The sequence below is a fragment of the Neorhizobium descurainiae genome (assembly GCF_051400715.1).
Taxonomy (GTDB): domain Bacteria; phylum Pseudomonadota; class Alphaproteobacteria; order Rhizobiales; family Rhizobiaceae; genus Neorhizobium.
The window spans coordinates 164,703-264,337 of the sequence record NZ_JBLFFK010000008.1; the positions used below are offsets into that span (position 1 = coordinate 164,703).

Genomic DNA, 99,635 nt, shown 5'->3' on the forward strand with positions numbered 1-99,635 from the left:
CGCCGACGAGTATGCCCGATCCCCAGCCGAGCTTCGCGGTGTCACGGGAGAACCGTTCCAGAAGCGCGATCATTTCCGGGTTGCCCCAGCGGCGGTTTCGCGAAAGCCGCATCGCCTGCCAGGTGGGCCCGTCGGTGGGTAGCGCCATGGCGCCCGACATGCAGCCCTTGGCGTAGAAGCCGAGCGGCTCCGCCTCGGTCCTGCTTGGCAGCTTCACGGCGCCGAAGATCTGTTTTGCCGGCGTGCCTTCCTGCGCCCCGGAGGTCCCGGCGAAAGCGCCGCAGAGAAAAACGGCTGCAACAAGCCGTAGAATTTTACCAGAAATCGATGCCATGCCGTCCACCGCAAATCACGTGATCACCCCGAATCTACCGTGAAACGGAATTTTGGTGAAATGGAGATGCGGGAGGATCTTCGTTTTTGCGGAGATAAACGCCGGATAAAACGGATGTGAGCGGGGAACTCCTGTTTTTTGCCTGCTTTTGCCTTATGCTTCGCCGCAACAAAGAACTCGAAAAGGGGTAGCGAATGGTCTTGGCTCGGCTGAAGATAGGCTTCGCAATCGTTCTGGCGGCGGTCGTCGCAGTATCGTCCGCTTCGGCTCAGGAGCCGAAATGGCGCCATGGCATGGCCATCGTCGGCGACCTGAAGCTGCCGGAGGACTTCAAGCAGCTCCCCTACGTCGATGCGGACGCGCCGAAGGCCGGCGAGCTTCGTCTGGCTGAGGAAGGCACGTTCGACAACCTCAACCCCGTCATCGACCGGGGTGCCCCGGCGGCGGGTCTCGGGGTGATCTTCGATACCCTCATGAAGCGGTCCGAAGACGAGGTCTTCGGCACCTATGGCCTTCTGGCGGAGGCAGTGTCCTATCCGGACGACATGTCGTCGGTGACGTTCCGTTTGCGGCAGGAGGCGAAATGGCCCGACGGCCAGCCGGTCACCCCGGAGGACGTGATTTTCAGCATGGAGAGGCTGAAGGAACACAGTGCCTTCTATTCCGGCTATTACCGCCACGTCACCGGCGTGGAGAAGACCGGCGATCGCGAAGTGACGTTCCGCTTCGATGAAAAGAACAACCGCGAGCTGCCCTCCATCGTGGGTGACTTCCCCGTTCTGCCGAAACATTGGTGGGAAGGTCAGGATGCGCAGGGCAAGCAGCGCGACATTTCCCGCACGACGCTTGAGCCGCCGATGGGGTCCGGCCCTTACAGGATCGCATCCGTGCAGCCCGGTTCCGGCATACGCTATCAACTGCGGGACGACTATTGGGGCAAGGACCTGCCGATCAATATCGGACAGAACAATTTCCGGACGATAAGCTACACCTATTTTTCCGATTTCGAGGTCGAGTTCGAAGCCTTCCGCGCCGGCACCATCGATTATCGCCAGGAAAACAGCTCGAGCCGCTGGGCGACGCGCTACGATTTCGATGCGGTCAAGAACGGCCGCGTCACGAAGGAAGCGCTGACGAACCCCTTCAAGGCCACTGGCATCATGCAGGCCATGGTGCCGAACATGCGCCGGGATATGTTCAAGGATGCCCGCGTTCGCCAGGCGCTGAACTATGCCTTCGACTTCGAGGACATGAACAAGAATCTCGCCTATGGCGGCCTGAAGCGCGTCGACAGTTTCTTCTGGGGGACGGAGCTCGCATCCTCGGGCCTGCCGCAGGGCCGCGAATTGGAGTTCTTGCAGGAACTGAAGGACAAGGTGCCGCCGGAGGTCTTCACCACGCCCTATGCAAATCCGGTCGGCGGCGATCCGCAGAAGGTGCGCGACAATCTGCGCAAGGCGGTGGGCCTGTTCAAGGAAGCCGGTTGGGAACTGAAGGGCAACCGGATGGTCAATACCAAGACCGGCCAGCCGATGAGCTTCGAGATCCTGCTCAACAGTCCCTCGCTGGAGCGCTCCGTCAACCCGTTCGTCGCCAGCCTGAAGAAGATCGGCGTCGATGCGCGCATCCGGACGGTCGATGCCTCGCAATACATTAACCGGACCAGAAGCTTCGACTACGACGTGATCTGGGCGGTGTGGGGGCAGACCATGAATCCCGGCAACGAACAGGCGGAATATTGGGGTTCAGAATCCGTGAACCGGCAGGGATCGCGCAATTATGCAGGGATTGCCGATCCGGCGGTTGACGCCCTGATCCGCAAGATCGTCTTCGCGCCCAGCCGGGAGGATCAGATCGCCGCGATCAAGGCCATGGATCGCGTGCTCCTGGCCAACCACTACGTCGTCCCGCTCTTCTATTCCGGCGAGGCGAAGGTCGCCTACTGGAATACGATCAGGCATCCCGACAAATTGCCGGAATATGGGATAGGGTTCCCCGACATATGGTCGGCAAGGCAGGCCTCCAACTGAGGAGGCTTGCGCCACGCACCCCCAACTGGTCCAAATGACCGGATTGATTCGCACAAAAAATAAGGAACGCCGATTGATCCTCGCGCAGACACGCGGTGAAACACAGCCAGCGACGACAGGCAGGAAATTCTGATGGGCGCCTATATCATCCGCCGTCTCCTGCTGATGATACCGACCATCGTCGGCATCATGGCGATCTCCTTCCTCGTCGTGCAGTTCGCGCCGGGCGGCCCGGTAGAGCAGGTGATCGCCCAAATCCAGGGGCAGAATGCCGGCGACCGGCTTTCCGGCGCCGGCAATGATCTTGCGATGCAGGGCGGGGGAGAGGAGTCCCGATACCGCGGCGCCCAGGGTCTCGATCCCGAGTTCATCAAGAAGCTCGAACAGCAGTTCGGCTTCGACAAGCCGCCGCTGACCCGGTTTCTCGAGATGATGTGGAATTACATCCGCTTCGATTTCGGCGAGAGCTTCTTCCGCAACACGTCCGTCCTGGATCTGATCATCGACAAGTTGCCGGTTTCGATCTCGCTCGGCTTCTGGATCCTGATCGTATCCTACCTGATCTCTATCCCTCTCGGCATTCGCAAGGCGGTGAAGGACGGATCGACCTTCGACGTCTGGACCTCCGGCGTCATCATCATCGGCTATGCCGTTCCGAGCTTCCTTTTCGGCATCCTGCTGATCGTGCTCTTCGCCGGCGGCTCCTTCCTCGACTGGTTCCCGCTGCGCGGCCTCGTCTCGGACAATTTCTCCGAACTCTCCTGGTGGGAGAAGATCGTCGACTACTTCTGGCACCTGACGCTGCCGCTGATCGCGCTGTCGCTTTCCGCCTTCGCGACCACGACCTTGCTGACCAAGAATTCCTTCATCGACGAGATCAAGAAGCAGTATGTGACGACCGCCCGCGCCAAGGGCCTCAACGAGCGGCAGGTGCTTTACGGTCATGTCTTCCGCAATGCCATGCTGATCGTCATCGCCGGTTTTCCGGGCGCCTTCATCTCCGCCTTCTTCACGGGCTCGCTCCTGATCGAGAACATCTTCTCGCTGGATGGGCTGGGAAGGCTCGGCTACCTCGCGGTCATCAACCGCGACTACCCGATCGTCTTCGGCACGCTTTACATTTTCTCGCTGATGGGCCTCGTCGTCAGCCTCATCTCGGACCTGATCTACACCTGGATCGACCCGCGCATCGATTTCGAGCGGAGGGATGTCTGATGGAGGCTCCCGTCGCAAAGACTGCCGCCGATGTCGCCCCGCCGCAGAAGCGTCCCTGGATTTCGCCCACCAATCGCCGGCGGCTCGCCAATTTCCGGGCCAACAAGCGCGGTTACTGGTCCTTCTGGATCTTCATGGTCCTCTTCGTGCTCAGCCTGCTCGCGGAATTCATCGCCAACGACCGGCCGATCGTCGCCTCCTATAAGGGCGAGATCCTCTATCCGGTCTTCGTCGATTATCCGGAGGAGAAATTCGGCGGCTTCCTGGCGACCACCGACTACCGCTCGGACTTCATCCAGCAGGAGATCGAGGCGAACGGCTGGATGATCTGGCCGCCGATCCGCTATTCCTACCAGACGGTCAATTCCAACATCCCCCATTCGGCACCCACCGAGCCGTTCTGGCTGATGGAGAAGGAGGACCGCTGCAAGGCCTATCCCCAGGGCGACCAGGACCCGAACTGCATCCTCGGCAACTTGAACTGGCTCGGCACCGACGACCAGGCGCGCGACGTGACCGCCCGGATGATCTACGGCTTCCGCATCTCGGTCCTGTTCGGCCTCGCGCTGACCATCTGCTCGGCGCTGATCGGCGTCACCGCCGGTGCGATCCAGGGCTATTTCGGGGGGTGGACGGACCTGCTGTTCCAGCGCTTCATCGAGATCTGGTCGTCCATGCCGGTGCTCTACATCCTGCTGATCATCGCATCGATCCTGCCGCCCGGCTTCTTCATCCTGCTCGGCATCTTGCTCTTGTTCTCCTGGGTCGGTTTCGTCGGCGTCGTGCGCGCGGAATTCCTGCGGGCGCGCAATTTCGAATATGTCCGGGCGGCCCGGGCGCTCGGCGTCGGCAACTGGACGATCATGTTCCGCCACCTTCTGCCGAACGCCATGGTCGCGACACTGACCTTCCTGCCGTTCATCCTGTCGGGTTCGATCGCGACGCTGACGTCGCTCGATTTCCTTGGGTTCGGCCTGCCCCCGGGCTCGCCGTCGCTGGGGGAAATGATTTCGCAGGGCAAGAACAACCTTCAGGCGCCATGGCTCGGCTTCACCGCCTTCTTCACCATGTCGATCATGCTGTCGCTGCTGATCTTCATCGGCGAGGCCGTGCGCGACGCCTTCGACCCCAGAAAGACGTTCGGGTGAGCCGATGACAGACCCCCTGCTTTCCATCCGTGATCTGTCGGTCGCCTTTCACCAGGGCGGGGACATGTCGCTCGCGGTCGACAAGGTCTCTTTCGACATCTTTCCGGGCGAGGTGATGGCGCTGGTCGGCGAATCCGGCTCGGGCAAGTCGGTGACGGCCAACTCCATCCTGAAGCTGCTGCCCTATCCCTCCGCCAGCCATCCCTCGGGCGAAATCGTCTTCGACGGCAGGGACCTCTTGAAGGCCTCGGAACCCGAGCTGCGCCGGGTGCGCGGCGACGACATCACCATGATCTTCCAGGAGCCGATGACCTCGCTCAATCCGCTCCACACGATCGAAAAGCAGGTCGGCGAGATCCTTGAGTTGCATCACGGCATCACCGGCCAGACGGCGCGCACGCGTACGCTGGAACTCTTGAACCAGGTAGGCATCCGCGAGCCGGAAAAACGGCTGAAAGCCTATCCGCACGAGCTTTCCGGCGGCCAGCGCCAGCGCGTCATGATCGCCATGGCGCTTGCCAACCGCCCGAAGCTCCTGATCGCGGACGAGCCGACGACGGCGCTCGACGTCACGGTCCAGGCGCAGATCCTCGATCTCCTGCGCGGTCTCAAAGGCGAGCACGGCATGTCCATGCTGTTCATCACCCATGACCTCGGCATCGTCCGCAAATTCGCCGATCGGGTCTGCGTCATGACCAAGGGCAAGATCGTCGAGACGGGCACGGTCGAGGACGTTTTCACCAATCCGAAGCATGCCTACACCAGGCATCTGCTCTCGTCCGAACCACGCGGTGAGCCGCCGCCGCTCGATCCCTCCAAGCCGGTGGTGATGGAAGGTAAGGACATCCGCGTCTGGTTCCCGATAAAGAGCGGTCTGCTTCGCAAGGTCGTCGATCACGTGAAGGCGGTGGACGGCGTCGATCTGACGCTGCGTGCCGGGGAGACGCTCGGCGTCGTCGGCGAATCCGGCTCCGGCAAGACGACGCTCGGGCTGGCGCTCGCCCGCCTCATCTCGTCGGAAGGCCGCATCGCCTTCATCGGCAACGAGATCGACAAGTTCTCCTTCAAGGAGATGCGGCCGTTCCGCGACCGGCTGCAGGTCGTCTTTCAGGATCCCTACGGGTCGCTCAGCCCCCGCATGTCGGTCGGCGAGATCGTCGCGGAAGGACTGAAGGTCCATGAAAGTGCGCTTTCGGCCGATCAACGGGATGAGCGCGTCGCCTGGGCGCTGACGGAGGTCGGCCTCGATCCGGCGACCCGCTGGCGTTATCCGCACGAATTTTCCGGCGGCCAGCGGCAGCGCATCGCGATCGCCCGCGCCATGGTGCTGAAACCGCGCTTCGTCATGCTCGACGAACCGACCTCGGCGCTCGACATGACCGTGCAGGCACAGGTGGTCGATCTATTGCGCGACCTGCAGAAGAAGCACGATCTCGCCTATCTTTTCATCAGCCACGACCTCAAGGTGGTGAAGGCGCTTGCCAACCATGTCATCGTCATGCGGCTTGGCAAGGTGGTGGAGGAGGGGCCGGCGGAGCAGATCTTCCAGGCGCCGAAGGAAGACTATACCCGCGCACTGATGGTCGCCGCCTTCGATCTCGAAGCCGTCGAAACCGCGGCCATCAGCCAGTAATCGTCAAAGGCCAGTCACTAAAGGCCAGTCACTAAAGGTAAGTTCATGTCTGCGAAGAAGCCGGTGGTCGTCGACCTCAAGTTCGAACGCCGCGAGGTGGATGCCGCGCTCGCCAATGCTTTTGCCGGCCGGCCGGTGCTGCATGCCTCCGATTCCGGTCGCGACCTTTCGGAAGCGCGTTACGCCGTCATCTGGAAGCCGGAGCCGAACCTCTTTCAGCGGGCGCCGAAGCTGGAAGTTCTGTTTTCGGGTGGCGCGGGCGTCGATCATATCCTCGCCATGCCCGGCTTGCCGGATATCCCGATCGTCCGTTTCGTGGATGAGAGCCTGACGACCCGCATGAGCGAATGGGTGGTGCTGCAGGCCCTCAGCCATCTGCGGCAGGTGCCGGCCTATCTGAAGCAGCAGCGGGAGCGTCGATGGCGGGAGCTTTCGCAGCCGGAGGCCAAGGACCTCACCGTCGGCGTCATGGGCCTCGGCGTGCTCGGCCTGGATTCGGTGAGAAAGCTCAAGATCATGGGCTTCGACGTCGTCGGCTGGTCGCGCAGCAGGAAGACGATCGAGGGTATCGAGACTTTCGATTCCGACGGGTTGAGCGCCTTCCTGGGCAAGGCCGATATCCTGGTCGGCCTCCTGCCCCTGACGCCGGATACGCGCGGCATCTTCAATGCATCGCTGTTTTCCCGGCTTCGGCAAGGCGGTGCGCTCGGCAAACCGGTCTTCATCAATGCCGGCCGCGGCGGCAGCCAGGTGGAGGCCGATCTCATCGCGGCGCTTGAAACGGGCGTTCTCGGAGGTGCGTCGCTCGATGTCTTCGAGAAGGAACCGCTGCCGGCGGACAGCCCGCTCTGGGCGATGGAGAACGTCATCGTCACGCCGCATGCCGCTTCGGCTTCCGACGTGCGGGCATTGTTCCGCAATGCCGAGGCGCAGATCGATCGTTATGAGGCGGGTGAGCCGCTCCAGCACGTGGTGGACCGCAAGACCGGTTACTGAGACGGCGCGGAACATTCATTTCCTTGAGATCGTTCCTTGTGCATGAGCCGGCGTAATCCGGCCCTCACAAGGAGCGAAATCATGAATACCCGTTTCGATCCCAAGGACGCCGAAAACCGTGATCCGAACCGGATAGGCTCGCCGGCCGAGGAGCCGATGAGCGCCACGGAGGCACGTCAGGGGCGCTGGGGCGCGCCGGTGCTGATGGTGCTGGTTGCCGGCCTCATCCTCGCCATGCTCGCCTGGGGCGGCGCCGAATGGTGGGGCGAGGCCACCGCGCCGCCGGCCGAACAGACCGCGACGCCGCCGGCGGGCAGCACGACGCCGGAAAATCCCAACGCAGCGCCGGGTGCCGATCCTGCAACGCCTCCGGCTCCCACGCCGCCCGCACCGGGCGCGCCGGCCAACAACAACCCGTGAGCCCCCGTGAACCGGGTATCCCTTCGGCCGCGATACGCCGCGGCCGAATTGCGGCTGGACTTCATCTGGTTTTTTTTCGATAAAACTGCCCGGAGGTTGAGCAGCCGTTGCCTCCAGCGCATCGCAGTCGGCGGAGCCGGTCCTTGAGGGATCGGGGCAGGGGCAGGCATGACCAAGACCGATATCGCAACCAGGGTTTACAACCACACCTGGAAGCTTGACCCGATCATCCGCAGCCTGATCGATACGGACTTCTACAAGCTCCTGATGCTGCAGATGATCTGGAAGCTCTATCCGGAGGTCGACGCGACCTTTTCGCTGATCAACCGGACGACCAGCGTCAAGCTTGCGGAGGAGATCGACGAAGGCGCACTTCGCGAGCAGCTCGACCATGCACGAACGGTCGGCCTTTCCAAGAAGGAGATGATCTGGCTCGCGGGTAACACCTTCTACGGCCGCAAGCAGATCTTCGAGCCGGAATTCCTGAACTGGCTCTCCACCTACAAGCTGCCGGAATACGAGCTCTCCAAGCGGGATGGCCAGTACGAGCTTACCTTCCACGGTAAGTGGACTGACACGACCATGTGGGAAATCCCGGCACTCGCCATCATCAACGAACTGCGCTCGCGGTCCGCCATGCGTTCGCTCGGCTATTTCACGCTCGACGTCCTTTACGCCCGTGCCAAGGCGAAGATGTGGGAAAAGGTCGAGCGGCTGCGCATGCTGCCGGGCCTGCGGATATCCGACTTCGGCACCCGCCGCCGCCACAGCTTCCTCTGGCAGCGCTGGTGCGTCGAGGCGCTGAAGGAAGGCATCGGCCCGGCCTTCACGGGCACCAGCAATGTGCTGCTCGCCATGGATTCCGATCTCGAAGCGGTCGGGACCAACGCGCATGAACTGCCGATGGTCGCCGCGGCCCTTGCCCAGACGGACGAGGAGTTGCGCAATGCGCCCTACCAGGTTCTGAAGGACTGGAACCGTCTCTATCACGGCAACCTGCTGATCGTTCTGCCGGATGCCTTCGGCACGGCTGCCTTCCTGCGTGACGCGCCGGATTGGGTGGCCGACTGGACCGGTTTCCGTCCGGACAGCGCGCCGCCCATCGAAGGCGGCGAGAAGATCATCGCCTGGTGGAAGAAGATGGGCCGCGATCCGAAAAGCAAGCTCCTGATCTTCTCCGACGGGCTCGATGTCGATGCGATCATCGACACCTACAAGCATTTCGAGGGGCGGGTGCGCATGAGCTTCGGCTGGGGCACCAACCTCACCAACGATTTCGCCGGCTGCGCCCCGCGCGAGATCGCAGGCCTCATGCCGATCTCGATCGTCTGCAAGGTGAGCGAGGCGAACGGCCGCCCGGCCGTGAAGCTCTCGGACAATCCGCGCAAGGCGACCGGCGATCCCGCCGAGGTGGAGCGCTACCTGAAATTCTTCGGCCAGGAGGACCGGGTCGATCAGGCGGTGTTCGTTTGATCCCGCGGTCACTCGCCGCCGATGCGGGGAGTGAAGAAGCCAGTCTTGCGTTTGTATTGCCGGTATTCGTCGGCCAGTTGCGAGGCCTCGAAATTGCGCTCCTCCATTCTCGCCGCGGTCACGTAGAGGATCGCGAAGAAGATCACCGGAAATGGGGACCAGATCGACCAGCAGGCGACCGCCCATCCGGTCCAGAACATCAGATAGGAACTGTAGAAGGGATGGCGGAGATAGCGGTAAGGGCCTTCCGAGACGATGCCGTGCGGCAGGGTGGGATCGAAGGCGAAGCGCAGGCTCGCCCGGCGTGAAGCCCAGATCGCCCACCAGAAGAGCGCGGCGGCGGCGATCTCCAGGATCAGGCCGACGACCTGTGCCCAGAGCACCTGCGGTCCCGTCCAGGTCAGATAGAGGAAAAGCACTGCGGTCAGGATCACGCCGGCGGATACGAGCCGGGCTTTCCAGGTCATGCCGGCGGATGTGAAGTGGTTCTTGAGCGACCAGGTATAGAAGCCGATGATCGTGAGACTGGTAATCGTGATGACGACATCGAATATGGTTTGCATATAGCTCTTATCCCCGCAGCCGCCGAAAGCTAACGGTCCATTCATGCTGTTGCAAGACGGATCGATGCTTCTTTCCGGCGTTTAAGGGTTTCTTTGCGAAAGAGGTACAGGCTTCCCGCGAACCTGGCCGATGGCGGCGGGCGGCAGCGTGAAAACGATGGAACATAGACTAGATACCCGGCATGGGCGCATCCATGTGAGCGATACGGAAGGCACGGGCCTGCCGTTGCTGTTCCTGCATGGATCCTCCACCTCCCGCCATGTTTTCGAGCGGCAATACCATCCGAGGCTTCTGGAGAAGGCGCGCATCCTGGCGCTCGACCTGCCGGGACATGGCGCATCCGACGATGCGCGGGATCCCGAGCGCGCCTACATGCTGACCGGTCTTGTCGACACCGTCGAGGACGTCCTCGCCAATCTCGGCGTCCGCCGTCTTGTCGTATTCGGCTGGTCGCTCGGCGGTCATCTTGCGATCGAGATGATGGCCCGCAGCCATTCGGTAGAGGGGGTTCTGATCGCCGGAACGCCGCCGGTCGCTCCCGGCTTGATCGGCATGCTGCGGGGTTTTCATCCCTCTTTCGACCTCATGCTCGCCTCGAAGCCCAACTGGTCGGAACGGGACATCGACCGCTTCGAAGATAGCTGCTTCGGCCATGCCGCGACGCCGGATATCCACGCGGGGCTCCTCCGTGCGGACGGCCGGCTGCGGGCGGTGGTGTCCCGAAGCCTGCTGCACGGCGACGGTCACAACCAGCGCCGGGCGGTGCTGGAAGCCGGCGTGCCGGTGTTCCTGGTCAACGGCGCGGACGATCCGTTCATCCGCCAGAGCTACATGGCCGGCTTCGAGGATCGCACCCGCGACCATTGCGTCGAACTGATCGAAGGCGCCGGACACGCATCGTTTCTCGAGAAGCCGGAGGCATTCAACGCGATTCTGGAGCGCTTTATCGATACGGTCGTCGCAAGACGCGCCATGCGCGCCCCGCGGGTGGCATCGTCTTCCTGAGACGTTGCGATCAAAAAAGCGGCATCGGATCCGCGGTTGCCATTGCCAAGAGGCGGGGGGAATCTATTTGCCTCCTTAGACTCGGGAGGATTTTGGCCGTGGAATACCGTTTCCTGATCGTCGAAGACAGCTTGCTGGTGGCGATGGATATCGAAGATGCGATCCACCGCAGCGGCCATGACGTGGTCGGCATTGCGCCTGACATGGCGATGGCGCTGAACTACACCCGTGATACGGATATAGCCTTCGTCGACGTCCGCCTTGCCGATGGCGAAACCGGTCCCGAGATCGCGCGCGCACTGGCCGAATACGGTATCGTGGTGATCATGATCACCGGCAATCCCAGCCTGGTGGCGTCCGATTCCTCCGGTATCTTGGGCGTCATGCCGAAGCCGCTCACCGACGAGGCTTCGATGGACCTGATCCAGTTCGCCGTCGACCGCAAGAACGGCCGCCCGGGAACGCCGCCCGCAAGATTGCGGCTTTTCCATTGAAATCTTACCTCTTCCGCCGTCGAAATAGCTGTCCAATCCCAGGATGACAGTTTATGGGATCGATTACAGATCGCAGCGGGCTCATAGATGCGTTACTTCATTACCGGAACGGCAGGCTTTATCGGTTTCCACGTGGCGCGGCGCCTGTTGGAGGAAGGCCACGAGGTTCTGGGCTTCGACGGCATGACGCCCTATTACAGCCTGCGCCTCAAGGAGGCCCGCAACGCAGCGCTGGTGCAGTTTCCGGCATTCCGTCCGGTTGTCGGCATGCTGGAGGACAAGCCGCTCCTCGAAAACGCCGTCGCCGGTTTCAAGCCGGATGTCCTGATCCACCTCGCTGCCCAGGCCGGCGTGCGCTACAGCCTCGAGAACCCCAAGGCCTATCTGGATTCCAATCTGGTCGGCTCGTGGAACATTCTCGAAATCGCGCGAAACCATGGGATCGGCCATCTCATGCTGGCCTCGACCTCCTCGGTCTACGGCGCCAATCCGGAGGTCCCCTTCCGCGAAACCGACAAGGCCGACGAGCCTTTGACCTTCTATGCGGCGAGCAAGAAGGCGATGGAACTGATGGCCCACAGCTACGCGCATCTCTACAAGGTCCCGACCACCGCATTCCGCTTCTTCACCGTCTACGGCCCCTGGGGCCGGCCGGACATGGCGCTCTTCAAGTTCGTCAAGGCGATGATCGAGGATCGCGAGATCGAGATCTACGGCGAAGGCAGGATGAGCCGGGACTTCACCTATATCGACGATCTGGTGGATTCGATCGTCGACCTGTCGCGGATCCGGCCGGGCGAAGACAATCGCGTCGCCGGGATCGACACGCTGTCCCATCAGGCGCCGTTCCGGGTGGTCAATATCGGCGGCGGCCAGCCCGCCGGTCTTCTGGATTTCGTCGAGACCATCGAGCGGATCATGGGAAAGCCCGCCAAGCGCAAGATGCTGCCGATGCAGAAGGGAGACGTGCCGAGGACCTTTGCGAGCCCCGACCTTCTCGTCGCGCTCACCGGCAGGAAGCCCGAGACGGGCCTGGAAGAGGGCGTGAAGGCCTTCGTCCGGTGGTACCTGGACCATCGGGACGAGATCGGCTGATCCAACGCGAAGCTCTGAGACGGCCGCGAGCGCGACGGTCGGCTCAGCCTCTCCCGAATTCGTCGACGATGCGGATGATGTCGTCCTCGCCGAGATAGGAACCGGTCTGGACCTCGATCATTTCGAGCATGATCTTGCCGGGGTTCGCCAGCCGATGCACCTCGCCCTGCGGAATGTAGGCGGATTCGTTCTCGCGGACGATCTTCGTTTCCTCGCCGATCGTCACCTCCGCTGTGCCCTTGACGCAGATCCAGTGTTCCGAGCGGTGATGATGCTTCTGCAGCGACAGCTTCTTGCCGGGGGTGACGAAGAGCCGCTTGACCTGGAAACGGTCGCCGTTGAGCACCGAGGTATAACCGCCCCAGGGACGGTATGAGGTCGGGTGGGTTTCGGTGAGCGCGGCGGTCGCTCGTGTCGCGGCGAGCTGCTTGACCAGCCTGCCGACATCCTGGCTGTCTTCCAGGCGCCCGACATAGACGGCGTCCTCGCTGGCGATGACGGCCACCCCGTCCAGCCCCTGTACGGCCAGGTGGCTGGTGCGCGACATCACGAGCGAATTCCTCGTATTGACCAGCGTCGCCTTGCCGGACGCGACATTGCCCGCCTCGTCGCGGGTGCCGAGCTTCCAGACCGCATCCCAACTGCCGAGATCCGACCAAGTGAAGGAGGCGGGCACGACCGCCGCATTGGAGGTCTTCTCCATGATCGCATAGTCGACGGAGATATCCGGGCTTGCTGAAAAGGCGTCCTGATCGAGGCGGGTGAAGTCGAGGTCGCCGGCGGCCTTGGCGACGGCGGCGCGCGCGGCCTTCTCGACTTCGGGTGCGTAGACGGTCATTTCCTTCAGCACCTGGCCGGCCTTGAACATGAAGATGCCGGAGTTCCAGGCAAATCCGCCGGCTTCGAGCATGCGCTCCGCCTCCGGCAGCGCCGGCTTCTCGACGAAGCGCCTGACCGCATGAGCGCCTTCGGGGAGCCTTTCGCCGATCTCGATATAGCCGTAACCGGTGGCCGGCTCGGTCGGGGTGATGCCGAAGGTGACGAGCCTGCCGGAAAGGGCGGTTTCCTGTGCGGTGCGGATCGCGTCGAAATAGCCCTGGTCGGCGACGATCTCGTGATCGGAGGCGAGTACTTGCAGGATCGCCTCTTCGCCGAAGCGGCCGGCGGCGAAAGCGGCCGCGGCGGCTACGGCCGGTGCCGTGTTGCGGGCGACGGGTTCGAGCAGGATGCCGGAAAGCTTGACGCCGAGTTCGCGGGCCTGTTCGGCGACCAGGAAGCGGAAATCCTCGTTGGTGATGACCACCGGCGCCTCATAGAGCGCCTGATCCGAAACGCGCGACAGCGTCGCCTGGAACAGCGTCCGGTCGCCGACGAACTGGATGAACTGTTTTGGTGCGCCGGACCGCGACAGTGGCCATAGCCGCGTCCCCTTGCCGCCGGCCATGATGACGGGGATGATCTTGGCGTTCATCTTCTAAGCTCCAGCTCGTTCGGCGGGCGGCGTCCTGTCCGCCAGCCAGGCTTTGATCAATTCCAGCCCCAGGCTCAACAGGTCCCTGGCAGCCGCTTCCGTTTCGGCCTCTACATAACAGCGCATCTCCGGGGCATTGCCGGAGGGCCGCAAATGTACGATCCGCCCATCCGTAAGTGTTACCCTGAGCCCGTCGATATCGCTTTTGGAGGAGACGGGGGCAATCGGCGCCAGGAAGGCGGCGAGATTGTCGTCCGATTGGCGTAAGTGCGCCATCAGCGCGGCGCTCGCTTCGGTCGGAACATTCTCCAGCCGGTCGGCGGCGGCAAAGGGCAGACGGAATCCGCCGACGATCTGCGACAGCGGCGCCTTCTCCCGCGCGGCAAGCGAAAGTGCGGCAAGCACCGGCAGAAAGCTGTCGCGGGTCGGCAGCGGCTCGAGCACCTTGCCGTTCACCCCAAACGGCGAGGCGGTCAAAAGCCCGCCATTCGCCTCGAAGCCCATGATGCCCGTCTCGCCCGCCTTCAAGGCGTCGAGCATGCCGGCGATCACGTAAGGCGAGCCCACCTTGGTGCGCAGGACGGAAAAATTGCCGGCCTTTTCGAGGCCCGAATTGGAGGTGACCGGCGTCACCACGACCTTCGCCTGCAGAAGCTGTGCGGCAATCAGACCGAGCAAATCGCCGCGCAGCGGCTCCCCCGTCTCGTCGGACACCAGCGGCCGGTCGCCGTCCCCGTCCGCTGAGACGATCGCGTCAAGCCCGTGTTCCCTTGCCCAGCCCTTGAGGAGATAGATCGTCTCAACGGAGACGGCCTCCGTATCGACGGGGATGAACCGTTCGGAGCGGCCGAGCGGCACGACGCTTGCGCCGTAACCTTCAAGGACCTGGACCAGAAGATCGCGGGCGACGGTCGAATGCTGATAGATGCCGACCTTCAGGCCGGCAAGCGCGCCTTTTGGCAGCAGTCCGGCATAGCGGGCGGCAAACAGCGCCTCGGCTTCCGCCGACCGGTCCGGCGCCTCGCCGGGTGTGACGTCTATCTCGCCTTTGTCCAGCTCCGCGGCAATTGCGGTGATCCGCGCCTCGTCCTGCTTGTCTATCTCGCCGTCGGGCCGGTAGAACTTGATGCCGTTGCGGTCGGCGGGGATATGCGAGCCGGTGACCATCAGCGATGCGGCTTGAAGCTTCAGCCCGTAAAGCGCCAGCGCCGGCGTGGGCACCGCGCCGCAATCGACCGGCGACAGCCCGGCCCGCTTCAGCGCTCCGATGCAGGTCGCCGCAATTCCCGGGCTCGAGGCACGGAAGTCGCGCCCCACAAGCACAACATCGCCTGCTCGCGCCGCACCCGTCTCCAGAAGATGCTGAGCAAACGCCGCCGTATAAAGCGAACTCGCACGACCTTCGAGCTCGCTCACAAGTCCTCGAACCCCGCTTGTCCCGAATTTCATGAAATACCCATAAAGAAATATCAGCCCTGATCGTCCTAGTTTATTTTATGTAAAAATAAAGCCGAAGCTAGAGATACCGTTAATCGGCGGCCGTTTGTACAAGCGGTGCTTGAACGGCCATCGAACTCGCCGCATCGTCCAAGGCGCGCGAACGGAGCTTCATCTCGCTCGCGTCGATTGGCCGCCCGTCCGCAATGGTGCTATTCTCTTCGCGCGATCAGGCCCTATCTGACTTGCCTGACGTTTTGATGTCGGCCGGACACGGCTGCCCGGCTCTGCAGGGATGGAGGCCGTTTTGGGAAAGAATTGGGGAGCGAAGATCGCAAAAACAGCCGTTTTTGTCACTCCGCTTGCCGGCCTGATGCTTGTCATGGGCTTCGGTGAGCAGGTCGATGATGATTCGTGTCCGGGAAGCCTTGCCTTCGAGAAGTCCCAGCAGATCGTGGAGCAGCGTCCGGGCGTCGTCGACATGGCCTGGCGAGATTTCCGTTGGGTCGATGACTGCCGCTTCGCCCTGGGCGGCTATGCGGACGTCGCAACCGATCGGGGCGTGAACCGCACGGATTTCGAACTCGTCGTGGCGTTCGATCCGCAGACTCACCGATGGCAGCAGATCAGCCTCTCAATGACGCAATAGGGCCGCCATATCGATGCTCGGATTGCGATCGCCGCAGCGACGTATGCACTTCTCGAATGCGCTCCACAAAACCAACATCATTTCCGGCCAAGGAGTGATCGGGGTCCTCTAGCCTTGGCTTATGGCGCCCCTATATCACCCGCTCGGAGGGGGCGATCATCGTTCGGCACTGAAGTTATCCATCAGGGAGGAGAATATAGATAGGGGGCTCAATGACCGTAGTGCCCAACAGGCAACCCGTGTCTTTCGGATGCGGTTCACAAGCAAGAGCTTGCACATCGTACAAGCGAAATCGGCTGCTTGCGGCAATCTCGCCTGGTCGTATCGGACTGCGGCTCGAAAGGGAGCCGAGAACTTGCGCGAAAGAAGGTAGCTACGGAACGACGCTGCCCACATATGCCCGCTATTGCATCGACGAGGCCAGCCATGAGCATTGCTGACCGGCTGGTGACGGGAAGTCTCTGGGTCACCTTCTCCAGGGTCATTGTCAACGGATTGTCGACGCTCAGTACCATTGTTCTGGCGTGGTATCTCCTGCCCTCGGATTTCGGCTTGGTGGCACTCGCGACAACGATGCTCGCCATCGTCACGACAATTACCGAGCTTTCCCTCAACGAAGCGCTCATTCGTCATGAGGATCCAGGGGAATCCCATTTCAGCGCGGCTTGGACACTGGCGGCGACGCGCGGCCTGATATTGTGCCTCTTGTTCGCCGCATTCGCCTATCCGGCGTCTCTCATCTATGACGAGCCGCGCCTGTTCGACGTTATCCTCGCCTTGAGCCTCAGCCTCTTTATAAACGGCCTTGCGAATCCGCGAAGGGTCATGCTCCAGCGGGAGCTGATTTTCTGGCAGGAGTTCGTATTGAACGTTGCCCAGAAAGTTGCCGGGTTCGTGGCTACCGTCGGCATAGCAGTCGTTTATCACAGCTACTGGGCGCTCGTGATCGGCACTTTGGTCATGCAGGCGACGAATGTTTTGACCTCCTACCTGGTCTTGCCGTTCCGTCCCCGTGTCACCTTCTCCCATATGCGGGAGTTCTTTTCGTTTTCGATCTGGATTACCGCCGGCCAGATCGTCAACACACTCAATTGGCGGTTCGATTACCTGCTCATAGGCAAGCTGCTGAATGGCTCCGCCCTCGGCTATTATTCGCTCGGCGGGCAGCTCGCGATGACGCCCACGCGTGAAGCAACGGCGCCGCTGACCGCCACCATCTATCCCGCGTTCGCCAATGTCCGCCATGATCCGCAGCGTCTGGCGGCCGCCTATCAGCGTACGCAGGCGCTCCTGACGGCCGTCGCATTGCCTGCCGGCATAGGGATGGCAGTCATCGCAGATCCCCTCGTCAGGCTGGTGCTCGGCGACAAATGGCTTCCCGTGATCTTCATCATCCAGGCGCTCGCCTCGGTTTACGCGCTGCAGACGTTGGGCTCTCTCAATCAGCCTCTTGGCATGGCGCTGGGGCATACCCGGACCCTCTTCATCCGTGACACGCAGATGCTTCTCGTGCGGATTCCGGTGATTACGATCGGCCTGGTGTTCTGGGGCCTGCCGGGGCTGATATTCGGCCGGGTGCTCACCGGCCTCTTCAGCGCTTTCGTCAACATGATCATCGTCAAGCGGTTCATCAATGTTTCGGTCGCGGCACAGTTATGGGCAAATTTCAGGGCGCTTGCCAGCTCGGCCATCATGGCCGCGGGCGTCTCGCTTGCTGATCGCTACATGGGAGTTGAGACAACGCAAATGGCGCTGGTTCTGCAGCTCGCAGTCCTCGTTTGCCTTGGAGGCGTTCTCTATTGCGGCTCCAGCATCTTTCTCTGGATGGTCATGGACCGTCCGAATGGTCCGGAGACCGAAGTGAGGAATATCGCCTCCAAGGTGCTCTCCAAAGTCAGTCACGCCTGATCGCAGGCTTGTTTCTTAAAGTGTCGAAAGAGAGGTACGATGTCAGGAGTTCAGCAATCCGAACTTATCACCAGGCTGCAGGACAGAACTCACGATTGCTTGAAGAAGTTCGTCAAGCCTGAGGAGCCGATAGCGATACTGGACTTTCCCGATATCAGGAATTGCGGGGATTCTGCGATCTGGCTGGGGGAAATGGCTTATCTGCAGCATCGGTACGCAAAGCGGCCCGCCTATGTGTGCACGACCGACGATTTTTCGCCCGATGAACTCAAGAGCGCGGCCCCAAATGGTCCCATCTTCATTCATGGGGGCGGCAATTTCGGAGATGTATGGGTGTTCCACCAGGATTTCCGGGAGCGGGTGATGGAGCTGTTTCCCGACCGCCAGATCGTCCAGTTTCCGCAATCGATCCACTACAAGTCCCCCGAACGGCTCGAGCAAAGCAGGCGCGCCATCGCCAGACATAAAAATTTCGTGCTCCTGGTGCGCGATGAGGAATCGTTTCAGTTCGCCCAGGAAAACTTCGATTGCCAGGTGTATCTGTGCCCGGACATGGCCTTCTGCATCGGCAGCATAGAGCCCGATGCGCCGCAATTTCCCGTCCTGGCGATGCTCCGTCAGGACAAGGAGCAGGTCGGCGCGGTCGATTTCTCCGCCTATCCCGACATTCCCAAGGAGGACTGGATCACCGAGAACCGTTCAAGGGTGCGTGTTGCAAAGGCGCTCGGCGCGGCATCTGCACTGCTGCATCTCAGCCCCTCCGAAATGCGGCTGCGCAAACTGGATGCCGCGGCCAACAACCGCTTCCAGCGCGGCATCCGGCAGATTTCCCGCGGCAAGGCCATCGTCACGGATCGCCTGCATGTGCATATCTGCTCGCTTCTCATCGGGCGACGCCACGCGGTGCTCGACAACAATTACGGAAAAATTCGCCGGTTCATGAATGCCTTCTCAGGGGGGACGGATCTATCCTACAAGGCAACTTCGCTCGATGACGGCATCAGATGGGCAAGGGAACAGGCGAGTGTCGCGGCTTGACCGAGCCTGAAGATCGAAACCGGAGGCTGTCATGAGTGTTGTAACCTTCATCATTCCCGTGAGGCACCAGGATAACGCGCGCGACTGGAGCCTTCTGAAGAAAAATCTCACGCAGACCGTCGCGTCCATCGCCAATCAAACCAGTCCCGACTGGCGAGGAATAATCGTTGCCAATAGAGGCGCCGATCTTCCCGCGTTGCCGGATAAGTTTTCCGTGACGTGGGTGGACTTTCCCCCGAACGACATCCATGAGCGAGGCAATGCGACCGAGGCGGATTTTCTCGACTCGTTCCGCGCCGACAAGGGCCGCCGTGTCCTTGCCGGCATGCTCGATGCCCGTGACGGCCGCTTCTTCATGATCGTCGACGACGACGATTTTGTGAGCGCCCGCATCGTCCAATACGTTTCCCAGCACCGGGACGAGAACGGCTGGATCATTGACAAGGGCTACATCTGGGACGACGGCGGCACGCTTCTTCTCTGCCGCGACCAGTTCAGCCACTATTGCGGGACTTCGCTGATTATTCGCTCGGATTTGTACGGACTGCCGTCAAAGGCGGAGGATGCTTCGATTGAATGGATCAAGGATATGCTCGGCAGCCACGTCCGCATCACACCGGCTTTGGCCGCGCGCGGAACGCCATTGAGTTCCCTGCCTTTCCGGGGTGCCGTATATCGTGTCGCCCACAAGGGATCGCACAGCAAGGCTCCGAGCCTCATCGACATGTATTTCCTGAACAGGAACGTTCTCAAGCGGCCTGTTAACGCCATAAGGAATCTGGCGAGGTTGCGGCTGCTGTCGGCGGAACACAAGAGAGAGTTTTTCGGAGTTTCGGAATAGGTTGTGCAGCTGGCCAACTTCGCTTTCTGCGTCACGCTGCCCATGCTATGGTGAAGACCTTGGGGTGGAGATTGAGCAGCATGGCAAAGCTTGTCTTCGGAATGAACCAGTCCCTGGACGGTTACGTCGATCACCTGGAGATGCGGACGGGTCCCGCGCTCTTTCGTCACTGGATTGAGCACGTGCGCGGCCTGACCGGCAGCGTATACGGTCGCCGCATGTACGAGACCATGCGTTACTGGGATGAAGACCGTCCTGAATGGAGTGACGAGCAGCACGAATTCGCGGCGGCGTGGCGGCGCCAACCGAAGTGGGTCGTGTCGCGCTCGTTGAAGTCAGTCGGCCCCAACGCCACACTTGTCGAGGATGATGTCGAGGCGGTGATACGTGGCCTGAAGGCTCGGCTCGCGGGCGAGATTGCAGTTTCCGGACCAGACCTCGCACGAAGCCTGACCGACCTTGGTCTTATCGATGAGTATCGGCTCTACTTCCATCCCGTCGTGCTTGGTCGCGGCAAGCCGTTCTTTGCCGGCCCGCGACCGCCGCTCCGCCTTGTTTCCACCGATCATGTTGGCGAGGACACGGTCAGGCTGACATACGTTCCCGCGTGATCGCGCGGCTCGCCCGGCGGACGGCGGGTCTTGTGGATTGCAGTCGTTGGCTGATCAAACCTGAGCCAGCAATATCTCGGTCAGAGCCTCTGGCTTCAGCCGTGCTACATTGTGCCCGCAATTCAAGGCAAAGGCTGACCATTCCAGCTCGTCGCTTAAGCGTCGATAAAGGTCAAGGAACGGACTTCCTTCCCATCCGTGTGCGCCGACGAAGGTCTTGCGCGGCACCTCACGCCAACGTCCGCTGAGGTTGATTGATTGGAGAAAGGCCCCGATCGGATGCGGCCGGCATCGCGGGTCAAGATTGGGAGGCGGCGCGCAGTTCAGTCCGTCAGCCTTTGCGCCCGCGACGAACATATCTCGGAAACGGGGCGTCGTCAGCGACCAGACGGAGTCGCCGGAATCAGGCACATAGGCGTCTACATAGACCAATGCGCGGATCCGCGATGGCTCGGCATCAGCTGCGCCGCTCACGATCATCCCGCCGTAGGATTGTCCAACAAGGACCAGGTCGTCGCGATGCGACTTCACAACATCAACGACCTCACCTATGTGAGCTTCAAGATTGGCCGTTGGGGCGGGAGCGTCGCCGAGTCCCGAGAGAGTGATCGGCAAGGCTTTGTGCCCGTGCGCGGTAAGCATATCTGCTACCTTTTGGTAGACCCAGCCGCCCTGCCAGCCTCCGGGGATCAGGACAAAAGTGGCCATCTTATCCACTCCTGGCTTCGAGACTTCTTCGGCCGAAATCAAGACCATTGTGCCGGCTGATTATGCTGGTTGAAGTCATATGACCGTGCTGAGTGCCTGTAAAGGGCCGAATACTTGTGGTTAAGGGGCGTCCGGCCCCGGTTTCGAAATCCGCGTTGAATGGCCTGGGCGGATAAGCGACGGTCTGCTTTGAGGGAACAATGACGGGAAACTGCCGTTAGGCAAAAGGTCAGAAACGGGAGGTAGTTTTGATCCACCATGTCTCGGTTGGGACCAATGATGTCGAACGCTCAAAGCGCTTCTACGACGCCGTTTTGCCCATTCTCGGCATTGTTCCGATGGCCGAGGACGAGGGTGGACTGGGCTACGGAAGCGGCACCTTTCACTTCAGCGTTCAGGTTCCGATTGACGGAAAACCTGCGACCGTGGGCAACGGCACTCATATCGCCTTTGCCGTCGAGGACCGTTCGATGGTCGATCGATTTTACGCGGCAGCATTGAAACATGGTGGCAGGGACGATGGCGCTCCGGGGCTGCGGCCGGATTACGATGCCAATTATTATGGGGCTTTCGTCCGCGATCCGGACGGCCACAAAATCGAGGCAGTAACCTACTCCGCAAAATAGTCGCCAACGGAGGCGCACATGCCGACCCTTCCATATGCAATTGTCGAAGCCCCTTCCACGCTGGGTTTGGCGACCGGCGGTGTGGAGCACTTAGCCGACCAGCTCTTGGGCCTTGGTCTTGCGGAGCGCATTCATGCGCGCCGCGCCGCGCGGCTGAGGGTGCCTTCGAAAGACCCGGCGACCGACCCCGAAACCGGCACCCTGAACGCTAAGGCAATTGCGGCGTGGTCGCCCAAACTCGCCGACGCCGTGGAAGCGGTGCTTGATGCCGGCGAGTTTCTGGTGGTGCTGGGCGGCGATTGCACGATCTTGCTCGGCTCGATGCTCGCGCTTCGACGGCGCGGCCGCTACGGCCTGTTCTTTATCGACGGCAACGCCGATTTCTTCCAGCCCGAGGCGGAACCCAATGGCGAGGGCGCTTCGATGGACCTCGCCTTCGTCACCGGTTACGGTCCGTCGCTCCTGACCGACATCGAAGGTCGCGGCCCTTTGGTCCGCCCTGAAGACGCTGTCGCGTTCGCATATCGCGATCACGAGGATCAGGAGGAATACGGAAGCCAGCCGCTCCCAGAGGAGCTCAAAGCGCTTGACCTTCCCGCCGTGCGCGCGATGGGCATCGAGGCTGCCGCGCGCGAAGCGATCGCCCACCTGACGCGTCCGGAGCTGGACGGCTTCTTCATCCATCTTGACGCCGACTGCCTCGACGACGCCATCATGCCGGCTGTCGATTTCCGTATACCGGGCGGGTTGTCGTGGGACGAGCTAGGGGCCGCGCTTCGGGTTGCCTTGGCGAGCGGCAAGGCAATCGGCCTCGAGGTCACCATCTATAACCCGCGCCTTGATAAGGATGGCAGCGCCGGGCGCGGCCTGGCCGACGTACTAGCTGCGGCGCTTGGAACGACAGCGCCATGAACACGGCGAGCAACGTCTACTTTCGGGCTCGGGCTGCGGCGGCTTTCGGGGAGAGGCATGCAGAAGTGGACCTCAGACTGATCGGTTGTCTAACGTTCATTCCATTTCGATGCTCTCAGCCGAAAAAACTTACGCCCGTATGGCACGGCACATACTGCCGATGCCTTCCTATTGACTCCTTATATATCCCTAAATTATAGATACTGGGAGCAATAGGGAATATTAGTGATGTCTGGTGACTTTCTGACAGTGGATGCGGCTGCGGACATGCTCCACCTGCATCCTAAAACCGTCTTGCGTTTCATTCGTGAAGAGCGCTTGCGGGCCACCAAAGTCGGAAAGCAGTACCGGATCCTGCGGTCCGACCTGAACGCGTTTGCTGGCCCGAACCCGACACGGACTACTTGTGAGGCTAGAGCAACCAGCATCGTTGATATCGAAGAAGTCGATGCCGCTCTGCTGCAGCGCCTATCTGCTGTTCTGCTGGGGGCATCAAATGGAAAGGAGCCGCCGGACACCCCCATCTCGCTCAATATTGCGCACGACCCCACTCGCCGCAGCGCAAAGGTGATCATCATCGCTTCGACGGCCGATGCCGCGATGTTGCTCAAGCTCGTCGCCGTATGTTTGGAGGGCTGACCATGATCTACGAGACGGAGGGCGGCGATTGGTAATGAACCAGTAGGGCAGCCTTCGGCGTGATCGACCGCATCCGGCTCCAAACGCGGGCTAGATCACCGGCGGCAATGACAATCACTCAACGGTGGCAGCGGGGTTTCTCGCCGAGTCACGACGGACAACGGTGCGCACATGAGCACTCTCGACATAGATTTTGCCAACACGAACCCCTCGGTGCGACTGAAGGCGGCCTTGTCGGCTGGGCTAAATCCCTCGCTTCGTGATCTGGACGCATTGATAGACCGGTGCACAGTGGAGCCTGACTTTCAGGTACGCGAGATGCTGACCTGGGCGTTGATCCGGCTGCCGGCCGAGATTGTCGTGCCTCGTCTTGTGGCAGAACTTGCGAGCCATGAGGCACAGGCCAGAAGCCAGGCCTTGCACACACTCTCCAAGATACGGGATATTTCGACCTGGCCAGCCGTTTCTGCCCGTCTCGATGACGAGGATCAGGACGTCGTACGTACGGCTTGGTATGCTGCTGTGGCGCTCGTGCCGGAAAGCGAGCGCGGCTGGCTTGCCAGAAAGTTCGCCGAGCACCTTGGGCGGGGCGAAAGGGAAATTCAGCTTAGCTTGAGCCGAGCCCTCGTTGCGCTGGGGGAGGATACGATCACACCTGTCATCGCTGCCGCTGCCGAACACAGCGACGAAGCGGTTCGACAGCACGCAGCGGCAACGAAGCGGCTAATCCACGATCCCAATTCTGGGTTTACCCATTCGCTTAACCAGGCGCGCCGCGAGGTCGCCATGGGCCGTACTAAGTCGACAAAGGGCTAGGATCGGACAGGCTTTGGTTAACGTGTAGTTCTCCAAGTAGCAGAGGTATACTGTTCAAAGCGGCCATGCCTACGGCAGCACTTGGGACTTCGCATCGACACTAGGAATGGCCGCAATGGGTCGCTTGCCGCCGTGGCCGATGTTCAAGATAAATTGGGTTATTGCGTATAGTCAGCGACTCTCAGTGCCGCTTGATGCGAGTGCGGTGATCGGCAGCAATAGCGAGCTATTGAGGGCTATCGGCGGTGAATGGCGGACAGAGAGGGATTCGAACCCTCGATACGCTTTCACGTATACACGCGTTCCAGGCGTGCGCCTTCAACCACTCGGCCACCTGTCCTTGAAAAGGGCTGCACGCGGATCAAGGCAATGCAGCGGTCGGGCGCGATATATACCGATGAATTCCGAAGGATCAACCGGAATCTGAACGATTTTTGACAATGGTTTTGGATGAGGGCCGCGAAACCCCGACCGTCTCGTTGTCAAGCTCGAGCGCTAGGACTATCTCTTCCGTGGCGAGCGGCCGCTGCCGGATGCACGCGGAGCCGAACAACGAACGGGCATGTTCAGGATGAGAATAGTCGAGGGGGTCTTCCGGTTGTTGAGCGCGCTTGCGCTGCTTGCGGCGATCGTCGCCGGCACGCTCGATTCCATTCAGTCCGTCTCCGCCTCCTCCGTGCGGCTCACGAGCCTCGGCAACGCCTGGCTCAATCTCGCTCCCGAAAGCCTGACATTCGCCGAGATCTCCGCCGGGACCTATATCAGTCCGGACATCTGGCGGCCGTTCGTCGCGCCGGTGCTGGCGCAGCCGGCTTTCGCCGTGTTCCTGGTCATCGCGCTGATCTTCTGGATGGCGGGATACCGCAGGCCCCGTTTCGCCGGGCGGTTCTCCGCCTGAAGGCACGTCGGGAGGAACGATGTCTCCGATCGTCCGCCCAGGCGATAGCCGTCTCCATACCTCCTCAAGCTGTCGTTTTGTGCAGGTTTTCACCGGCTTTGTCGAAGTTTTCGGCAGGTTGTGCGTTTTTTACCAGTTGAAAAAAATCTCGTGAATTTTTCCGAAACCCGTGCAAGAGTGCCCGAAGCCAGACCCTCGGGAAAAGAGGGCGGGTGGCCGCAGACATGCCCGGGGAACGGGCTTGCGGGAGGATCTAACAACTAAAAAACAGGGCGCACGATGAAGAAAACCCTTTTGAGCCTTTTTGCCATGGCGGCCATGTCGGCGACCGCGCTTGCCGCGGACGTCAAGCCGGCGCTGGTCTACGGCACGGGCGGCAAGTTCGACAAATCCTTCAACGAGGCGGCCGCAGCCGGCGCCGAACAGTTCAAGAAGGAAACGGGGATCGAATACCGGGATTTCGAGCCGACCAACGACACCCAGGGCGAGCAGGCCATCCGCAACTTCGCAAGCCGCGGATACAACCCGGTCGTCGCCGTCTCCTTCGCCTGGACCTCGGCCATGGAAAAGGTCGCGGCCGAATATCCGGACACCAAATTCGCAATCGTCGATTCCGTCGTCGATCTGCCGAACGTCCGCTCCATCCTCTATAAGGAAGAGGAAGGTTCCTATCTCGTCGGCCTTCTCGCCGGCATGGCCTCCAAGACCGGCAAGGTCGGCTTCGTCGGCGGCATGGATATTCCGCTGATCCGCAAGTTCGGCTGCGGTTATGTCCAGGGCGTCAAGGCAGCCAAGCCCGACGCGCAGGTCTTCCAGAACATGACGGGCACCACCGGCGCGGCCTGGAACGATCCGGTCCGCGGCGGCGAACTCACCAAGAATCAGATCGATCAGGGCGCCGACGTGGTCTATGCGGCGGCCGGCGCGACCGGTCTCGGCGTGCTGCAGACGGCTGCCGACAACAAGAAGCTGTCGATCGGCGTCGATTCGAACCAGAACCACCTGCATCCGGGCTCCGTCCTGACGTCGATGGTCAAGCGCGTCGATCTTGCCGTCTACAATGCCTTCAAGGATACCAAGGACGACAAGTTCACGGCGGGCATTCTGGCGCTCGGCGTCAAGGAGGACGGCGTTGCCGCCGTGATCGACGACAACAACAAGTCGCTGATCACGCCGGAGATGCAGGCAGCCGTCGATAAGGCCAAGGCCGACATCATCGCCGGCACCGTCAAGGTACACGACTACATGTCGGACAATTCCTGCCCGAACTGAGTCGACGATCGGAAGGGCGCATGGCGGTGGCAATCGCCATGCGCCCTTTTGCATATAGGCGGAAAGGCGGACAATTGAGCCTAGATTCTCCGAAAGAGCCAGCGATCGAGCTTGTCGGCATCGACAAGAGGTTCGGCACGGTGCATGCGAACAGGAACATCAATCTGACGGTCGCCAAGGGGTCGATCCACGGCATCATCGGCGAGAACGGCGCCGGCAAGTCCACCCTGATGTCGATCCTCTACGGCTTCTATCAGGCCGACCAGGGCGAGATCCGCATCTTCGGAAAGCCTGTCGCGATCCGCGACAGCCAGGCGGCGATCGCATCGGGCATCGGCATGGTGCATCAGCATTTCATGCTGGTCGAGAACTTCACCGTGCTCGAAAACGTCATGCTCGGCGCCGAAGGCGGCCAGTTGCTGCGCAAGGGCGTTGCTAGCGCCCGCAAGGAATTGAAGCGGCTTGAGGACGATTACGGCCTGGAAGTCGATCCGGATGCGGTGATCGAGGAACTGCCGGTCGGCAGTCAGCAGCGCGTCGAGATCCTGAAAGCGCTCTACCGCGGCGCGGAGATCCTGATCCTCGACGAGCCGACCGGCGTGCTGACGCCGCCGGAGGCCGACCACCTCTTCAAGGTCCTCCGCGTGCTGCGCGATCAGGGCAAGACGATCATTCTCATCACCCACAAGCTGCGCGAGATCATGGCGATCACCGATACGGTCTCCGTCATGCGCCGGGGCGAGATGGTCGCGACCCGCAAAACGGCCGAAACGACGGTGGAGGAACTCGCCGAACTGATGGTCGGCCGCCGCGTGCTGCTGCGCGTCGAGAAGGGCGAGGCCAATCCTGGCAAGGTGCTCTTGTCGGTCCGCAACCTGACGGTGAAGGACGGCCGCGGCGTCACCATGGTCGACGACGTTTCCTTCGATGTCCGCGCCGGCGAGATCGTCGGCATTGCCGGTGTCGCCGGCAACGGCCAGTCGGAGCTTCTGGAAGCCATCGCCGGCATCCGCAAGCCCGCGTCCGGCGAGATTTTCATCGACGGCAAGCCGGCTGCCGGCATCGATCCGGCGGGCTTGAGGGATCTTGGCCTCGCACATATCCCGGAAGACCGGCACCACATGGGCCTGGTCCTGAAATTCGAGGAATACGAGAACTCGATCCTCGGCTATCACCGCGACGACCGTTATGGCCGCGGTGCGATGCTCGACCTCGACGCCATCCGCAGGGATGCGGAGGAGAAGATCGCCAAATACGATATCCGCCCGCCCAATCCGCGGCTGAGGACGGCCAATTTTTCCGGCGGCAATCAGCAGAAGATCGTCGTGGCGCGCGAGATCGAGCGCGACCCGAAGATGCTGATCATCGGCCAGCCGACCCGCGGCGTCGATATCGGCGCGATCGAATTCATCCACAAGCGCATCATCGAGATGCGCGATGCGGGCAAGGCGGTGTTGCTGGTTTCGGTCGAGCTCGATGAGATAAGGTCGCTTTCCGACCGCATCCTGGTGATGTTCGCGGGCAGGATCGTCGGAGAGAAATCGGGCGAGGCGGGCGAGCAGACGCTGGGCCTGATGATGGCCGGAATTGCGGCATGACCTGCAGGGGACCGATCTGTTTGAACGACGAAATGACTGAAGCCGTGACGGCGGCCGGGCGGACGAGGCAAGAAGCATGACCACCGCATCCGTGCCCCTACCCGCCTGGATCAATTACGGCGTCATCCCGCTGCTCAACCTCGTCCTCGCCTTCTTCTTTTCTGGACTGGTCGTCTGGGCGATCGGCGAGAACCCGTTCGAGGCGCTGCAACTGCTGTTGATCGGCGCGCTCGGCCGCGGCGAGGGCATCGGCTTCACGCTGTTCTATACGACGAGCTTCATCTTCACCGGCCTTTCGGTCGCGGTCGCCATTCATGCCGGCCTGTTCAACATCGGTTCGGAAGGCCAGGCCTATCTCGGCGGCCTCGGTGCCGCGCTCGTCGCGCTGTCGCTCGATCGCTACGTGCCCTGGTACGTCACCATGCCGTTCGCGGTGATCGGCGCGGCGCTGTTCGGCGCGGCCTGTGCGGCCATCCCCGCCTGGCTGCAGGCCAAGCGCGGCAGCCATATCGTCATCACCACCATCATGTTCAACTTCATCGTCTCGTCGCTGATGAACTACGTGCTGGTGCGGCTGTTGATCGTGCCCGGCAAGATGGCCCCGGAAACCCGCACCTTTCTCGAAGGCGGGCAGTTGCCGAAGCTCGACTGGCTGATCGCCGTTTTCGGCGGCAGGCTGGGGGCTGCACCCCTCAACTTCTCCTTTTTGATCGCGCTCGTCATGTGCTTCCTGGTCTGGGTGCTGATCTGGCGCACCAAGCTGGGCTACGAGATGCGCACGCTCGGCATCAGCCCGAGTGCCGCGAGCTATGCGGGCATCCGCTATTCGAAGATCGTCATGATCACCATGCTGATCTCCGGCGGCCTTGCCGGCATGATGGCGCTGAATCCGGTCATGGGAGCGTCTGCCCGCCTGCAGATCGAGTTCGTCGGCGGCGCCGGCTTCGTCGGCATCGCCGTGTCGCTGATGGGCCGCAACCATCCGGCCGGCATCATCCTCGCGGCGCTGCTCTTCGGCATCCTCTACCAGGGCGGCGCGGAACTCTCCTTCGACATGCCGCGCATCACGCGCGACATGATCGTCGTCATCCAGGGCATGGTCATCCTTTTCGCAGGCGCGCTGGAATACATGCTCCGCCCGGCCATCGTCCGGCTCTACCAGCAGGTCACCGGGAAATAGGCTCATGGACTATTTCGATATTTTCATCAGCATTCTCGGTTCGGCGATCCGCCTGTCGATCCCGCTGCTGTTCACGGCGCTGGCCGGCCTCTTCTCGGAACGCGCCGGCATTTTCGATATCGGGCTGGAAGGCAAGATGCTCGCCTCCGCCTTCGCGTCCGCCTGTGTGGCCTATTACACCGGCAATGCCTGGGCGGGCCTCGGCGCCGGCATCCTGACGGCAATCGTCTTTTCGATGGTGCACGGCTTTGCCTCGATCACCAACCGCGGCAACCAGATCGTCTCCGGCGTGGCATTGAATTTCGTGGCGGCCGGCCTGACGATCGTACTCGGCCAGGCCTGGTTCAACCAGGGCGGACGAACGGGGCAGGTGCCGCCCGAGGGCCGTTTCTCGGGGATCGTCCTGCCGGGCGCGGATATGATGCGAGACGTGCCGATCATCGGCCCGCTCTATGCCAATGTCATCTCCGGCAACAATATCCTCACCTATATCGCCTTTCTGATGGTGCCGGTCTCCTGGTGGGTGCTCTACCGCACGCGCTTCGGCCTGCGCCTGCGCGCCGTCGGCGAAAATCCGGGTGCAGTGGATACGGCCGGCGTTTCCGTGAGCTGGCTCAGATACCGCGCCCTCATCGTGACGGGCTTTCTCGCGGGTTTCGCGGGCACCTATCTGGCGATCGCGCAATCGGCCGCCTTCATCAACAACATGTCGGCCGGCAAGGGATATATCGCGCTCGCGGCGCTGATCTTCGCCAAGTGGAAGCCGGTGCCGGTCATGTTCGCCTGCCTGCTCTTCGGCTTCCTCGACGCCTTCGCGAACTTCATGCAGGGCAAGTCCCTGCCGCTGATCGGCGAGGTGCCGGTACAGATTTTCCAGGCGCTGCCCTATATCCTCACCTGCGTGCTGCTCGCCGGCTTTATCGGCATCGCCCGTCCGCCCAAGGCCGGCGGCGTGCCCTATGCGAAGGAGCGCTGACAAATGTCTCACGACCTGTTCGAAGCGGCCCGGGAGGCCATGGGAAAGGCCTACGCGCCCTATTCGAAATTCCCGGTGGGAGCCGCGATCCGCGCCGACGACGGCAAGGTCTATTCCGGCGCCAATATCGAGAACCTCTCCTTCCCTCAAGGCTGGTGCGCCGAGCCGACGGCGATCGGCGCGATGATCATGGGCGGCGGCAGGAAGATCGTCGAACTGGCCGTCATCGCCGAAAAGCTGCCGCTTTGCACGCCCTGCGGCGGCTGCCGGCAGAAGATCTCGGAATTCGCCTCTGCGGATACGCGCATCTACCTCTGCGACGATGCGGGCGTGCAGAAGACGGTCACCATGGCGGAGCTGCTTCCCTACGCTTTCGAGACGGATGTGATCCGATGAAGAAAGTCGTCGATCTGCTCGTCGATCGCCTTGCCGGCCTCGTGCCGCGCCATGCGATCGTGCTTGGCTCCGGCCTCGGTTCGCTGGTCGACGAGGTGACGGATCAGGTCCGCGTGCCCTATGGCGCGCTGCAAGCTTTTCCGGCAAGCGGCGTCACCGGCCATGCGGGCGAACTGGTCGCCGGCTATCTTGGGTCGGAGCCCGTGATCATGCTTTCCGGCCGCGCCCATTATTACGAGCATGGCGATGCCAAGGCCATGCGCTTCCCGATCGAGGTCATGAAAGGCCTCGGCGTCCAGTCGCTGATCCTGACGAACTCGGCGGGCTCGCTTCGGGAAGACATGCCGCCCGGTTCGGTGATGCAGATCGCCGACCACATCAACTATTCCGGCATGAACCCGCTGATCGGCGAAAGCGGCGACGGCCGCTTCGTCGGCATGACCAGTGCCTATGACGCGGATCTGGCGCTTGGCATGCGCGATGCCGCGATCCGCTGCGGCATCCCGCTGTTTTCCGGCGTCTATATGTGGTTCTCCGGCCCGAGCTTCGAAACACCGGCCGAGATCCGCATGGCGCGCATTCTGGGCGCCGATGCGGTCGGCATGTCGACGGTACCGGAAGTGATCCTCGCGCGCTATTTCGGGCTGAAGGTCGCGGCCGCCTCCGTCATCACCAATTTCGGCGCGGGCATGACCGGCGCCGAATTGAGTCACGAGGAGACCAAGGACATGGCGCCGGTCGGCGGGCAGCGCCTGGCGGCCGTTCTGAAAGAAATGTTCGCGTGATTACACGATAGATTTCAAACGGATACGTTCCGTGTGGCGGTCTGCCCGCCCGCCGCGGGTTGCATCTAATCGTTTGAACGATAAATATACCGGCTCGATTAAGCCGGGGAGGCACACAGAATGGAACTCCTGAGCCCACGCGAGGCTGCAGCCTTCGCGCTATCGCTTCTCGACCTGACGAACCTGCGCGACGATTGCGACAATGCCGCGATCGAGAAACTGTGCCTGCGCGCCCAGACGCCATACGGCCAGACAGCGGCGATCTGCATCTGGCCGCGTTTTGTCGCCCATGCGCGTGCGATTCTGGGTCCCGACCACGCGGTCCATATCGCCACCGTCGTGAACTTCCCGTCGGGCGACCTGCCGGTGGCAACCGTCGTCGGGGAGACGAAGAAGGCGATCGAGGATGGTGCCGACGAGATCGACATGGTCATTCCCTATCGAAAGCTCATGGCGGGCGACGAGGCTGCCGTGACCGAGATGGTCGAGGCCGTGCGCGCCGCCTGCCCGAACGCCTGCCTGAAGGTGATCCTCGAGACCGGTGAGTTGAAGGACAGCGCGCTTGTCCGCCGCGCTTCGGAACTGGCGATCGCCGCCGGCGCCGATTTCATCAAGACCTCGACCGGCAAGGTCGCGGTCAACGCCACGCTGGAAGCCGCGGACATCATGCTGCAGGCGATCCGCGACTCCAGGAAGCGGGTCGGCTTCAAGCCGGCGGGTGGCATCGGCACTGTGGCGGATGCGGATCTCTATCTGCGGCTTGCGGAAACGATCATGGGGCCGAACTGGATCATGCCGTCCACCTTCCGCTTCGGCGCCTCTGGACTGCTGGACGATATCCTGGCGCTCCTGAGCGGCAGCACCGCGGCCCGCGCCTCCAGCGGCTACTGAGACGATGATCCCGCAGGAGATCATCCGCCGCAAACGTGACGGAAAGGCGCTTGCCGCCGAGGACATCGCCGCTTTCATCGGCGCTCTCACGAGAGAGGAGATCACCGAAGGGCAGGCGGCCGCCTTCGCCATGGCTGTTTTCTTTCGGGGCATGTCCCGCGATGAGACCGTGGCGCTGACGCTGGCGATGCGTGATTCCGGCACCGTCCTGAATTGGGACGGTCTCGGCCGGCCGGTGGCGGACAAGCATTCGACCGGCGGCGTCGGCGACAACGTTTCCCTGATGCTGGCGCCCATCGTTGCGGTCTGCGGCCTTGCGGTTCCAATGATTTCCGGCCGTGGGCTGGGGCATACGGGCGGCACGCTCGACAAGCTGCAGTCCATTCCGGGCTATAACGTCATGCCCGACGAGGCCCTGTTCCGGAAAGTGGTGGATGAGGTCGGCTGTGCCATTATCGGGCAGACGGCCGATCTCGCGCCCGCCGACCGGCGGCTTTATGCGATCCGCGACGTGACGGCGACGGTGGAATCCGTGCCGCTGATCACCGCCTCCATCCTGTCGAAGAAGCTCGCGGCCGGTCTCGGCAGCCTGGTGCTGGACGTGAAGGTCGGCAACGGCGCCTTCATGGAAAGTCTGGAAGAGGCCGAGGCGCTTGCCCGCTCGCTGGTCGAGGTGGCGAACGGCGCCGGTGTGAAGACGGCGGCCTTGCTGACCGACATGAACCAGCCGCTCGCCGATGCCGCCGGCAATGCGCTGGAAGTCGTCAACTGCCTTGATTTCCTGGCGGGGCTCAAGGCCGGTACGCGGCTCGAAGCGGTTGTCCTGGCCGAGGCAGCGGAAATGCTGATGCAGGCGGGCATCGCCGGCAGCCTTGCCGAGGCGGAGGAAAACGCCCGCCTGGCGCTGGAATCCGGCGAGGCGATGGAGCATTTCGCCCGCATGGTGCATGCGCTCGGCGGGCCGGCGGATTTCTGCGAGCGGCCGAACGCCTATTTGGAGCGCGCTCCCGTGCGGTTGCGGGTGCCGGCGCCGCGCGGCGGTTATCTCGCCGCCTGCGATACCCGCGCTCTCGGCCTTGCCGTCGTCGAGCTCGGCGGCGGCCGCAAACGCGCAGCCGATCCGATCGACCATCGTGTCGGCATTAACGAGCTTCTGCCCTTGGGCACGCAGGTTTCGCAAGGCGAGCCGATCGCCGTCGTACATGCGAAAACCCAGGAGGATGCGGAGCGGATCGCCGGGGACCTGGCGCGCGTCTATGCGATCGCCGACATGGCCCCCGCTGCCCCGCCGGTCGTCATCAAGCGTATCGGCTGACGTAGATCAGCGTCGGTTTCGTCCCTCGCGGACGCAAGCTTGTTACTTCGTCCCGTACATGCGGTCGCCCGCGTCGCCGAGCCCGGGCACGATATAGCCCTTCTCGTTGAGGTGGCTGTCGATCGCGGCGGTATAGATCTTCACGTCCGGATGCGCGCCCTGGAAATTCTTGATGCCTTCCGGCGCGGCGAGCAGGCAGAGGAAGCGGATGTTGTGGGCGCCGCGCTCCTTCAGCTTGTCCACCGCCGCGATCGAGGAATTGCCGGTCGCAAGCATGGGATCGACCACGATGATGAGGCGTTCGGCAATGTCTTCCGGTGCCTTGAAGTAATATTCGACGGGCTGCAGCGTCTCGTGGTCGCGATAGACGCCGATATGCGAGACGCGTGCCGAAGGCACCAGTTCGAGCATGCCTTCCAGAAGCCCGTTGCCGGCGCGCAGGATCGAGGCGAAGACGAGCTTCTTGCCTTCGACGACCGGCGCCTGCATTTCGGTGAGCGGCGTCTCGATCGTCTCCATGGTGAGTTCGAGATCGCGGGTCACCTCGTAGCAGAGCAGCATGGAGATCTCGCGCAGCAGACGCCGGAAACCGGCGGTCGAGGTTTCCTTCTTGCGCATGATCGTCAGCTTGTGCTGCACCAGCGGGTGATCGATGACAGTGACGCCGTCCATGAGCTTCCCCTCGTTCTTGCCTGTGTCTCTTCTCTTTTGAGGAAAAAGGCAGGTTTCGCAAGCCGCCTGAAGCGTTTCAGCCCCTCATCCCCAATCTCGGCAGTTCAAGCCTGCGCGTCGAACCGGGCCAGCAGCTTCGTCCGCGTCTTTTCGTCCACGAAGGCCGCCTCGATCGCCGTGCGCGTCATGGCGTCGATCTCGGCATCGGAGAGACCCATGTCCCTCGCGGCGATCTCGTATTCGCGTTCGAGCGACGTATGGAAGAACGGCGGATCGTCGGAATTGAGGCAGACGCGCACGCCGGCAGCTTTGAGCCGTTTCAGCGGATGGCTGCCGAAATCCGGAAACACCTTCAAGGCGATGTTCGAGCCCGGGCAGACCTCCAGCACGGTGCCGATCTCGGCGAGCCGTTCCACGAGCGCCGGATCCTCGATCGCCCGCACCCCGTGGCCGATCCGCGACGGCTTCACGAGATCGAGCGCGTCGGAAACGCTGAAGGCGCCGCAGACCTCGCCCGCATGGACGGTGAGGCCGAGCCCCGCATCGCGGGCGATGTCGAAGGCGCGGGCATAGTCGGCGACGCGGCCCATCCGCTCTTCGCCGGCCATGTTGAAGCCGGTCACCAGCGGGTTCTTCGCTCTTGCGGCATATTCGGCGGCGGAAATCACGCGGTCCGGCCCGAAATGCCGTTCGCCGGTGACGATGATGCGCGCCTCGATGCCCGTCTTCTCGCGTGCCGCGTGGATGCCGTCCGCGACGCCGGCGAGATAGGCGTCGGCGCCGAGGCCGATCCGGTCGCCATGGTCCGGCGAAACGATGATCTCGCTGTAGATCGTGTTGGCTGCGGCAAGTTCCAGAAGATAGGTCTCGGTGAGCAGCGCGTAATCGTCGGCCGTCCTGAAAAGCGCTGCGACGGCGTCGTAGCAGACGAGGAACTCGGAAAAATCCGACCAGATATAGGCGCCGTCGCGCAGGATATGGCTCGTGTCGACGCCGTATTTGCGTGCCTGGGCCTTGGCGAGCGCCGGCGGCGCGGCCCCCTCCAGATGGCAGTGGATTTCGGCCTTCAGGAGCTGCGCGGTCCTGGAGTGCCCGCTCGAAGCAAACTCTGTCAAAGGAAACTCCGTCCGTGCGGGCCTGCCGGGATCGACAGATGGGCGGCGATGGTCTCGGCGATATCCGCATAGGTGGGCCTGATGCCGATCGAGCGGGAGCGGATGCCCGGGCCGAAGGCCATGATCGGCACGCGTTCGCGGGTATGGTCCGTGCCGCGCCAGGTCGGATCGCAGCCGTGGTCGGCGGTGAGGATGACGAGATCGCCGGATTTCAGCCTGCGGTGGATGTCCGGCAGCGCGAGGTCGAAGGCTTCGAGCGCCGCCGCATAGCCCGGCACGTCGCGGCGGTGGCCGTAGAGCATGTCGAAATCGACGAAATTGGTGAAGACGAGATCGCCGTCCGCCGCTTCGTCCATGGCGGCGAGCGTCGCTTCCATCAGGGCCGCGTTGCCGTTCGCCTTGATGACGCGGGAAACGCCCTGATGGGCGAAGATGTCGCCGATCTTGCCGACCGCATGCACCGAACGGCCCTCCTCGACGAGCCGGTCGAGAAGCGTCGGTTCCGGCGGGGGGACGGAGAAGTCGCGCCGGTTGCCGGTGCGCTCGAACGTTTCGGACGTCTCGCCGGTGAAGGGTCGCGCGATCACCCGTCCGATGTTCAGCGGGTCGAGCAGGCCGCGCACCACCTGGCAGAGCTCGATCAGCCGCTCCAGGCCGAAATGCTTCTCATGCGCGGCGATCTGGAAGACGGAGTCGCTCGACGTGTAGCAGATCGGTTTTTTGGTGCGGATATGCTCTTCGCCGAGCCTGGCGATGATCTCGGTGCCGGAAGCGTGGCAGTTGCCGAGAATGCCCGGAATGTCGCCCTCCCGGCAGATTGCCTCGACGAGCTCGGGGGCAAACGCATCGCCCTCGCTCGGGAAATAGCCCCAGTCGAACATGACGGGCGTGCCGGCGATCTCCCAATGGCCGGAAGGCGTGTCCTTGCCGCGGGAGATCTCGTCTGCCGCGCCGTGCAGGCCGAAGACCCGCTCGGGCATCGGCATGCCGATCGGATAGTCGCCGGTGGCGAGCTTGGCGATTTCCAGAAGACCGAGGGAGGACATGTTCGGCAGGTGCAGAGGGCCTTCCCTCAAGCCCGCCCGGTCGCCGATCCCCGCGGCGCAGAATTCCGCGATATGGCCGAGCGTGTTGGAGCCCAGATCGCCGTACTCTTCCCCGTCGCGGGCGCCGCCCACGCCGAAGGAGTCGAGAACGAATAGGAATGCGCTTGCCATGGTCACCCGAAGTGTAGATATCGTCCGCCGCCGTCTTCCGACCGGCGTGAATCGAGACTCATATAACCGCAGGCTTAAATTGGCAAAGGGGCGGCGTGTCGGCGGCGTTCAGCAATTGGTGCAGGCAATGCTGCTTCCGAGGCGCTGGCGGTAGAAATATTCCCGCGCAATGGTGATGTTCTGCAGGCTTGTCGGCATCGCGCCCGACATGAACATCAGCAATTCGTGGGAGACCGAGACCTCCGAACGGATGAGGAAGGAATTGGCCGCGCGCATTTCCGTCGGGACGTTGACGGGCGAGCCGACCGCATAGGGAGGCGTATTGGAGCCGTTCCACGACCAGGCGACGGTGGGATTGCCGCTGGCGTCGAGTGTCACGCCGGTGATCTTGATGCTCAGGTCGTCCGCCGCATAGGGGAAGAAAAGGCTGTTGGTCACATCCTGTGTCGTCGCCAGGAATGCTTTGTCCACGCTCGTCTGCTGGGTCACGAGGTCGGCGATCGCGCTGGCGCTGCGGGTGACCCGCTTGGAAACGCTGAGGCCGATCGTGATCTCGAAGGAGGTGATGTAGAGGCTGAGGAGCAGCGGCGCGATCAGCGCGAACTCGACGGCGCCGACGCCGCGCCGGTCGGAGGCGAGCCTTCTGAGCCGCGCCAGGAAGCCCTCGGATGACGCCCGCAACTGGAAGTCCTGCTTTTCCATCACGGATAATCCTCGTTCCGGAAGGCGGATGTCTCCACGATCAGAAAGTAGCTCGGGTGGCTGCCGCCGGGCCGCACGTTGCCGACAAAGGGCCTGATGAGATCGGTGATGACGTCCCAGTGATAATAGGCGCGCACCATGTTGACGCTCTTGGCAGGTCCCGGCGCATAGCCAAAGGAGGAGGGGTCCACGTCGCCGGTCGCGTCGAAGGGAATGCTGCGCGGTATGTCGGCAAAGTTCGGGAAGCTGCGGACGTCGAGTTGAAGCTTGTCCGGAGTGGCGATTTCCTGCTCGCTGCATCTGATCATGATCGAAATTTCGTCGCAGAAGGCGCGCCGGAATTGGGTCGCGTTCGTGTTGGCGGCGGTGATGCTGCCGGTCCTGACCTTGCGTGCCATCGTATCGACGGCGTTTGCCACCACCTGTTCGCCCGTATAGGCGATGAAGGTCTCGACGGTCGCGAAGATGATCATGAAATAGGGAATGGCGAGCAGCGCGAATTCTATCGCCGCGGCGCCGTCGCGCGAGCGGAAGATCCGCCGCCACGCCGCCTTGCCCTTAGCAGGCACGGCGGCTCCGCTTCTGGTATCGTCATGATCCTGGCACATGGTTTCCGTCCGGCAGCCCTTTGAGTGCCGCGGATCGTACGGGCGGATTGTTGAGATTCCGTTGCTCGGATCGTCGGGAATTTAGCGGTCTGTCCCCGATCAGGGCGAAGCGTTGTTCTGGAACTCCGCGTGCTGCTCGCAATTGGGCGTGCAGGAGAGGATGGAGCGGTCCGTCTGCCGGAAGACGCGGACGGTATTGCCCTCGTCGATGGAGACGAGGATGCGTTCGTCGGCGATCGCGTTGCCCTCCGCGTCGAGCAGGACGAGATTGGTCGTGCCGAAGCTGCGGCCCGTCAGAACGATCGTGGTGGAATCCGCAACGGTGGCGTCGGCGACGTTCGAATTGCCGACGATGACCTTGCTGACCGGCCTGTCGAGCTTCAGCACGCGCGCGTGATTCATAAAGACGCGCAGGAGATCGGTCTCCTGCTCCTGCGCCGCAGCCTGCCCGGTACCGGCAAGGACGAGGCCGCAAAGGGCGACAAGTCGGACCATGACGGTACGGAACGGCATTGGGGCGGCCTTGGGTGCGGTTGTTGTGCGCCAAGAATGGATGCGATTGGTGAATGAACGGTTAAGTGGCACATTCGCGTGCTCTTGATCTCTTCTTAACCTTTTCCGATTGCCCGGAACCCCGATGGAAAAGTCCGGCGTTTTTTGGCGTCCAAATGCCGGTTAAGGTGCTACGGAAAAAGTTATATTAGCGAATTGAGAATGGCCGGGCGCCGCATGAAAATGCCGGCATTTTTCTTTGCGTTTCATTTACTACGCAACCGGGCAATCGCTCATTAACCGGTTGTTAACAGCATTCCTTAAGCCGATGGCAATCGTCCGTCGGTAGGTTGTCCCCATCCGAACAGCGGAAACAGTTGTCGGGAAGTGCTGAACAACAAATGTCGAACTAGGAGAGTTCCATGTCCAAGATTTTCGCCCGTTTCCTGAAAGATGAATCCGGCGCGACCGCCATCGAATACGGTCTGATCGCTGCGCTCATCTCCGTCGCCCTGATCACCGGCGCCACCACGCTCGGTACGCAGCTTGACGCTACGTTCACTGCCATCTCCGGCGAGATGACGACTGCGGCAGGCGCCGCCGGCAACGCCGGCAACTAAGCCTGTCAGTTTGACCGCAATTCGAAGCCGCCCATATCGGGCGGCTTTATGCGTTCCATGTCGGGTAGGTTCTGGCCGTCACCGACAGCCACACTCAAAGAAAAGAGGGGATGCATGGCAAACATGGTGGTTGCGGCTCTGGTTTTGAGCATTCTCCCGCTCGGGCTGGCGATCGCCGCCGTCAGCGATCTATTCACCATGACGATCCCCAATCGGGTGTCGGCCGCTCTTCTGGCGGGCTTCCTCGTCCTTGCACCGCTTGCGGGCCTGCCATGGCCGGAAATCGGCATGAGCCTCGTTGCCGGCCTTGCCGTCTTCGGCGTCTGCTTCGCGCTGTTTGCAGTCAACGTCATGGGCGGCGGCGATGCCAAGCTGCTGACTGCCGCGGCCGTCTGGTACGGCTTCAATACGTCGCTTCTCGCCTTCCTGGTCACCGTCGGTTATGTCGGCGGCGCCGTCACCCTGGTTTTCCTTCTGCTGCGCTCCCGGTCGAACTGGGTTCTGGCCATGGGAATTCCTCTGCCGGCCTCGATGGTCACGGCCAAAAAGATCCCTTACGGCATCGCGATCGCCATTGCGGGCTTCCTGACCTTCGGGCAGGCGCCGATCTATTTACTTGCCATGAATGCTTTCCGTTAAGCATCTGGCGGGCGGAAAGATTGCGTTAACCAGAATTGTAAGCTTCTCATTAACTATAATTACACCATTGAAGGCCATTCTCCGGAGGAATTAAGCCCCTCAAGGAATGGCCATGAAGCCGACCCGTATCATCATTCTCGCGGTAGCCGTGGTGGCGGCGGGCCTTGCCGGCCTGCTGGCGGTGCGCATTTCCGGCAAGAAAGCCCCGGAACTGGTGGAAACCGTCATCCAGAGGGAGCCGACGGTTAAGGTTCTCGTGTCCGCCGAAAACCTGCCCGTCGGCAGCCGCCTGAGCGACAAGGCCATGGAATGGATGTCCTGGCCGAAGAACGGCGTGGTGGAGGGCTTCATCACCGATGCGGCGCGGCCGAATGCCGTCGCCGAACTGCAGGGCGTCGTGGTGCGCATGCCGATGTTCAAGGGCGAGCCGGTCCGCGCCGAAAAAATCGCCGATTCGTCGAGCCGGGTCATGTCCTCGCTGCTGCCGTCCGGAAAACGTGCCGTCGCCACCGAGATTTCGGTTGCGACCGGCGCCGGCGGCTTCGTTCTGCCGAACGACCGCGTCGACATCATCATGGTGCGCCAGAACAAGGACGGCGGCGGCTACATCACCGAGAACATTCTGAACAACATCCGGGTGCTGGCGATCGACCAGCAGATCCAGGAGAGCGAGGACGGCAAGAAGGCGGTCGTCGGCACCACGGCGACGCTCGAACTGACGCCGGATCAGGCCAAGGTCATCGCGGTCGCCCAGCAGATGGCGGAGCGGCTGACGCTCGCGCTTCGCTCGGTGGCGGATTCGCAGGAAGCCGATACCGCGGCGGCGGATTACCTTCTGCATGGCGGCGACGGCAAGGCGGATATCCAGGTCATAAAATCGGGCGCCCTGGTCAAGGAAACGGCGGTGCAGGCGAGATGAGCGGGGGCATTCAAGTGAGCGGTCTGAAACGCAGGATTCGTAGCTCGGCGGCGGCGGGCGTGGCTTTCTGCCTCGCCTTTTCCGGTGTTCCGGTCCATGTCGCTCCGATCGATCTCGCGCCGGCGCAGGCTTTTGCCACGGATACCAGCGTCGTGCGCATCATCGACGGCGGCCCGGGCGTCCGCAAGCGGCTGCAGCTCGGCCTCAACAAGGCGCTCGTCGTCGATCTTCCGGCCGATGCCCATGACATTCTCGTCGCCGACCCCACCATGGCCGATGCCGTGACGCGTACCTCCCGGCGCATCTACCTCTTCGGCAAGACCGTCGGCCAGACGAATATCTTCGTCTTCGGATCCCACGGCGAGGAGATCGTCAGCCTGGACGTGGAGATCGAGCGGGATATCTCGGGCCTGCAGCAGAACCTGCGCCGTTTCCTGCCGGAGTCCGATATCAAGGTCGAGATCATCTCCGACAACATCGTGCTGTCCGGCACTGTCCGCACCCCGCAGGATTCGGCCCAGGCGGAAAGGCTCGCCAACGCCTTCCTGAAGGGCGGTGAAGCGACGACCCGGAACATCACCGTGCAGGGCAACAACGGCGACGGCGACATCTTCGCCGAAGACCGCCAGGTCTCCCAGATCGTCAATCTGCTGACGATCGAGGGCGAGGATCAGGTCACGCTGAAGGTGACCGTCGCGGAAGTGAGCCGCCAGGTGCTGAAGCAGCTCGGCTTCAACGGCTCCGTATCGGGATCCGACGGATCGATCGCTTTCTCCAATCCGGCCAATCTGGGCAATGCGGTCAACACTTTCGGCATGGCGAACCTGGCCGGTACGATCGGCAATATCAGCCTTGCCACCTATATGAACGCCATGGAGCAAGCGGGCGTCATGCGCACGCTCGCCGAACCCAGCCTGACGGCGATCTCCGGCCAGCAGGCGAAATTCTACGTCGGCGGCGAGTTCCGCCTGCCTGCCGAGCAGGAGGTGAGCTTCGACGAGGAAACGGGGCGCCCCGCGGTCACCCGGACGGTCAACTCGGTGGATTACGGTATCGAGCTCAACTTCAAGCCCATCGTGCTCTCTCCGGGCCGGATCAGTCTGAATATCGAGACGAACGTCTCCGAGCCGACCTACGAGGGCTCGGTCACCACCGGCAACGGAAGCTCGCTGCAGATCCAGGGCAACACCTACATGTCGATCCGCAAGCGCGAGGCCTCGACCACCGTCGAGCTGCCCTCCGGCGGCTCGATCGTCATCGCCGGTCTTGTGCAGGACAATATCCGCCAGGCCATGTCCGGCGTCCCGGGCATTTCCAAGGTTCCGGTCCTCGGCACCCTCTTCCGCAGCAAGGATTTCATGCGCAACGAGACCGAACTCGTCATCATCGCGACGCCCTACCTCGTTCGTCCCGTCGCCCGCAGCGAAATCGCGCGGCCGGATGACAACTTCAATCCGGAAAACGACGCAGCCACCTTCTTCCTGAACCGCGTGAACAAGATCTACGGCCGCAAGGAGCCCGTCGCGGCGGGCCGGTATCACGGCGCGGTCGGCTTTATCTACAAGTGAGCGGTCATTGGCCATGGAAACGCAGAAAATCTCCGCCGAAGGACAGGATGTCATGACCAGGAGCCCGACCAGGTCCCGCCGCCGCAGGATCGCCGCATTGGGCGCGCTCGCGGCATCCGCGATGCTTCTCTCGGCCTGCGGCAACGGGCAGCTCACCACCGGCTCGATCCCCGACGACTACCGCACCCGCCACCCGATCGTGCTGGCGGAGGGGGAATATACGCTCGATGTTCCGATCGCGTCGGGCGATGTCCGCCTGACCACCGGGATGAAGGACACGGTGCGCGGTTTCGCCCAGAATTTCCTGGCGTCGCCGGCCGGCGTGGTCCAGATTCAGGTGCCGCACGGTTCCTACAATGCCGGCGCGGCCCAGCGTCTGGCGGGCGACATACGCCGCACGCTTGCCGACGCGGGCGTCAAGCCGCACAAGATCCTGATGACGGGCTATGCGGCCGCTCCCACCGGCGATGCCGCCCCCATCCGCCTTGCTTTCGTGACGACCAAGGCGATGACGGGCCAGTGCGGCGAATGGCCGGCGGACCTGTCGGACAACACGTTCGGCAACAGGAACTGGTACAATTTCGGCTGCGCCAGCCAGAACAACCTCGCAGCCCAGGTCGCCAATCCTACCGATCTCATCGCACCGCGCGGCGTGACGCCGATCGACGCCACCCAGCGCGCCAAGGTCATCAGCGACTACCGCACCGGCGGCAGCAGCAGCGATCAATAGGCAGAGGAGCGGAGAAGACGATGAGCGCGATCAACTACGAAATCCGCACTCCCGGCGAGGACGAACGGTTTGCCGAGGAGGCCGACCGTCCGGGTGATTTCGACGCGCTGCGGCCGTTCCCGCGCATCTCGATCCATGCGTTTTGCGAAAGCGAACCGATGCAGCGGACGATGGACCGCATGGCGCGCGATCGCCGCATGGCCAAAGTCAATCTGCGTGTGACGGTCGGCAGCACGGCGGCCGCCGCCAACATGTTCACGTCCGCCCCGACACCCAACCTGATCATCCTGGAGACGGAGGCCGATCCCAAGAACCTCCTCGAAGAGCTGACCCCGCTCGCGGAAGTCTGCGATCCCTCGACAAGGGTCATCATCGTCGGCCGCTACAACGACATCGCGCTTTATCGCGAGCTGATCCGCAACGGCATTTCCGAATATCTCGTCGGCCCGGTGCAGATGCCGGACATGCTGGCTTCGATCGCCGCGATCTTCGTCGATCCGGAAGCCGAGCCGCTCGGCAGGTCGATCGCCTTCATCGGCGCCAAGGGCGGCGTCGGCTCGTCCACCATTGCGCACAACTGCGCCTTCGGCATTTCGAGCCTGTTCTCGACCGAAACCATTCTCGCCGATCTCGATCTTCCCTTCGGCACCGCCAATATCGATTTCGACCAGGATCCGGCACAGGGCATTGCCGAGGCGGTCTTCGCGCCCGAGCGTCTCGACGAAGTCTTCCTCGACCGCCTGCTCACCAAATGCTCCGAACATCTGTCGCTGCTCGCGGCACCCTCGCTGCTCGACCGCGCCTACGATTTCGATCGCGGCGCCTTCACGCCGATCATCGAGCTCCTGCAGCGCAGCGCGCCGGTCGCGGTGCTCGATCTCCCGCATGGCTGGACGGAATGGACCCGGGCGGTGCTTGCGGAAGTCGACGAGGTGGTGATCTCGGCCGTTCCCGATCTGGCCAACCTCCGCAACACCAAGAACATGATCGATGCGCTGAAGAAGCTCAGGCCGAACGATCGGGCGCCGCATCTCATCCTCAATCAGGTCGGAATGCCGAAGCGTCCGGAGATCGCGCCGGCGGATTTCATCGAGCCTCTGGAGATCGAGCCGATCGCCATCCTGCCCTTCGACGTGCAGCTCTTCGGCAATGCGGCCAATAGCGGCCGCATGGTTTCAGAGATCGATGCGAAGTCCCCCGCCGCCGAAACCTTCTCGCAGATCGCCCACGTCGTCACGGGCCGCGTGGCGGTGAAGAAGGCGAAGAAGGGCGGGCTCGGCAATATCTTCGGAATGCTGTCCCGCAAGAAAGCATAGCAGCAGGAAACCGGTATGTTTGGAAAACGCGGAAACGAAGGATTTGGGAAAAGCACGGCCGGCCTCGCGCCGCCGCCGGCTGCCGCACCCGTTCCGGCCGCGCCTGCCATGGCGAAGCCTGCGGCGCCGGAAATCCTCGCCGAGCCTGGGCGCGATCCGGCCGGTCCGCGCCAGACGGTTTCGCCGCCGCCGCTTGCCGCGCAGCCCGCGGCCCGCAAGCGGCCGGTGCGCACCGAGCTTTATTACGACACCAAGAGCCAGGTTTTTTCCGCGCTGATCGACACGATCGATCTTTCCCAGCTCGCCAAGCTCGATGCCGAGAGCGCGCGCGAGGAAATACGCGATATCGTCAACGACATCATCACCATCAAGAATTTCGCGATGTCGATCTCCGAGCAGGAAGAACTGCTCGAGGACATCTGCAACGACGTTCTGGGTTACGGTCCGCTGGAGCCGCTGCTCGCGCGCGACGACATCGCCGACATCATGGTCAACGGCGCCGGGCAGACCTTCATCGAAGTCGGCGGCAAGACGATCGAATCCGACATCCGCTTCCGCGACAACGCACAGCTCCTGTCGATCTGCCAGCGCATCGTCAGCCAGGTCGGCCGCCGCGTCGACGAGAGCTCGCCGATCTGCGATGCGCGCCTGCCGGACGGCTCCCGCGTCAACGTCATCGCTCCGCCGCTCGCGATCGACGGACCGGCGCTCACTATCCGCAAGTTCAAGAAGGACAAGCTGAACCTCGACCAGCTCGTGAAATTCGGGGCGATCACCCCGGAAGGCGCTGTCCTCCTGCAAATCATCGGCCGAGTCCGTTGCAATGTCGTCATCTCCGGCGGCACGGGCTCGGGCAAGACGACGCTGCTCAATTGCCTGACGCGCTATATCGATGCGGACGAACGCGTCATCACCTGCGAGGACACGGCCGAACTGCAGCTCCAGCAGCCGCATGTGGTGCGGCTCGAAACCCGTCCGCCGAACATCGAAGGCGAGGGCGAGATCACCATGCGCGATCTCGTCAAGAACTGCCTGCGCATGCGCCCGGAACGCATCATCGTCGGCGAAGTGCGCGGGTCGGAGGTCTTCGATCTGCTCCAGGCGATGAACACCGGCCACGACGGTTCGATGGGCACGATCCATGCCAACACGCCGCGCGAATGCCTGAGCCGCATGGAATCGATGATCGCCATGGGCGGCTATTCGCTGCCGGCCAAGACCGTGCGCGAGATCATCACCGGCTCGATCGACATCATCATCCAGGCCGCCCGGCTGCGCGACGGTTCGCGCCGCATCACCCAGATTACCGAGGTGATCGGGATGGAAGGCGACGTGATCGTCACCCAGGACCTGATGCGCTACGAGATCGAGGGCGAGGATGCGTCCGGCCGTCTGATCGGCCGGCATATGTCGACGGGCATCGTCAAGCCGCATTTCTGGGATCGCGCCCGTTACTACAACGAGGAACGGCGTCTCGCGGCGGCGCTCGATGCGATGGAACGGACGAAGGACTGAGGAGAACGCTCCATGTTCGGGCTGGATATCACGATCGTGGCGATTGTCGCCCTGGTGGCAATCGCCGCCGCGGCGGTCTGTTACGGCCTGCTGTTCTCCCGCATGGAAGTCGAAAAGAAGACCGGCACGCGGCTCAGCCGGGTGAAGGCCGCGGAAACCGATCTCGCCAAGGTCAAGGCTGCGCGTGACCGCGTGCAGGAACTCTCCAAGCGCCGCAAATCCGTGCAGGATTCGCTGAAGGACCTCGAGAAGAAGCAGGAAGAGAAGAACAGGAAGATGGGCGACGGCAGCTTGAAGTCCAAGCTCGCCCAGACGGGATTGTCCCTCTCGATCGGCCGCTTCTATCTGTTCAGCGCTCTTTTCGGCCTCTTCATCTTCCTCGTCGTCCTGATCGCCGGCCTGCCGCTGCTTGCCGCCGCAGGCGCTGCTTTCGTCTGCGCCCTCGGCTTGCCGCGCTGGGTGATCGGCTATCTGGTCAAGCGCCGCCAGAGGAAATTCCTTGAGGAGTTTCCGAACGCGCTCGACGTGATGGTGCGCTCGATCAAATCCGGCCTGCCGATCAACGACGCGCTCCGCCTGATCGCTTCCGACGGTCAGGAACCGGTGAAGGCGGAGTTCCGTCGCGTGGTGGAATCCCAGCAGGTGGGTTTGAGCATTCCCGAGGCCTGCACCCGCATGATGACGACCATGCCGCTGCCGGAGGTGAATTTCTTTTCCATCGTCATCACCATCCAGAGCCAGGCAGGCGGCAATCTGTCGGAAGCGATCGGCAACCTCTCCAAGGTGTTGCGCGACCGCAAGAAGATGAAGGCCAAGGTAAACGCCCTTTCCATGGAGGCGAAGGCCTCGGCCGTCATCATCGGCGCTCTGCCCTTCATCGTGTCGTTGCTCGTCTACATCACCTCGCCCGCATATATCTCGATCCTCTTCACCGATCCGCGCGGCCACCTGATCCTTTTGGCTTCCGGCGTCTGGATGTCGATCGGCATCTTCGTGATGCGCAACATGATCAATTTCGATATCTGAGGAGGGAGCCATGAAGGAACTTGCCGCAGCGCTCACCGACCCGGCCACGCTCATGGCCTTTCTTGTGGCGGTGGCGGTCTTCGCGACCCTCTACACCCTGGCGAGCCCGTTTCTCGAAAAAGGCAATCTCGACAAGCGCATGAAGGCGGTTTCGACGGAGCGCGAGCAGATCCGCGCCCGCGAGCGTGCCCGCATGAATGCCGAACAGTCGAAGACGTCGCTGCGCGCCCAGAACAACCAGTCGGTCCGGCAGATCGTCGAGCGGTTCAACCTGCGCAAGGCGCTGGTGGACGACAAGACGGTCAACAAGCTGCGTGCCGCGGGCCTCCGGTCGCAGAACGCCCTCAACATCTTCCTGCTGGCGCGCTTCCTGCTGCCCTTCGTTTTCCTGGCGGTCGCCGTCGTCTGGATCTTCGTGCTCGGCAACCTCGCGTCCCGGCCGTTCCCGGTCCGGATGCTGGCGGCGATCGTCGCCGCCTATATCGGCTTCTACGCGCCGAACATCTATGTCACGAACCTGATGAACAAGCGCCAGGCCTCCATCAAGCGTGCCTGGCCGGATGCGCTCGACCTGATGCTGATCTGCGTCGAATCGGGGATTTCGATGGAAGCGGCCATGCGCCGCGTCGCCGAGGAAATGGCGCATCAGTCGCCGCCGCTTGCCGAGGAAATGGTGCTGACGACGGCGGAGCTCTCCTTCCTGCAGGATCGCCGCACGGCGCTCGAAAACCTCGGGATTCGCACCCAGCTCGACGGGGTGAGGTCCGTCACCCAGGCGCTCATCCAGGCCGAGCGTTACGGCACGCCGATCGCCCAGGCATTGCGCGTGCTGGCCCAGGAGGGCCGCGACGAGCGGATGAACGAGGCGGAGAAGAAGGCGGCCGCGCTGCCGCCGAAGCTCACCGTTCCGATGATCCTGTTCTTCCTGCCGGTGCTGATCGCCGTCATTCTCGGCCCTGCCGGCATTCAGGTTGCCGACAAGTTCTGAAGCATGTCGCGCAGAAGTGTGCCGCGGCTTTCCGATAACGGCATGCGGAAAACAGGGAATCAGCTCGGCAGGCCGAAAACCTTCTCAAGCCCTTCCCAGGTCTCGTCCATCGCGTAGCCGCGCAGGAAGGGCAGCCCGACATGCCCGTAGATCAGCGAAAGCTGCAGTTCGGCCGTCTCCTCGCCCACATTGGCGATCTGCTGCAGGTAGATGACCGATGCAAGCCCGGTGCGGTCGGCGCCCGCCAGGCAATGGATGAGGATGGGTTTGGGAGCGTCGCGGAGGATGGCGATCAGCCGCTGGCTTTCTTCGTTGGTGAGTTCGCGCCCGGCGGACATGCGAAAATCGATATGCTCCACGGCGAGCCGCTGGGTCACCGCGACCTCGTCCTTGTACCAGGGGCGCTGGCTTTCGCCGCGCAGATTGACGACGGTCTTGATGCCGTATCGCGTCAGATAGTCCGCAAGTGCGGCCGGCGAGGGTTGCGCAGACCGGTAGAGTTGCCCCGGCAGGACTTCATGGAAATTCCCCCTGAGCTGCAGAATGCCGAGATAGGCTCCGATCGAAAGCAGGGAAGCTCCGACCAGGATTCCCGACCGCCTCAAGAATGCGCGCATGAAACCACCGTCCCGTTTGTTCCCCAAGCGGATCATACGCAATTGCGGCAATTTTAGAATGGTTCTCGATTGCCGGTTCTCTTTTTCGGCCGTGCCGCCGAAAGGCTCCGGGTGAACCCATCCTGAACTGCGATTTCAGCCCGCATTCAGGGGTGTTTCCGCATGCTCTCCGTCATGGCGCGAATCCGGCCGGCGGGCCGGGAACGCCGGATGAATTCGGAGGATATCACGATGTTGGCAAGGCTTTGCATAAACCTCATCCTGATCGGTGGCATCATCACCGTGGTCACGCGCCTGTTGTAGGTGCGCCTTTCATCCACGGGCGCCGGTCAGTTGGTGGCGGTCGGTTTTGCCTTGCCGTCCTTTTCGGCGAGCTTGGCCCAGGAATTCTGCTGCGAAAGCATCGAGCGGAGATAGGTGACGTTCGCGTCCGCCTGCTGCTGGGAAAGCTCCCGGCGGGCGATTTCTTCGGCTTCCGCGAAACGGCCCTGCAGTCCGACGACGAGCGCGAGGTTCTGGCGCACCCGGCTGTCGGCCTCCGGCTGGCCGGCGGCGTTGCGCATATAGGTTTCCGCCGTCCTGAGGTCGCCGGAGAGCACGTAGGACATGCCGAGATTGGAGATGACCGTCGGTTCGTTCGGCTGCGCGTCGAGCGCCAGCCGGTATTTCCGGCGGGCTTCTTCAGAGCGGCCGAGCTGGTCGAGCACGGCGCCTTCCGCCGAATAGAGCCGCCAGTCGGGACGGTCCGGCGTCTGCGCCCGGTTGATGGTGGCGAGCGCCTGTTCGAGCTGGCCTGCGGCGGCCTGCGCCTTGCCGTAGGCGGCGAGCACCTCCCGATCGGTCGGATGGGCGATCGCCACCTGCTGCATCACCGCAAGGGCCTGGCCGTTCTTGCCCGTCATGCCGAGCACGCTCGCGTATTGCAGGCCGATATTCCGGTCTTTCGGGTTGCGGGCATAGGCGGCGCCGATCGATCTTTCCGCGCTGGAGAGCTCGGTTGCGTTCATCGTTTCGAGCGATGCGGTGGAGACCCTCGTCGGGATCGAACCCGTCGTCTGCACGTCCCGTTTCGTGGCGCAGCCCGCCGCCGAAAGCATCAGGAGCGCGATCGCGGCGGTCCGGGCGAGGGAGGTCTTGCGGAACGTCAGGGCTGCGGAAGCGGGCATGGGGCGGTCTCGTTGGTCCGATGCCGCTGCCTCGATCGGGCGGCGGGCATATAGCGCATTTCCACTCCAGCAATAAACTGTTAACCCTAACGGACCGTTAAGACGAACGATTCCAAAAGCTTCCGAAGGCCGCTCCCCAATGACTGCGACAACCCCCTACCGATATATCGACCGCCCCTCTGCCTTCAGCGCCGAAGGGGCGGCGGCGAAACCGGTCCATGCCGTGACCCCCGCCGATCTGGAGGCGGGAAAGCTTGATGCCGCGGCACTTGCCTGGGCGAAGGCCGCGGGGTTCAAGGCGGAAGCGGGCGCATTCCTTCTCGTGCCGGATGGGAACGGTGATATCGGCTGTGCCTTCTTCGGTCTCGGCAACGATCCTTCGGAAGCGCCCTTCATCACCGGCAGGCTTTCGAAATTGCTGCCGCCCGGCGACTGGCGCGTCGAAACGCCGGCCCTTTCCCCCGAACACATCGCGCTTGGCCACGGCCTCGGCACCTACGGCTTCAACCGTTACAAGTCCGACAAGCCCAAGGACGTCCGGCTTTCGATCCCGGCTTCGGTCGATGCCGCTGATGTCGCGCGCCAGCTTGCCGGCGTCTTCCTGGCGCGTGACCTCGTCAACGTGCCCACCAACGAGATGGGGCCGGTCGAGCTGGAAGCCGCCTTCCGGGCGCTCGGCGAGCATTATGGCGCGACCGTCACCTCTGTCGTCGGCGAGGATCTGCTGGCGCAGAGTTTCCCGCTCGTCCACACGGTCGGCCGGGCGAGCGTTTCGCCGCCGCGGCTGCTCGAACTGCGCTGGGGCGAAAAGGGACATCCGCGCGTGACGCTGGTCGGCAAGGGCGTCTGCTTCGACACCGGCGGCCTCGACATCAAGGGCGCCGCCAACATGGCGCTGATGAAGAAGGACATGGGCGGCGCGGCAAACGTCATGGGCCTGGCGCTGATGATCATGGATGCCGGCCTCAAGGTCGATCTGCAGGTCCTGGTGCCGGCGGTCGAGAATTCGATCTCCGGCAATGCCTTCCGCCCCGGCGATATCTATAAAAGCCGCAAGGGCCTCACGGTGCAGATCGACAATACGGATGCGGAAGGTCGCCTCATTCTGGCCGATGCGCTCGCCTATGCGGACGAGACCCCGCCGGACCTGATGGTCGACATGTCGACGTTGACGGGCGCCGCCCGCGTGGCACTCGGCACCGAGCTCGCCCCCTATTTCACCGATGACGAGGAGCTTGCGGTAAAGCTCATGGAGGCGGCGCGTGCGGAGGCCGATCCCATGTGGCGCCTGCCCCTCTGGATGGGCTACGACAAGGATATCCGCTCCCGCGCCGCCGATATCACCAATGCGCCATCCGGCGGCATGGCCGGCGCCATCACCGCGGGGCTTTTCCTCAAGCGGTTCGTCACCGCAACGAAAAGCTGGGTGCATTTCGATATCTACGCCTGGGTGTTGACTGAGAAGCCGCACGCGCCGGTCGGCGGCGAAGCCTTCGCCATCCGTGCGCTCTACAGGGTAATCCGCGATATGGCGGCGAAATAAATCGGGTCCGAAACGAACGGGTAAGACCTTGGGTTCTAAAATTCGCGGGATTTTGAACCGAGGGGCATGATGCCGGTTGAACTGACCGCGACGGAAGCGCTGGGGCTTTGGCACAGGGTTGCGCTGGAGCAGGTGCGGCATGACGGGCGCGATCTGACATTGCGCCAGATGTCCATCCTGCTGCATATTTACCTCGTGCCGCCGCCGCATACGGTCAGGGGGCTTGCCGCCACGCTCGGCGTCACCAAGCCGGTCATCACCCGCGCGCTGGACACGATGGGCGAGATGGGCCTTGTGGAGCGTGAGCGCGACGAACGCGACCGCCGCAACGTGGTGATCAAGCGCACGGTCGCCGGTGCGCTTTTTCTCGAAAAGCTGGGCGACCTGATCATCCGCGAAGGCCGCAGGTCTGGATTTTGAAGAATGACGAAACTGCTCGACAGACGCCTGCATGCCTTCCGCCCCGATCTCGCCGACGAGACCCTGAGGGGCAGCGTCGAAGCCGAAAACTTTGTCCGCGGCGAGCCCGCCCGCATCGCCGTCCCGGTGGCGCAGCTTCGCCCGGCGCCGGACTTGTCGCGCGGCATCGATACCGAGCTGCTCCTGGGCGAGACGGTGCGTGTCTTCGACCGCGCCGACGGCTTTGCCTGGGTGCAGGCCGATCAGGACGGTTATGTCGGCTATCTGCCGGAGGCCATGCTAGGTGCGCCGGAAGAGCCGACGCACCGGATCGCTGTACCCCGCACGTTTCTTTATCCGGAAGCGGAGCTTCGCAAGCCGCCGCTCGCGGCGCTTTCGATCGGCAGCCGCATCACCGTCGCTGGCGAGGCGGAAACCCGCGGCACCCGTTATTTCGTGCTCTCGGACGGCGGCGCGGTGATTGCCGGCCATTGCCTGCCCGTCTCCGAGACCATGGGCGCGGATTACGTCGCCGTGGCGGAAAAATTCGTCGAGACGCCCTATCTCTGGGGCGGCCGCTCCGGCTTCGGGCTCGATTGCTCCGCCCTTGTCCAACTGTCCCTGATGATGGTCGGCAAGTCCGCGCCCCGCGATTCCGACATGCAGGCTTCATTCGGCTTTGCCATCGCCCGTGAGGAACTTCGTCGCGGCGACCTCGTTTTCTGGAAAGGCCATGTGGGAATCATGGAAAGCGAGGAGACGCTTCTCCATGCCAATGGCCACACGATGAGCGTCGCGCGTGAGGATTTCGAGGCGGCTGTGAAGCGCATCGGCTGGCTCTACGAACAGCCGACCGGCTATCGCCGTTTGGGATAAGTCATGATGATCACGCAAACGTGGGCTGCGGCCCATAGTATCGAACGCCCGTCGTCCATATTTTGGATTCGTCCGCTGGCTTCGCGGACGAGGAGTCGATTGATGCTCAAGGGTGCATGGATATTGCCGGCCGTGATGCTCGTGGCGTTGGTCATCGCCGCGCTTTTCCCCATGGACGTATTCGCGGCCGAGCGGGATGAGTTCCGCAGGATGCAACCCACTCATTTCAAGAATCTGCCGGGTGTCGTGCCGGAACAGGAACGGGTCCGGAAGGACGCCTATCGCTGTTCCAGCGACATCGAATATGTCTATCGTCATCGCGGCAGGTACGACATCCTTTATGGCGACAGCATGCCGACCCGCATCTACCGCTGCGAGACGGACAGCGGTGTGACCTATACCGGCACCCAGATGCCGAACACCCAATGGGTGCCGGGTCTCAATCCGCATCATCTGCCGAAGTAACGGCAATCTTTTTTCAAGGACGGCGTGGCGGAAGACCGTATCTTGCGATCTTGCAGAGGTGCGGTTGCAGCCATTGACGGCCTGCGTCTTCCGCCCCACAACTTCCTGATGGAAATCTGGTGCACCGGGAGGAGACGAGGTGTTCCACGCAAGCATGAATTTCGCGCTCGGCGAGGAGGTCGAGGCCGTGCGCGACACCGTCCACCGTTTCGCGCAGGAAAAGCTGGCTCCGCGGGCGGACGAAATCGACCGCAGCAACGAATTCGCCCGTGATCTCTGGCCGGAACTCGGCGCGCTCGGCCTGCTCGGCATGACGGCCGATCCGGATTTCGGCGGCTCGGGGCTCGGTTATCTCGCCCATGTGGTGGCGGTGGAGGAATTGGCCCGCGCTTCGGCTTCGACCTCGCTGAGCTACGGCGCCCATTCCAACCTCTGCGTCAATCAGATCAACCGTACCGGCAACGCCGAGCAGAAGGCCCGGTACCTGCCGAAGCTCTGCTCGGGAGAGCATGTCGGCGCGCTCGCCATGTCGGAACCGGGGGCGGGGTCCGACGTGGTCTCGATGAAGCTCCGCGCCGAAAAGCGCGGCGCCAGCTATGTGCTCAACGGCAGCAAGATGTGGATCACCAACGGCCCGGATGCGGACGTGCTGGTGGTCTATGCCAAGACCGATCCGGAAGCGGGGCCGAAGGGCATCACGGCCTTCCTCATCGAAAAGGGGTTCAAGGGCTTCTCGACCGCCCAGAAGCTCGACAAGCTCGGCATGCGCGGCTCCAACACCTGCGAGCTGGTCTTCCAGGATTGCGAAGTGCCGGCCGAAAACGTCATGGGCACCAAAGGCGGCGGAGTGCGCGTGCTGATGTCGGGGCTCGATTACGAACGGGTCGTTCTTGCCGGCATCGGGGTCGGCATCATGCATGCCTGCCTCGACGTGGTCATGCCTTACGTTCACGAGCGAAAGCAGTTCGGCCAGCCGATCGGCGAGTTCCAGCTCATCCAGGCGAAGGTCGCCGACATGTACACGGCGATGAATTCCGCCCGCGCCTATGTCTATGCTGTGGCTTCCGCCTGCGACCGCGGTCAGGTGACGCGGCAGGATGCCGCCGCCTGCTGCCTCTATGCCTCCGAACAGGCGACCCTGCAGGCGCTGCAGGCGATCCAGGTGCTCGGCGGCAACGGCTATATCAATGACAATTCCACCGGCCGGCTGCTGCGCGACGCCAAGCTGATGGAGATCGGCGCCGGCACGTCGGAGATCCGCCGCATGCTGATCGGCCGCGAACTCTTCCGGGAAACCGCCTGATGGCTGTGCTTCGCTCGCAGGTCAATCTGAGAAGTGAGGAGGCCGAAGCCAATCGGACGGCCATGCAGGCGAAGCTTGCCGAAGTGGAGGCCGCCGTTGCATTGGCCGAAGCCGGTGGCGGCGAGGAGGCGAGGGCGCGGCATGTGAAGCGCGGCAAGCTTCTGCCGCGCGAGCGCATCGCCCGGCTTTTGGATCACGGCTCGCCCTTCCTCGAAGTGGGAGCCACCGCCGCGCACGGGCTTTACGGCGGCGCGAGCCCGTCCGCCGGCATCGTCACCGGCATCGGCCGCATCGAGGGCCGTGAGGTGATGATCGTCGCCAACGACGCGACGGTGAAGGGCGGTACCTATTATCCGATGACGGTGAAGAAGCATCTGCGCGCCCAGGAGATCGCCGAGGAGAACCGGCTGCCCTGCGTCTACCTGGTCGATTCCGGCGGTGCCAACCTGCCGAACCAGGACGAGGTTTTTCCCGACCGCGATCACTTCGGGCGCATCTTCTACAATCAGGCCCGCATGTCCGCCAAGGGCATCGCCCAGATCGCGGCCGTCATGGGGTCCTGCACGGCGGGCGGCGCCTATGTGCCGGCCATGTCGGACGAGGCGATCATCGTCAAGGATCAAGGCACGATCTTCCTCGCCGGTCCGCCGCTCGTCAAGGCGGCGACAGGCGAGGCGGTGAGCGCCGAGGATCTGGGCGGCGGCGATGTCCACACGCGGCTTTCCGGCGTCGCCGATCATCTCGCCCGCGATGACACCCATGCGCTGGCCCTGGTCCGCCGCGCCGTCGCCGGGCTCAACACGCGCAAGCCGGAAACGGTCGTCCTCGAAAAACCGGAGGAACCGCTCCACGATCCGGAAGAGATCGCCGCGATCGTCCCGGCGTCATTATCGACGCCCTACGACATCCGCGAAGTGATCGCCCGGGTGGTGGACGGGTCCCGTTTCGACGAGTTCAAGGCGCGCTTCGGCACCACGCTCGTCTGCGGTTTCGCACATGTCTTCGGTATCCCGGTCGGTATTGTCGCCAACAACGGCGTGCTCTTCTCCGAAAGCGCGCAGAAGGGGGCGCATTTTATCGAGCTTTGCTCGCAACGAAGAATCCCGCTGGTTTTCCTGCAGAACATCACCGGCTTCATGGTCGGCCGGCGATATGAGGCCGAAGGCATTGCCAAGCACGGCGCCAAGCTGGTGACGGCGGTTGCCACCACCTCCGTGCCGAAGGTGACGATCCTCGTCGGCGGCTCCTTCGGCGCCGGCAATTACGGCATGGCGGGCCGGGCCTATTCGCCGCGCTTCCTCTGGACCTGGCCGAACAGCCGCATCTCCGTCATGGGCGGCCCCCAGGCGGCCGGCGTGCTGGCGACCGTCCGGCGCGAGGCGATCGAACGCGGCGGCAAGACTTGGAGCGCGGAAGAGGAGGCGGCCTTCAAGCAGCCGGTGCTCGACCAGTTCGAGGAACAGAGCCATCCGCTTTATGCTTCCGCACGCCTCTGGGACGACGGCATCATCCACCCGGCAAGGACGCGCCAGGTTCTGGGCTTAAGCCTTTCCGCTGCACTGAACGCGCCGATCGAGGACACACGCTTCGGCGTGTTCCGGATGTGAGGGGATGATGATCAATTTCTCAAACCCCCTCTGGCCTGCCGGCCATCTCCCCCACAAGGGGGGAGAAGACTCGCGGTGCCGTCCGGGCAACCATCGACGACGAGCGTGGCGGGTTAAGCCCCTCCCCCTTGTGGGGAGGGGTTGGGGAGGGGACTTCCGGTCCACACATTCGGGGACCCCCCGATGCTGAAAAAGGTCCTCATCGCCAATCGCGGCGAGATCGCCTGCCGCATCGTTCGCACCTGCCACAAGCTGGGTATCGCAACTGTCGCTGTCTATTCCGATGCGGACCGCGATGCGCTGCATGTCTCGGTTGCCGGCGAGGCGGTCCATATCGGCCCGTCGCCTGCGGCCGAAAGCTATCTGCGCGGCGATGTCATCATCGACGCGGCACTCAGGACCGGGGCCGACGCCATCCATCCCGGCTACGGCTTCCTCTCGGAAAATCCGGATTTCGCCGAAGCGGTCGCGGCCGCCGGCCTTCGCTTCATCGGCCCGCCGCCCGCGGCCATCCGTGCGATGGGCCTGAAGGACGCCGCCAAGGCACTGATGGAAAAGGCGGGCGTTCCCGTCGTGCCGGGTTATCACGGGCCGGAACAGGATCCGGATTTTCTGCTGGCCGAGGCGGGGCGCATCGGCTTCCCGGTTCTCGTCAAGGCGCGCGCCGGCGGCGGCGGCAAGGGCATGCGGCGGGTGGAAAACGCAGCCGGCTTCAAGGACGCGCTCGCTTCGGCCCAGCGCGAGGCGCAAGCCGCCTTCGGCGACGCCGCCTGCCTGATCGAGAAATACATCGCCCATCCGCGCCATATCGAGATCCAGGTCTTCGGCGACGACCACGGCAATGTCGTGCATCTCTTCGAGCGCGACTGTTCCCTCCAGCGCCGCCACCAGAAGGTCATCGAGGAGGCGCCGGCCCCCGGCATGCCGGAGGAGATGCGCCGCGCCATGGGCGAGGCGGCGGTGAGGGCCGCTCAGACGATCGGCTATTCCGGCGCCGGAACGATCGAATTCATCGCCGATGCCTCCGAAGGGCTGAAGCCGGACCGCTTCTGGTTCATGGAGATGAACACGCGCCTGCAGGTCGAGCATCCGGTGACGGAGGCGATCACCGGCGCCGATCTGGTCGAATGGCAGCTTCGCGTGGCGTCCGGCGAGCCGCTGCCGAAGCGGCAGGACGAGCTTTCGATCTCCGGCTGGGCCTTCGAGGCGCGGGTTTATGCCGAGGATGCCGAGCGGGGCTTCCTGCCCGCCACCGGCCGGCTTGCCCATCTCGATCTGCCCGAGGCTCTCGCCCGTATCGACAGCGGCGTGCGGGGCGGCGACCGTATCTCGCCCTTCTACGATCCGATGATCGCCAAGATCGTCACACATGGCGCCGATCGCTCCACCGCTTTGGCCCGCCTCTCCGGCGCCTTGGCGGAAGTCCGCGCCACTGGCGTCACGACCAATGCGGCATTCCTTCGCCGGCTAACGGGCCAGCCCGATTTCGCCGAGGGCAGGCCGGATACGGGGCTGATCGATCGCCATCTTGCCGAACTGACGATGGTGCATGCGGCTCCTTCCGAGATTGTCGCCCTGGCCGCTCTCGTCCTTTCCGGGGCTCTGGAGCCGCAGGCCTCGAACGATCCCTGGGCAAGCTTACCCGGCTTCCGGTTGTGGTCGGAAGCGTCCGATTTCGTCGATCTGGAGCATCGCGGCCAGCATCTGCCGGTTTCGTTCACGACAGGGAGCGAGGGCATCTATCGGGCTGCCCTCGGCGACAAGGGCATCGAGCTTCGCCTGTCCCGTTCCGGCGATGCCTGTCTGCTGGAGGTCGACGGCTGCCGGCGGCGGGTCCAGGCGGTCCGCGGCGAGCGGGACGTCACGATCTTCCGCGATGGCGAAAGCTGGCATTTCGGCGTCTTCGACCCGCTTGCCGGCGAGGACGAGGCGGCAGGCGGCGGCGACCGTGTCATCGCGCCGATGCCGGGCCTCGTGAAACTGCTGCGTGCCGCGCCGGGCGCCGTTGTGGCAAAGGGCGAGACGCTGGCGGTCATGGAGGCCATGAAGATGGAGCTGACGCTTTCCGCGCCGCGCGACGGAAAGATCGCCGATGTGTTGGTCTCGGAAGGCGAGCAGGTGCTGGAAGGCGCCGTGCTGCTGACGCTGGAGCCGCCCCCGGGGGCAGAGCATGGCTGAATTCGTCCGCATCCACGAGGTCGGCCCGCGCGACGGGCTGCAGAACGAGAAGCGGATCATCTCCGCTGCCGACAAGATCCGGCTTGTCGATCTTCTTTCCGCCTGCGGTTTCGAAAAGATCGAGGTGACGAGTTTCGTGCGCGCCGACCGGGTGCCGCAGATGGCCGATGGCGCCGAGGTCATGGCCGGCATCGCCCGCCAGCCGGGGACGCTCTACACGGTGCTGACCCCGAATATGCGCGGCTACGAAGCCGCCCGCACCGCAAAGGCGGATGAGGTCGCGGTGTTTGCGTCCGCCTCCGAAGGCTTCAGCCGTCACAACATCAATTGCAGCATCGCCGAAAGTTTCGAGCGTTTCGCCCCCTTGGTCGAGAAGGCCGGGGCGGACGGCGTTCCGGTCAGGGGCTATGTCTCCTGCGTCGTCGATTGTCCCTATGATGGTCCGACGCCGCCAAGGCAGGTGGCGAAGGTCGCTGCAAGGCTTTTCCGGCTCGGCTGCGCGGAGATCTCGCTCGGCGATACGATCGGCACCGGCACGCCCGAACGGGTCGCCGCGATGCTCGATGCGGTTCTGGAACATGTGCCGGCGGAACGGCTTGCGGGGCATTTCCACGACACCAGCGGCCGGGCGGTCGACAACATCACGGTCTCGCTTAAAAAGGGACTCAGGGTTTTCGATGCGGCGGCGGGCGGGCTCGGCGGCTGCCCTTTTGCGCCGGGCGCCGAAGGCAATGTCGCAACGGGCAAGACGGCCGGTCATCTGCAGGCACTCGGTTTCGAGACCCGCATCGACCGCGACCGGTTGGCGGCGGCGGAGGCTTTCGCCCGCGGTTTGAGGGGAGCGCGCTGATGAGCGGCTACAACACGCTGATGGTGGAGACGGACGCCCGCGGCGTCGCGACGCTGACGCTCGACCGGCCGGAAAAGCACAACGCGATGAACGCCGGGATGATCGACGAGCTGGCGGATGCGGCGGCGGGGCTCGCGGCGGACGAGGCGGTGCGGGTCGTGGTGCTGGCCGCCTCCGGGCCGACTTTCTGCGCAGGGGGCGACCTCTCCTGGATGCGCGACCAGGCGGCGAAGGACCGGCAGGGCAAGATCTGCGGCGCGACGGCGCTGGCGCTGATGCTGAAGGTGCTGGACGACCTGCCGAAACCGCTCGTCGGCCGGGTGCAGGGCAATGCCTTCGGCGGCGGCATCGGGCTGATGGCGGTCTGCGATATCGTCATCGCGGCGGAGAAGGCCGAGTTCGCGCTCACCGAAACGCGGCTCGGGCTCATTCCGGCGACCATCGGCCCCTATGTGGTCCGCCGCATCGGCGAGGGACATGCACGCCGGCTGTTCCTCAACGCCCGCCGCTTTGATGCGGCGGCGGCCCACAGGATCGGCCTCGTTTCCGTGGCCTGCCCGGCCGATGAACTCGATACGGCGGTGGAGGAGGAGGTTTCGGCCTTCCTCGATTGTGCTCCTGGCGCCGTCGCCAGCGCCAAGCGCCTCGTGCAGGACCTCGCCCGGCAGACGGTCGACGACCCGCTCGCCCATAGCGCCGGCCTGCTCGCGGACCGGTGGGAAAGCGCCGAAGGCCGCGCCGGCATCGAGGCCTTCCTGAACCGCCGGCCGATGCCCTGGGCGCCGAAGTGAACGGCGGTCGCCACTGCGCGATTTCATCGGACGGACTCCTCCCTTGGCGATCCTCGGGTCTCGCTACGCTCGCCCGAGGAGGACGAGGCGTTAGTCATCCTCGGGCTTGTCCCGAGGATCGGACGGGGCGCTGAAAGCTGCCTCTTAGGTTAGTTTAGTATGTGACACCTCTCAGCGCCCCGTTCGGCGGTTTTTATCCGCGACTCCGGTCCCTCTGCCGTGGCCGTTCCGGACGGTGTTCGTCTGACCTTGCGGACCACGGGCGGACCGACTTACCGCCAACAATCCGTTCGACCGCCGCCGGACTATCCGCTTACGCAGACGGACAAGAAGTCCGGCGAAACCATCCGTCGGGCCACCATGTGTGCCGCACAGGCACGCCCGGCGCGCGCTTTCGGGCATCGGAAGCGAAAAGGCCGGTCCGTAAACCTTCATCGCTTCTCCCGTGTCGCCGGAGGGAGACCATTTTCCGCGGACCCGGACGTTGAGGCTTTGCGTCTTATCCTCACCGTCCGCGCCGGCCCCGCCTCGCCAGAACGCCTTCCGGTGTATCCGAGAGCGGGACGGGGGAGATTGTAGGCATGAGGCGAGAGGGCGGGGATGAGAAAGAGGTCAAGTGATTGATAAAGCTGAGACGGGTTTGAGTTTTATCCATCGGTCCCGCTGGATGCCGCCACACCCCTCTGCCCTGCCGGGCATCTTTCCCTCAAAGAGGGAGATCGCAAACGGCGCGGATGAACTGGCTGGCCGACTTGGATTTGAGATCAAGGTGGTCGCACGGATTCTGCGAGGGCGTGATGGGAGATATCAGGTGGTGGTGGACTGGTATGGGTTGACCGCTGCCTTGCCGACGGTGCGCCTCAAAAGCCTTGAAACAGGAAATCGGTGGCGGCGACGATCTCGTCGGCGCGGGCGGAGAGATCGGCGATCCTGACATTAAGTTCGGCGGCAGGAACCGCGGCAAGGAATTCTGTCATCATGACATAATCTATGCCGTTGATCTCAAAGCGAGGGTTGAGGCGAACGGCGATGCGCTTCACTTCGCTTTCGGGGATTAACGGCACCACCACGCGGGTATGAAGCGCATCCAGAAGATTGGCCTGTATATCCAGCGCTACTTCATTTCCGAATTGATAGACGTGAAAACGGGCCATCAAAACTGCCGGAAACGGGCAAGCGGCAGACCGTGCTTTTCGACATAGTCATTGGCGGCCCTCATCGCTTCCGCATTCTCGATCCGCCAAAGTCGTTCCTTTTCGGCTTCGATGGCGCGAGCAAGGCCATCTTCGGCAGCGCGGCTGATGTCGAGCTTCAGTTGCTGCGCTTCAGACAGAAGCGACGCATCAAGTGAAAGGCTGGCGGCTTTGCGGGCGGCGGACATGAGTGTCTCCAGTGGCTCAAGCAAATTATATGCCTGGATCGCAAAAGATCACAAGCCGCCGAGGAGTTCGGAATAATTGTTTAATTTACGCCTCACTCATCATTCATCTTCAAGGCGGCGATGAACGCTTCCTGCGGGATTTCGACCTTGCCGAACTGCCGCATGCGCTTCTTGCCTTCCTTCTGCTTTTCCAGAAGCTTGCGCTTGCGGGTGGCGTCGCCGCCGTAGCACTTGGCGGTCACGTCCTTGCGCAGCGCACGGACCGTCTCGCGGGCTATCACCTTGCCGCCGATCGCCGCCTGGATCGGGATCTGGAACATATGCGGCGGGATGAGCTCCTTGAGCTTCTCCACCATGCCGCGGCCGCGCCGGTCGGCCGCCGTGCGGTGGACGAGCATGGAGAGCGCGTCGACCGGATCGCCGTTGACCAGGATCGACATCTTCACGAGGTCGCCCGGACGGTAGTCCATGATGTTGTAGTCGAAGGAGGCATAACCCTTCGAGATCGATTTCAGCCGGTCGTAGAAGTCGAAGACCACTTCGTTGAGCGGCAGCTCGTAGGTGATCATCGCGCGGCTGCCCACATAGGTGAGCTCGGTCTGGATGCCGCGCCGGTCCTGGCAGAGTTTCAGGATGCCGCCGAGATATTCGTCCGGCGTCATGATCGTCGCCTTGATCCACGGCTCGCGGATCTCGTCGATCTTGACGACATCGGGCATGTCGGTCGGGTTGTGCAGTTCCATCTCGGTGCCGTCCGTCAGCGTCATCTGGTAGACGACCGAAGGCGCGGTGGCGACGAGATCGAGATTGAACTCGCGTTCCAGGCGCTCCTGGATGATCTCGAGATGCAGCAGGCCCAGGAAGCCGCAGCGGAAGCCGAAGCCGAGGGCGGCGGAACTCTCCATCTCGAAGGAGAAGGAGGCGTCGTTGAGGCGAAGCTTGCCCATGGCGGCGCGCAGGTCCTCGAAATCGGCCGCATCGACCGGGAAGAGGCCGCAGAAGACGACCGGCTGGGCCGGCTTGAAACCCGGCAGGGCCTGGGCGGTCGGGCGCTTGTCGTCGGTGATCGTGTCGCCGACGCGGGTATCTGCCACTTCCTTGATCGAGGCGGTGATGAAGCCGATCTCGCCGGGGCCGAGGCTGTCGGCATTGACCATTTTCGGGGTCAGCACGCCGACGCGTTCGACCGTGTATTTGGCGCCGGTGCCCATCATGCGGATCTGCTGGCCCTTGGCGATGACGCCGTCGATGACGCGCACCAGGACCATGACGCCGAGATAGGTGTCGTACCAGCTGTCGACCAGCAGCGCCTTGAGCGGCGCGGTCTCGCCGCCGGGGCTTTTGGGCGGCGGCAGCTTGTGGACGATCGCTTCCAGAACGTCCGGAATGCCGAGGCCCGTCTTGGCCGAGATGAGCACCGCATCGGAGGCGTCGATGCCGATCACCTCCTCGATCTGCTCCTTGATGCGGTCGGGTTCGGCCGCCGGCAGGTCGATCTTGTTGAGGACGGTGACGAGCTCGTGGTTGTTGTCGATCGCCTGATAGACGTTGGCGAGCGTCTGGGCCTCGACGCCCTGGGAGGCATCGACGACGAGGAGCGAGCCTTCGCAGGCCGACAGCGAGCGCGAGACCTCGTAGGCGAAGTCCACGTGGCCCGGCGTGTCGATGAGGTTCAGGATATAGGTCTCGCCGTTCTGCGCCTTGTAGTGAAGGCGCACGGTCTGGGCCTTGATGGTGATGCCGCGCTCGCGCTCGATATCCATCGAGTCCAGCACCTGTTCCGACATCTCGCGCTCGGCAAGGCCGCCGGTCGACTGGATCAGCCGGTCGGCCAGCGTCGACTTGCCATGGTCGATATGCGCCACGATCGAGAAGTTGCGGATGTGGTCGAGGGGCGTGCGGGCGGAATTGGTGCTCATGGCTCGCGCATATAGCAGTGCGAATCCCTGCCGCAAAGCGGAAAGATAACCTTTCGTTGAGGATAAGGCCCGGTTCTGCGGGCTATTTGGGCTTGCCGGTCTCCGGATCGGTGAGGACCGACGCATTCGGGACCTGGGCGCTGCGGATGCCGAAATTCTCGCGCTCGCCCATCGGCACCGCCTGGCGCTCCCTGAGGCGCCAGAGGACGTAGCTCCCGTAGGCGATCGCGACCAGGATCACCGCATAAATGAAGGTGTGCTGGCCGAAGACAGGTGTCAGAAGGGTGACGCCGAGCGGCACTATGGTGGCGGCCGTCGACCAGGCGACGAGCAGCGTCGAGGAGAGCGGCACGAAATCGCCCGGGTCGGCGCGGTCGTTGGCATGCGCGTTGGCGACCGAATAGACGGTTTCGACCGAACCGCCGAAGACGAGGAAGACGATCATCAGGATGACGATGGTCGAGAATGAGACGAAGAGGGCGGCGATGCCGGCCGCGACGATGAGGCCGCAGGTGACGACGAGCACGTAGCGACGGTCGATCCGGTCGGAGAGCACGCCGAGCGGATATTGCACGAAGAGAAGCCCGGTCTGCATGACGAACATCAGGAGCGCGATATCCGCCTGGGGCACCTGGCTGGTGGCCGCATAGATCGGCGTGAAGCCCTGCACGACCATGGAAAGCCCGCCGGACGCCAAAACGCCGACGAGGCCCACCGGCGAGATGCGCCAGGCCATGGGGATGTTGACGCTGACGCTGGCGGGCGGCGGCGGGTTCGGCAGGCGGGTGAGCCCGATCGGCAGGATGGCGAGCGCGGTGACGAGGATGACGGCGAGCGGCGCGAGGTTGCCGTCGGTCGGGATGCGGCCGAAGATCCAGGCGCCGCAGCCGAGGCCGAGCACGTAGGCCATGTAGAAGAAGGACATGGCCCGGCCGCGCCACTCGTTGGAGGCGGCGTGGTTCAGCCAGCTCTGGGCGATGATGAAGTTGACGTTGGCGGCCGCGCCGTAGAGGCCGCGGGCGAAGATCCACACATAGGCGGGCAGGTCGGCGGCGATCAGCACGGCCGCGATGATCACCATCGCCATGGAGCAGGCGAAGAGCCGCGCATGGCCGACGCGGCGGATGAGCGGCCCGCCGACGACGCAGCCGACGAGGCCGCCGAAGGCGACGGCGGTGACGGCCGCGCCCGCCGCCCACGGCGCCGCGGAATGGGTGAGCATGAAGGGCACGTAGGCGAACATGATGCCGCTGCCGACCGCGGCGATCGTCATGGAGAGGACGATGCTGGCGATCGAAAAGGGCGAGGCCGCCTCGAATGTCTGGCCGTGCATTCGTCTCTCCGGAAACGGGCGGACGGCCGCGGCTGCAGCCGACTCGTGACCCGACTGCAGCTCCATAGCCGACGGATGATGACGGGAGCTATCGCGGAAACGCCATCGGCTCACGAATTTCACGCATTCCATCATCATGGCGCTTGATTCCATCATAAGGGAATGCAATTCTCAAATCATGGAAACGACGCTTCAAGACATAGATGCGGCGATCAGCGAGCGGCTGAAGAGCCTGAGGGCGGGGGCCGGCTTCACGCTGGACGAGCTGGCGAGTCGTTCGGGCGTCAGCCGGGCGATGATCTCGCGCATCGAGCGGAGGGAGGCGAGCCCGACGGCGGCGCTGCTGGCGAGGCTTTCGGAGGCGCTCGGCCTTTCGCTCTCGGCCTTCTTTGCCGACGATGACAAGCCAGGCTCGCCGCTCAGCCGCCGGGAGGAGCAGAAATTGTGGCGCGACCCGCATACGGGTTATCTGCGCCGTTCCGTCTCGCCGCCCGGGACGCCGAGCCGCGTCGATATCGTGGAGGTGGATTTCCCGCCCGCCGCACGCGTCAGCTTTCCCCCGCGCAAGGAGAGCCGGGTGATGACCCAGCATGTCTGGCTGTTCGAGGGGGTGCTGGAGATGATCTTCGAAGGCGTCACATACACGCTCCATCCCGGCGACTGCCTCTATATGGACCTCGGCGACGCCTTCGACTTCCACAACCCGTCCGACAAGCCGGCCCGCTACGCGGTGATCCTCGACCGCGGCCGTTAATCCGAAAGAACCGAACATGACGACCATCCGCATCATAGACGCCGAAGAAGCCCGCGACGTCCTTCCCGATCTCTGCGACATCCTCTCCGACTGCATCAACGGCGGCGCTTCCCTCGGCTTCATGCTGCCCTTCGAACCGAAGGATGGGCAGGCCTACTGGCGGGAAATCGCAGCGGGCGTCGAGACCGGTGGCATCATTCTCGCCGTCGCCGAGGTGGAGGGGCGCGTGGTCGGCACCGTGCAGGTGGGCTTGGCATCGAAGCCGAACCAACCGCATCGCGGCGACCTGATGAAGCTTCTCGTGCACCGCTCGGCGCGCGGCCTCGGCCTGTCGCGCAAGCTGATGGATGCTGTCGAGGCGGAGGCGGCCTGCCGTGGCCGCACGCTTCTGGTGCTCGACACGGCGACCGGCAGCGATGCGGAGAAGATCTATCCGCGCCTCGGCTGGGAGCGCGTCGGCGTCATTCCGGATTATGCCATGTGGCCGGAAGGCGGTTTCTGCGGCACGACGCTGTTCTACAAGCGGATCGCGTGAATTTTCATATTTCCTTCACTTGGACGAATCTGCATTTCATGCGAACGCTTTCGATGTCCTGGGGAGGTTCGCATGAAATCGCTGGTTATCGTGCTTGCAGGCCTGTCGCTCCTCTTGAGCGGTGCAATCTTCGGCTTTTTCTATGCCTGGGTCTGCTCCACCATGTGGGGCCTCGACGCGGCCGATCCGGTGGTTGCCATCGAAGCGATGAAGGCCATGAACGCATCGGTGCGGAACGCGGTGTTCGCACCAGCCTTTTTCGGCACCAGCCCGGTGCTTCTGGCGACCGCCCTCCTGGCCTTTTTCACGGGTCTGAGAGGAGCCGCGGCGGCTTTCGCGCTGGCGGGGTTCGTCTATCTGATCGGCGGGCAGGTTCTGACCCTGGCCGTCAATGTGCCCATGAACGAAGCGCTTGCGGCGACCGCGACCCCGGCCGATCCGGAGGCGGCGAGACGCATGTGGCAGGACTATTCGCAACCCTGGCAGTTCTGGAATATCGTCCGCACCGGGGCGAGCGGCATCTGCCTTCTGCTGACCGGGCTCGGCATAGCGCTTCTAACCCGGAAGGCAAAATAGCCCGCTGAAGAGCGGACTGAGACTGCCGGCAACCATCGCCAGTTCTCGCGTCATCCTCGGCCTTGGCCCGGGGGGTCTGCAAGATCAACGGCTTGGATGCTCGGCACAAGGCCGAGCACGACGGCTGGAGGAGTTGAGGAATGCGCGTACCGGGATCGATGAAGGGGCTGGAAGAGCTCGGCCGCGTGCGGCTGTCGAAGAATTTCTTCTTCCGCGATTTCCTGTTTTCCGAGATCTCCAATTTCTACGGCATCCCGAACATTCCCGAAGACCCGGACCTGGCGATCGAAGCCGGCCGGCATCTCTGCGAGGAACTGCTTGAGCCGCTTCAGGCGACTTTCGGCCGGTTGCACTTGCGCTCGGGCTACCGCTCGCCGAAGGTCAACGAGTTCGGCAACAAAAACAACCTGAACTGTTCCTCGAATGCCAACACCGCCGCCGATCACATCTGGGACCGGCGCGACGCGCAGGGCTTCATGGGCGCCACGGCATGCATCGTCGTGCCCTGGCTGATCGACAACTACGATCGGGAAGGCGACTGGCAGAAACTCGCCTGGTGGATTCACGACCATCTGCCCTACGCCTCGCTGATCGTCTTTCCGAAGCTCTGGGCGATGAACATCCAATGGCACGAAAAGCCGGCGCGCCGCATCCGCAGTTTCGCAGAGCCGCGCGGAGTGCTCACCAAGATCGGAATGCCCAACAACGAAGGCGATCATTCCGAGCATTACATAGGATTTCCGGCGCTTAAACGGTAAGTGATGGCGAACCGTTCAGGAATGCAGATAATAGAGCTTGTTGACGATCATCCAGCGCCCGTCGATCTTGAGCAGCGAGAGATAGTCCGAGAAGCGCATGCCGGCGAACTCGTCGACGACCTTGACGGTCGCGGCGTCGCCGGTCACGTCGAGCGTCTCGATCTGGATGAGCGGCTGCGTGTCGGCGGGTGCTGCGCCCTCCGAACCCACTGCCGCGATGAAGTCGTCCAGCGAAAGCCATTCGACCGCACCCTGGTAGTTGCCGATGATGCAGGCTTTCGGATGGAAGGCCTTTCGAAGCGCGCCTTCATGCGCAAACGTCATGCCGTCCACATAGAGATGGACAACGGACTGGACTGCCTGCTCCTCCGACATAGCGATCCTCCCATGCTTTTCGCTCCAAGGTAGCACGGGAATGGACGAAGCCAATAGCCTTCGCCCGTCCGTTCATTCGGATCGTTCGCCCGAACTTCGACTTATCGAACGGTCCAGGCGGCGGCCTGCTGACCGTAGCGCGCGCCGGAGAATTTTTCCGGGGCCAGCAGGTCGCCGAGCGTCTTCAATTCGTCGGCTGAAAGCGTGATCTCGGTCGCGGCGACGTTCTGCTCCAGATGCGGGATTTTCCGCGCGCCGGGGATCGGCACGATGAAATCGCCCTGGGCGAGCACCCAGGCAAGCGCGAGCTGCGCGGCCGTCACGCCCTTATCGGTCGCCATGTCTTCGAGAAGCTTCACAAGAGAGGCATTGGCGGCCATGTTCTCGGCGCTGAACCGCGGCAAGGTGCGGCGGAAGTCGTCGGTTCCGAAATCCTCCGGTTTCTGGATCTTGCCGGTCAGGAAGCCACGGCCGAGCGGGCTGAAAGGCACGAAGCCGATGCCGAGCTCGCGGCAGGTATCGAGGATTTCGCCTTCCGGATCGCGGGTCCAGAGCGAATATTCGCTTTGCAGTGCCGTGATCGGATGCACTGCATGCGCCCGGCGGATGATGGCGGCGCCGGCTTCGGACAGACCCAAGGCCCGCACCTTGCCTTCCTTGACGAGCTCGGCCATGGCGCCGACCGTATCCTCGATCGGCACGTTCGGATCGACGCGATGCTGGTAGAAAAGGTCGATCACCTCGACGCCGAGCCGCTTCAGCGAGGCCTCCGCCACCTCGCGCACATGTTCCGGACGGCTGTCGAGACCGGACATGGCGCGCGCATCCGACGCGTCCGGATCGATCCTGAAGCCGAACTTCGTGGCGATGACGACCTTGTCGCGAAAAGGTTTGAGGCCCTTGCCGACCAGTTCCTCGTTTTTGAACGGGCCATAGACCTCCGCGGTGTCGAAGAAATTGACGCCGAGATCGATGGCGCGATGAAGCGTGCGGATCGCGTCCTGATCGTCCTGTCCGCCATAGGCGTGACTCATGCCCATGCAGCCAAGGCCGATGGCGGAGACGGTGAGTTCTTTACCGAGCTTCCTCGTTTTCATAGGACCCTCCTTGGATCGGGTGAGGCGGGCGCTCCACTAGGGAAAGCCGGCGCCCGCCGGGAAATCAGGCGCCGGCTTCGTTGAGCAGCTTCATCTGCCCGGGGGAAAGCGTGAGATTGCCGGCGGCGATGATGGCTTCGAGCTGGTCGACGCTGGTGGCGCTGGCGATCGGCGCGGTGACGCGGGGGCTCTGGATGAGCCAGGCGAGCGCGATCGAGGCGGGTTCGGCATCGGTCTCGACCGCAACCTCGTCGAGGGCCGCGAGAATGCGCAGGCCCTTGTCATCGAGATAGTTGAGCGCCCGGGCGCCACGCGCCTTGCCTTCGGTATCCGCCTTGTCGCGATACTTGCCGGTGAGGAAACCCGATGCGAGGCCGTAATAGTTGATGACGCCGATATCCTCCCTGATGCAGAGCTCGGCGAGCGGACCTTCGAAACTGTCGCGGTCGTAGAGATTGTATTGCGGCTGCAGCACGTCGTAGCGCGGCAGGCCGGTTTTTTTCGCAGCGTCGAAGGAATCCTGCAGCATTTTCGCATCGAGGTTGGAGCAGCCGATCGCACGGATCTTTCCGGCTTCCTTCAGTTTGGCGAAGGCGCCGAGCGTTTCTTCGTAGGGTACCGTTTCGTCCGGCCAGTGGGCGAGATAGAGGTCGATGTAATCGGTCTGCAGGCGGCGCAGCGAATGGTCGACCTCTTCGAGGATCCACCTGGCGGAAAGGTCCTTCTTGCCCTGGCCCATGTCGGAGCCGACCTTGGTGACGATGATCGCCTTGTCGCGGGAAACCCCGCCGCGCTTCAGCCACTTGCCGATGATCGCCTCGGATTCGCCGCCCACATGGCCCGGTACCCAGCGGTTATAGGAATCGGCCGTGTCGATCGTGTTGAAGCCGGCGTCGAAGAAACTGTCGAGCACGTCGAACGAGGTCTTCTCGTCGGCTGTCCAGCCGAAGACGTTGCCGCCGAGAACGACGGGCGAGATGGAAAGGCCGGTCCGGCCGAGTGCGCGCAGCTCCATGATATTCCTCCGGATTTTCAGATGAGCGGATAGGGTTTGGGAAAGGAGCCCGAGATTAACCGATGTTCCGCCGCCGACCAGTCCCTTATTTTGCGCGGACGTTCACTTTTTCAAGCGCGGCATCGCGGCACGCGTTGCGCCCGCCGGGACGGGCCAATAAGGTGCGGGCCAGCAACGGTTTCGTGGAGGGTGTCATGCTGCGTTTCGGAATCCTGTCGACTGCCAAGATCGGTCGCGAACTGGTGGTGCCGGCCATCCAGGATGCGGAAAATTGCGTGGTGACGGCCTTCGCGAGCCGCGACCTTGTCAAGGCCCGGGCGCTTGCCGACCGCTTCGGCGCGCCGCATGCCTTCGGCTCCTACGAGGAGATGCTGGCATCCGACGTCATCGATGCGGTCTACATCCCGCTGCCGACGAGCCAGCACGTGGAATGGTCCGTCAAGGCGGCGGAAGCCGGCAAGCATGTGCTGGCCGAAAAGCCGATCGCCCTGAAGGCCGGCGAGATCGAGACGCTGATCGCCGCCCGCGACAGGCACAGGGTACTGATCGCGGAAGCCTTCATGGTGACCTATGCGCCGGTCTGGCTGAAGGTGCGGGAGCTCCTGAGGGAGAAGGCGATCGGCGAGCTGAAGCACGTGCAGGGCGCCTTCAGCTATTTCAACCGGGACCCTTCCAACATGCGCAACATCCCGGAACTCGGCGGCGGCGCGCTGCCGGATATCGGTGTCTATCCGACGATCACGACGCGTTTCGTGACCGAGAAGGAGCCGCTCCGGGTGCAGGCGAAAGTGGAACGCGACCAGGATTTCGGCACCGATATCTATTCCAGCGTCAAGGCGGATTTCGGCTCGTTCGAACTGACCTTCTATGTCGCGACCCAGATGGCCGCCCGCCAGATCATGGTTTTCCATGGCACGGAGGGCTATATCGAGGTGAAATCCCCCTTCAACGCCAACCGCTGGGGCGCCGAGGAAATCGAGGTCGCCAACCAGAACCATCAGACCTCGCAGATCTTCCGCTTCCCGGACAGCCGCCAGTACAAGCGGCAGGCGGAGGCTTTCGCGCGCCTGGTGAAGGGCGAGCCGGCCGAGGTCGTGACGCTCGAAAATTCGTTGCTGAACCAGAAGTTCATCGATGCCATCTATCGCGCAGGCGGACACGACGGCTGGGAGCCGGTCTGAGCGGGCTCAGCGCCCGAAGACGAAGCGCGAATGGCCGAAGACGCTGTAGGCGATCGCCGCAAGCGAGGCGAAGGCCACCGCGACGGCGGGCTGCAGGAAGGGCGCGCGATACATCAGCGTCGCGTAGATGGCGTAGTTGAGCAGCGCCGCGGTGATGCCGATCGCCCAGTAGCGGAAACCTCCGGCCGCAAGGGAGTGGCGGGACTGGCCGAGGGTCCGGCTGCAGCCGATAAGCCAGGCGACGGCCATGGCGGTCGCGATCGCCGGGATGCGGGCGGTGAACGGACCGAGCCCGGCATACTCGACCAGAACATGCGTGAGCGCCGCATCGGTGAACAAGCCGATGAAGCCTGCGATCAGAAACCGGAAGAGTGGCTTCATGCCGCGCGGAGGCGGCGGGCGACCAGGAGGCCGACGAGAAAGTTGATCAGGCCGGCATTGTAGCCGAGGATGGCGATCAGAAGGTTGAGATAGGAAGCCGGGCCGGACGACGTGACGGTCGCAAGCGCGAATGTCGCAACGATCAGGAATGCGATGAAGGCCACCGAAAATGCAGACCGCATCATGCCGGCGCAAACGCCTATCGATGCAGCGGTCAAGAAAAGCACCTGGCGTCTCCTTTCTGCCTTGGGTGGGAACAACGATATCCGCCACCTGCTAATAAATGCTTTCGCTCGTCGGCGCGAAGAGGTTCGGGTTGACGCAAAATCGGGCGGAAATAGGTCCATTTTGGGACGCCGCACCTCGTCAGTCGGGGATATCCTCCTTCGGCGCGGCTCCCGCCACGACATAAGGCGCCAGCGTGCATGGCAGGTCCCCGCACCAGACGAGGCTGACGTGATAGCCCGAGACGGGGCAGGTCAGCGCGATGACCTCGCCTTCGAATTCGGCCGTTTCGCCGGTCGGCTTCCGGATGATGCCGTCGCCGGAGACGGCATCGAATTCCACGCCGACCGCGCTGAGAACGGAGATTGCCTGCGGCCGGTCCTTGAAGCGAAGCAGCAACCGTTCAGGCTTCATGAATCTCCGCCTTTCTCTTCAGACAAGCCCGGCGATCGCCGTCGCGGTCGTGCCGGTCGCGAAGACGCGGGTCACCCGGAGCGGCAGCAGGCTGCCGGACGAAATGTTCGAAAGCGCCAGAGTTTCCCCCGAAAGCATGCGCACGGAGAGATTGCCGCCGGTTCCCACATAGAGCGCGCGCGTCGTCTCCGGCAGATCGCTGCCGTCGCTGGGCGTGATGGCGAAACCGGACGAGGCGGGGCCGGATAGGGAGGGCTGCATATGGGCGAAACGGTCGGGCATGGACGAGATCTCCTTGAAAGTCGTTCGCCGTCATTGTCGCTCTCCTCGCGGGCTCCGGGGAAATGCAAGGCCGGAAAAATATCGATGCCGGAGGTCCCGGAACCGCTCCACAAAAGAAAAATGTCGCCGCCGCGGAAAAAGAAAAGGTGCTGCTTCAAACGGTTGGGCGTAGAGCGAGGCGGATGGCGTTGCGGGAGCGGCCAGGCAGTTTTTTCTCCGAGCCTGCTTTGGAAACGTCGGGTCATCCCCGCTTCGCTTCCATTCCGGGTGATGAATTCGCCGGGCATATCCTTTAAAAGGAAGGGATGAACACACTGCTCGCCAACGATTCGCCCACGAACCTGACCGAGTTTTCGGTGTCGGAACTCTCCGGATCGATCAAGCGCACGGTCGAAAACGCCTTCGACCACGTGCGGGTGAGGGGCGAGATTTCCGGCTATCGCGGCCAGCATTCCTCCGGGCATGCCTATTTCTCGCTGAAGGACGACCGCGCCCGCATCGATGCGGTGATCTGGAAAGGCACCTTCCCGCGGATAAAATTCCGCCCGGAGGAGGGCATGGAGGTGATCGCCACCGGCAAGGTCACCACTTTCCCGGGCTCGTCGAAATACCAGATCGTCATCGAGAACCTCGAGCCGGCCGGCGCCGGCGCGCTGATGGCGCTGATCGAGGAACGGCGCCGCAAGCTTGCCGCCGAAGGCCTGTTCGACCAGGGCCGCAAGCGGCCTCTGCCCTTCCTGCCGCAGGTGATCGGCGTCGTGACCTCGCCGACCGGCGCCGTCATCCGCGATATCCTGCACCGCATCTCGGACCGTTTCCCGGTGCATGTCATCGTCTGGCCGGTCAAGGTGCAGGGGGAGGGTTCCGGCGACGAGGTGGCGGCGGCGATCCGCGGCTTCAACGGGATCGCGCCGGGCGGGCCGGTGAAACGGCCGGACGTGCTGATCGTCGCACGCGGTGGCGGCAGCCTGGAAGACCTCTGGAGCTTCAACGACGAGGCCGTGGTGCGGGCCGCCGCCGAAAGCGAAATCCCGCTGATCTCCGCCGTCGGCCACGAGACCGACTGGACGCTGATCGACCATGCGGCGGATGTGCGCGCCCCGACGCCGACCGGTGCGGCGGAAATGGCCGTGCCGGTGAAGGCCGATCTCGATGCGCAGGTTGCGAACCTGACGGCCCGGCTGCGCAACTGCACCAGCCGGCACATGGATCATCGGCGCCAGTCCGTTCGCGCCCTGGTCCGCGCGCTGCCTTCGCTCGATCAGTTGCTGGCCCTGCCCCGCCGCCGTTTCGACGAGGCGGCCGCCGGTCTCGGACGGGGGCTGGAGCGCACGACGGTGGTCAAGCGCCGCAGCTTCGAGCGGGCCTCCTCGGGTCTCCGGCTGGAACTGCTCACCAACCGGCTCGCCCAGCAGCGGCAATTGCTGGCCGACCGGATCATGCGCGGAGAGCGGTGCCTGGAGCGGCAATTGCTGAGGGAGCACAACCGCGTCGCCAAGGCGGGCGCGTCGCTTTCCGCCCTGCCGGCGCGGTTGACCGGCCAGTTGCAGCGCGAGCGCCAGCACCTCGCGTCGCTGTCCCGCCATGCCGATACGGCGGTCTCGCACGCGCTTGCCCGCAGCCGGGCGGCGATCGTGGCGCAGGATCGCGTGCTGCAATCGCTTTCCTACAAGAACGTGCTGAAGCGCGGTTTTGCCGTTGTGCGCGATGAAGACGACAGGCCGCTGACGCGCGCTGCCGGCATCGGCGAGGGCAGGGCCATCGCGGTGGAGTTCGCCGATGGCCGCATCGCCGCCGTCACGGGTGAAAATGGAGAAATCATCGAGCGGTCCGCCGCTCCGCCCCAGCCGAAGAAGCGACCGGCGAAGCCGGAGCCGGGAAGCGAACCACCGAAGCAGGGCAGCCTCTTCTGATGCGGGTACTGCTCCTTCTCGCGCATCCCGTGCCGGAAAGCTATGCCGCCTCCGTGGCGCGGACTGTGCGGGAAACCCTGGAAGCGGGCGGCCACAGGGTCGATCTCCTCGACCTCTATGCCGAGGATTTCGATCCCCGGCTGACGGAAAAGGAACGGCGGGGCTATTTCGATAGTCCCTACGACACGTCCGGGGTCGAAAGCCTTGTCGAGCGGCTCAAGGCGGCAGACGCGCTGATGCTGGTCTTCCCGCAATGGTGGTTCAATCTGCCGGCGGTGCTGAAAGGCTTCTTCGACCGCGTTTTCGTGCCGGATGTGGCTTTCGAGCACGACAGGAGTGGCGCCAGGATCATTCCGCAGCTTACGAATATCCGCCATTTCTGGGTCTTCACGACGACCGGCTCGCCCTGGTGGATCGTGAGGCTCTATATGGGCGATCCGGTGCGCCGGCAAATCAGGCGCGGCATCGCGATCTTCTGCAACAGAAAGGTCCGTTTCCGCATGCTGACGCTCCACGACATGGACCGTGCCACCGAAGACAAGCGCCGCCGGCATCTGGAGCGCGTGCGGGCAGCGCTCCGGACATTGCAATAGCCGCTCGGGCGCGATGCGGAGGTTCAGGGCGCTCTAGCGCGTGCGCATGCCGGCCGTCTCGTCGAAATGCAGCGGCTTGTCGAATTTCGGGAGCGGCGCTTCCGGCACCGAACCGATCGTCACGCCATATTGCCAGTCCGGCGGGCAGATCGCGATGTAGCGGGCATAGCCGCCGACCCCGCCGCCGAACTTCGGATAGCCGATCGCCACCAGCGCGCCGGTTTCCGGCACCTTGTCGAGGTTCGCGACGCCTTCGGCCTGGGCGAAGCCGTTATGCATCAGCCAGTATTCGCCTTCCAGATTGGGCGTCGTGTCCGTGTCCAGCGGTTCGTGGCCGTGGAACAGGATACTGCGTTCGAGATGCAGGAATTTCAGCGCGTCAAGCGAGACGCCGGGAAAGGGGCGGGTGGTGGAGAGCGATGGGTCCGGCCATTTCTTGTACCAGCCGGAGCGCACGAAGACGACCGAGCCTTCCGGAATGCGCCCGTGCCTGGCTTCGAAATCGGTGATGTCGGAGACCTGCAGGTGATAGCCGGCATCGGTCTTCACCTTGTCTTCGATATTGACGACGACGAGCGGACGCACCGCATAGGTCGCGGGAATTTCGTCGATTGCCGCATATTCCGGCGCCCAATGGGCCGGCGGATCGAGCTGCGTGCCGAGCTGATCCGTGGCGAGATTGTAGGTGGAGGCGGCAAAGCCGTGCTTCTCGTAGGTGAAGGTCTCACCCTTCTTGGCATAGCCTTCGAGATCGACCCCGGCGGCAGCCTGCCCGAAGGTCGATTTGCCGAAACCCGCCCAGACGGGGATGTTCGGCGTGATCGTGTGGGTGAGGTCGACATATTTGGCGCCCTTCAGCGCTTCGTTATAGACCTTCCAGAGGCCTGCTTCCTGGGCCAAGGCGGTGGTGATCGGGGCAAGGGCGAGAAGCGCCGCGCCGAGCGGCGCGGCCAAACGGATAAGCGGATGAGGCATTGCGGTTTCCCTCTCTGGCGTCTGTTTGATCATCAGCCGACACGCAAGCCGTGCCCGCCACGATCAGTTTCCCGCCGCAAACGAGAGGAAGTCAACTCTATCGCGAGATCACGAATGGACCTTGGCCGTGAGCTCGATCCCCAGCGACTTCATCACGGCGATCGTTGTTTTGAGTGTCGGATTGCCGGTTGCACTGAAGGAACGGTAGAGCTGCTCGCGCGAAAGGCCGGTATCCTTGGCGATCTGGGTCATGCCTTTGGCGCGTGCGACGACGCCGAGCGCATGTGCGATATAGGCGGCGTCTTCCGTCTCGAAAGCTTCCGCCATGAAGGTGGCGATCGCTTCGTCCGAGCCAAGGTCTTCCGCGGGATCGTAGTTCGAAAGCTTCTCGGCCATCATTCACTCCATTCCTGCGAGAGCTTTTTCGCGAGTTTGATGTCCCTTGCCTGGCTGCTCTTGTCGCCTCCGCACAGAAGGACGATCAGGAGGTTGCCGCGTTGCTGGAAATAGATGCGGTAGCCAGGTCCGTAGTGGATGCGCAGCTCGCTGATCCCATCACCGACCGGCGCCACATCGCCAGCATGCCCGAAGGCGAGGCGATCGAGCCGAGAAGCAATCATCGCGCGGGCGCGGTCATCTCTCAGACCCGTGCGCCACTTGCGGAAGGCTTCCGTTTGCTTGAGCTCGAACACGCACGGAATGTAGTTTTAAAACTACATTCCGTCAATGGGAGCGATCGGATCAGGCCCACTCGCCCCTGCGCATGACCGGCACGCGGGAGCCGTCGGCGCGGATGCCGTCGATATCGACCTTGTCGGAACCGATCATCCAGTCGATATGGATGAGGCTCGAATTGCCGCCCTGCGCCTTGATTTCGTCCTGGCTGAGCGTTGCGCCGTTCAGGAAGCATTTCGAATAGCACTGTCCGAGCGCGATGTGGCAGGAGGCGTTTTCGTCGAACAGCGTGTTGTAGAACAGGATGCCGCTCCTGGAGATCGGCGAGGAATGCGGCACGAGCGCCACTTCGCCGAGCCGGCGCGCGCCTTCGTCGGTGTCGAGCACCTTGCTCAGGACCTCCTCGCCCCGCGAGGCCTTGGCCTCGACGATGCGGCCGCCTTCGAACTTCACCTGGATGTCGTCGATCAGCGTTCCCTGATGCGACAGCGGCTTGGTGCTCGACACATGGCCTTCGACCTTCAGCGCGTGCGGCGTGGTGAAGACCTCTTCGGTCGGGATGTTGGGATTGCAGGTGATGCCGTTCTTCGCCGTCGAGGCGCCACCATGCCATTCGTGGCCGTCGGCGAGCCCCACGGTCAGGTCCGTGCCGGGGCCGGTGAAATGAAGGGCCGAGAAACGCTCCTCGTTCAGCCAGCTCGAACGTTTCTTGAGATTGGCGTTATGTTCCGTCCAGGCGGCGATGGGGTCGGCGAGATCGACGCGCGAGGCGGCGAAGATCGCCTCCGCCAGCTTGCCGACGGCGACATCCTCGGGAGCATCCGGAAAGACCTGCTTCGCCCAGGATGGGTTCGGATAGGAGATGATGTTCCAGTTGATGTCGAAATTGGCGATCTTCTCCAGCGCCGGCTTGTAGGCCATGGAATTGGCCTTGTTGGCGCGGGCCACCTTGGACGGATCCTGGCTGGAGAGCAGCATCGGGTTGTCGCCGGCGATCGCCAGCCGCGCCGCGCCGTTGCCATAGGCCCTGGCCATGCCTTCGTAGAGCCAGTCGGAGGCCCGGTCGAAGCTCGCATCGGGCGCGTATTCATAGCGCGCCAGCGTGGTCTCTTCGTCCGAATAGAAAGTCGTGACGATGCCGGCGCCGGCCTTGTAGGCGTGCTTGGTGATGAGGCGCACGAGCGGCAGGGCGGCAAGCGGCGCCGTGATCACCAGATCCTGGCCCTGTTCGAGCCTCAGGCCCACCTTGACGGCCACTTCCGCCAGTTTCTCAAGCTTCTGGGGATCGACGACGGTTTGAAAATTCGGCACGATTGTCATGGGGGCCTCTGCTTTCTTCCTGTGCGATCCGCCAGACTTAAAGAGGTTTGGGGCAAAATTGAAGCTCGCCCGGCGCGAAACCGTGGTCTCGCCTCCGTTGCTCACGCCACCAGCGGCGCGGCGACGGCCTTCAGCGCGTCGCGCGCCGCCTTCGGGTCGAGCCGCACCTGCAGCCCGCGCTGGCCGCCGTTGATATAGACATGCGGCTCGTCGAGCGCCGTCACTTCGATCGCGGCCGGGACTGGTTTCTTCTGGCCGAAGGGGCTGATGCCGCCGACATGATAGCCGGTCGCGCGTTCCGCATCGGCGGGTTTCATCATGTGAGCCGACTTGCCGCCGAAGGCGGCGGCGAGCTTCTTCATCGAAACCTCCCGGTCCGAGGGAACGACGACGCAGACCGGCTTGCCGTCCACCTCCGCCATCAGGGTCTTCAGCACCCGGCGCGGTTCCTCGCCGATCGCCTCCGCCGCCTGCAGCCCGATCCGGTCGGCATTCGGATCGTAGTCGTAACTGACGGTGGTGAAGGCAACGCCGGCCTTTTCGAGCGCCTGCGTGGCGCGGGTGGTCCTGGACATGGCTCGTCAGCGGTCCGATCGAGAATGGGCGCGGTCCAATTTGTCCAGGATATCAAGTCCGCGTTTCTTATTCCCTTTCGCCGCGAGCAGACGGAAACGGGTTTCGGTGTCGAATTCGGCAAGAGCCCTTGCAGAAAACTCCTCGAAAAGCTTGTTGATGCTCATTTCTTCTACCTCCAAGTCAAGAATTCGCTACCGTCAATGGGTCAGCCGAGTTCTGTCTCATAAACCTCCGGCTTGAAGCCGACGATCAGCTTGCCGTCCGCTTCCAGCACCGGGCGCTTGATCATCGAAGGCTGGGCGAGCATCAGGGCGATCGCCTTCTCGCGATCGAGGTCCCTCTTGTCGGCATCGTCGAGTTTCTTGAAGGTCGTGCCGGCGCGGTTGAGCACCGTTTCCCAGCCGGCGCGGTCCACCCACCGATCGAGATGCGCCCGGTCGATGCCCTCGGCCTTGTAGTCGTGGAAGACATGAGCGACGCCCTTCCGGTCGAGCCAGGCGCGCGCCTTCTTCATCGTGTCGCAGTTCTTGATGCCGTAGATCGTGATCGCCATCGAATACCCCTTGTTCCGGTGTGACCGATAACAAGGGCCCGGCTTGCCGCGCAAGCCCGCCGGCAATGGTTAATGACCGATATGTGACGGCTGCATGGCTCCCCTGCTTCGTTGTGCGTTGCACAAAAACGGTCCAACCATCATATTTCAGGAGAACGAAAAAGGAGAGATGAACATGTCCGTTAAGAACAAGACCCGCGGCGGCGTCATCGGCCGCGCCTTCGCCGTCATGAGCGCCGCCATTTCGGTTTCGGCCGCCGTTGAAAACCACCGCCGTCCGAACAGCCGCGACCTCCACACCCTCGGCATCGATCCCAAGGCTTTCGATCGCCTCGGCTGACTTATCTCCCCGGCCTTTGCGGCCGGGTAGGGAGGCTGCTTTCAGCCTGAAGTACAAGCCTGGAGAGAATGCGCGCAAAACCGAGGGCGGCTTGCATCACCCCCGATAGGCCGCTTCCAGCTTGGCGATCTCGATTCTTTTCATCTGATACATCGCCTGCAGGACGCGATCGGCCCGGTCGGCATCGCCATCCGTCAGCATTTTCGGAAGCCTGGCGTAGTTGACCTGCCAGAAGAGGCCGTAGCGGTCCGTCAGCCAGCCGCAGGGCTTTTCCTCCCCGGTTTCGACAAGCGCGTCGTAATACCGGTCGATCTCTTCCTGCGTCTCGCAATGGATGAGAAGGGAAATGGCGCCGTTGAACTTCGCCCAGGGGCCGGCGTTGATCGCGGCAAAGCTCTGGCCTTCGAGCTCGAAGCCCATGGCCATGACGGAGCCTTTCCGGCCGGGACCTGCATCGCCATAATGCGTGACATCGGTGATGCGGGATTCGTCGAAGACCGAAACGTAGAAATTGACGGCTTCTTCCGCGTTGCCCTCGAACCAGAGATGCGGAACGATCTTGTGTTTCTGGATGGCCATGTATCTTTCTCCTCTATTGGGTGACCGCCCTGAGGACGTTTGAACATCTGCCGATCCGACAGGCCTTCCGAGAAAATCGGGGGCTCAAATCAGAAAGCGTAATTGCTCCGGAGCGGAGGGATAGGGCGGCGCATCGGGATCGAAACGCCACCGTCCGAACTCCTCGTGCCGGCTTTCGCCGTAATGGCTGTAGATCAGCAGGAATTCCTCGGCGACCCAGCCATACGGCTTCTCGACGGGCAATGGATCGATCTTCCCGCAATCGTAGATGACGGTCACGTGGGGTTCGAGGGACGTTAGCGGAAAACGGGGAAGATTGTGCCGCGTCAGCGTGTTCCGCAGCGTCCGCACGAAGCCTCGGAGTTCCCGGTTGACGGCAGAGCTTGTCAGGACGAGATGCCTCTTTCCTCCGAACAAGTCGCTGCCATCGAGATCGATGCGGATGGGCCTCGCCCTGATCCTGCGTATCGCCGCATCGATGGATGGAATGAGATGGCGCGGAGGTTCATCGAATTGCTCCATGCACAGCAGCGTCATGTGCAGGAGCTCGGCCGGATAGGCGGCCCGCCGGGCCCTGTTCCCGGCATGTCTGGCGGCATCGCGATTCATGCGCCGAGAGGCAAAGGGCGTCGGCTTCAGGCAGAAGAACAGCTTGCTCGGATGCGGCCGAGCCCTTCCCTGGAAAGCAGGCCAATCCTCGCCGAAGGGGAGCGAAGATTGGCTGTATGCGTGTCGCAAGCTCATCCTGCTACTGTCCTGGCCATCCGGTCTGATGCCGTCGATCGAAGCCTAGCGGGACTCGTCTTGCGTGTAAAGAACAAATAGTGAACATATCGGATTGTGGCTAATCCGCCAGCCGTTCCGGCAGCGGCTTCAGCGGATAGGCGGCCCAGAAGAACGTGTCGGCGGCGGCCTGGTCGTAGGAAAAGTTGCGTGCTTCCTTGATCTTGCCGTCCTCGATGCGGAAGGCGAGCACCCAGATGGTATCGACATTGGCGCCTTCGCGGTTCGACCAGCCGCGATGCATGTCGACGACCCAGTTCCCGTCGGCCAGCAGGGCGATGAGTTCTGCCCGGAAGCCCGCCTTGCCGAGCTGCCGGAAGAAGCGGCGACTTCCGCCTTGCCGCGCTTGGTGCCGGCCAGCGGATGGTGGCCGGGAATGTGCCACTCGATGTCGTCGGCGAAGAAATCGGCGACCTTGCCCATGTCGCCGGCCGCATAGGCGGCATAGTAATCGGCGATGACCTTGCGGTTTTCCTCCGGACTGGCGGCCATGGCGGGCGCTCCTGAAAAGAGGGCCGCAGCGACGAGCAAAGCTCGGGTGATGGTTCCGGACATGGTTTCCTCCTTGGTTCAGCGGGTCTGGCGCGCGCGCTCGGCCGCGCGGGCGACGAGGCCGCGGTCGCCGGTCTCGTGGGTATGGGTCATGGTGAGCGCGGAAACCTTCCAGGCGCCGTTCGCTTTGACGAGTTCGTAGCGGTAATGGCCCATCAGCACCCAGAGATCGTCTTCGATGCGGTGGGTGGCCTGGAAATCGGCCTCGGCGGTGGCGGTCGTGCCGCGCATTCCGGTGATCGCATGGTTGGTAACGAGATGCAGCGTTTCGTCGAAGCCGGGCAGGAAGCCCGACCATTGCTCGATCACCGCGTCGGCCGGCCGGATGGCCGCTTCGCCGCCCCAGAGGCTCGTATAGTCGAGCTTCACCTCGTCGGCGAGGGCGCGGCGGACACGATCCCATTGATGCCGGTCGGCGCCGGCTGCGATATCGGTGATCGCATCGACGATCGCCGCGCGATCCTCAAGGCTCACCGGCTGAGGCGCGCCGGCCCGGGTGAAATGCGCCGCGACGGCATCGGCGGCGACTTTGACCGGTTCCGGCCGGTCGTAGAAATCGAACTGGCTGACGCCGTCGAGCCAGAGCTCGGACTTTTCGCCGGGAAGCAGGGCGTAGAAGGCATGTGCGCCCTGCGGCACGGCGGCGGCCTCCGAATGGACCATCAGCACCGGCTTGTCGAGTTTAGCTCCGAGCGAAACGGAATCGTATGTGAGCCACGGTTCCCAGGAGGCGAGATTGAAACGGTTGTCGTATTGCGGGATGAGGCCGCGATCCGCCTCGGTGTAGTAGGGGATCCGGTACATGAGCGAGGTCCGGTCGGTCTGGCTGGCGGCGGTGACGATCTGCGGCCTGCCTTGGCGTTCGGCGTCCTCCGCCTCACGCGAGGTGACGATCAGCCCGGCGACGCCGTCCGGACCGCCATAGACCTGTTCGACGATTTCCCGGTTGTGCAGCCAGGGCGCGACCAGCGCGACCGATGCGAAGTTCGCATTGCCCGTCGCGGCTGCGGCCATGTATCCGGCCGAGGCGCAGATGCCGAGGCCGTGCACCTGGGTACCATCGACTTCCGGCAGCGCCGTCATGAAGGCGGCGGCTGCCGCGAGATCGCCGGTCTTCGTCGCCGGGTCCTCCCTGAAGCGGGGCTCGCCGCCGGATTCGCCCCAGCCGCGATAGTCGAAGGCGAGTGCGGCAAAGCCCCGTTCGGCCATCTCGCGGGCATAAAGGCCGGACATCTGCTCCTTGATCGAGGTCCAGGCACCGGCAACGACCACGCCGGGGCGCCTTTCGCCGCGCGGGTAATCGGCGGGCAGATAAAGCGTGCCGGCAAGCGTCGCACCTTCGTTCTCGAAGGAAACCTTGCGCGTCTGGATGTCGGCGGCAAAGGCGGCGGAGGTCATCATCGCTGCGCAGAAAGTTGAAAGAGCCGTGGTCTTCATCATGCGTCTCCTCTCCGTTCGGATGACGGGAGGGTCGTAGCTTCGCAGGCATTCCGCAGGCGCGATTCTTGCCGTTCGTTATGCGTTTATTGCTCTATCGGCCGCGGTAAGCGGCAGGCGTTGTGCCTGTGTGGCGGCGGAAATGCTGGCCGAAGCGGGAGACGTCCTCATAGCCGATATCGGCCGCCACCGAGGCGACCGGAAGGCGCGTGGTCTTCAAAAGCAATTTGGCAAGCTCCATGCGCGCGTGGATGACGTATTGCAGCGGCGACTTGCCGGTGGCTCTGGTGAAGGCGCGCACGAAATGAAAGCGGCTCATCGCCGCCTCGGAGGCCAGATCGTCGAGGGAAAGATCGGTGGCGAGATTGTCGTGGATATGGTCGAGCGCGCGGCGCAGCCGCCGGTCCCCGATATCGGCAAGCTCCGGTTTCGGCGGCGCCAGCACGTGTGCCAGATGCGCGGCGAGTGCAAGCTGCATGGTTTCCAGATAGAGCGACGGCGCATTGCCGGCGGTCGCGACCGCCTGGTGGATGAGCTGCACGAGCAGCGGATCGAAAGCGCCGACGACCGGCGCGAAATCCGCATGGCGCTCGAAACCCACGCCGGAAAGCAGGCTTTCGGGCATTTCGAGCTTCAGGAAGGAAAGCGCCTCGTCATATTCGCAGATGCCGGTGGCCCCTGCCGGCAGGATCCAGCCCTCGCCGGTCTTGAGAGGAATATGCCGCCTCTTGTCGGAGCCGACCGCTATCCGGTGCCGGTCCTGATCGGCCAGGAAGAGGCCGAGGGAGAGGCGCGGCATGGCAAAGCCGCCGCCGCCGGGAGGCGTGTCCAGCCTCTCCGCTTTCAGTCGCATCCGTTCCTGTGCCTGCGGTCCGGTCATTCGCGAAGGGTAGCGCCTGCCGAGGGAAACTCAACGAAAAGTTCCGTGAGAACAGACGAAGCAAGGCAAGAAACGGGTTGAATCCCGGGCCCTCAGGCACGATCTTGAGGGCAGGTGAAATGCGGAGATTATCCTCATGGCTGCGCATCAATATCTCATCTTCGAAACGGCCGGCGGCTTCTGCGGCATCGCCTGGAACGATGTCGACATCACGCGCTTCCAGCTGCCGACGAAAAGCGCGGGCTCGACCGAACGGCTGCTCCGGCGTCGCCTGGCGGAGGCCGAGCGCGGCACGCCGCCGGCTGAAATTTGGGAAGCGGTCGAGGCCGTGAAGCGGTATTTCGCGGGCGAAGCGGTCGATTTCTCCCGCTTCAGGCTCGATCTCGAAGGCCAGGACGATTTCTTCCGGGAGATCTACGCCGCGGCCCGCCGCATCGGCTGGGGGCACACGACCACCTATGGAGCGATCGCAAAAGAGCTCGGCGCCGGCCCGCAAGCCGCCCGGGACGTCGGCCAGGCGATGGCGAAGAACCCCGTGGCGCTGATCATCCCCTGTCACCGGGTGCTTGCGGCCGGCGGCAGGATTGGCGGCTTTTCCGCGCCGGGCGGCTCGACCTCCAAGGCGCGCATGCTGGAGCTGGAAGGCGTGCGCCTGACCCCGCCAGAGCCGGCGCAGCAATCGCTGGGGTTCTAAACCCGGCGAGCTGCTTCACCCCGACGCCTTCGTCTATCTGCCATTGGCGGCATCCGGTGAGTTTCCTTGCACCAGTCTTCCGAGCCGTGGGAACATGACGGATCGTTGTCAGTTCCGCGTGTGATTTTGCGCGGGCAATGATAGGCTCTTCCTCTGTCAGGGATTGGGTACGCCCGAGCTCAAAGGTCTTGGCTCGGAGAAAGCGCGGTGCGAACCATGAGCAACCGTCTGACTGTCATCGGAGCGCCGACAAGCGCCGGGGCATATGCGCCCGGGCAGGAGAAAGCTCCCGAAGCTTTTCGACGCCATGGATTGATTCCCGCCCTGGAGCGGGCCGGATGGCGCGTTCGGGACATGGGCGACCTTGCCTGTTTTCGGTGGCGTCCGGACCCCGGCAACCGGAATTCCATGAACCTCGGGGCGGTGCGCGAAGCGGCGAGGGCGGTCTCCGGGCACGTCGGGCGCGCCATGGCGGAGGGCGAGGCGACACTCGTCCTTGGCGGTGACTGCACCATAGAACTGGGGGTGGTCGCCGGCGCGCTGATCGACGGCGCTTCGGTCGGCTTGATCTACATTGATGGCGACGCCGATCTCAATGTGCCGGAAACCGCCGAAGGGGCGCTCGACTGGACTGGCATCGCCCACATGCTTGATCTACCCGGCGCGCTTCCTGATCTGAGTGGTCTCGCATCGAGACGGCCGATGCTTCATCCATCCGACGTGCTGCTATTCGGTGCCCATGAGGTCACAACGCCCGAGGCCAGGACGATCGCCGTCAACGACATTCAACACATCGTTCTGCCGGAGATCAAATCGGACCCGGCGGCTGCGGCCGACAAGGCAAAGACCTGGGGACTCCGCTTTGACCGTCTGCTCGTTCACGTCGACATCGATGTGCTTGCGTTTACGTCGTTTCCGATTGCCGAGAACGTCCGCTACGGAGCGCGGGGCACCGGCCTCGAGCTCGAGGAGCTTGGCAAAGTACTTGATATCCTCCTGGCAGCGCCCAACTGGCGCGCACTGACCCTGGCCGAGGTGAATCCAGATCACGCACCTGATGAGGCCGCCGCATTCGGCAGCCTCATTGCTATGCTGGCGCAGGCGCTTTTGCCGATCGCGGCTGCCGATGCGTAGGAGCTGGGCGGTCGCATACGTCCTCGACGATATGGCAATCGCGGCGCCGCCGCCAGGCGGAGGCGCCGGAGATGCGTCAAACCACGAGGCCGATCGATGAGTTCTTCCACACGAACAGAACCCCATGAAACCGCCCATGACGATCCGCGGCTGGCATTTGTCTATCAGGAGGCCGTCCGCGGCCTCCAGCATCAACAGCAGGTCGTCGAATCGCTAAACGCCCGCGGCGGCAACCTGATCTTTGCGACCGCATTTGCGACCTCGCTTCTCGGCACAAAGGCGCTGGGCGACGGTGTCGGGCCGTGGGACTGGACGGCGCTGCTGCTGCTGTTCCTTATCGGATGCTTGGCCGCATTCGTGCTCTGGCCCCACTACAATTACACGTTTCGCTTCGACCCGGAGGAACTGCTGGCCCTGTATGTCGACCAGGAAGGCGCGATGAACATGCCGGCAATTCATCGCGCGCTCGCGCTGCGGATCAAGGCGGACATGGGTAGCAACTGGCGCGTCATCCAGCGCATCCGCATCGCGCTGGAGATTGCCCTGGTGGCCCTGCTGTTTGAAATCCTGGCCTGGCTGATCTCGATCGGAGTCACCCCTCAGGGGCCGTGACGCTTGGCGGCGAATACACCGTCAGGTCAGAGGATCGCATGAAGCGGAGCACTTCATATCACCCGAACCCCGGCCGCCAAGTCCCGGTTCTCATCGCACGGACGGATGCTATTCGGGTGTTGCGACGCGAATCGGGCGGGTGCCGATCCTTGCTCCTGTGACGGCATCCACAGCCACCGGCTCGATTTCCTTTCCTGTCTCGGCGTCGATATATCGCGCCAACCTGCCTTCGCCACGGTACCGGCGTCCCCACGCACCCAGCAGGGCGAGCACCGGCAGGAAGTCGCGTCCGGCGGGGGTGAGCACATATTCGTCGCGCGGAGGCCGCTCGGAGTAGCGCCGCTTTTCCAATAGTCCCTCCTCCGTCAGCGTCGCCAGCCTTCGGGTCAGGATGGTGGGGGCGATGCTCAGGCTTTTGCGGAATTCATCGAAGCGGCTGAGGCCCATGCTCGCGTCGCGAAGGATCAACATGCTCCACGCATCGCCGACGCAGGTGAGGCTGCGGGCGATCGGGCAAGAGGCGTCGGAAAGATTCTTCATGTTGGTATCATTTTGATAGTTACTTTGTATCGAAACGATAGTAACATCGTTTCAGGATGTAATCCAGCACAAAGAAAGAGGTACTTCCATGAACACGACCAATCTTGGCGCCCCGTACCGGTCGAGATCCGCGCCATCCAAACGGAGCTTCGCGATGATCGGCCTCATCGGTGGCGGGGCGGCGCTCGGCCTGGCCGCGTCTCAGTTGCATGCCGGCGAGTTGTCCGCCATGGCGGGGGAGAGTATCCGTCTCGGCGGTTTTCATGGCGTCTTCTACTACACCGCCGAAAATGACGGCTATCGGGTGATCGCAACGATGGCGGAAGGAGAGGCCGGGAATCCGGTGCGCTTCTCGGCCACTCTCGCCGAAGGGCAGTCGGCCACGATATCCGTGCCCGGAAAATCGGGCGAGCCTGGCCGGAGCCTCGAGATTTCGCGCTCGGGCGGCAAGCTTACCGTCACCGAGGCGGGGTCGAAGTCCAACCAGCAAGTCGGGGCCATTGCCGAGTAGTGGCCTCATCGGCTCGCCTGGGCATGCGCCCCATCTCCACTTGTGCACACGCCGCAGCCGGCAATCCGGCACAAAGAAAGACGTGATTTCCATGAACAAGACCAATCTCGGCGTCGCCCTGGTGACGGGGGCATCCACCGGCATCGGGCACGCGACGGCCAAAGCCCTGCAGAATGCGGGCTTTCGCGTGTTCGGAACCAGCCGTCGCGCGGCTGGCGAAAGATCCGACGGCGTCACCATGCTGGCCTGCGACGTCACCGATGACGCGTCGGTCGCGAAACTCGTCGATGACGTGCTGGCCGAAGCCGGGCGCATCGACCTGCTTGTCAACAACGCAGGCGTCGGCTTGCTCGGCGGCGCGGAGGAATCGTCGATGGCCCAGGCCCAGGCGCTGTTCGACGTGAACGTCTTCGGCGTTCTCCGCGTGACCAACGCAGTGCTGCCGGCCATGCGACGTCAGGGGAAGGGCCGGATTGTCAACTTGAGTTCGGTGCTGGGTTTGATACCGGCCCCCTATTCCGCGCTCTATGCCTCGACCAAACATGCCATCGAGGGTTATTCCGAATCGCTCGACCACGAATTGCGTCCTTTCGGAATTCGCGTCGTGCTGGTCGAGCCCGCCTATACCCGCACGCCGTTTGAAGAAAATCTCGCCAAGCCGGATCAGTTGCTTGATATCTATGACTCTGCGCGCGTCGGCATGAATGAGGTGCTGCGGAAAGCGATCGAAACGGGCGATGCCCCCGAAATCGTAGCCGGGACGGTGTTGAAAGCAGCGACCGCTTCCGCTCCGAGGAGGCGCTATGCGGCGGGAAAAATGGCGCGCCAAGTCAGCTTTCTGCGCCGTTTCGTCCCTGAATCTGCATTCGACAAAAGTCTTCGAAAGCAGAGCGGGTTGCCGGTCTGAGGCAGGATTGAAAGCCGCGGCTTCCTTGCAAAGGTCGAGGAAGAGATCATCTCCCGGCACTATCCCGGCATCACGTTCGAATTCGACCTGACCCCACGCCGTGTCGATTTGCTGTCCGAGCCGTTCGACGTGTGGCCCGCCGGGGATAGGATATAGCGAACGTCAGAAGGGCCGGCCCACGCGTCGGCGACGGCCGTGAGCGGAAGCGTCGTGACGGGGGCATCGAATCCTGCCTTGTCCGTCTCCGTCAGAAGTTCGCGGGCGCCGGCCAACAAATCCCGGATGGCGACGCTGCCGATGCCGCTGCCCATCAGTTCGAGCCCCGAACTGCGGAAAGCATCGCCGCGGAGCGAAATCTCGTCGCCGGCGACGGTGCCGAGCTGGACGTACCGCACTCTCGGTTCGCCCATTCCGGAACCGCGATTCTTCGTCGCGGCCGCGATCACCCGGCTGGCAGGCTCACCCCAGATAAAGTCGAGCACGACATCGACCCCGCGGTCGAACTCGGCGCGCAATGCCTCGTCGGCGGCGGCGTCGAGAGCAATTCGCGCTTCGACTTCCAGCCGGTCCAGCCGCTCGCGGCTGCGACCGACCGCGATGATCCTGTTTGCCCCGAAGTGCCGCGCGACCTGCACCGCCATGCCGCCGGCAGCGCCGGTCGCGCCGTTGACGAGCACGGTAGAACCCGGCTGGATCGGCGCCCGGCGCGTCAGGGCAACCCATGATGCCAGGCCGCCGGTCGCGACCGCCGCGGCGCGAACGTCGGAGACATCGTCCGGGATGGCGACGAGCATTTCTTTCGAGACCAGCGTCAGCTCGCCCATCGAGCCGAAGGGTGCCCTGGGGAATAGGAAATAGACCCGCCGGCCCTCCGGATCAGTGCCGACGCCATCCACGCCAGGTACGAAGCCGGCCTGGGAGCCGCTCGTGTAATGCCTGCCCGACGCCAACGCCTTGACGATGGGGCTCAGCGGCGCAGCGTGAACCCGCACGATCGTTTCTCCTTCACCCGCGACGGGGTCTCGGAAATCGCCATAGGCGGGTGCCTGGCCGAAATCCGTAACTACTGCGGCTTTCATCTTTTCTCTCCGTATGGACAATCGAACTGTCGATTTAGAGCGGAAGATATCCGCGATCCGTGGTACGCACTCTAGCTGAAAGTCTCAATTTCCTTCGCGATCGTACCTTTCCTATGGACCCGCTTTCCGAAATCCTCTCGCTGCTGAAGCCGCGCAGCTACATCACCGCCGGGTTCGACGCCGGCGGCGACTGGTCGCTGCGGCTCGACGATCTTGCTGGAAGGATCAAGTGCTACGCCGTGATACGCGGCAGTTGCTGGCTCATGCTCGAGGACGCCGGAGAGCCGGTCCAAATCGTCGCCGGCGACTGCTTCGTCCTGCCGAGCGGGCGTCCGGTGCGGATCTCGAGCGACCCGGCGCTGGCGCCGACGCTCGCAAGCGAAGCCCTTGCGCCGGACCGGGACGGAGAGACCGTCACCTACAATGGCGGCGGCGACGTGCTGCTGGCCGGAAGCCGGTTCGAAGTCAGCGGTCGGCATGCTGACGTGCTGCTCCGAACGCTGCCGCCCGTCATCCACCTCAAGGCTGCCGGGGACCAGGTGGCGCTTCGCTGGTCGATCGAGTTGATGATGCAGGAATTGCGGGAAGCGAGGCCGGGCGCGTCTCTCGTGGCGCAGCACCTTGCGCATATAATGCTGGCGCAGGCGCTCCGCCTCCATCTGTCGCAGCAATCCGGCGCGGAGATCGGCTGGTTCGCGGGCCTGGCCGACCCGCAGGTCGGCGCCGCCATCGGGGCGATCCATGCCGATCCGGGACATGGTGGGACGCTCGAAGAACTCGCCGCCCGCGCCGGCATGTCACGAACCGTTTTCGCGCGACGTTTCCGGGAGAAGACGGGAGAGACGCCGGTCGCCTACCTCACGCGCTGGCGGATGATGCTGGCTGCCGAGCGGCTTGTAGCAGGCAGCGAAACGCTGGCACGCATCGCGCGCGCCGTCGGCTACGAATCCGAAAATGCATTCAACACGGCTTTTACGCGTGTCATGGGGCTGTCGCCGCGGCGATATTCCAAAGGCGTCGATGCGCACTCCCTTGTCGAACTGCCACGGGACGACCTCTGACGCCCTCATATCGAGCCGGGGTTTCGACCGCGTTGCGTCATCGGCCGGCGTTGGTGGCCGGAGGCCTACCGAAGATGCGGCAATCGCGGCAGCGTCCTGTCGCCTCGGCATATCAGGAAGTCTCGCTCCGAGCCGCGGCGGCACGGAGCGGCTTCCTGAGACACGCGCCTAGGCGCGGCGAGCCTTGCGGCTGGCGTACTGGCTATACATACGCTGGTGGTTCAGGGCGTCCTGCTTTGGCGCGACGCCGAACATCCGGGAGTATTCACGGCTGAACTGCGACGCGCTTTCGTAGCCGACCTTGTAGGCGGCTTCCTCGACGCTTGCAGCTTCCGCCACCATCAGGCGACGCGATTCGAGAAGGCGCAATTGCTTCTGGAATTGAAGCGGCGTCACCGAGGTGAGCTGCTTGAAGTGCTGATGGAACGATGACGGGCTCATGCGCGCCACCTCGGCCATCTGCTCCACTCGCAGCGTCTGGGTGAAGTTGGCGCGCAGGAAATAGATCGCCTTGGCGATCCGCATGAAATTCGATTCCGCCGAGGCCAGACTGCAGAGTTCGGCGCCATGCGGGCCGGTCAGAAGCCAGTAGCAGACCTCGCGCATGACGGATGGATAGAGGATCGGGATAGCCTTCGGCGTCTGCGACATCCGGATCAGCCGCAGCACGCATTCCGCCAAAGGCTCGTCGACCTTCCCGACGAACACGCACGGACCGGGCGTGGCAGGCGGGACGGGGGGCGTCTCCAACTGCTCCAGCACGTCGCGCAACATCGCAACGTCGAGATCTATGGTGACGCCGATATAGGGCACCTGCGGACTTGCATCGACGACCCGCCCGCTGGCCGGCATCTCCATGCTGACGACCAGGCATTCCATGGCGCCGTAGCGAAGCGTGTCCTCGCCGAAGAGAATTTCCTTCGCTCCCTGGGCCACGATACAGAGCGACGGCCGGTAGATCTGCCGCATCGGCATCCGCTGCTGGTAGGAACGGATGATGTTGACGCTCTCGATCTGCGTCGGAAACAGCCCCTCGCCGCCGCCCTGGCTTTCGATGTAAGCGGTGACCCCGCCAAGAAGCGATGACGACACGCGGCCCTCCGGTTGGTTTCGAGGCCAGCGCAGCACTCGCCCTTCAGCCGGCAGCATATGGTCGCTTGTAGGAATAGGCAAGTTTATTGAGGTATCGGGCATTCTGGTCATTGGAGACTTCCTCTAGCTTGGTGATGCCAATCACAGCCAGGGAAGCGCCAAACATGACAGAAATCGCCGCGTCGTCAATAGATGGGCAAGATGTACTGCCCAGTATATCCGATGCGAGCGGCGATGAATACTTTGAGGCCCGGCGGGCCGTTGCGCTGCTTATTACGCTGTTTCTCGTCAGCGCCACTTCCCAGATCGACCGGATGCTTCCCTTCGTCCTGGCCGAGTCAATCAAGGAAGACCTCGATCTCAGCGACACCGAGGTGGGCTTGCTCACCGGCATCGCCATGCTGATCGCAAACCAGCGCATCGCCGCCTATCTCGGGCGGCCGTGACTGCCGGACGCAGCAGCGGCCGTAACCCGCAAGATTTCGCGAAGGGAGAAACTGCATGGTTGACTTGATGGTCAATGGGACGCGGATGAGCATCGAGACGGATGCCGATAAGCCCCTCCTATGGGTGCTCCGTGAGGATCTCGCGCTGCTCGGTCCGAAATACGGATGCGGCGTTGCCCAATGCGGGGCCTGTCGCGTCCTCATCGACGGCGAGTCCACCCCCTCCTGCGTGACGCCTGTCGGTTCCGTCGCGGGCGCGTCGGTGGTGACCGTGGAGGGGCTGGCTCAGGCGAACGGCGCCCTTTCGGCATTGCAGCAGGCGTGGCTCGACGAGCAGGTGCCGCAATGCGGATTTTGCCAGCCCGGCTTCATCATCGCTGCCACGGCGCTGCTGGAGGTGAGCCCGCGGCCGACAGACGCCGACATCGATGAGGCGATCACCAATATCTGCCGCTGCGGCACCTATCCCCGTATCCGCCGCGCGATCCATCGCGCCGCGACCATGCTGGCCGAGCGCTGAGGAGACAGTCATGCCCCGCTTTCTCTCCCGTCGCGGCTTCCTGATCACCGGCGCGGCCCTTGGCGGCACCGCCCTTGTCGCCGCCGTCGGCGGTGTCGGCTATCTGGCGACCGTCGACGTCGATGGGCTCGACGGTTTCGTCGATGGCGACCGCGCGGTTCTCAATGCCTTCCTCACGATCCATGACGACGGCCGCGTCGTCGTCAATGTCCCGCGCACCGAGATGGGGCAGGGCATCCATACCGGACTTGCCATGGTGGTGGCAGAGGAACTGGACATTCCCTTCGACGATCGGATCAGCGTGGCCTTCCCGGTCGAGCCGCTTCCGGCTTATGCCAACTGGTTCAATGTGCTTCAACAACGCCCGGAAGAGGCGGGCGGACCCACGGTCTGGGTGGGACGGCGCGTACTCGGCCTGCTTGGTTTCATCTCGACCGGCGCATCGTCCTCGACGATGGCGCTGTGGCACCCGATGCGCGTGGCCGGTGCTGCGGCCCGCCAGATGCTGCTTGCCGCCGGGGCGGCGCGCCTTGGCGTGCCCGTGGCGCAACTCACGACCGCCGACGGCTTCGTCCGGCACGAGGCCTCGGGCCGCAGCCTTTCCTATGGCGAACTCGCCCGCGAGGCCGCCGTCCTGCCGCCGCCGGACGAGCCCGTATTGAAACCCGCCGCCGAGTGGCGGCTGATCGGCAAGTCGCAACGGCGTGTCGATCTGCCTGCCAAGGTCCGGGGCGAGCCGGTATTCGGCATGGATGTCGTTCTGCCCGACATGCTCCATGCCTCGATCCGCCATGCGCCGGTGTTCGGCGCGCAGGTAGCCCGCATCGCGAACGAGGCCGAGGTGCGAGTCCAGCCCGGCGTCGAGGATGTCGCGATCATCGATGAGCGTCAGGTGGCGGTGGTGGCCGATTCCTGGTGGCGGGCCGAGCAGGCCGCCTCGCTGCTGGATATCGCCTGGACAAAAACCGAGGCGAACGGCGTCACCAGCGCTGAGATGTCCGCACGGCTGCAGGGCGCGCTCGCCAGTGATGCCCCCTACGAGAACATCAACGAGGGCGACGCGGAAGCGGCCATCGCCAACAGCACGGCAACCGTCGTCGAGGCCGCCTATGAAGTGCCCTTTCTGGCACACGCCTGCATGGAGCCGATGAATGCGACGGTGATCGTGCGGCAGGACGGATCGGCGGAGGCTTGGGTGCCGTCCCAGTCGCCATTGGGCGTGCGCTCGGGAGTGCGGAGAGGGACCGGTTGGGCCGGGATCGAGCCGACGTCCATCACCTGCAACATCACGATGAATGGAGGCGCCTTCGGTCGCCGCAGCGATCAGGATGTCGTCGCGCAAGCGGCGTTCTTGGCGGCCCGGCACCGCGGGCGGCCCGTCAAGCTGATCTGGCCGCGCGAGGAAGACATCGCACGCGGCCTCTTCCGCAGCCATGCCGCCGCGCGGCTGCGCGCTGCCTTGGGGCCGGACGGTCTGCCCGTGGCCTACGATGCGCTGGTTGCGGCGCAATCGATCATCCAGTCGGTCGCCAGCCGCAACCTGCCCGTGAACCCTGGTGCCGATGGGGATTCCCTGTCGGTCGAAGGGCTGGACAAGCTCCATTACGCCATCCCCAACCGACGCATGCGCAGCCAGAACGTTCCCAGCCACATGCCGATCGGCTTCTGGCGGTCGAATGGCTTCTCGTTCAACACCTTCTTCACCGAGAGCTTCATAGACGAATGCGCCCTGGCCGCCAAAGCGGATCCGCTGGCCTATCGCCGGGCGCTTCTGCGGGGCAGCCCGCGTCATCTCGCGGTGCTGAACCGGGTCGCCGAGCTGGCCGAATGGGGCAGCCCGATGGCGTCGGGGCGCGGGCGCGGCATCGCCATCGAGGAATGCTACCGAAGCGTGATCGCGCAGGTGGCCGAGGTCACTGTGGCGGAAGACGGCGAGATCACGGTCGACCGCGTCTTCTGCGCGATCGATGTCGGGATGGTGATCAACCCCGACGCCGTCATCGCCCAGATGGAGGGCGGCGTCGTCTTCGGCGTGACGACCGCGCTGATGAGCGCGATCACGCTCGATGGCGGCGCCGTGACGGAATCGAACTTCCACGATTTCCCGATGCAGCGCATGGCCAACGCACCGGCGGTCGAGGTCGCGATCGTCGACAGCGGCTTGCCGCCGGGCGGCGCGGGCGAGCCGGGTATCGTGCCCGTCGCAGCGGCCATCGCCAATGCCATCCACGCCGCCACCGGCCGGCGGATACGCTCGCTGCCGCTGGCCGTCACCGAAACCATCGGAGAACGCCAAACGCGGACCGTTCTGCGTTCCGCCGCGACGTAAACGCATGTGCTCGCCTCGGATCAGGGAAGCACCCCGTTCCCGCCGATCCGACGAGAGCCGCCGCTGGTCCCGTCGATCTGCTGGCGGCCTTCAAAGCCACCGGAGGCGCGCCGCGAAAAGCGGGCGCCTCCGGTGGTCCCACCCTTCTCCAGAGGAGATCAGTCAATGCCCTGCTTGTTGCGGAGACGACCCTGTTCTGGATCGCACGGCGGGTTGGCGCCCGCCGCACACTGGGTGTCGCGCCATGCGAGACCTGACGACGCCTCGCGGCGGCGCGCCAATAATCACGCCGCCGGTCAAGAAACATGATCGAGATAATTTGCCATGAAGCAACAGCATGTGGCCGAGGCGTTCGGCTTCTTTCAAGCCTGGCTCAGAAACCCTCTGCGCGTGGCGGCAGTTGCGCCGTCAGGACGGGCGCTGGCCAGCCTCATCACCTCCGAAATCTCGCAGGCCACCGGACCGGTGATCGAACTCGGGCCGGGCACCGGCGCGTTCACGCGCGCCCTGATCGCCCGCGGCGTCAGAGAAGAAGACCTCGCGCTGATCGAGTTCGGATCCGAGTTTGCCGCCGCGCTCCATTTCCGCTTCCCCGGAGCGCGTACGCTCTGGATGGATGCCGCCCGCCTGCGGATGGTCGATCTCTTCGACGGGAGACAGGCCGGCGCCGTCGTCAGCGGGCTGCCTGTCCTGTCGATGCCGCCCCGCAAGGTGATTGCGATCCTTACGGGCGCATTCCGCAAGATGAGGCCGGACGGCGCCTTCTATCAGTTCACCTACGGCCCGCGCTGCCCGGTTCCGCCCAGATTGCTGGATCATCTGGGGCTCGAGGCGGAACGGATCGGCGGCACGCTCGCCAACCTTCCGCCTGCCGCGGTCTACCGGATCAGGCGCAGGCGCCCCATTCCTTTCCGCCTTGTCCGCTTCTCATCGCGGCAGCATGAGCCCGTTGAGTAAAGATGGAGGCGCGCCGGCGGAGATCCGACCGGTCGGAGCACATGCCGAACCTTACGCTCGCTTGCAAGTCGCAACGTCATTACGGAATAGTTCGTGAGAGCATCTGTTTTCGAGTTTTAAAGCTCATTGGCCCGTACGAGCACGGGCTGTTGCTTGTGCCGCCCGGATCAATCCTTGATATTGGGCGTCCTTGTCGGGATACCAGGGCATTCGTCCGATATCGGCGAAACCCGGGATCGTCTCCATATGCTGCACCATGCGCCGGCGCATCGCCTCGTCCGGCAAGGGCCCGTACATGGCTTGGACATTGTCCTCGGCATGCTCCGGGTTCGAGGTGCCACACAGCACTGTCGTGACCGCCGGATGCGCCATGACCCACTTGAGGAAGAACTGCGCCCAGGTCGCGGCTTCGAATTCCCGCGCGAAGTCCGGCAGCGGGCGATCTTCCACCACCTTCATCAGGCGCGCTTTTTCGAGCGGAAGGTTGATGAGGACGCCGACCCCGCGGTCGGCGGCGGCCGGCAGCAGGCGGCGCTCGGCGCTGCGGTTGAAGATCGAGTAGTTCGTCTGGATGAAATCGACACCGCCACGTTCGACGAGTTCGGCGAGCTGATCCTGCGCGCCGGATTCATGGTGGGTCACGCCGACGTAGTGAATGCGTCCTTCCTTCTTCCAGGCCTGCATGAGGGGCAGGATTACCGGTGCGTTGACGATGCTGTGGCACTGCATGAGGTCGATCGTGTCGCGCCAGATGCGCAGCCTCGACTGCTCGAAACTTGCCAGGGCATGGCTTTCATCGCCGAGATATTCGCCGGTCGACCAGATCTTGTTGGCGACGAAAATCTCGGATGCCTCCGGTGTGCCCGCCAGGAACGCGCCAACGGAGACTTCCGCCGATCCGTAGAGGGGCGACGTGTCGATGACCCGGCCACCGCCCGCGACGTAGCGCCGAAAGACCTCGCCGAGTTTGCTGCGGTCGTCGCCCGGGCGGGCGTCAAAGGTCAGGAAGGTGCCGAGACCGAGTGTGGTGAGGGTCTGTTGCGTTCCCGGAATCGTTCGCGTTCGTGCAGATGCCATGGAGGCCGCCGCCGGCGCGCCCGGCTGGCCTTGGGCGTGGGCCTGACCGGAAAAGAAAGGTGTTGTACCCAGTATGGTGGCTCCCGTGCCTAAAGCGCCGATGAAGCCGCGCCGGCTGAAACCGGAATCCTGCTGTTCGCTCATGCAATAATCTCCTCGTTTGTAAGCTTGCTCATGCACGGACCTCGGCGTGCTCCGGCTGGGCGAGCCGGTGACGAGCACGACCTGGTTGGCTGAAATACCCGTGGCTCAGACCACGAAGTCGAAGCGCGCGAACTGACCGTCGCCGGCGGGGCTGATCGTCATGAGCAGTGTTTCATCGAAGATACGATCGCGTGCGTTGCCCGGTTCGCCCGGAAAGAAAAGCTGCGTCGTCAGGACATCTCCGCCCGGCCGTTGAACCCTGAAATGGAAGTGTCGCGTGCGTCCCGGATAGAGCGCCGGCACCACGGTGTTGAACCACCAGCGTCCCTGCTCGTCGGCGAATTGATGTCCCCGCAGGCGGAAGCCCCGGCGATCGTACTCGCCGTTTTCATCCGCTTGCCAGATCTCAACGAGGCTCCGCGGCGTGGGGCGACAGCGTTCGTCGAGGACATGGCCGGCGATGGTGATGCGCTCGCCCCGCGGCGCTTCCAGATAGAGATCCTGCTTCAGCGGTGAGTTCGGCTTGAAGAACGGACCGGCCTCACGGGCAGGCGTCGGTTCATCGCCGTCGACGCAGGCGCGCGTCAGCGGCAGCGACGGCGCTTCCTGTCCAACGGCGATCGCTCCGGTCAGCGGCACGAGCGGCATGGCGAGAAAACCCGAAAGAAGTGCGCGCCTTGATGTCGTCATTGCGGGCCTCCGTTATTCACCGGATCAGAACTGCCAGTTGATCGGGACCCAGGCATAGCCGGCGTCCGTCTTGAGCATGCGCCCAAGGCCGGGGAAGGGATAGTGGAAACCGAGAACGAGGAGCCGGTCTGCCGCCGCCATGTCGAAGATGCGGCGGCGGGAGGCGAGGGCGGTGTCCTTGTCGCGATCCGGCCCAGGCACCCAGGGCCGGTCGACATTGACGATCGGGTGATAGGCGAGATCGGCCGTCAGCAGGAGCTGATCGTTCCCGGATTGAACAAGGAAGTTCGCCATGCCGGGGGTGTGGCCGAATGCCGGAAGCGTGGTCAGCCCAGGGACGATCTCCGCGCCGGCTTCGTACAATTCGATCCCGCTGCTGACGGGCTCGACGCTCCGCTTGATGGCGGCTGCGAAATTGCGGCGGAAATCCTCGGGCACCGGCATATAGGAAAGGTCCGGATCGTTGCGGACGAAGAAGTCCCAATCGGCACGGGGCGCATAGACGGTCGCCCGCGGGAATGCCTTGCCGCCGTCGGCGGTTCGAAGGTTGCCGACATGGTCCGGGTGCGTGTGCGAGACGACCACGACGTCGATGTCCTCGGGCGTCAAACGGATGGCGGCGAGGTTCTCGAAGACGCGGCCACCTTGTGGGCCCATGGTCTGCCCGGCACCGGCTTCGAGGAGGACCCGCCTGCCGTTCGTTTCGATAAGAAGCGTGTTGAGATTGAGCGTCAGGCGGTCGGCCGGCAGGAAGGCGTGCCTCAGGACCTTCTGCAGTTCCGCCTCCGGCGCATCGCTGGCATAGACCCGCGGAGGGCCGCCGATCAGCCCGTCGCTCAACACGGTCGCCGAGATGTCGCCGACGCGAAAGCGGTAATGGCCGGCATTTCCACCCTGGGCCGGGGGCGAGGCGGCGGGAGCAGCCTGCGCAAAGGCCCTGCCGGTCGGCAGGATCAGTCCCGTGACGGCCGACGCGGCTGTCAGCATGATCCTCCTGCGATTCAGTGTGATTTCACCCATGCTTTTGATCCCTTCCAAATACCTGATCGCAGGCGCAGCGTTTTATTTCTCTAGGGATGACACAGATCGGGCGCGCGGATAAGCTAATCAAAATGGATCAGCTTATTAAGCAGGACTTTGCAATGCGACCACTACGCCTTGACAGCTTGGAGATCTTTGAGGACGTCGTGCGCTGTGGCGGCTTCAGAGCGGCTGCGCTTGGCAGGGGCGTTTCGTCGTCCGCTATCAGCCAATCGATCAGCGTGCTTGAGGAAGCGCTGGGCATCCGGCTCTTGAACCGAACGACACGCAGCGTCGCGCCTACTGAAGCGGGCGTGCAGCTTCTCGAGCGGCTAAGGCCCGCCCTTCACGACATCAGAACAGCGATCGACGATCTCAATCAGCTTCGCGAGCGCCCATCCGGCACCGTGCGGATCAATGCACCGGGTCCGGCCGCCGACCACGTTCTGTGCCCCCTGGCTTTTGAATTCATGAAAATCTATCCCGACGTAAACGTCGAGATCGTCAGCGACGCTGCGATCATCGATATCGTCGAGCAGGGTTTCGACGCCGGCGTGCGCTTCGGGAATCAACTCGCCCAGGACATGATCGCCATGCCCTTGGGGCCCGCCTTGCGATATGCGATCGTGGCCGCGCCTGATTATCTTCGCAAGCGCGGTCGCCCTGAGTCACCGCGCGATCTCTTGCAGCACGACTGCATTCGTCGCCGTTTCCCCGGCGGAACCATGGTGACGTGGAAATTTGAGAGGGACGGCGAGGAAGTGGAAATTACCCCGAAAGGCCGGTTGACTCTGAGTTCCGCCCATCAGGAGCTGCAGGCCGCGCTTGCGGGATCGGGTATAGCTCATCTGTTCGAGGATTATGTCCGTGACGATGTCGAACAAGGCAGGCTCATCGAATTGCTCAGCGATTGGAAGCAGAAGCTGCCGAGTTGGTATCTGTATTATCCGAGCCGGCGGCATACGAGCGCGGCCGTGCGGGCTTTCCTCGAATACATCCGCGACCAGAAATGGTGTCGAACCGGCGGCTAATGCTTAGCTCCAAACGCCGAAGAAGCAACGATAGGCGCGACCGAAGGCGCCTTGCGATCGACTTCCGGACGACCGCGACAATATCACGGACCTTTGAGAATGGATCGCGTGTCAAGAACTGCCTAGCCTAAGCGTCGATCTAGTCTAGCGTGCACGCTCAAAGATGATCGTCACCCTGGCCCCGCCGGGGCGCTGAAAGTTCTCGATCATCCGGTCGCCCTCAACCATCATGGTCAATTCATTCGTCGTTCGAACATCGCCGATCCAGTTGGGAAAGGACGAACCCTCGACAGTGTTTCCGCTGAAGTTGCCGTCCCCGTCGACGGTATAGCGGCCATACAAGGCGAGCGTGCCGGCCATGACGGCCCTGTTCTCCTCGTCGGTTCCGCCGCCCCGCTCGTTCGACATGAAACGCGGGATGCGCGGGTCGTGCAGAAACTCGACGAAATGCATGTCGCTCGTGAACACCAGTATTCCCTGAGGCTCGGGACCATAGGGAAGCGACGTCGTCCCGTTCACCTCGACTGTCGCAGAGACAATTCGCCATGTCCCGACGACCTTGTTAGGTGTCTGCGCAACCGCAGGATCGGCGCAGGAAAAGGCCATCACGGCGGCACCGGCAACGAGTATTGTTCTACGCTCGATCATGTCAAAGTCCTCTCGATCGACTGAAATGGCGGAATAAGCTGGCTGCCGCACGCGCCTCGGCAGCGGCGGCGATAGCCAGCGCTGAACCGATACTGCGACCGGAGCCGGTGATCAGGATGACCTTGGCCGATTGGCTTTGAAAATATGGCATGATCGCTCGAAGCTCATAAGGAACAGGTCAATCAAACTTTATATTAGCGAGTTCTTGTGAGACTTCCCAAAGGCGGACCGAGGCGGCCATATCAAGCGCTTGTCTGGGAGGTTTTTCCTCGACTGGATAGCCGCGCATCCCGCCCAGCCCGTCAGGGCCATAATAGGCGCCGTCCCGCGCTGCCGGGTCGGTCGCCGCGTAGAGGGTAGGCAGGGCGCCCTGCGACGCGGGCTGGAACAGGAACGGCAGGAAGCGGCGCACCCACGCAGCCATGCTCCGTCGGCCCGCTCCGTT

Annotated in this window: 107 protein-coding genes, 1 tRNA gene and 2 pseudogenes (1 of these 110 only partly in view); 65 read left to right on the top strand and 45 right to left on the bottom strand. The window is 63.3% G+C overall.

All coding sequences use genetic code 11. The annotated features are described in order from the left end of the window. Positions 1 to 334, bottom strand: the 5' end (the start) of a protein-coding gene (gene mepA, locus ACMGE0_RS16200; RefSeq protein ID WP_436816899.1) for a penicillin-insensitive murein endopeptidase. The gene continues 719 nt to the left of window position 1, outside the view; the window shows 334 of its 1,053 coding nt (coding positions 1-334); the start codon lies at positions 332 to 334; its stop codon lies beyond the left edge, outside the window. 194 nt (positions 335 to 528) lie between these two features. Here mepA and ACMGE0_RS16205 point away from each other — a divergent pair, with 194 nt between their 5' ends. From ACMGE0_RS16205 to pncB, 7 genes are all read left to right on the top strand, one after another. Beyond that, the gene (locus ACMGE0_RS16205) at positions 529 to 2,364 is read left to right on the top strand and encodes an extracellular solute-binding protein (RefSeq protein ID WP_436816900.1); all 1,836 of its coding nucleotides are present in this window, start codon (positions 529 to 531) and stop codon (positions 2,362 to 2,364) included. 132 nt (positions 2,365 to 2,496) lie between these two features. Then, entirely contained in the window at positions 2,497 to 3,579 is a 1,083-nt protein-coding gene (locus tag ACMGE0_RS16210; protein WP_436816901.1) for a microcin C ABC transporter permease YejB, read from the top strand. Continuing rightward, on the top strand, positions 3,579 to 4,727 hold the full coding sequence (locus tag ACMGE0_RS16215; RefSeq protein WP_436816902.1) for an ABC transporter permease: 1,149 nt from the start codon (positions 3,579 to 3,581) through the stop codon (positions 4,725 to 4,727). Before ACMGE0_RS16210 ends, ACMGE0_RS16215 begins: the two co-directional genes overlap by 1 nt. 4 nt (positions 4,728 to 4,731) lie before the next feature. Further along, positions 4,732 to 6,360, top strand: a complete 1,629-nt coding sequence (locus tag ACMGE0_RS16220; RefSeq protein WP_436816903.1) for an ABC transporter ATP-binding protein — start codon at positions 4,732 to 4,734, stop codon at positions 6,358 to 6,360. Positions 6,361 to 6,405: 45 nt separating this feature from the next. Continuing rightward, entirely contained in the window at positions 6,406 to 7,356 is a 951-nt protein-coding gene (locus tag ACMGE0_RS16225) for a 2-hydroxyacid dehydrogenase (protein ID WP_436816904.1), read from the top strand. A gap of 81 nt (positions 7,357 to 7,437) precedes the next feature. Then, a complete protein-coding gene (locus ACMGE0_RS16230) occupies positions 7,438 to 7,776 on the top strand; it encodes a flagellar basal body-associated FliL family protein (protein ID WP_436816905.1) in 339 nt (112 codons plus the stop codon). A 168-nt stretch (positions 7,777 to 7,944) separates the two neighbouring features. Next, a complete protein-coding gene (gene pncB, locus ACMGE0_RS16235; protein ID WP_436816906.1) occupies positions 7,945 to 9,249 on the top strand; it encodes a nicotinate phosphoribosyltransferase in 1,305 nt (434 codons plus the stop codon). Positions 9,250 to 9,257: 8 nt separating this feature from the next. Here the strand turns inward: pncB and ACMGE0_RS16240 are convergent, their stop codons facing one another. Beyond that, positions 9,258 to 9,812 carry a methyltransferase family protein gene (locus ACMGE0_RS16240; RefSeq protein WP_436816907.1) on the bottom strand — a complete coding sequence of 185 codons (555 nt, stop codon included), beginning with the start codon at positions 9,810 to 9,812 and terminating at the stop codon, positions 9,258 to 9,260. A 157-nt stretch (positions 9,813 to 9,969) separates the two neighbouring features. Between ACMGE0_RS16240 and ACMGE0_RS16245 the strand changes: the two genes are divergently transcribed. The 3 genes from ACMGE0_RS16245 (at position 9,970) to ACMGE0_RS16255 (ending at position 12,407) form a co-directional block, all read left to right on the top strand. Next, positions 9,970 to 10,818: an alpha/beta fold hydrolase gene (locus tag ACMGE0_RS16245; protein ID WP_436816908.1), complete on the top strand. Its 849-nt coding sequence runs from the start codon at positions 9,970 to 9,972 to the stop codon at positions 10,816 to 10,818. A gap of 98 nt (positions 10,819 to 10,916) precedes the next feature. Next, positions 10,917 to 11,312, top strand: coding sequence for a response regulator (locus ACMGE0_RS16250; RefSeq protein ID WP_436816909.1), 396 nt, complete (start codon positions 10,917 to 10,919; stop codon positions 11,310 to 11,312). A gap of 87 nt (positions 11,313 to 11,399) precedes the next feature. Then, complete coding sequence (locus ACMGE0_RS16255) at positions 11,400 to 12,407, top strand: NAD-dependent epimerase/dehydratase family protein (RefSeq protein ID WP_436816910.1); 1,008 nt, start codon at positions 11,400 to 11,402, stop codon at positions 12,405 to 12,407. Between the two features lie 43 nt (positions 12,408 to 12,450). On the opposite strand, the gene ACMGE0_RS16260 is transcribed toward ACMGE0_RS16255, so the two are convergent. After that, positions 12,451 to 13,878, bottom strand: coding sequence for a mannose-1-phosphate guanylyltransferase/mannose-6-phosphate isomerase (locus tag ACMGE0_RS16260; RefSeq protein WP_436816911.1), 1,428 nt, complete (start codon positions 13,876 to 13,878; stop codon positions 12,451 to 12,453). A gap of 3 nt (positions 13,879 to 13,881) precedes the next feature. Further along, positions 13,882 to 15,327: a phosphomannomutase gene (locus ACMGE0_RS16265; protein WP_436816912.1), complete on the bottom strand. Its 1,446-nt coding sequence runs from the start codon at positions 15,325 to 15,327 to the stop codon at positions 13,882 to 13,884. Positions 15,328 to 15,622: 295 nt separating this feature from the next. Between ACMGE0_RS16265 and ACMGE0_RS16270 the strand changes: the two genes are divergently transcribed. The 5 genes from ACMGE0_RS16270 to ACMGE0_RS16290 all read left to right on the top strand — a co-directional run bounded on the left by ACMGE0_RS16270 (position 15,623) and on the right by ACMGE0_RS16290 (position 20,362). After that, a complete protein-coding gene (locus ACMGE0_RS16270) occupies positions 15,623 to 15,964 on the top strand; it encodes a hypothetical protein (protein WP_436816913.1) in 342 nt (113 codons plus the stop codon). A 426-nt stretch (positions 15,965 to 16,390) separates the two neighbouring features. Continuing rightward, positions 16,391 to 17,872, top strand: coding sequence for a lipopolysaccharide biosynthesis protein (locus ACMGE0_RS16275; protein WP_436816914.1), 1,482 nt, complete (start codon positions 16,391 to 16,393; stop codon positions 17,870 to 17,872). Between the two features lie 39 nt (positions 17,873 to 17,911). Further along, a complete protein-coding gene (locus tag ACMGE0_RS16280) occupies positions 17,912 to 18,910 on the top strand; it encodes a polysaccharide pyruvyl transferase family protein (RefSeq protein ID WP_436816915.1) in 999 nt (332 codons plus the stop codon). A 31-nt stretch (positions 18,911 to 18,941) separates the two neighbouring features. Then, the gene (locus tag ACMGE0_RS16285) at positions 18,942 to 19,751 is read left to right on the top strand and encodes a galactosyl transferase (protein WP_436816916.1); all 810 of its coding nucleotides are present in this window, start codon (positions 18,942 to 18,944) and stop codon (positions 19,749 to 19,751) included. Between the two features lie 80 nt (positions 19,752 to 19,831). After that, positions 19,832 to 20,362 (top strand): dihydrofolate reductase family protein, encoded by a 531-nt coding sequence (locus tag ACMGE0_RS16290; RefSeq protein ID WP_436816917.1) that lies wholly within the window; start codon positions 19,832 to 19,834, stop codon positions 20,360 to 20,362. Positions 20,363 to 20,416: 54 nt separating this feature from the next. Here ACMGE0_RS16290 and ACMGE0_RS16295 read toward each other — a convergent pair whose 3' ends face one another. Continuing rightward, the gene (locus ACMGE0_RS16295; protein ID WP_436816918.1) at positions 20,417 to 21,070 is read right to left on the bottom strand and encodes an alpha/beta fold hydrolase; all 654 of its coding nucleotides are present in this window, start codon (positions 21,068 to 21,070) and stop codon (positions 20,417 to 20,419) included. A gap of 248 nt (positions 21,071 to 21,318) precedes the next feature. Between ACMGE0_RS16295 and ACMGE0_RS16300 the strand changes: the two genes are divergently transcribed. The 4 genes from ACMGE0_RS16300 (at position 21,319) to ACMGE0_RS16315 (ending at position 24,063) form a co-directional block, all read left to right on the top strand. After that, positions 21,319 to 21,696, top strand: a complete 378-nt coding sequence (locus ACMGE0_RS16300; protein WP_436816919.1) for a VOC family protein — start codon at positions 21,319 to 21,321, stop codon at positions 21,694 to 21,696. An 18-nt stretch (positions 21,697 to 21,714) separates the two neighbouring features. Then, positions 21,715 to 22,608, top strand: coding sequence for an arginase family protein (locus ACMGE0_RS16305; protein WP_436816920.1), 894 nt, complete (start codon positions 21,715 to 21,717; stop codon positions 22,606 to 22,608). Positions 22,609 to 22,836: 228 nt separating this feature from the next. Continuing rightward, the gene (locus tag ACMGE0_RS16310; RefSeq protein ID WP_436816921.1) at positions 22,837 to 23,247 is read left to right on the top strand and encodes a helix-turn-helix domain-containing protein; all 411 of its coding nucleotides are present in this window, start codon (positions 22,837 to 22,839) and stop codon (positions 23,245 to 23,247) included. Positions 23,248 to 23,418: 171 nt separating this feature from the next. Then, positions 23,419 to 24,063, top strand: a complete 645-nt coding sequence (locus tag ACMGE0_RS16315; RefSeq protein WP_436816922.1) for a HEAT repeat domain-containing protein — start codon at positions 23,419 to 23,421, stop codon at positions 24,061 to 24,063. A gap of 250 nt (positions 24,064 to 24,313) precedes the next feature. Here ACMGE0_RS16315 and ACMGE0_RS16320 read toward each other — a convergent pair. Further along, positions 24,314 to 24,403, bottom strand: a tRNA-Ser gene (locus ACMGE0_RS16320). A 222-nt stretch (positions 24,404 to 24,625) separates the two neighbouring features. On the opposite strand from ACMGE0_RS16320, the gene ACMGE0_RS16325 reads away from it, so the two are divergent. The 9 genes from ACMGE0_RS16325 to deoA all read left to right on the top strand — a co-directional run bounded on the left by ACMGE0_RS16325 (position 24,626) and on the right by deoA (position 33,374). Then, positions 24,626 to 24,961, top strand: a complete 336-nt coding sequence (locus tag ACMGE0_RS16325; RefSeq protein ID WP_436816923.1) for a hypothetical protein — start codon at positions 24,626 to 24,628, stop codon at positions 24,959 to 24,961. Between the two features lie 279 nt (positions 24,962 to 25,240). After that, complete coding sequence (locus tag ACMGE0_RS16330) at positions 25,241 to 26,233, top strand: BMP family lipoprotein (RefSeq protein ID WP_436816924.1); 993 nt, start codon at positions 25,241 to 25,243, stop codon at positions 26,231 to 26,233. A gap of 38 nt (positions 26,234 to 26,271) precedes the next feature. Continuing rightward, positions 26,272 to 27,831 carry an ABC transporter ATP-binding protein gene (locus tag ACMGE0_RS16335; RefSeq protein ID WP_436817003.1) on the top strand — a complete coding sequence of 520 codons (1,560 nt, stop codon included), beginning with the start codon at positions 26,272 to 26,274 and terminating at the stop codon, positions 27,829 to 27,831. A gap of 76 nt (positions 27,832 to 27,907) precedes the next feature. Further along, a complete protein-coding gene (locus ACMGE0_RS16340; protein ID WP_436816925.1) occupies positions 27,908 to 29,011 on the top strand; it encodes an ABC transporter permease in 1,104 nt (367 codons plus the stop codon). A gap of 4 nt (positions 29,012 to 29,015) precedes the next feature. Further along, positions 29,016 to 29,987, top strand: coding sequence for an ABC transporter permease (locus ACMGE0_RS16345; RefSeq protein WP_436816926.1), 972 nt, complete (start codon positions 29,016 to 29,018; stop codon positions 29,985 to 29,987). 3 nt (positions 29,988 to 29,990) lie between these two features. Further along, entirely contained in the window at positions 29,991 to 30,383 is a 393-nt protein-coding gene (locus ACMGE0_RS16350; RefSeq protein WP_436816927.1) for a cytidine deaminase, read from the top strand. Next, positions 30,380 to 31,168, top strand: a complete 789-nt coding sequence (locus tag ACMGE0_RS16355) for a purine-nucleoside phosphorylase (RefSeq protein ID WP_436816928.1) — start codon at positions 30,380 to 30,382, stop codon at positions 31,166 to 31,168. Before ACMGE0_RS16350 ends, ACMGE0_RS16355 begins: the two co-directional genes overlap by 4 nt. A 120-nt stretch (positions 31,169 to 31,288) precedes the next feature. Then, positions 31,289 to 32,059: a deoxyribose-phosphate aldolase gene (gene deoC / locus ACMGE0_RS16360; RefSeq protein WP_436816929.1), complete on the top strand. Its 771-nt coding sequence runs from the start codon at positions 31,289 to 31,291 to the stop codon at positions 32,057 to 32,059. Between the two features lie 4 nt (positions 32,060 to 32,063). Then, positions 32,064 to 33,374: a thymidine phosphorylase gene (gene deoA, locus ACMGE0_RS16365; RefSeq protein WP_436816930.1), complete on the top strand. Its 1,311-nt coding sequence runs from the start codon at positions 32,064 to 32,066 to the stop codon at positions 33,372 to 33,374. 42 nt (positions 33,375 to 33,416) lie between these two features. Here the strand turns inward: deoA and upp are convergent, their stop codons facing one another. From upp to ACMGE0_RS16395, 6 genes are all read right to left on the bottom strand, one after another. Next, the gene (gene upp, locus ACMGE0_RS16370; RefSeq protein WP_037159594.1) at positions 33,417 to 34,046 is read right to left on the bottom strand and encodes a uracil phosphoribosyltransferase; all 630 of its coding nucleotides are present in this window, start codon (positions 34,044 to 34,046) and stop codon (positions 33,417 to 33,419) included. Between the two features lie 104 nt (positions 34,047 to 34,150). Further along, positions 34,151 to 35,161: an adenosine deaminase gene (locus tag ACMGE0_RS16375; RefSeq protein WP_436816931.1), complete on the bottom strand. Its 1,011-nt coding sequence runs from the start codon at positions 35,159 to 35,161 to the stop codon at positions 34,151 to 34,153. Continuing rightward, complete coding sequence (locus ACMGE0_RS16380; protein ID WP_436816932.1) at positions 35,158 to 36,378, bottom strand: phosphopentomutase; 1,221 nt, start codon at positions 36,376 to 36,378, stop codon at positions 35,158 to 35,160. Before ACMGE0_RS16380 ends, ACMGE0_RS16375 begins: the two co-directional genes overlap by 4 nt. 108 nt (positions 36,379 to 36,486) lie before the next feature. Next, a complete protein-coding gene (locus ACMGE0_RS16385) occupies positions 36,487 to 37,080 on the bottom strand; it encodes a TadE/TadG family type IV pilus assembly protein (RefSeq protein WP_436816933.1) in 594 nt (197 codons plus the stop codon). After that, on the bottom strand, positions 37,080 to 37,688 hold the full coding sequence (locus ACMGE0_RS16390; RefSeq protein WP_436816934.1) for a TadE/TadG family type IV pilus assembly protein: 609 nt from the start codon (positions 37,686 to 37,688) through the stop codon (positions 37,080 to 37,082). Before ACMGE0_RS16390 ends, ACMGE0_RS16385 begins: the two co-directional genes overlap by 1 nt. A gap of 99 nt (positions 37,689 to 37,787) precedes the next feature. Next, positions 37,788 to 38,201, bottom strand: a complete 414-nt coding sequence (locus ACMGE0_RS16395; protein ID WP_436816935.1) for a pilus assembly protein N-terminal domain-containing protein — start codon at positions 38,199 to 38,201, stop codon at positions 37,788 to 37,790. Positions 38,202 to 38,602: 401 nt separating this feature from the next. Between ACMGE0_RS16395 and ACMGE0_RS16400 the strand changes: the two genes are divergently transcribed. The 9 genes from ACMGE0_RS16400 (at position 38,603) to ACMGE0_RS16440 (ending at position 47,501) form a co-directional block, all read left to right on the top strand. After that, entirely contained in the window at positions 38,603 to 38,800 is a 198-nt protein-coding gene (locus ACMGE0_RS16400; RefSeq protein ID WP_436816936.1) for a Flp family type IVb pilin, read from the top strand. 123 nt (positions 38,801 to 38,923) lie between these two features. Continuing rightward, positions 38,924 to 39,439 carry an A24 family peptidase gene (locus ACMGE0_RS16405; protein WP_436817004.1) on the top strand — a complete coding sequence of 172 codons (516 nt, stop codon included), beginning with the start codon at positions 38,924 to 38,926 and terminating at the stop codon, positions 39,437 to 39,439. A gap of 112 nt (positions 39,440 to 39,551) precedes the next feature. Then, on the top strand, positions 39,552 to 40,358 hold the full coding sequence (gene cpaB, locus ACMGE0_RS16410; RefSeq protein WP_436816937.1) for a Flp pilus assembly protein CpaB: 807 nt from the start codon (positions 39,552 to 39,554) through the stop codon (positions 40,356 to 40,358). After that, positions 40,355 to 41,926 (top strand): type II and III secretion system protein family protein, encoded by a 1,572-nt coding sequence (locus ACMGE0_RS16415; protein ID WP_436816938.1) that lies wholly within the window; start codon positions 40,355 to 40,357, stop codon positions 41,924 to 41,926. The genes cpaB and ACMGE0_RS16415 overlap by 4 nt, the downstream gene beginning before the upstream one ends. Before the next feature lie 52 nt (positions 41,927 to 41,978). Continuing rightward, on the top strand, positions 41,979 to 42,656 hold the full coding sequence (locus ACMGE0_RS16420; protein WP_436816939.1) for a CpaD family pilus assembly protein: 678 nt from the start codon (positions 41,979 to 41,981) through the stop codon (positions 42,654 to 42,656). A gap of 20 nt (positions 42,657 to 42,676) precedes the next feature. Next, positions 42,677 to 43,972: a CpaE/TadZ family protein gene (locus tag ACMGE0_RS16425; protein WP_436816940.1), complete on the top strand. Its 1,296-nt coding sequence runs from the start codon at positions 42,677 to 42,679 to the stop codon at positions 43,970 to 43,972. A 15-nt stretch (positions 43,973 to 43,987) separates the two neighbouring features. Further along, positions 43,988 to 45,487: a TadA family conjugal transfer-associated ATPase gene (locus tag ACMGE0_RS16430; protein WP_436816941.1), complete on the top strand. Its 1,500-nt coding sequence runs from the start codon at positions 43,988 to 43,990 to the stop codon at positions 45,485 to 45,487. A gap of 12 nt (positions 45,488 to 45,499) precedes the next feature. Then, positions 45,500 to 46,513, top strand: coding sequence for a type II secretion system F family protein (locus tag ACMGE0_RS16435; RefSeq protein WP_436816942.1), 1,014 nt, complete (start codon positions 45,500 to 45,502; stop codon positions 46,511 to 46,513). Positions 46,514 to 46,523: 10 nt separating this feature from the next. Next, positions 46,524 to 47,501 carry a type II secretion system F family protein gene (locus ACMGE0_RS16440; protein ID WP_436816943.1) on the top strand — a complete coding sequence of 326 codons (978 nt, stop codon included), beginning with the start codon at positions 46,524 to 46,526 and terminating at the stop codon, positions 47,499 to 47,501. Between the two features lie 59 nt (positions 47,502 to 47,560). On the opposite strand, the gene ACMGE0_RS16445 is transcribed toward ACMGE0_RS16440, so the two are convergent. Continuing rightward, positions 47,561 to 48,118: a dual specificity protein phosphatase family protein gene (locus tag ACMGE0_RS16445; protein WP_436816944.1), complete on the bottom strand. Its 558-nt coding sequence runs from the start codon at positions 48,116 to 48,118 to the stop codon at positions 47,561 to 47,563. A gap of 329 nt (positions 48,119 to 48,447) precedes the next feature. Then, positions 48,448 to 49,284, bottom strand: a complete 837-nt coding sequence (locus tag ACMGE0_RS16450) for a tetratricopeptide repeat protein (RefSeq protein ID WP_436816945.1) — start codon at positions 49,282 to 49,284, stop codon at positions 48,448 to 48,450. A gap of 139 nt (positions 49,285 to 49,423) precedes the next feature. On the opposite strand from ACMGE0_RS16450, the gene ACMGE0_RS16455 reads away from it, so the two are divergent. From ACMGE0_RS16455 to ACMGE0_RS16495, 9 genes are all read left to right on the top strand, one after another. Next, positions 49,424 to 50,827 carry a leucyl aminopeptidase family protein gene (locus ACMGE0_RS16455; RefSeq protein ID WP_436816946.1) on the top strand — a complete coding sequence of 468 codons (1,404 nt, stop codon included), beginning with the start codon at positions 49,424 to 49,426 and terminating at the stop codon, positions 50,825 to 50,827. 69 nt (positions 50,828 to 50,896) lie between these two features. Beyond that, positions 50,897 to 51,247, top strand: coding sequence for a MarR family transcriptional regulator (locus ACMGE0_RS16460; RefSeq protein WP_436817005.1), 351 nt, complete (start codon positions 50,897 to 50,899; stop codon positions 51,245 to 51,247). 3 nt (positions 51,248 to 51,250) lie between these two features. Then, positions 51,251 to 52,102, top strand: a complete 852-nt coding sequence (locus tag ACMGE0_RS16465; protein ID WP_436816947.1) for a C40 family peptidase — start codon at positions 51,251 to 51,253, stop codon at positions 52,100 to 52,102. 102 nt (positions 52,103 to 52,204) lie between these two features. Further along, on the top strand, positions 52,205 to 52,567 hold the full coding sequence (locus ACMGE0_RS16470) for a hypothetical protein (RefSeq protein WP_436816948.1): 363 nt from the start codon (positions 52,205 to 52,207) through the stop codon (positions 52,565 to 52,567). A gap of 154 nt (positions 52,568 to 52,721) precedes the next feature. After that, complete coding sequence (locus ACMGE0_RS16475) at positions 52,722 to 53,870, top strand: isovaleryl-CoA dehydrogenase (protein ID WP_436817006.1); 1,149 nt, start codon at positions 52,722 to 52,724, stop codon at positions 53,868 to 53,870. After that, on the top strand, positions 53,870 to 55,477 hold the full coding sequence (locus ACMGE0_RS16480) for a carboxyl transferase domain-containing protein (RefSeq protein WP_436816949.1): 1,608 nt from the start codon (positions 53,870 to 53,872) through the stop codon (positions 55,475 to 55,477). Before ACMGE0_RS16475 ends, ACMGE0_RS16480 begins: the two co-directional genes overlap by 1 nt. Before the next feature lie 183 nt (positions 55,478 to 55,660). Continuing rightward, complete coding sequence (locus ACMGE0_RS16485) at positions 55,661 to 57,655, top strand: acetyl/propionyl/methylcrotonyl-CoA carboxylase subunit alpha (RefSeq protein ID WP_436816950.1); 1,995 nt, start codon at positions 55,661 to 55,663, stop codon at positions 57,653 to 57,655. Beyond that, the gene (locus ACMGE0_RS16490; protein ID WP_436816951.1) at positions 57,648 to 58,505 is read left to right on the top strand and encodes a hydroxymethylglutaryl-CoA lyase; all 858 of its coding nucleotides are present in this window, start codon (positions 57,648 to 57,650) and stop codon (positions 58,503 to 58,505) included. The genes ACMGE0_RS16485 and ACMGE0_RS16490 overlap by 8 nt, the downstream gene beginning before the upstream one ends. After that, positions 58,505 to 59,296: a crotonase/enoyl-CoA hydratase family protein gene (locus ACMGE0_RS16495; RefSeq protein ID WP_436816952.1), complete on the top strand. Its 792-nt coding sequence runs from the start codon at positions 58,505 to 58,507 to the stop codon at positions 59,294 to 59,296. Before ACMGE0_RS16490 ends, ACMGE0_RS16495 begins: the two co-directional genes overlap by 1 nt. 860 nt (positions 59,297 to 60,156) lie before the next feature. On the opposite strand, the gene ACMGE0_RS16500 is transcribed toward ACMGE0_RS16495, so the two are convergent. The 4 genes from ACMGE0_RS16500 to ACMGE0_RS16515 form a co-directional block, all read right to left on the bottom strand. Further along, positions 60,157 to 60,450 carry a CcdB family protein gene (locus ACMGE0_RS16500; RefSeq protein ID WP_436816953.1) on the bottom strand — a complete coding sequence of 98 codons (294 nt, stop codon included), beginning with the start codon at positions 60,448 to 60,450 and terminating at the stop codon, positions 60,157 to 60,159. Further along, positions 60,450 to 60,677 carry a type II toxin-antitoxin system CcdA family antitoxin gene (locus tag ACMGE0_RS16505; protein ID WP_436816954.1) on the bottom strand — a complete coding sequence of 76 codons (228 nt, stop codon included), beginning with the start codon at positions 60,675 to 60,677 and terminating at the stop codon, positions 60,450 to 60,452. Before ACMGE0_RS16505 ends, ACMGE0_RS16500 begins: the two co-directional genes overlap by 1 nt. Before the next feature lie 92 nt (positions 60,678 to 60,769). After that, entirely contained in the window at positions 60,770 to 62,596 is a 1,827-nt protein-coding gene (gene lepA / locus ACMGE0_RS16510) for a translation elongation factor 4 (protein WP_436816955.1), read from the bottom strand. A gap of 82 nt (positions 62,597 to 62,678) precedes the next feature. Continuing rightward, complete coding sequence (locus ACMGE0_RS16515) at positions 62,679 to 63,929, bottom strand: MFS transporter (RefSeq protein WP_436816956.1); 1,251 nt, start codon at positions 63,927 to 63,929, stop codon at positions 62,679 to 62,681. A 178-nt stretch (positions 63,930 to 64,107) separates the two neighbouring features. Between ACMGE0_RS16515 and ACMGE0_RS16520 the strand changes: the two genes are divergently transcribed. From ACMGE0_RS16520 to ACMGE0_RS16535, 4 genes are all read left to right on the top strand, one after another. Beyond that, on the top strand, positions 64,108 to 64,683 hold the full coding sequence (locus tag ACMGE0_RS16520) for a helix-turn-helix domain-containing protein (protein ID WP_436816957.1): 576 nt from the start codon (positions 64,108 to 64,110) through the stop codon (positions 64,681 to 64,683). 16 nt (positions 64,684 to 64,699) lie between these two features. After that, the gene (locus tag ACMGE0_RS16525; RefSeq protein ID WP_436816958.1) at positions 64,700 to 65,218 is read left to right on the top strand and encodes a GNAT family N-acetyltransferase; all 519 of its coding nucleotides are present in this window, start codon (positions 64,700 to 64,702) and stop codon (positions 65,216 to 65,218) included. Positions 65,219 to 65,290: 72 nt separating this feature from the next. Next, positions 65,291 to 65,794, top strand: a complete 504-nt coding sequence (locus ACMGE0_RS16530; protein WP_436816959.1) for an anthrone oxygenase family protein — start codon at positions 65,291 to 65,293, stop codon at positions 65,792 to 65,794. Between the two features lie 140 nt (positions 65,795 to 65,934). Further along, on the top strand, positions 65,935 to 66,552 hold the full coding sequence (locus ACMGE0_RS16535; RefSeq protein WP_436816960.1) for a hypothetical protein: 618 nt from the start codon (positions 65,935 to 65,937) through the stop codon (positions 66,550 to 66,552). A 15-nt stretch (positions 66,553 to 66,567) separates the two neighbouring features. On the opposite strand, the gene ACMGE0_RS16540 is transcribed toward ACMGE0_RS16535, so the two are convergent. The 3 genes from ACMGE0_RS16540 to ACMGE0_RS16550 all read right to left on the bottom strand — a co-directional run bounded on the left by ACMGE0_RS16540 (position 66,568) and on the right by ACMGE0_RS16550 (position 69,039). Continuing rightward, a complete protein-coding gene (locus ACMGE0_RS16540) occupies positions 66,568 to 66,927 on the bottom strand; it encodes a nuclear transport factor 2 family protein (RefSeq protein ID WP_436816961.1) in 360 nt (119 codons plus the stop codon). A 101-nt stretch (positions 66,928 to 67,028) separates the two neighbouring features. Then, entirely contained in the window at positions 67,029 to 68,024 is a 996-nt protein-coding gene (locus ACMGE0_RS16545) for an aldo/keto reductase (protein WP_436816962.1), read from the bottom strand. A 64-nt stretch (positions 68,025 to 68,088) separates the two neighbouring features. Next, positions 68,089 to 69,039 (bottom strand): aldo/keto reductase, encoded by a 951-nt coding sequence (locus tag ACMGE0_RS16550; RefSeq protein ID WP_436816963.1) that lies wholly within the window; start codon positions 69,037 to 69,039, stop codon positions 68,089 to 68,091. 194 nt (positions 69,040 to 69,233) lie between these two features. Between ACMGE0_RS16550 and ACMGE0_RS16555 the strand changes: the two genes are divergently transcribed. Further along, positions 69,234 to 70,220 (top strand): Gfo/Idh/MocA family protein, encoded by a 987-nt coding sequence (locus tag ACMGE0_RS16555; RefSeq protein ID WP_436816964.1) that lies wholly within the window; start codon positions 69,234 to 69,236, stop codon positions 70,218 to 70,220. A gap of 6 nt (positions 70,221 to 70,226) precedes the next feature. Here the strand turns inward: ACMGE0_RS16555 and ACMGE0_RS16560 are convergent, their stop codons facing one another. From ACMGE0_RS16560 to ACMGE0_RS16575, 4 genes are all read right to left on the bottom strand, one after another. After that, positions 70,227 to 70,601, bottom strand: coding sequence for a GtrA family protein (locus tag ACMGE0_RS16560; RefSeq protein WP_436816965.1), 375 nt, complete (start codon positions 70,599 to 70,601; stop codon positions 70,227 to 70,229). Continuing rightward, positions 70,598 to 70,828, bottom strand: a complete 231-nt coding sequence (locus ACMGE0_RS16565) for a hypothetical protein (protein ID WP_085422039.1) — start codon at positions 70,826 to 70,828, stop codon at positions 70,598 to 70,600. The genes ACMGE0_RS16560 and ACMGE0_RS16565 overlap by 4 nt, the downstream gene beginning before the upstream one ends. Before the next feature lie 139 nt (positions 70,829 to 70,967). After that, a complete protein-coding gene (locus tag ACMGE0_RS16570) occupies positions 70,968 to 71,240 on the bottom strand; it encodes a hypothetical protein (RefSeq protein ID WP_436816966.1) in 273 nt (90 codons plus the stop codon). 18 nt (positions 71,241 to 71,258) lie between these two features. Then, on the bottom strand, positions 71,259 to 71,522 hold the full coding sequence (locus tag ACMGE0_RS16575) for a spike base protein, RCAP_Rcc01079 family (protein WP_436816967.1): 264 nt from the start codon (positions 71,520 to 71,522) through the stop codon (positions 71,259 to 71,261). A 305-nt stretch (positions 71,523 to 71,827) separates the two neighbouring features. Between ACMGE0_RS16575 and xseA the strand changes: the two genes are divergently transcribed. Beyond that, positions 71,828 to 73,435 (top strand): exodeoxyribonuclease VII large subunit, encoded by a 1,608-nt coding sequence (gene xseA, locus ACMGE0_RS16580; protein WP_436816968.1) that lies wholly within the window; start codon positions 71,828 to 71,830, stop codon positions 73,433 to 73,435. Continuing rightward, the gene (locus tag ACMGE0_RS16585) at positions 73,435 to 74,028 is read left to right on the top strand and encodes an NAD(P)H-dependent oxidoreductase (RefSeq protein ID WP_436816969.1); all 594 of its coding nucleotides are present in this window, start codon (positions 73,435 to 73,437) and stop codon (positions 74,026 to 74,028) included. Before xseA ends, ACMGE0_RS16585 begins: the two co-directional genes overlap by 1 nt. Positions 74,029 to 74,061: 33 nt before the next feature. Here ACMGE0_RS16585 and ACMGE0_RS16590 read toward each other — a convergent pair whose 3' ends face one another. The 7 genes from ACMGE0_RS16590 to ACMGE0_RS16620 all read right to left on the bottom strand — a co-directional run bounded on the left by ACMGE0_RS16590 (position 74,062) and on the right by ACMGE0_RS16620 (position 78,127). Then, the gene (locus ACMGE0_RS16590) at positions 74,062 to 75,003 is read right to left on the bottom strand and encodes a cyclase family protein (RefSeq protein ID WP_436816970.1); all 942 of its coding nucleotides are present in this window, start codon (positions 75,001 to 75,003) and stop codon (positions 74,062 to 74,064) included. 108 nt (positions 75,004 to 75,111) lie between these two features. Beyond that, entirely contained in the window at positions 75,112 to 75,399 is a 288-nt protein-coding gene (locus ACMGE0_RS16595; RefSeq protein ID WP_436817007.1) for an addiction module antidote protein, read from the bottom strand. Next, a complete protein-coding gene (locus tag ACMGE0_RS16600; protein ID WP_436816971.1) occupies positions 75,399 to 75,695 on the bottom strand; it encodes a type II toxin-antitoxin system RelE/ParE family toxin in 297 nt (98 codons plus the stop codon). The genes ACMGE0_RS16595 and ACMGE0_RS16600 overlap by 1 nt, the downstream gene beginning before the upstream one ends. A 49-nt stretch (positions 75,696 to 75,744) precedes the next feature. After that, positions 75,745 to 76,998: an aminopeptidase gene (locus ACMGE0_RS16605; protein ID WP_436816972.1), complete on the bottom strand. Its 1,254-nt coding sequence runs from the start codon at positions 76,996 to 76,998 to the stop codon at positions 75,745 to 75,747. 101 nt (positions 76,999 to 77,099) lie between these two features. Then, entirely contained in the window at positions 77,100 to 77,573 is a 474-nt protein-coding gene (gene ybaK, locus ACMGE0_RS16610; protein WP_436816973.1) for a Cys-tRNA(Pro) deacylase, read from the bottom strand. A 6-nt stretch (positions 77,574 to 77,579) separates the two neighbouring features. After that, on the bottom strand, positions 77,580 to 77,738 hold the full coding sequence (locus ACMGE0_RS16615; protein ID WP_436816974.1) for a hypothetical protein: 159 nt from the start codon (positions 77,736 to 77,738) through the stop codon (positions 77,580 to 77,582). 41 nt (positions 77,739 to 77,779) lie between these two features. Then, positions 77,780 to 78,127 carry an ArsC family reductase gene (locus tag ACMGE0_RS16620; RefSeq protein WP_436816975.1) on the bottom strand — a complete coding sequence of 116 codons (348 nt, stop codon included), beginning with the start codon at positions 78,125 to 78,127 and terminating at the stop codon, positions 77,780 to 77,782. A gap of 175 nt (positions 78,128 to 78,302) precedes the next feature. Here ACMGE0_RS16620 and ACMGE0_RS16625 point away from each other — a divergent pair, with 175 nt between their 5' ends. Continuing rightward, positions 78,303 to 78,467: a hypothetical protein gene (locus ACMGE0_RS16625; RefSeq protein ID WP_436816976.1), complete on the top strand. Its 165-nt coding sequence runs from the start codon at positions 78,303 to 78,305 to the stop codon at positions 78,465 to 78,467. A 96-nt stretch (positions 78,468 to 78,563) separates the two neighbouring features. Here the strand turns inward: ACMGE0_RS16625 and ACMGE0_RS16630 are convergent, their stop codons facing one another. From ACMGE0_RS16630 to ACMGE0_RS16650, 5 genes are all read right to left on the bottom strand, one after another. After that, positions 78,564 to 79,046, bottom strand: coding sequence for a VOC family protein (locus tag ACMGE0_RS16630; RefSeq protein ID WP_436816977.1), 483 nt, complete (start codon positions 79,044 to 79,046; stop codon positions 78,564 to 78,566). A gap of 84 nt (positions 79,047 to 79,130) precedes the next feature. Next, positions 79,131 to 79,790, bottom strand: a complete 660-nt coding sequence (locus ACMGE0_RS16635; protein WP_436816978.1) for a 2'-5' RNA ligase family protein — start codon at positions 79,788 to 79,790, stop codon at positions 79,131 to 79,133. A 129-nt stretch (positions 79,791 to 79,919) separates the two neighbouring features. Then, positions 79,920 to 80,384 (bottom strand): nuclear transport factor 2 family protein, encoded by a 465-nt coding sequence (locus tag ACMGE0_RS16640; RefSeq protein ID WP_436816979.1) that lies wholly within the window; start codon positions 80,382 to 80,384, stop codon positions 79,920 to 79,922. Positions 80,385 to 80,399: 15 nt separating this feature from the next. Further along, positions 80,400 to 81,821, bottom strand: coding sequence for an alpha/beta fold hydrolase (locus tag ACMGE0_RS16645; RefSeq protein ID WP_436816980.1), 1,422 nt, complete (start codon positions 81,819 to 81,821; stop codon positions 80,400 to 80,402). 91 nt (positions 81,822 to 81,912) lie between these two features. After that, positions 81,913 to 82,671 carry a helix-turn-helix domain-containing protein gene (locus tag ACMGE0_RS16650; RefSeq protein WP_436816981.1) on the bottom strand — a complete coding sequence of 253 codons (759 nt, stop codon included), beginning with the start codon at positions 82,669 to 82,671 and terminating at the stop codon, positions 81,913 to 81,915. A gap of 163 nt (positions 82,672 to 82,834) precedes the next feature. Between ACMGE0_RS16650 and ACMGE0_RS16655 the strand changes: the two genes are divergently transcribed. From ACMGE0_RS16655 to ACMGE0_RS16665, 3 genes are all read left to right on the top strand, one after another. Continuing rightward, a complete protein-coding gene (locus ACMGE0_RS16655) occupies positions 82,835 to 83,392 on the top strand; it encodes a methylated-DNA--[protein]-cysteine S-methyltransferase (protein WP_436816982.1) in 558 nt (185 codons plus the stop codon). A gap of 216 nt (positions 83,393 to 83,608) precedes the next feature. Then, positions 83,609 to 84,526 (top strand): arginase family protein, encoded by a 918-nt coding sequence (locus ACMGE0_RS16660; RefSeq protein ID WP_436816983.1) that lies wholly within the window; start codon positions 83,609 to 83,611, stop codon positions 84,524 to 84,526. A gap of 96 nt (positions 84,527 to 84,622) precedes the next feature. Further along, on the top strand, positions 84,623 to 85,138 hold the full coding sequence (locus tag ACMGE0_RS16665; RefSeq protein ID WP_436816984.1) for a hypothetical protein: 516 nt from the start codon (positions 84,623 to 84,625) through the stop codon (positions 85,136 to 85,138). Between the two features lie 108 nt (positions 85,139 to 85,246). On the opposite strand, the gene ACMGE0_RS16670 is transcribed toward ACMGE0_RS16665, so the two are convergent. Beyond that, positions 85,247 to 85,678 carry a winged helix-turn-helix transcriptional regulator gene (locus ACMGE0_RS16670; RefSeq protein WP_436816985.1) on the bottom strand — a complete coding sequence of 144 codons (432 nt, stop codon included), beginning with the start codon at positions 85,676 to 85,678 and terminating at the stop codon, positions 85,247 to 85,249. A gap of 154 nt (positions 85,679 to 85,832) precedes the next feature. Here ACMGE0_RS16670 and ACMGE0_RS16675 point away from each other — a divergent pair, with 154 nt between their 5' ends. Next, positions 85,833 to 86,189, top strand: a complete 357-nt coding sequence (locus ACMGE0_RS16675) for a hypothetical protein (RefSeq protein ID WP_436816986.1) — start codon at positions 85,833 to 85,835, stop codon at positions 86,187 to 86,189. Positions 86,190 to 86,280: 91 nt separating this feature from the next. Next, positions 86,281 to 87,096 (top strand): oxidoreductase, encoded by an 816-nt coding sequence (locus tag ACMGE0_RS16680; protein ID WP_436816987.1) that lies wholly within the window; start codon positions 86,281 to 86,283, stop codon positions 87,094 to 87,096. A 476-nt stretch (positions 87,097 to 87,572) separates the two neighbouring features. On the opposite strand, the pseudogene ACMGE0_RS16685 reads toward ACMGE0_RS16680, so the two are convergent. Continuing rightward, positions 87,573 to 88,175, bottom strand: a pseudogene (locus tag ACMGE0_RS16685) (quinone oxidoreductase family protein); the annotation flags it as partial. A 113-nt stretch (positions 88,176 to 88,288) separates the two neighbouring features. Between ACMGE0_RS16685 and ACMGE0_RS16690 the strand changes: the two are divergent. Continuing rightward, positions 88,289 to 89,236, top strand: a complete 948-nt coding sequence (locus ACMGE0_RS16690; RefSeq protein ID WP_436816988.1) for an AraC family transcriptional regulator — start codon at positions 88,289 to 88,291, stop codon at positions 89,234 to 89,236. Between the two features lie 168 nt (positions 89,237 to 89,404). Here the strand turns inward: ACMGE0_RS16690 and ACMGE0_RS16695 are convergent, their stop codons facing one another. Further along, complete coding sequence (locus ACMGE0_RS16695; protein WP_436816989.1) at positions 89,405 to 90,328, bottom strand: AraC family transcriptional regulator; 924 nt, start codon at positions 90,326 to 90,328, stop codon at positions 89,405 to 89,407. A 164-nt stretch (positions 90,329 to 90,492) separates the two neighbouring features. On the opposite strand from ACMGE0_RS16695, the gene ACMGE0_RS16700 reads away from it, so the two are divergent. From ACMGE0_RS16700 to ACMGE0_RS16715, 4 genes are all read left to right on the top strand, one after another. Then, the gene (locus tag ACMGE0_RS16700; protein ID WP_436816990.1) at positions 90,493 to 90,774 is read left to right on the top strand and encodes a hypothetical protein; all 282 of its coding nucleotides are present in this window, start codon (positions 90,493 to 90,495) and stop codon (positions 90,772 to 90,774) included. 55 nt (positions 90,775 to 90,829) lie between these two features. After that, the gene (locus tag ACMGE0_RS16705) at positions 90,830 to 91,294 is read left to right on the top strand and encodes a (2Fe-2S)-binding protein (RefSeq protein ID WP_436816991.1); all 465 of its coding nucleotides are present in this window, start codon (positions 90,830 to 90,832) and stop codon (positions 91,292 to 91,294) included. 10 nt (positions 91,295 to 91,304) lie between these two features. Beyond that, entirely contained in the window at positions 91,305 to 93,623 is a 2,319-nt protein-coding gene (locus tag ACMGE0_RS16710) for a xanthine dehydrogenase family protein molybdopterin-binding subunit (protein WP_436816992.1), read from the top strand. Between the two features lie 324 nt (positions 93,624 to 93,947). After that, complete coding sequence (locus ACMGE0_RS16715) at positions 93,948 to 94,580, top strand: class I SAM-dependent methyltransferase (RefSeq protein ID WP_436816993.1); 633 nt, start codon at positions 93,948 to 93,950, stop codon at positions 94,578 to 94,580. 123 nt (positions 94,581 to 94,703) lie between these two features. Here ACMGE0_RS16715 and ACMGE0_RS16720 read toward each other — a convergent pair whose 3' ends face one another. The 3 genes from ACMGE0_RS16720 to ACMGE0_RS16730 all read right to left on the bottom strand — a co-directional run bounded on the left by ACMGE0_RS16720 (position 94,704) and on the right by ACMGE0_RS16730 (position 97,478). Further along, positions 94,704 to 95,801, bottom strand: a complete 1,098-nt coding sequence (locus ACMGE0_RS16720; protein ID WP_436816994.1) for an aldo/keto reductase — start codon at positions 95,799 to 95,801, stop codon at positions 94,704 to 94,706. Between the two features lie 105 nt (positions 95,802 to 95,906). Then, on the bottom strand, positions 95,907 to 96,491 hold the full coding sequence (locus ACMGE0_RS16725; RefSeq protein ID WP_436816995.1) for a dioxygenase family protein: 585 nt from the start codon (positions 96,489 to 96,491) through the stop codon (positions 95,907 to 95,909). A gap of 24 nt (positions 96,492 to 96,515) precedes the next feature. Continuing rightward, a complete protein-coding gene (locus tag ACMGE0_RS16730) occupies positions 96,516 to 97,478 on the bottom strand; it encodes an MBL fold metallo-hydrolase (RefSeq protein WP_436816996.1) in 963 nt (320 codons plus the stop codon). An 89-nt stretch (positions 97,479 to 97,567) separates the two neighbouring features. On the opposite strand from ACMGE0_RS16730, the gene ACMGE0_RS16735 reads away from it, so the two are divergent. Next, positions 97,568 to 98,542 (top strand): LysR family transcriptional regulator, encoded by a 975-nt coding sequence (locus ACMGE0_RS16735; protein ID WP_436816997.1) that lies wholly within the window; start codon positions 97,568 to 97,570, stop codon positions 98,540 to 98,542. A 144-nt stretch (positions 98,543 to 98,686) separates the two neighbouring features. Here the strand turns inward: ACMGE0_RS16735 and ACMGE0_RS16740 are convergent, their stop codons facing one another. After that, positions 98,687 to 99,190 (bottom strand): lipocalin-like domain-containing protein, encoded by a 504-nt coding sequence (locus ACMGE0_RS16740; protein ID WP_436816998.1) that lies wholly within the window; start codon positions 99,188 to 99,190, stop codon positions 98,687 to 98,689. Between the two features lie 178 nt (positions 99,191 to 99,368). Further along, a pseudogene (locus ACMGE0_RS16745) lies at positions 99,369 to 99,635 on the bottom strand (short chain dehydrogenase); the annotation flags it as partial.

What these genes read in the sequence shown, in the direction of transcription:
- xseA (WP_436816968.1), top strand. Translation starts at nt 71,828, where the DNA reads ATGAACACACTGCTCGCCAACGATTCGCCCACGAACCTGACCGAGTTT.
- ACMGE0_RS16480 (WP_436816949.1), top strand. Translation starts at nt 53,870, where the DNA reads ATGGCTGTGCTTCGCTCGCAGGTCAATCTGAGAAGTGAGGAGGCCGAA.
- ACMGE0_RS16220 (WP_436816903.1), top strand. Translation starts at nt 4,732, where the DNA reads ATGACAGACCCCCTGCTTTCCATCCGTGATCTGTCGGTCGCCTTTCAC.
- ACMGE0_RS16340 (WP_436816925.1), top strand. Translation starts at nt 27,908, where the DNA reads ATGACCACCGCATCCGTGCCCCTACCCGCCTGGATCAATTACGGCGTC.
- ACMGE0_RS16680 (WP_436816987.1), top strand. Translation starts at nt 86,281, where the DNA reads ATGAACAAGACCAATCTCGGCGTCGCCCTGGTGACGGGGGCATCCACC.
- ACMGE0_RS16405 (WP_436817004.1), top strand. Translation starts at nt 38,924, where the DNA reads ATGGTGGTTGCGGCTCTGGTTTTGAGCATTCTCCCGCTCGGGCTGGCG.
- ACMGE0_RS16545 (WP_436816962.1), bottom strand. Translation starts at nt 68,024, where the DNA reads ATGAAAACGAGGAAGCTCGGTAAAGAACTCACCGTCTCCGCCATCGGC.
- ACMGE0_RS16735 (WP_436816997.1), top strand. Translation starts at nt 97,568, where the DNA reads ATGACACAGATCGGGCGCGCGGATAAGCTAATCAAAATGGATCAGCTT.
- ACMGE0_RS16445 (WP_436816944.1), bottom strand. Translation starts at nt 48,118, where the DNA reads ATGCGCGCATTCTTGAGGCGGTCGGGAATCCTGGTCGGAGCTTCCCTG.
- deoC (WP_436816929.1), top strand. Translation starts at nt 31,289, where the DNA reads ATGGAACTCCTGAGCCCACGCGAGGCTGCAGCCTTCGCGCTATCGCTT.
- ACMGE0_RS16560 (WP_436816965.1), bottom strand. Translation starts at nt 70,601, where the DNA reads ATGAAGCCACTCTTCCGGTTTCTGATCGCAGGCTTCATCGGCTTGTTC.
- ACMGE0_RS16630 (WP_436816977.1), bottom strand. Translation starts at nt 79,046, where the DNA reads ATGGCCATCCAGAAACACAAGATCGTTCCGCATCTCTGGTTCGAGGGC.
- ACMGE0_RS16520 (WP_436816957.1), top strand. Translation starts at nt 64,108, where the DNA reads ATGGAAACGACGCTTCAAGACATAGATGCGGCGATCAGCGAGCGGCTG.
- ACMGE0_RS16305 (WP_436816920.1), top strand. Translation starts at nt 21,715, where the DNA reads ATGCCGACCCTTCCATATGCAATTGTCGAAGCCCCTTCCACGCTGGGT.
- upp (WP_037159594.1), bottom strand. Translation starts at nt 34,046, where the DNA reads ATGGACGGCGTCACTGTCATCGATCACCCGCTGGTGCAGCACAAGCTG.
- ACMGE0_RS16485 (WP_436816950.1), top strand. Translation starts at nt 55,661, where the DNA reads ATGCTGAAAAAGGTCCTCATCGCCAATCGCGGCGAGATCGCCTGCCGC.
- ACMGE0_RS16550 (WP_436816963.1), bottom strand. Translation starts at nt 69,039, where the DNA reads ATGGAGCTGCGCGCACTCGGCCGGACCGGCCTTTCCATCTCGCCCGTC.
- ACMGE0_RS16710 (WP_436816992.1), top strand. Translation starts at nt 91,305, where the DNA reads ATGCCCCGCTTTCTCTCCCGTCGCGGCTTCCTGATCACCGGCGCGGCC.
- pncB (WP_436816906.1), top strand. Translation starts at nt 7,945, where the DNA reads ATGACCAAGACCGATATCGCAACCAGGGTTTACAACCACACCTGGAAG.
- ACMGE0_RS16645 (WP_436816980.1), bottom strand. Translation starts at nt 81,821, where the DNA reads ATGATGAAGACCACGGCTCTTTCAACTTTCTGCGCAGCGATGATGACC.
- ybaK (WP_436816973.1), bottom strand. Translation starts at nt 77,573, where the DNA reads ATGTCCAGGACCACCCGCGCCACGCAGGCGCTCGAAAAGGCCGGCGTT.
- ACMGE0_RS16435 (WP_436816942.1), top strand. Translation starts at nt 45,500, where the DNA reads ATGTTCGGGCTGGATATCACGATCGTGGCGATTGTCGCCCTGGTGGCA.
- ACMGE0_RS16725 (WP_436816995.1), bottom strand. Translation starts at nt 96,491, where the DNA reads ATGACGACATCAAGGCGCGCACTTCTTTCGGGTTTTCTCGCCATGCCG.
- ACMGE0_RS16635 (WP_436816978.1), bottom strand. Translation starts at nt 79,790, where the DNA reads ATGAGCTTGCGACACGCATACAGCCAATCTTCGCTCCCCTTCGGCGAG.
- ACMGE0_RS16440 (WP_436816943.1), top strand. Translation starts at nt 46,524, where the DNA reads ATGAAGGAACTTGCCGCAGCGCTCACCGACCCGGCCACGCTCATGGCC.
- ACMGE0_RS16325 (WP_436816923.1), top strand. Translation starts at nt 24,626, where the DNA reads ATGTTCAGGATGAGAATAGTCGAGGGGGTCTTCCGGTTGTTGAGCGCG.
- deoA (WP_436816930.1), top strand. Translation starts at nt 32,064, where the DNA reads ATGATCCCGCAGGAGATCATCCGCCGCAAACGTGACGGAAAGGCGCTT.
- ACMGE0_RS16355 (WP_436816928.1), top strand. Translation starts at nt 30,380, where the DNA reads ATGAAGAAAGTCGTCGATCTGCTCGTCGATCGCCTTGCCGGCCTCGTG.
- ACMGE0_RS16535 (WP_436816960.1), top strand. Translation starts at nt 65,935, where the DNA reads ATGCGCGTACCGGGATCGATGAAGGGGCTGGAAGAGCTCGGCCGCGTG.
- ACMGE0_RS16215 (WP_436816902.1), top strand. Translation starts at nt 3,579, where the DNA reads ATGGAGGCTCCCGTCGCAAAGACTGCCGCCGATGTCGCCCCGCCGCAG.
- ACMGE0_RS16400 (WP_436816936.1), top strand. Translation starts at nt 38,603, where the DNA reads ATGTCCAAGATTTTCGCCCGTTTCCTGAAAGATGAATCCGGCGCGACC.
- ACMGE0_RS16570 (WP_436816966.1), bottom strand. Translation starts at nt 71,240, where the DNA reads ATGAAGCCTGAACGGTTGCTGCTTCGCTTCAAGGACCGGCCGCAGGCA.
- ACMGE0_RS16310 (WP_436816921.1), top strand. Translation starts at nt 22,837, where the DNA reads ATGTCTGGTGACTTTCTGACAGTGGATGCGGCTGCGGACATGCTCCAC.
- ACMGE0_RS16205 (WP_436816900.1), top strand. Translation starts at nt 529, where the DNA reads ATGGTCTTGGCTCGGCTGAAGATAGGCTTCGCAATCGTTCTGGCGGCG.
- ACMGE0_RS16740 (WP_436816998.1), bottom strand. Translation starts at nt 99,190, where the DNA reads ATGATCGAGCGTAGAACAATACTCGTTGCCGGTGCCGCCGTGATGGCC.
- ACMGE0_RS16245 (WP_436816908.1), top strand. Translation starts at nt 9,970, where the DNA reads ATGGAACATAGACTAGATACCCGGCATGGGCGCATCCATGTGAGCGAT.
- ACMGE0_RS16715 (WP_436816993.1), top strand. Translation starts at nt 93,948, where the DNA reads ATGAAGCAACAGCATGTGGCCGAGGCGTTCGGCTTCTTTCAAGCCTGG.
- ACMGE0_RS16500 (WP_436816953.1), bottom strand. Translation starts at nt 60,450, where the DNA reads ATGGCCCGTTTTCACGTCTATCAATTCGGAAATGAAGTAGCGCTGGAT.
- ACMGE0_RS16225 (WP_436816904.1), top strand. Translation starts at nt 6,406, where the DNA reads ATGTCTGCGAAGAAGCCGGTGGTCGTCGACCTCAAGTTCGAACGCCGC.
- ACMGE0_RS16210 (WP_436816901.1), top strand. Translation starts at nt 2,497, where the DNA reads ATGGGCGCCTATATCATCCGCCGTCTCCTGCTGATGATACCGACCATC.
- ACMGE0_RS16420 (WP_436816939.1), top strand. Translation starts at nt 41,979, where the DNA reads ATGACCAGGAGCCCGACCAGGTCCCGCCGCCGCAGGATCGCCGCATTG.
- ACMGE0_RS16585 (WP_436816969.1), top strand. Translation starts at nt 73,435, where the DNA reads ATGCGGGTACTGCTCCTTCTCGCGCATCCCGTGCCGGAAAGCTATGCC.
- ACMGE0_RS16330 (WP_436816924.1), top strand. Translation starts at nt 25,241, where the DNA reads ATGAAGAAAACCCTTTTGAGCCTTTTTGCCATGGCGGCCATGTCGGCG.
- ACMGE0_RS16335 (WP_436817003.1), top strand. Translation starts at nt 26,272, where the DNA reads ATGCGCCCTTTTGCATATAGGCGGAAAGGCGGACAATTGAGCCTAGAT.
- ACMGE0_RS16540 (WP_436816961.1), bottom strand. Translation starts at nt 66,927, where the DNA reads ATGTCGGAGGAGCAGGCAGTCCAGTCCGTTGTCCATCTCTATGTGGAC.
- ACMGE0_RS16730 (WP_436816996.1), bottom strand. Translation starts at nt 97,478, where the DNA reads ATGCTGACAGCCGCGTCGGCCGTCACGGGACTGATCCTGCCGACCGGC.
- ACMGE0_RS16425 (WP_436816940.1), top strand. Translation starts at nt 42,677, where the DNA reads ATGAGCGCGATCAACTACGAAATCCGCACTCCCGGCGAGGACGAACGG.
- lepA (WP_436816955.1), bottom strand. Translation starts at nt 62,596, where the DNA reads ATGAGCACCAATTCCGCCCGCACGCCCCTCGACCACATCCGCAACTTC.
- ACMGE0_RS16380 (WP_436816932.1), bottom strand. Translation starts at nt 36,378, where the DNA reads ATGGCAAGCGCATTCCTATTCGTTCTCGACTCCTTCGGCGTGGGCGGC.
- ACMGE0_RS16415 (WP_436816938.1), top strand. Translation starts at nt 40,355, where the DNA reads ATGAGCGGGGGCATTCAAGTGAGCGGTCTGAAACGCAGGATTCGTAGC.
- ACMGE0_RS16515 (WP_436816956.1), bottom strand. Translation starts at nt 63,929, where the DNA reads ATGCACGGCCAGACATTCGAGGCGGCCTCGCCCTTTTCGATCGCCAGC.
- ACMGE0_RS16385 (WP_436816933.1), bottom strand. Translation starts at nt 37,080, where the DNA reads ATGGAAAAGCAGGACTTCCAGTTGCGGGCGTCATCCGAGGGCTTCCTG.
- ACMGE0_RS16345 (WP_436816926.1), top strand. Translation starts at nt 29,016, where the DNA reads ATGGACTATTTCGATATTTTCATCAGCATTCTCGGTTCGGCGATCCGC.
- ACMGE0_RS16615 (WP_436816974.1), bottom strand. Translation starts at nt 77,738, where the DNA reads ATGAGCATCAACAAGCTTTTCGAGGAGTTTTCTGCAAGGGCTCTTGCC.
- ACMGE0_RS16430 (WP_436816941.1), top strand. Translation starts at nt 43,988, where the DNA reads ATGTTTGGAAAACGCGGAAACGAAGGATTTGGGAAAAGCACGGCCGGC.
- ACMGE0_RS16670 (WP_436816985.1), bottom strand. Translation starts at nt 85,678, where the DNA reads ATGAAGAATCTTTCCGACGCCTCTTGCCCGATCGCCCGCAGCCTCACC.
- ACMGE0_RS16240 (WP_436816907.1), bottom strand. Translation starts at nt 9,812, where the DNA reads ATGCAAACCATATTCGATGTCGTCATCACGATTACCAGTCTCACGATC.
- ACMGE0_RS16675 (WP_436816986.1), top strand. Translation starts at nt 85,833, where the DNA reads ATGATCGGCCTCATCGGTGGCGGGGCGGCGCTCGGCCTGGCCGCGTCT.
- ACMGE0_RS16395 (WP_436816935.1), bottom strand. Translation starts at nt 38,201, where the DNA reads ATGCCGTTCCGTACCGTCATGGTCCGACTTGTCGCCCTTTGCGGCCTC.
- ACMGE0_RS16390 (WP_436816934.1), bottom strand. Translation starts at nt 37,688, where the DNA reads ATGTGCCAGGATCATGACGATACCAGAAGCGGAGCCGCCGTGCCTGCT.
- ACMGE0_RS16230 (WP_436816905.1), top strand. Translation starts at nt 7,438, where the DNA reads ATGAATACCCGTTTCGATCCCAAGGACGCCGAAAACCGTGATCCGAAC.
- ACMGE0_RS16620 (WP_436816975.1), bottom strand. Translation starts at nt 78,127, where the DNA reads ATGGCGATCACGATCTACGGCATCAAGAACTGCGACACGATGAAGAAG.
- ACMGE0_RS16255 (WP_436816910.1), top strand. Translation starts at nt 11,400, where the DNA reads ATGCGTTACTTCATTACCGGAACGGCAGGCTTTATCGGTTTCCACGTG.
- ACMGE0_RS16490 (WP_436816951.1), top strand. Translation starts at nt 57,648, where the DNA reads ATGGCTGAATTCGTCCGCATCCACGAGGTCGGCCCGCGCGACGGGCTG.
- ACMGE0_RS16660 (WP_436816983.1), top strand. Translation starts at nt 83,609, where the DNA reads ATGAGCAACCGTCTGACTGTCATCGGAGCGCCGACAAGCGCCGGGGCA.
- ACMGE0_RS16590 (WP_436816970.1), bottom strand. Translation starts at nt 75,003, where the DNA reads ATGCCTCATCCGCTTATCCGTTTGGCCGCGCCGCTCGGCGCGGCGCTT.
- ACMGE0_RS16640 (WP_436816979.1), bottom strand. Translation starts at nt 80,384, where the DNA reads ATGTCCGGAACCATCACCCGAGCTTTGCTCGTCGCTGCGGCCCTCTTT.
- ACMGE0_RS16650 (WP_436816981.1), bottom strand. Translation starts at nt 82,671, where the DNA reads ATGCGACTGAAAGCGGAGAGGCTGGACACGCCTCCCGGCGGCGGCGGC.
- ACMGE0_RS16295 (WP_436816918.1), bottom strand. Translation starts at nt 21,070, where the DNA reads ATGGCCACTTTTGTCCTGATCCCCGGAGGCTGGCAGGGCGGCTGGGTC.
- ACMGE0_RS16530 (WP_436816959.1), top strand. Translation starts at nt 65,291, where the DNA reads ATGAAATCGCTGGTTATCGTGCTTGCAGGCCTGTCGCTCCTCTTGAGC.
- ACMGE0_RS16605 (WP_436816972.1), bottom strand. Translation starts at nt 76,998, where the DNA reads ATGACAATCGTGCCGAATTTTCAAACCGTCGTCGATCCCCAGAAGCTT.
- ACMGE0_RS16665 (WP_436816984.1), top strand. Translation starts at nt 84,623, where the DNA reads ATGAGTTCTTCCACACGAACAGAACCCCATGAAACCGCCCATGACGAT.
- ACMGE0_RS16460 (WP_436817005.1), top strand. Translation starts at nt 50,897, where the DNA reads ATGCCGGTTGAACTGACCGCGACGGAAGCGCTGGGGCTTTGGCACAGG.
- ACMGE0_RS16350 (WP_436816927.1), top strand. Translation starts at nt 29,991, where the DNA reads ATGTCTCACGACCTGTTCGAAGCGGCCCGGGAGGCCATGGGAAAGGCC.
- ACMGE0_RS16285 (WP_436816916.1), top strand. Translation starts at nt 18,942, where the DNA reads ATGAGTGTTGTAACCTTCATCATTCCCGTGAGGCACCAGGATAACGCG.
- ACMGE0_RS16315 (WP_436816922.1), top strand. Translation starts at nt 23,419, where the DNA reads ATGAGCACTCTCGACATAGATTTTGCCAACACGAACCCCTCGGTGCGA.
- ACMGE0_RS16595 (WP_436817007.1), bottom strand. Translation starts at nt 75,399, where the DNA reads ATGGCCGAGAAGCTTTCGAACTACGATCCCGCGGAAGACCTTGGCTCG.
- ACMGE0_RS16470 (WP_436816948.1), top strand. Translation starts at nt 52,205, where the DNA reads ATGCTCAAGGGTGCATGGATATTGCCGGCCGTGATGCTCGTGGCGTTG.
- ACMGE0_RS16450 (WP_436816945.1), bottom strand. Translation starts at nt 49,284, where the DNA reads ATGCCCGCTTCCGCAGCCCTGACGTTCCGCAAGACCTCCCTCGCCCGG.
- ACMGE0_RS16280 (WP_436816915.1), top strand. Translation starts at nt 17,912, where the DNA reads ATGTCAGGAGTTCAGCAATCCGAACTTATCACCAGGCTGCAGGACAGA.
- ACMGE0_RS16290 (WP_436816917.1), top strand. Translation starts at nt 19,832, where the DNA reads ATGGCAAAGCTTGTCTTCGGAATGAACCAGTCCCTGGACGGTTACGTC.
- ACMGE0_RS16505 (WP_436816954.1), bottom strand. Translation starts at nt 60,677, where the DNA reads ATGTCCGCCGCCCGCAAAGCCGCCAGCCTTTCACTTGATGCGTCGCTT.
- ACMGE0_RS16455 (WP_436816946.1), top strand. Translation starts at nt 49,424, where the DNA reads ATGACTGCGACAACCCCCTACCGATATATCGACCGCCCCTCTGCCTTC.
- ACMGE0_RS16265 (WP_436816912.1), bottom strand. Translation starts at nt 15,327, where the DNA reads ATGAAATTCGGGACAAGCGGGGTTCGAGGACTTGTGAGCGAGCTCGAA.
- ACMGE0_RS16720 (WP_436816994.1), bottom strand. Translation starts at nt 95,801, where the DNA reads ATGAGCGAACAGCAGGATTCCGGTTTCAGCCGGCGCGGCTTCATCGGC.
- ACMGE0_RS16575 (WP_436816967.1), bottom strand. Translation starts at nt 71,522, where the DNA reads ATGCCCGACCGTTTCGCCCATATGCAGCCCTCCCTATCCGGCCCCGCC.
- ACMGE0_RS16555 (WP_436816964.1), top strand. Translation starts at nt 69,234, where the DNA reads ATGCTGCGTTTCGGAATCCTGTCGACTGCCAAGATCGGTCGCGAACTG.
- ACMGE0_RS16260 (WP_436816911.1), bottom strand. Translation starts at nt 13,878, where the DNA reads ATGAACGCCAAGATCATCCCCGTCATCATGGCCGGCGGCAAGGGGACG.
- ACMGE0_RS16275 (WP_436816914.1), top strand. Translation starts at nt 16,391, where the DNA reads ATGAGCATTGCTGACCGGCTGGTGACGGGAAGTCTCTGGGTCACCTTC.
- ACMGE0_RS16690 (WP_436816988.1), top strand. Translation starts at nt 88,289, where the DNA reads ATGGACCCGCTTTCCGAAATCCTCTCGCTGCTGAAGCCGCGCAGCTAC.
- ACMGE0_RS16705 (WP_436816991.1), top strand. Translation starts at nt 90,830, where the DNA reads ATGGTTGACTTGATGGTCAATGGGACGCGGATGAGCATCGAGACGGAT.
- ACMGE0_RS16495 (WP_436816952.1), top strand. Translation starts at nt 58,505, where the DNA reads ATGAGCGGCTACAACACGCTGATGGTGGAGACGGACGCCCGCGGCGTC.
- ACMGE0_RS16475 (WP_436817006.1), top strand. Translation starts at nt 52,722, where the DNA reads ATGAATTTCGCGCTCGGCGAGGAGGTCGAGGCCGTGCGCGACACCGTC.
- cpaB (WP_436816937.1), top strand. Translation starts at nt 39,552, where the DNA reads ATGAAGCCGACCCGTATCATCATTCTCGCGGTAGCCGTGGTGGCGGCG.
- ACMGE0_RS16525 (WP_436816958.1), top strand. Translation starts at nt 64,700, where the DNA reads ATGACGACCATCCGCATCATAGACGCCGAAGAAGCCCGCGACGTCCTT.
- ACMGE0_RS16700 (WP_436816990.1), top strand. Translation starts at nt 90,493, where the DNA reads ATGACAGAAATCGCCGCGTCGTCAATAGATGGGCAAGATGTACTGCCC.
- ACMGE0_RS16655 (WP_436816982.1), top strand. Translation starts at nt 82,835, where the DNA reads ATGGCTGCGCATCAATATCTCATCTTCGAAACGGCCGGCGGCTTCTGC.
- ACMGE0_RS16465 (WP_436816947.1), top strand. Translation starts at nt 51,251, where the DNA reads ATGACGAAACTGCTCGACAGACGCCTGCATGCCTTCCGCCCCGATCTC.
- ACMGE0_RS16625 (WP_436816976.1), top strand. Translation starts at nt 78,303, where the DNA reads ATGTCCGTTAAGAACAAGACCCGCGGCGGCGTCATCGGCCGCGCCTTC.